104 protein-coding genes (1 of these 104 running past the window's edge) are annotated in these 113,109 nt (G+C 64.2%); 61 read left to right on the top strand and 43 right to left on the bottom strand.

The genetic code is table 11. The features are described from left to right. Window positions 1–448, bottom strand: partial view of a potassium channel family protein gene (locus NLM31_RS14160; protein WP_254192624.1) — the 5' portion only. Its footprint begins 230 nt before the window's first position; 448 of the gene's 678 nt are visible here — the first part of the coding sequence; the start codon lies at window positions 446–448; its stop codon lies off the left edge, out of view. A 6-nt stretch (window positions 449–454) separates the two neighbouring features. After that, window positions 455–1,675 (bottom strand): cytochrome P450, encoded by a 1,221-nt coding sequence (locus tag NLM31_RS14165; RefSeq protein ID WP_254192625.1) that lies wholly within the window; start codon window positions 1,673–1,675, stop codon window positions 455–457. A gap of 106 nt (window positions 1,676–1,781) precedes the next feature. Here NLM31_RS14165 and NLM31_RS14170 point away from each other — a divergent pair, with 106 nt between their 5' ends. From NLM31_RS14170 to NLM31_RS14215, 10 genes are all read left to right on the top strand, one after another. Then, the gene (locus NLM31_RS14170; RefSeq protein WP_254192626.1) at window positions 1,782–2,324 is read left to right on the top strand and encodes a phosphonopyruvate decarboxylase; all 543 of its coding nucleotides are present in this window, start codon (window positions 1,782–1,784) and stop codon (window positions 2,322–2,324) included. Then, complete coding sequence (locus NLM31_RS14175; protein ID WP_254129956.1) at window positions 2,321–2,911, top strand: thiamine pyrophosphate-dependent enzyme; 591 nt, start codon at window positions 2,321–2,323, stop codon at window positions 2,909–2,911. The genes NLM31_RS14170 and NLM31_RS14175 overlap by 4 nt, the downstream gene beginning before the upstream one ends. A 137-nt stretch (window positions 2,912–3,048) precedes the next feature. After that, a complete protein-coding gene (locus tag NLM31_RS14180; RefSeq protein WP_254196185.1) occupies window positions 3,049–3,750 on the top strand; it encodes a TetR/AcrR family transcriptional regulator in 702 nt (233 codons plus the stop codon). A 2-nt stretch (window positions 3,751–3,752) separates the two neighbouring features. Beyond that, a complete protein-coding gene (locus tag NLM31_RS14185) occupies window positions 3,753–4,946 on the top strand; it encodes an efflux RND transporter periplasmic adaptor subunit (RefSeq protein WP_254135323.1) in 1,194 nt (397 codons plus the stop codon). Window positions 4,947–5,014: 68 nt separating this feature from the next. Next, the gene (locus tag NLM31_RS14190) at window positions 5,015–8,110 is read left to right on the top strand and encodes a MexW/MexI family multidrug efflux RND transporter permease subunit (RefSeq protein WP_254192627.1); all 3,096 of its coding nucleotides are present in this window, start codon (window positions 5,015–5,017) and stop codon (window positions 8,108–8,110) included. A 122-nt stretch (window positions 8,111–8,232) separates the two neighbouring features. Continuing rightward, a complete protein-coding gene (locus NLM31_RS14195) occupies window positions 8,233–9,216 on the top strand; it encodes an ABC transporter substrate-binding protein (protein WP_254192628.1) in 984 nt (327 codons plus the stop codon). Window positions 9,217–9,270: 54 nt separating this feature from the next. Beyond that, on the top strand, window positions 9,271–11,865 hold the full coding sequence (locus NLM31_RS14200; RefSeq protein ID WP_254192629.1) for an ATP-binding protein: 2,595 nt from the start codon (window positions 9,271–9,273) through the stop codon (window positions 11,863–11,865). Next, window positions 11,862–12,251, top strand: coding sequence for a response regulator (locus NLM31_RS14205; protein ID WP_254129960.1), 390 nt, complete (start codon window positions 11,862–11,864; stop codon window positions 12,249–12,251). Before NLM31_RS14200 ends, NLM31_RS14205 begins: the two co-directional genes overlap by 4 nt. Further along, a complete protein-coding gene (locus tag NLM31_RS14210) occupies window positions 12,248–13,498 on the top strand; it encodes an adenylate/guanylate cyclase domain-containing protein (RefSeq protein WP_254192630.1) in 1,251 nt (416 codons plus the stop codon). Before NLM31_RS14205 ends, NLM31_RS14210 begins: the two co-directional genes overlap by 4 nt. 9 nt (window positions 13,499–13,507) lie before the next feature. Next, window positions 13,508–14,254, top strand: a complete 747-nt coding sequence (locus NLM31_RS14215; RefSeq protein WP_254192631.1) for a hypothetical protein — start codon at window positions 13,508–13,510, stop codon at window positions 14,252–14,254. Here NLM31_RS14215 and NLM31_RS14220 read toward each other — a convergent pair. The 12 genes from NLM31_RS14220 to NLM31_RS14275 form a co-directional block, all read right to left on the bottom strand. Next, window positions 14,251–15,135: an ABC transporter permease gene (locus NLM31_RS14220; protein WP_254192632.1), complete on the bottom strand. Its 885-nt coding sequence runs from the start codon at window positions 15,133–15,135 to the stop codon at window positions 14,251–14,253. The genes NLM31_RS14215 and NLM31_RS14220 overlap by 4 nt on opposite strands. A gap of 3 nt (window positions 15,136–15,138) precedes the next feature. Continuing rightward, complete coding sequence (locus NLM31_RS14225) at window positions 15,139–16,080, bottom strand: ABC transporter permease (protein WP_254129964.1); 942 nt, start codon at window positions 16,078–16,080, stop codon at window positions 15,139–15,141. Window positions 16,081–16,090: 10 nt separating this feature from the next. Continuing rightward, a complete protein-coding gene (locus tag NLM31_RS14230) occupies window positions 16,091–17,599 on the bottom strand; it encodes an ABC transporter substrate-binding protein (RefSeq protein ID WP_254129965.1) in 1,509 nt (502 codons plus the stop codon). A 22-nt stretch (window positions 17,600–17,621) separates the two neighbouring features. Continuing rightward, a complete protein-coding gene (locus NLM31_RS14235) occupies window positions 17,622–18,728 on the bottom strand; it encodes an ABC transporter ATP-binding protein (RefSeq protein ID WP_254192633.1) in 1,107 nt (368 codons plus the stop codon). After that, complete coding sequence (locus NLM31_RS14240) at window positions 18,728–19,717, bottom strand: ABC transporter ATP-binding protein (RefSeq protein ID WP_254192634.1); 990 nt, start codon at window positions 19,715–19,717, stop codon at window positions 18,728–18,730. The genes NLM31_RS14235 and NLM31_RS14240 overlap by 1 nt, the downstream gene beginning before the upstream one ends. Beyond that, window positions 19,714–20,424 (bottom strand): DUF1028 domain-containing protein, encoded by a 711-nt coding sequence (locus NLM31_RS14245; protein WP_254192635.1) that lies wholly within the window; start codon window positions 20,422–20,424, stop codon window positions 19,714–19,716. Before NLM31_RS14245 ends, NLM31_RS14240 begins: the two co-directional genes overlap by 4 nt. A 9-nt stretch (window positions 20,425–20,433) precedes the next feature. Next, window positions 20,434–22,239 carry a gamma-glutamyltransferase family protein gene (locus NLM31_RS14250; protein WP_254129969.1) on the bottom strand — a complete coding sequence of 602 codons (1,806 nt, stop codon included), beginning with the start codon at window positions 22,237–22,239 and terminating at the stop codon, window positions 20,434–20,436. An 82-nt stretch (window positions 22,240–22,321) separates the two neighbouring features. Next, window positions 22,322–23,311 (bottom strand): ABC transporter ATP-binding protein, encoded by a 990-nt coding sequence (locus NLM31_RS14255; protein WP_254129970.1) that lies wholly within the window; start codon window positions 23,309–23,311, stop codon window positions 22,322–22,324. Then, a complete protein-coding gene (locus tag NLM31_RS14260) occupies window positions 23,308–24,294 on the bottom strand; it encodes an ABC transporter ATP-binding protein (protein WP_254192636.1) in 987 nt (328 codons plus the stop codon). Before NLM31_RS14260 ends, NLM31_RS14255 begins: the two co-directional genes overlap by 4 nt. 13 nt (window positions 24,295–24,307) lie before the next feature. After that, window positions 24,308–25,267, bottom strand: a complete 960-nt coding sequence (locus NLM31_RS14265; RefSeq protein WP_254192637.1) for an ABC transporter permease — start codon at window positions 25,265–25,267, stop codon at window positions 24,308–24,310. Window position 25,268: 1 nt separating this feature from the next. Then, complete coding sequence (locus NLM31_RS14270) at window positions 25,269–26,249, bottom strand: ABC transporter permease (protein WP_212297955.1); 981 nt, start codon at window positions 26,247–26,249, stop codon at window positions 25,269–25,271. Between the two features lie 101 nt (window positions 26,250–26,350). Continuing rightward, window positions 26,351–27,949, bottom strand: a complete 1,599-nt coding sequence (locus NLM31_RS14275) for an ABC transporter substrate-binding protein (protein ID WP_254192638.1) — start codon at window positions 27,947–27,949, stop codon at window positions 26,351–26,353. 376 nt (window positions 27,950–28,325) lie between these two features. Between NLM31_RS14275 and NLM31_RS14280 the strand changes: the two genes are divergently transcribed. The 6 genes from NLM31_RS14280 to NLM31_RS14305 all read left to right on the top strand — a co-directional run bounded on the left by NLM31_RS14280 (window position 28,326) and on the right by NLM31_RS14305 (window position 36,066). Further along, a complete protein-coding gene (locus tag NLM31_RS14280; protein ID WP_254129974.1) occupies window positions 28,326–28,583 on the top strand; it encodes a DUF6489 family protein in 258 nt (85 codons plus the stop codon). Then, window positions 28,583–29,383, top strand: coding sequence for a triacylglycerol lipase (locus NLM31_RS14285; RefSeq protein ID WP_254192639.1), 801 nt, complete (start codon window positions 28,583–28,585; stop codon window positions 29,381–29,383). Before NLM31_RS14280 ends, NLM31_RS14285 begins: the two co-directional genes overlap by 1 nt. 47 nt (window positions 29,384–29,430) lie before the next feature. Next, window positions 29,431–30,981, top strand: a complete 1,551-nt coding sequence (locus NLM31_RS14290; RefSeq protein WP_254192640.1) for a wax ester/triacylglycerol synthase family O-acyltransferase — start codon at window positions 29,431–29,433, stop codon at window positions 30,979–30,981. 22 nt (window positions 30,982–31,003) lie between these two features. Further along, the gene (locus NLM31_RS14295; protein WP_254192641.1) at window positions 31,004–31,999 is read left to right on the top strand and encodes an alpha/beta fold hydrolase; all 996 of its coding nucleotides are present in this window, start codon (window positions 31,004–31,006) and stop codon (window positions 31,997–31,999) included. A gap of 31 nt (window positions 32,000–32,030) precedes the next feature. Further along, a complete protein-coding gene (locus tag NLM31_RS14300; RefSeq protein ID WP_254192642.1) occupies window positions 32,031–35,267 on the top strand; it encodes a bifunctional cytochrome P450/NADPH--P450 reductase in 3,237 nt (1,078 codons plus the stop codon). A gap of 124 nt (window positions 35,268–35,391) precedes the next feature. Continuing rightward, window positions 35,392–36,066 (top strand): spermidine synthase, encoded by a 675-nt coding sequence (locus tag NLM31_RS14305; RefSeq protein WP_254192643.1) that lies wholly within the window; start codon window positions 35,392–35,394, stop codon window positions 36,064–36,066. Here the strand turns inward: NLM31_RS14305 and NLM31_RS14310 are convergent. Then, the gene (locus NLM31_RS14310; protein ID WP_254129980.1) at window positions 36,063–36,527 is read right to left on the bottom strand and encodes a nuclear transport factor 2 family protein; all 465 of its coding nucleotides are present in this window, start codon (window positions 36,525–36,527) and stop codon (window positions 36,063–36,065) included. The genes NLM31_RS14305 and NLM31_RS14310 overlap by 4 nt on opposite strands. Window positions 36,528–36,654: 127 nt before the next feature. Next, window positions 36,655–37,569: an alpha/beta fold hydrolase gene (locus NLM31_RS14315; protein WP_254129981.1), complete on the bottom strand. Its 915-nt coding sequence runs from the start codon at window positions 37,567–37,569 to the stop codon at window positions 36,655–36,657. Between the two features lie 178 nt (window positions 37,570–37,747). Here NLM31_RS14315 and NLM31_RS14320 point away from each other — a divergent pair, with 178 nt between their 5' ends. From NLM31_RS14320 to paaK, 15 genes are all read left to right on the top strand, one after another. Beyond that, a complete protein-coding gene (locus tag NLM31_RS14320) occupies window positions 37,748–38,128 on the top strand; it encodes a hypothetical protein (protein ID WP_254129982.1) in 381 nt (126 codons plus the stop codon). Beyond that, complete coding sequence (locus NLM31_RS14325) at window positions 38,125–39,207, top strand: alpha/beta fold hydrolase (RefSeq protein ID WP_254192644.1); 1,083 nt, start codon at window positions 38,125–38,127, stop codon at window positions 39,205–39,207. The genes NLM31_RS14320 and NLM31_RS14325 overlap by 4 nt, the downstream gene beginning before the upstream one ends. Next, window positions 39,204–39,797: a GNAT family N-acetyltransferase gene (locus NLM31_RS14330; RefSeq protein ID WP_254129984.1), complete on the top strand. Its 594-nt coding sequence runs from the start codon at window positions 39,204–39,206 to the stop codon at window positions 39,795–39,797. The genes NLM31_RS14325 and NLM31_RS14330 overlap by 4 nt, the downstream gene beginning before the upstream one ends. Window positions 39,798–40,041: 244 nt before the next feature. Then, the gene (locus NLM31_RS14335) at window positions 40,042–40,497 is read left to right on the top strand and encodes a phasin (RefSeq protein WP_254192645.1); all 456 of its coding nucleotides are present in this window, start codon (window positions 40,042–40,044) and stop codon (window positions 40,495–40,497) included. 170 nt (window positions 40,498–40,667) lie between these two features. Next, complete coding sequence (locus NLM31_RS14340) at window positions 40,668–41,954, top strand: DUF445 domain-containing protein (RefSeq protein WP_254192646.1); 1,287 nt, start codon at window positions 40,668–40,670, stop codon at window positions 41,952–41,954. 202 nt (window positions 41,955–42,156) lie between these two features. Continuing rightward, a complete protein-coding gene (locus NLM31_RS14345; protein ID WP_254192647.1) occupies window positions 42,157–42,927 on the top strand; it encodes a triacylglycerol lipase in 771 nt (256 codons plus the stop codon). Window positions 42,928–42,970: 43 nt separating this feature from the next. Beyond that, window positions 42,971–43,375, top strand: coding sequence for a DUF4259 domain-containing protein (locus NLM31_RS14350; RefSeq protein ID WP_254129988.1), 405 nt, complete (start codon window positions 42,971–42,973; stop codon window positions 43,373–43,375). Between the two features lie 80 nt (window positions 43,376–43,455). Further along, the gene (gene paaX / locus NLM31_RS14355) at window positions 43,456–44,322 is read left to right on the top strand and encodes a phenylacetic acid degradation operon negative regulatory protein PaaX (RefSeq protein WP_254192648.1); all 867 of its coding nucleotides are present in this window, start codon (window positions 43,456–43,458) and stop codon (window positions 44,320–44,322) included. Between the two features lie 76 nt (window positions 44,323–44,398). Continuing rightward, window positions 44,399–45,391 (top strand): 1,2-phenylacetyl-CoA epoxidase subunit PaaA, encoded by a 993-nt coding sequence (gene paaA / locus NLM31_RS14360; protein ID WP_254192649.1) that lies wholly within the window; start codon window positions 44,399–44,401, stop codon window positions 45,389–45,391. A gap of 10 nt (window positions 45,392–45,401) precedes the next feature. Then, on the top strand, window positions 45,402–45,689 hold the full coding sequence (gene paaB / locus NLM31_RS14365) for a 1,2-phenylacetyl-CoA epoxidase subunit PaaB (RefSeq protein ID WP_008136594.1): 288 nt from the start codon (window positions 45,402–45,404) through the stop codon (window positions 45,687–45,689). Further along, entirely contained in the window at window positions 45,689–46,465 is a 777-nt protein-coding gene (gene paaC / locus NLM31_RS14370; RefSeq protein ID WP_254192650.1) for a 1,2-phenylacetyl-CoA epoxidase subunit PaaC, read from the top strand. The genes paaB and paaC overlap by 1 nt, the downstream gene beginning before the upstream one ends. Continuing rightward, on the top strand, window positions 46,459–46,962 hold the full coding sequence (gene paaD / locus NLM31_RS14375; RefSeq protein WP_254192651.1) for a 1,2-phenylacetyl-CoA epoxidase subunit PaaD: 504 nt from the start codon (window positions 46,459–46,461) through the stop codon (window positions 46,960–46,962). The genes paaC and paaD overlap by 7 nt, the downstream gene beginning before the upstream one ends. A gap of 2 nt (window positions 46,963–46,964) precedes the next feature. Continuing rightward, window positions 46,965–48,047 (top strand): 1,2-phenylacetyl-CoA epoxidase subunit PaaE, encoded by a 1,083-nt coding sequence (paaE, locus tag NLM31_RS14380; protein WP_254192652.1) that lies wholly within the window; start codon window positions 46,965–46,967, stop codon window positions 48,045–48,047. Between the two features lie 55 nt (window positions 48,048–48,102). Next, the gene (paaI, locus tag NLM31_RS14385) at window positions 48,103–48,552 is read left to right on the top strand and encodes a hydroxyphenylacetyl-CoA thioesterase PaaI (RefSeq protein ID WP_254129994.1); all 450 of its coding nucleotides are present in this window, start codon (window positions 48,103–48,105) and stop codon (window positions 48,550–48,552) included. Between the two features lie 32 nt (window positions 48,553–48,584). Next, the gene (gene paaK, locus NLM31_RS14390; protein WP_254192653.1) at window positions 48,585–49,916 is read left to right on the top strand and encodes a phenylacetate--CoA ligase PaaK; all 1,332 of its coding nucleotides are present in this window, start codon (window positions 48,585–48,587) and stop codon (window positions 49,914–49,916) included. Between the two features lie 122 nt (window positions 49,917–50,038). Here paaK and NLM31_RS14395 read toward each other — a convergent pair whose 3' ends face one another. Then, window positions 50,039–50,971, bottom strand: a complete 933-nt coding sequence (locus NLM31_RS14395; protein ID WP_254130737.1) for an IS110 family transposase — start codon at window positions 50,969–50,971, stop codon at window positions 50,039–50,041. Between the two features lie 249 nt (window positions 50,972–51,220). Here NLM31_RS14395 and NLM31_RS14400 point away from each other — a divergent pair, with 249 nt between their 5' ends. Beyond that, window positions 51,221–52,225: a zinc-binding alcohol dehydrogenase family protein gene (locus NLM31_RS14400; RefSeq protein ID WP_254192654.1), complete on the top strand. Its 1,005-nt coding sequence runs from the start codon at window positions 51,221–51,223 to the stop codon at window positions 52,223–52,225. 2 nt (window positions 52,226–52,227) lie between these two features. After that, window positions 52,228–53,286, top strand: a complete 1,059-nt coding sequence (locus NLM31_RS14405; protein ID WP_254192655.1) for a YeeE/YedE family protein — start codon at window positions 52,228–52,230, stop codon at window positions 53,284–53,286. On the opposite strand, the gene NLM31_RS14410 is transcribed toward NLM31_RS14405, so the two are convergent. Next, on the bottom strand, window positions 53,265–54,182 hold the full coding sequence (locus NLM31_RS14410; RefSeq protein WP_254129997.1) for a DMT family transporter: 918 nt from the start codon (window positions 54,180–54,182) through the stop codon (window positions 53,265–53,267). The genes NLM31_RS14405 and NLM31_RS14410 overlap by 22 nt on opposite strands. 100 nt (window positions 54,183–54,282) lie before the next feature. On the opposite strand from NLM31_RS14410, the gene NLM31_RS14415 reads away from it, so the two are divergent. Continuing rightward, a complete protein-coding gene (locus NLM31_RS14415) occupies window positions 54,283–55,713 on the top strand; it encodes a PLP-dependent aminotransferase family protein (protein WP_254135325.1) in 1,431 nt (476 codons plus the stop codon). Between the two features lie 4 nt (window positions 55,714–55,717). Here NLM31_RS14415 and NLM31_RS14420 read toward each other — a convergent pair whose 3' ends face one another. The 5 genes from NLM31_RS14420 to NLM31_RS14440 form a co-directional block, all read right to left on the bottom strand. Beyond that, on the bottom strand, window positions 55,718–56,941 hold the full coding sequence (locus tag NLM31_RS14420; protein WP_254192656.1) for a bifunctional alpha/beta hydrolase/OsmC family protein: 1,224 nt from the start codon (window positions 56,939–56,941) through the stop codon (window positions 55,718–55,720). 26 nt (window positions 56,942–56,967) lie between these two features. Further along, window positions 56,968–57,627, bottom strand: coding sequence for a sulfite oxidase-like oxidoreductase (locus NLM31_RS14425; RefSeq protein WP_254129999.1), 660 nt, complete (start codon window positions 57,625–57,627; stop codon window positions 56,968–56,970). A gap of 18 nt (window positions 57,628–57,645) precedes the next feature. After that, window positions 57,646–58,968 (bottom strand): MFS transporter, encoded by a 1,323-nt coding sequence (locus tag NLM31_RS14430; RefSeq protein WP_254192657.1) that lies wholly within the window; start codon window positions 58,966–58,968, stop codon window positions 57,646–57,648. Window positions 58,969–59,001: 33 nt separating this feature from the next. Further along, complete coding sequence (locus tag NLM31_RS14435) at window positions 59,002–60,222, bottom strand: cytochrome P450 (RefSeq protein WP_254130001.1); 1,221 nt, start codon at window positions 60,220–60,222, stop codon at window positions 59,002–59,004. 71 nt (window positions 60,223–60,293) lie between these two features. Next, on the bottom strand, window positions 60,294–60,503 hold the full coding sequence (locus NLM31_RS14440; protein WP_254130002.1) for a ferredoxin: 210 nt from the start codon (window positions 60,501–60,503) through the stop codon (window positions 60,294–60,296). A gap of 155 nt (window positions 60,504–60,658) precedes the next feature. Between NLM31_RS14440 and NLM31_RS14445 the strand changes: the two genes are divergently transcribed. Then, window positions 60,659–61,306, top strand: coding sequence for a TetR/AcrR family transcriptional regulator (locus tag NLM31_RS14445; protein WP_254130003.1), 648 nt, complete (start codon window positions 60,659–60,661; stop codon window positions 61,304–61,306). Here the strand turns inward: NLM31_RS14445 and NLM31_RS14450 are convergent. From NLM31_RS14450 to NLM31_RS14465, 4 genes are all read right to left on the bottom strand, one after another. Beyond that, entirely contained in the window at window positions 61,303–61,941 is a 639-nt protein-coding gene (locus tag NLM31_RS14450) for an aspartate/glutamate racemase family protein (protein WP_254192658.1), read from the bottom strand. The genes NLM31_RS14445 and NLM31_RS14450 overlap by 4 nt on opposite strands. Window positions 61,942–62,179: 238 nt before the next feature. Beyond that, on the bottom strand, window positions 62,180–63,193 hold the full coding sequence (locus NLM31_RS14455) for an amino acid ABC transporter substrate-binding protein (RefSeq protein ID WP_254192659.1): 1,014 nt from the start codon (window positions 63,191–63,193) through the stop codon (window positions 62,180–62,182). A 12-nt stretch (window positions 63,194–63,205) separates the two neighbouring features. Continuing rightward, a complete protein-coding gene (locus NLM31_RS14460) occupies window positions 63,206–64,555 on the bottom strand; it encodes an aspartate aminotransferase family protein (RefSeq protein WP_254192660.1) in 1,350 nt (449 codons plus the stop codon). A 3-nt stretch (window positions 64,556–64,558) separates the two neighbouring features. Beyond that, window positions 64,559–65,431, bottom strand: a complete 873-nt coding sequence (locus tag NLM31_RS14465; RefSeq protein ID WP_254130007.1) for a MurR/RpiR family transcriptional regulator — start codon at window positions 65,429–65,431, stop codon at window positions 64,559–64,561. Window positions 65,432–65,518: 87 nt separating this feature from the next. Here NLM31_RS14465 and NLM31_RS14470 point away from each other — a divergent pair, with 87 nt between their 5' ends. The 3 genes from NLM31_RS14470 (at window position 65,519) to NLM31_RS14480 (ending at window position 68,163) form a co-directional block, all read left to right on the top strand. Then, window positions 65,519–66,706 (top strand): amino acid ABC transporter permease, encoded by a 1,188-nt coding sequence (locus NLM31_RS14470; protein WP_254192661.1) that lies wholly within the window; start codon window positions 65,519–65,521, stop codon window positions 66,704–66,706. Window positions 66,707–66,708: 2 nt separating this feature from the next. After that, window positions 66,709–67,818 carry an amino acid ABC transporter permease gene (locus NLM31_RS14475; RefSeq protein WP_254192662.1) on the top strand — a complete coding sequence of 370 codons (1,110 nt, stop codon included), beginning with the start codon at window positions 66,709–66,711 and terminating at the stop codon, window positions 67,816–67,818. Between the two features lie 120 nt (window positions 67,819–67,938). Further along, window positions 67,939–68,163 carry a hypothetical protein gene (locus tag NLM31_RS14480; protein WP_254192663.1) on the top strand — a complete coding sequence of 75 codons (225 nt, stop codon included), beginning with the start codon at window positions 67,939–67,941 and terminating at the stop codon, window positions 68,161–68,163. Window positions 68,164–68,269: 106 nt separating this feature from the next. Here NLM31_RS14480 and NLM31_RS14485 read toward each other — a convergent pair whose 3' ends face one another. After that, window positions 68,270–69,688, bottom strand: coding sequence for an amidase (locus NLM31_RS14485; protein ID WP_254192664.1), 1,419 nt, complete (start codon window positions 69,686–69,688; stop codon window positions 68,270–68,272). Window positions 69,689–69,734: 46 nt separating this feature from the next. Further along, window positions 69,735–70,511, bottom strand: coding sequence for an SDR family oxidoreductase (locus tag NLM31_RS14490; protein ID WP_254192665.1), 777 nt, complete (start codon window positions 70,509–70,511; stop codon window positions 69,735–69,737). A gap of 156 nt (window positions 70,512–70,667) precedes the next feature. Between NLM31_RS14490 and NLM31_RS14495 the strand changes: the two genes are divergently transcribed. Continuing rightward, complete coding sequence (locus NLM31_RS14495) at window positions 70,668–71,741, top strand: tartrate dehydrogenase (protein ID WP_254192666.1); 1,074 nt, start codon at window positions 70,668–70,670, stop codon at window positions 71,739–71,741. 184 nt (window positions 71,742–71,925) lie between these two features. Here the strand turns inward: NLM31_RS14495 and NLM31_RS14500 are convergent, their stop codons facing one another. From NLM31_RS14500 to NLM31_RS14515, 4 genes are read right to left on the bottom strand one after another with little or no spacing between them, the layout of a single operon-like run. Further along, entirely contained in the window at window positions 71,926–72,999 is a 1,074-nt protein-coding gene (locus NLM31_RS14500; protein ID WP_254192667.1) for a malate/lactate/ureidoglycolate dehydrogenase, read from the bottom strand. Between the two features lie 11 nt (window positions 73,000–73,010). Next, window positions 73,011–73,922, bottom strand: coding sequence for an NAD(P)-dependent oxidoreductase (locus NLM31_RS14505; RefSeq protein ID WP_254192668.1), 912 nt, complete (start codon window positions 73,920–73,922; stop codon window positions 73,011–73,013). A gap of 12 nt (window positions 73,923–73,934) precedes the next feature. Then, on the bottom strand, window positions 73,935–75,185 hold the full coding sequence (locus NLM31_RS14510) for a Zn-dependent hydrolase (RefSeq protein ID WP_254192669.1): 1,251 nt from the start codon (window positions 75,183–75,185) through the stop codon (window positions 73,935–73,937). Window positions 75,186–75,216: 31 nt separating this feature from the next. After that, window positions 75,217–76,134 carry a LysR family transcriptional regulator gene (locus tag NLM31_RS14515; protein WP_148774422.1) on the bottom strand — a complete coding sequence of 306 codons (918 nt, stop codon included), beginning with the start codon at window positions 76,132–76,134 and terminating at the stop codon, window positions 75,217–75,219. A 119-nt stretch (window positions 76,135–76,253) separates the two neighbouring features. On the opposite strand from NLM31_RS14515, the gene NLM31_RS14520 reads away from it, so the two are divergent. The 6 genes from NLM31_RS14520 to NLM31_RS14545 all read left to right on the top strand — a co-directional run bounded on the left by NLM31_RS14520 (window position 76,254) and on the right by NLM31_RS14545 (window position 81,835). Then, window positions 76,254–77,069, top strand: a complete 816-nt coding sequence (locus NLM31_RS14520) for a putative hydro-lyase (RefSeq protein ID WP_254192670.1) — start codon at window positions 76,254–76,256, stop codon at window positions 77,067–77,069. 92 nt (window positions 77,070–77,161) lie between these two features. Continuing rightward, window positions 77,162–78,406 (top strand): ABC transporter substrate-binding protein, encoded by a 1,245-nt coding sequence (locus NLM31_RS14525; protein WP_254130018.1) that lies wholly within the window; start codon window positions 77,162–77,164, stop codon window positions 78,404–78,406. 151 nt (window positions 78,407–78,557) lie between these two features. Beyond that, complete coding sequence (locus NLM31_RS14530; protein ID WP_256562133.1) at window positions 78,558–79,436, top strand: branched-chain amino acid ABC transporter permease; 879 nt, start codon at window positions 78,558–78,560, stop codon at window positions 79,434–79,436. Continuing rightward, window positions 79,436–80,419 (top strand): branched-chain amino acid ABC transporter permease, encoded by a 984-nt coding sequence (locus tag NLM31_RS14535; protein ID WP_254130019.1) that lies wholly within the window; start codon window positions 79,436–79,438, stop codon window positions 80,417–80,419. Before NLM31_RS14530 ends, NLM31_RS14535 begins: the two co-directional genes overlap by 1 nt. After that, the gene (locus NLM31_RS14540; RefSeq protein WP_254130020.1) at window positions 80,416–81,147 is read left to right on the top strand and encodes an ABC transporter ATP-binding protein; all 732 of its coding nucleotides are present in this window, start codon (window positions 80,416–80,418) and stop codon (window positions 81,145–81,147) included. Before NLM31_RS14535 ends, NLM31_RS14540 begins: the two co-directional genes overlap by 4 nt. Then, window positions 81,131–81,835, top strand: a complete 705-nt coding sequence (locus tag NLM31_RS14545; RefSeq protein WP_254192671.1) for an ABC transporter ATP-binding protein — start codon at window positions 81,131–81,133, stop codon at window positions 81,833–81,835. The genes NLM31_RS14540 and NLM31_RS14545 overlap by 17 nt, the downstream gene beginning before the upstream one ends. Window positions 81,836–82,014: 179 nt before the next feature. Here the strand turns inward: NLM31_RS14545 and NLM31_RS14550 are convergent, their stop codons facing one another. After that, window positions 82,015–82,701 carry an aldolase gene (locus tag NLM31_RS14550; protein ID WP_254192672.1) on the bottom strand — a complete coding sequence of 229 codons (687 nt, stop codon included), beginning with the start codon at window positions 82,699–82,701 and terminating at the stop codon, window positions 82,015–82,017. A gap of 116 nt (window positions 82,702–82,817) precedes the next feature. On the opposite strand from NLM31_RS14550, the gene ltnD reads away from it, so the two are divergent. The 6 genes from ltnD to NLM31_RS14580 all read left to right on the top strand — a co-directional run bounded on the left by ltnD (window position 82,818) and on the right by NLM31_RS14580 (window position 92,261). Continuing rightward, the gene (gene ltnD / locus NLM31_RS14555; protein WP_254192673.1) at window positions 82,818–83,735 is read left to right on the top strand and encodes an L-threonate dehydrogenase; all 918 of its coding nucleotides are present in this window, start codon (window positions 82,818–82,820) and stop codon (window positions 83,733–83,735) included. Between the two features lie 12 nt (window positions 83,736–83,747). Further along, window positions 83,748–84,530, top strand: a complete 783-nt coding sequence (gene otnI, locus NLM31_RS14560; protein ID WP_254192674.1) for a 2-oxo-tetronate isomerase — start codon at window positions 83,748–83,750, stop codon at window positions 84,528–84,530. Next, complete coding sequence (otnK, locus tag NLM31_RS14565; RefSeq protein ID WP_254192675.1) at window positions 84,527–85,804, top strand: 3-oxo-tetronate kinase; 1,278 nt, start codon at window positions 84,527–84,529, stop codon at window positions 85,802–85,804. Before otnI ends, otnK begins: the two co-directional genes overlap by 4 nt. 161 nt (window positions 85,805–85,965) lie before the next feature. Then, window positions 85,966–87,657 carry a methyl-accepting chemotaxis protein gene (locus NLM31_RS14570; protein ID WP_254192676.1) on the top strand — a complete coding sequence of 564 codons (1,692 nt, stop codon included), beginning with the start codon at window positions 85,966–85,968 and terminating at the stop codon, window positions 87,655–87,657. Window positions 87,658–87,898: 241 nt separating this feature from the next. Continuing rightward, complete coding sequence (locus NLM31_RS14575; protein WP_254130027.1) at window positions 87,899–91,078, top strand: efflux RND transporter permease subunit; 3,180 nt, start codon at window positions 87,899–87,901, stop codon at window positions 91,076–91,078. Next, complete coding sequence (locus NLM31_RS14580) at window positions 91,065–92,261, top strand: efflux RND transporter periplasmic adaptor subunit (protein WP_254130028.1); 1,197 nt, start codon at window positions 91,065–91,067, stop codon at window positions 92,259–92,261. The genes NLM31_RS14575 and NLM31_RS14580 overlap by 14 nt, the downstream gene beginning before the upstream one ends. A 123-nt stretch (window positions 92,262–92,384) precedes the next feature. Here the strand turns inward: NLM31_RS14580 and NLM31_RS14585 are convergent, their stop codons facing one another. Beyond that, on the bottom strand, window positions 92,385–93,899 hold the full coding sequence (locus NLM31_RS14585) for an acetyl-CoA acetyltransferase (RefSeq protein WP_254192677.1): 1,515 nt from the start codon (window positions 93,897–93,899) through the stop codon (window positions 92,385–92,387). Between the two features lie 166 nt (window positions 93,900–94,065). Beyond that, window positions 94,066–95,199 carry a nitronate monooxygenase gene (locus tag NLM31_RS14590; protein ID WP_254192678.1) on the bottom strand — a complete coding sequence of 378 codons (1,134 nt, stop codon included), beginning with the start codon at window positions 95,197–95,199 and terminating at the stop codon, window positions 94,066–94,068. A 221-nt stretch (window positions 95,200–95,420) separates the two neighbouring features. Here NLM31_RS14590 and NLM31_RS14595 point away from each other — a divergent pair, with 221 nt between their 5' ends. After that, complete coding sequence (locus NLM31_RS14595; RefSeq protein ID WP_254192679.1) at window positions 95,421–97,079, top strand: NAD(P)/FAD-dependent oxidoreductase; 1,659 nt, start codon at window positions 95,421–95,423, stop codon at window positions 97,077–97,079. A gap of 115 nt (window positions 97,080–97,194) precedes the next feature. Continuing rightward, a complete protein-coding gene (gene yghU / locus NLM31_RS14600) occupies window positions 97,195–98,067 on the top strand; it encodes a glutathione-dependent disulfide-bond oxidoreductase (protein WP_254130032.1) in 873 nt (290 codons plus the stop codon). A 107-nt stretch (window positions 98,068–98,174) separates the two neighbouring features. Here the strand turns inward: yghU and NLM31_RS14605 are convergent, their stop codons facing one another. The 4 genes from NLM31_RS14605 to NLM31_RS14620 all read right to left on the bottom strand — a co-directional run bounded on the left by NLM31_RS14605 (window position 98,175) and on the right by NLM31_RS14620 (window position 101,837). Continuing rightward, window positions 98,175–98,792: a flavin reductase family protein gene (locus NLM31_RS14605; protein ID WP_254192680.1), complete on the bottom strand. Its 618-nt coding sequence runs from the start codon at window positions 98,790–98,792 to the stop codon at window positions 98,175–98,177. A 183-nt stretch (window positions 98,793–98,975) separates the two neighbouring features. Next, window positions 98,976–100,253 carry an acyl-CoA dehydrogenase family protein gene (locus NLM31_RS14610; protein ID WP_212482965.1) on the bottom strand — a complete coding sequence of 426 codons (1,278 nt, stop codon included), beginning with the start codon at window positions 100,251–100,253 and terminating at the stop codon, window positions 98,976–98,978. A gap of 314 nt (window positions 100,254–100,567) precedes the next feature. Beyond that, on the bottom strand, window positions 100,568–100,948 hold the full coding sequence (locus NLM31_RS14615; protein ID WP_254130034.1) for a VOC family protein: 381 nt from the start codon (window positions 100,946–100,948) through the stop codon (window positions 100,568–100,570). A 109-nt stretch (window positions 100,949–101,057) separates the two neighbouring features. Then, window positions 101,058–101,837, bottom strand: coding sequence for an SDR family NAD(P)-dependent oxidoreductase (locus NLM31_RS14620; RefSeq protein WP_254130035.1), 780 nt, complete (start codon window positions 101,835–101,837; stop codon window positions 101,058–101,060). Between NLM31_RS14620 and NLM31_RS14625 the strand changes: the two genes are divergently transcribed. The 4 genes from NLM31_RS14625 to NLM31_RS14640 are packed head-to-tail and all read left to right on the top strand — an operon-like array spanning window position 101,836 to window position 104,182. Next, on the top strand, window positions 101,836–101,985 hold the full coding sequence (locus tag NLM31_RS14625; RefSeq protein WP_254192681.1) for a hypothetical protein: 150 nt from the start codon (window positions 101,836–101,838) through the stop codon (window positions 101,983–101,985). The two genes, NLM31_RS14620 and NLM31_RS14625, sit on opposite strands and share 2 nt — an antisense overlap. Window positions 101,986–102,030: 45 nt before the next feature. Continuing rightward, complete coding sequence (locus tag NLM31_RS14630) at window positions 102,031–102,819, top strand: enoyl-CoA hydratase/isomerase (protein ID WP_254130037.1); 789 nt, start codon at window positions 102,031–102,033, stop codon at window positions 102,817–102,819. Next, window positions 102,816–103,802, top strand: a complete 987-nt coding sequence (locus NLM31_RS14635; RefSeq protein WP_254192682.1) for a phosphotransferase family protein — start codon at window positions 102,816–102,818, stop codon at window positions 103,800–103,802. The genes NLM31_RS14630 and NLM31_RS14635 overlap by 4 nt, the downstream gene beginning before the upstream one ends. Before the next feature lie 2 nt (window positions 103,803–103,804). After that, window positions 103,805–104,182, top strand: a complete 378-nt coding sequence (locus NLM31_RS14640; protein ID WP_254192683.1) for a DUF6285 domain-containing protein — start codon at window positions 103,805–103,807, stop codon at window positions 104,180–104,182. A 195-nt stretch (window positions 104,183–104,377) separates the two neighbouring features. Here NLM31_RS14640 and NLM31_RS14645 read toward each other — a convergent pair whose 3' ends face one another. Next, window positions 104,378–105,157 carry an enoyl-CoA hydratase-related protein gene (locus tag NLM31_RS14645; protein ID WP_254192684.1) on the bottom strand — a complete coding sequence of 260 codons (780 nt, stop codon included), beginning with the start codon at window positions 105,155–105,157 and terminating at the stop codon, window positions 104,378–104,380. Window positions 105,158–105,369: 212 nt separating this feature from the next. Between NLM31_RS14645 and NLM31_RS14650 the strand changes: the two genes are divergently transcribed. Beyond that, complete coding sequence (locus NLM31_RS14650; RefSeq protein ID WP_254192685.1) at window positions 105,370–106,644, top strand: acyl-CoA dehydrogenase family protein; 1,275 nt, start codon at window positions 105,370–105,372, stop codon at window positions 106,642–106,644. Between the two features lie 144 nt (window positions 106,645–106,788). On the opposite strand, the gene NLM31_RS14655 is transcribed toward NLM31_RS14650, so the two are convergent. Together NLM31_RS14655 and NLM31_RS14660 are read right to left on the bottom strand one after the other, a co-directional pair. Further along, complete coding sequence (locus NLM31_RS14655) at window positions 106,789–108,369, bottom strand: fatty acid--CoA ligase (protein WP_254192686.1); 1,581 nt, start codon at window positions 108,367–108,369, stop codon at window positions 106,789–106,791. Window positions 108,370–108,633: 264 nt separating this feature from the next. Beyond that, window positions 108,634–109,506: an SDR family oxidoreductase gene (locus NLM31_RS14660; protein ID WP_254130043.1), complete on the bottom strand. Its 873-nt coding sequence runs from the start codon at window positions 109,504–109,506 to the stop codon at window positions 108,634–108,636. A gap of 105 nt (window positions 109,507–109,611) precedes the next feature. On the opposite strand from NLM31_RS14660, the gene NLM31_RS14665 reads away from it, so the two are divergent. The 3 genes from NLM31_RS14665 (at window position 109,612) to NLM31_RS14675 (ending at window position 113,057) form a co-directional block, all read left to right on the top strand. Next, window positions 109,612–110,421: a crotonase/enoyl-CoA hydratase family protein gene (locus NLM31_RS14665; protein ID WP_254130044.1), complete on the top strand. Its 810-nt coding sequence runs from the start codon at window positions 109,612–109,614 to the stop codon at window positions 110,419–110,421. A 164-nt stretch (window positions 110,422–110,585) separates the two neighbouring features. Next, entirely contained in the window at window positions 110,586–112,130 is a 1,545-nt protein-coding gene (locus NLM31_RS14670; protein WP_254130045.1) for an acyl-CoA synthetase, read from the top strand. A gap of 132 nt (window positions 112,131–112,262) precedes the next feature. Continuing rightward, window positions 112,263–113,057 (top strand): enoyl-CoA hydratase/isomerase family protein, encoded by a 795-nt coding sequence (locus NLM31_RS14675; protein ID WP_254130046.1) that lies wholly within the window; start codon window positions 112,263–112,265, stop codon window positions 113,055–113,057. The last annotated feature ends 52 nt before the right edge of the window (window positions 113,058–113,109 follow it).

Here is a 113,109-nt window from a genome sequence, read left to right on the forward strand (position 1 = left end):
GATCGAGTGAGCCGATGAAAGTGTAGAGCGCGGCGAAGATCACGGCGACCGCCAGATACAATAGCACGGCGCCGATCACGCGATGATAGGTCACGCGGCCCGGCGCAAACGTCTGGCGCGCCACCGCCCAGGCCATGGTCGTTCCCACGATGAGCCACGAACCGGCAAACAGATTGAGGTCGAGAATGGATGGCGATCTGATCCGGAGGATCGCACCGACCGTGATCATGACGAGCGCGATCAGCATCGCGACAACAGCGACCGGACTGCCTGATATCACGAAGATGCCGCAGACCAGCAGCAGCGCCAGCACAAGCTCCGACACCTGGAATGCAAAAAGCCCCAGCGCCTGCAACGGCGAGATCACGAACATCATGATCGCCAGCAGGACTGTCAGGACCGTGAGGGCCGGATCGGCCCAGCGTTCGCGCAATTGATCGATGTTCATGACGCCTCAGCCGATCGAGCAGGGGACGCTCAGGAAGCCGCGGAACCGGACGCGGCCGCCACGCACGGGCTGGCCGCTCACGGCATAGTCCGGGAAGCGTGCCAGGAATCGCGAGATCGCAATCGCGCCTTCGAGCCGCGCCAGCGCCATGCCGGCGCATTGATGCGCGCCGGTGGCAAACGCAAGGTGCCGGTTCGGCGTGCGCGCGACGTCGAAGCGTTCAGGATCGGGAAACTGCGCGGGGTCGCGATTGGCTGCGCCGATGCAGAGCGTCACCGACGTGCCGGCCTCGAGCAGCACGCCGCCGAGCTCGATCCGCTCGGTCGTCATGCGGTTGCCGAGCTGGTTCGAGCTTTCGTAGCGCAGGATCTCCTCGACGCCCGTCTTGATGAGATCCGGATTGTCGATCAGCCGCTGCTTCTGGTCCGGATTCCGATGCAGCGCGACGAGGCCGTTGCCGATCAGATTGGTGGTCGTCTCGTGGCCGGCATTGAGCAGGAAGATGCAATTGTGCAGCAGCTCCTTCTCGGTCAACCGTTCACCGTTGTCTTCTCCCTGGATCAGGCGCGTCAGCACGTCGCGGTCGGGGTTGCCCGGTGTCTCGCGCCGGCGTGCAACCAGCGTCTCGAGATAGGCAAGGAAATCCGTCACCGCCTTGTTGCCGCGCGCGGCGACCTCAGTGGATACGACCGGCTCCAGCGCGCCAAGGATCGCGAGCGACCAGTCGCGCAGCGGCGCACGTTCGTCATGGGGGACGTCGAGCAGATTGCCGATCACCTCGATCGGGATCGAAGCGGCAAAATCCTCGATCAGCTCGCAATCGCCCTTGTCGGCGATGGCGTCGAGCAGGCCGTCGACCAGCCTGACGATATCGCCCTCCATGCCCGCGATCGCGCGCGGCGACAGCGCGCCCATGATCAGGCGCCGCACGCGGGTGTGCGCGGGAGGATCGTTGAAGACGAGGCTCGTGGTGTGGTGCTCGTAGAGCGGCGTGTCGCCATATTTCGGCGCGAACTCGCGCTTCTTGTCCGAGCTGAACGATTTGGTGTTCTTGTAGGTGGTGACGAAGTCGTCGTAACGGGTGAGGAACACGGTGCCGCTCGGCAGACGCTTGACCGGCTCGTTCTCCCGCAGTGCACGATAAGTCGGGTAGGGATCGTCGTAGAATTCGCTCGTCAGCTTCGCCAGATCGAAATTGGCCGCCAATTCTTTCGCATCTGCGTTCATGCGCCATACTCACCGGTTGAGACCGATATGCCGTTTTCGCTCTTTCGAGCTTTGCCGGTCACCGTCTACAGTCGTGCCGTGATTTGCAAGCCGACCGGACAGGAAAATGCACGCCCGCGCTGACGCTTCCGACACGGCCCCGAACTGGCCGGACGATATCTTCGCGACCTTGCAACGCTTCGACGTGCGGCAGGTGCCTTACGTGCCCGATGCCGGTCATTCGAAGCTGATCCAGCGCGTGCTGGGCTCATCCACGATGCGCGGCATTCCGCTGACGACGGAGGAGGAGGGCGTAGCGCTGCTCGCCGGCGCCTGGACCGGCGGCCAACGCGGTGTGCTGTTGATGCAGTCGAGCGGTGTCGGCAATTGCATCAACATGCTGTCGCTGATCCCGATCCTGCGCTTTCCGTTCCTCACCCTCGTGACCATGCGCGGTGAATGGGGCGAGTTCAATCCGTGGCAGGTGCCGATGGGGTCGACCACGCAGGGCGTGTTCGAACTGTCCGGTATCAAGGTGCTGCGCGCCTCGAATGCAGCCGAGGTGCCGGCGGTGTTGGAAGCAGCCGCAGCGCAAGCCTACAACGCGCTGACGCCCACCGCCGTCCTCTTGTCGCAGCGACTGATCGGCGCCAAGGTTTTCACCAAATGAGCAAGGCCAATCTCCTCGACCGCCGCCAGGTGGTCGCCGCGCTGCTCGCAAACCGCAAGGACGTCGTCGCGATCGGCGGCCTCGGTGCCTCCACCAACGACATCACCGCGGCCGGTGACCACGCCCGCAACTTTTATTTGTGGGGAGGTATGGGTGGCGCCGCCATGATCGGGCTCGGGCTTGCCCTGGCGCAGCCAAAATTGCCGGTGCTGGTCATCACCGGCGATGGCGAGATGCTGATGGGGATGGGCAGCCTTGCCACCATCGGGCTGCAGAAGCCGTCCAACCTCTCCATCGCAGTGCTCGATAACGAGGCCTATGGCGAGACCGGCGGCCAGACCAGCCACACCTCGGCAGCCGCCGATCTCGTCGGTGTCGCCAGGGCCTGCGGTATCGCCGACAGCCGGGCAATCTCGACCATGGCCGAGGTCGAAAGCTTCGCCAAAGCCATCCACGACCTCTCTGCCGGGCCTCGCTTTGCCAATGTGAAGATCGACAGCGCCAGCGTCGAGCGCATCCTGCCGAGCCGGGACGGAACCTACATCGTCAACCGGATCCGCGGCGACCTCGGGTTCCAGCCGATCTGACGCCAATCCGGATTTGCGGACGGCATTCGCTCCCGCGGGCGGTAACCTGTGACCAATTTCCAACAGATTCTCACGCACTTAGGTTGCGTCGCAGCAATTTGCTTGACTTTGGCGTGGGTGAGTGCTTACTCACTAACATGAGCTCATTGCGTATGACGAGCGACCTGAGGCGTCAATTGATCCTCGGAGCCGCGAAACGCTGCTTTGCCCGACACGGCTATAACGGCACCACGACGAAGAGCGTGGCGGCTGCTGCTGCCATTTCCGAGGCGCTGCTGTTCAAGCACTTCCCGTCCAAGGCGGCACTCTATGCCGAAATCCTCAGCGACGAGTGCGAGGCGGACCCGGCGCTGACCGAACTCCTCGAGCGGGAGCCGTCGACGGCCACCCTGGTCGAACTGATCCGCGGCATGGTCCAGCACTTCCTGCAGATCGCCGACGGCCCCGACCAGGAGGAGGCCCAACGCCTGCGACTGATGGCCACCAGTCATCTGGATGACGGCGAATTCGCGCGTTTGCTATATGCCAAGATCGAGACGCTGATCGGAGCCGTCTTCGTCGCCTCGCTCGAACGCGCGGTCGCCGCCGGCGATGCGCGGGCTTGTGGCAATGAACCGCTCAACCTGTTCTGGTTTGCGCATCACACGGTGATGACCGCTGCGCTGACCAGGCTGCCGTCCGTGCCTTGTCTCGCTTATGGCAGGGCGAACGAGTTGGAGCGGCAGCTCTGTGAGTTTCTCCTGAGAGGCATCGGACTTAACGACGCCGCAATTGCTTCGCATCTGGGCCGCGATCAGGCCACGGGTGCCGGCAAGACGGCGATTGCAGAAAGCGCATGACAATGAACATCGTAGCCGAAAACAAGATTTCGGGCGAACCGATCGACAGCAAGGCTCCCAAGCGCCCGGTCCGGCCGGTGCTCTGGTTCATCATCATCGGCACGCTCCTCGGCGCGCTGGTCGGTGGCCTCGTCTGGTTCAATTATTTCCGTGGCCAGATGATCAAGCAGTTCTTCGCCAACAACAAGCCGCCGCCGACCGCAGTCAGCGCGGCGGAAGCGAAGTCGGAGGTGGTGCCGAACCTGCTGACCGCAGTCGGCAGCCTCGTTGCCGTGCATCAGGTCGACGTCAGCGCCGACGTCAACGGTCGCGTCACCGAGATCAAGTTCGAGCCGGGTGCCCATGTCGAAGCCGGCATGCCGCTGGTGCAGCTGTTCGACGCGCCGGACCAGGGCGACCTCGCCAACTTCAAGGCCCAGGCAACGGTCGCGCAGCTGTCGCTCGATCGCGCCAAGCAGCTGGCCTCGCGCCAGTTTGGTCCGCAGGCGACGGTCGACCAGGCACAAGCATCTTATGACCAGGCGCTGGCAGGCATCGCCAAGACCGAAGCGCTGATCTCGCAGAAGCTGGTGCGCGCACCGTTCTCCGGCGATCTTGGCGTCCGCAAGGTCGAGGTCGGACAATATCTCACGGCAGGCACGGCGATCGTCTCGCTGACCGATCTGTCGGAGCTGTGGGCGAACTTCACGGTGACGGAAAAGGACTCCGCCAACCTCAAGGTCGGACAAGTGGTCCGGTTGAAGGTCGACGCCTATCCGGGCCGTACCTTCGACGGCAAGATCACCACGATCGAGCCGCAGATCGCGACCGACACGCGCAACATCCGCGTGCAGGCAACCATCGCCAATCCGGAGAAGATCCTGAAGCCGGGCATGTTCGTGAGCACCACGGTGGTGCTGCCGGAGAAGCCGGCCGTGATCACCGTTCCGGAAACGGCCGTTGACTACACGCTGTATGGCGACTCCGTATTCGTGATCACCGAGAAGAAGGAAGAGGACGGCAAGACCAGCCTGAGCGCGGTGCGCACGTTCGTGCAGACCGGCAACCGGGTGAACGGTCGCGTCGAAATCATCAAGGGCGTCAAGCCTGGCGACAAGGTCGTCGCCGTCGGTCAGCTCAAGCTGCAATCGGGTGCTGCCGTCGCGATTTCGACCGACCCGTCTCCGCAGATCCCGGCGCAACCGCCGCGCTACTGACAATACACTCGCGTGATCCGGCCTGGCCGGATCACGTTTCTTGAGACTTAGAAATCGAGATCGCCGCGATGGCCTTTACTGATATTTTCATCAAGCGCCCGGTTCTGTCGGTCGTCGTCAGCCTGCTGATCCTGCTGATCGGTCTGCGCGCGGCGATGGTGCTGCCGATCCGGCAGTATCCGAAGCTTTCGAACACGGTCATCAACATCACGACCGTTTATCCCGGCGCGTCCGCGGACCTGATCCAGGGCTTCATCACGACGCCGATCGAGCAGGCCGTCGCCTCGGCTGAAGGCGTTGATTACATGACCTCGTCCTCGGTGCTCGGCACCTCGACGATTCAGGTCTACATCAAGCTGAACTTCGATCCGAACCAGGCGCTCACCGAGGTGCTCGCGAAGACGAACTCGGTCAAGTACCTGATTCCGAAGGAATCGAACGACCCGATCGTCACCAAGACAACCGGCCAGACCACGGCCGTGATGTATCTTGGCTTCTCCTCCGAGGAGCTATCGGGCTCGGCCATCTCCGATTATCTGACGCGCGTGGTGCAGCCGGTGCTGTCGACCGTCGATGGCGTGGCCTCGGCCGACATTCTGGGTGGCCAGACCTTTGCCATGCGGCTGTGGCTTGACCCCGTGAAGATGGCCGGCCGCAACGTATCGCCGGGCGATGTCGCGACCGCGATCGCGGCCAATAACTTCCAGTCGGCGGCGGGACAGACCAAGGGCTATCTCATCGTTTCCAACATCTCGACGAACACCAGTCTGACCGACGTCAACCAGTTCCGGAAGATGATCGTCAAGGCCAAGGACGGTGGCTTTGTCCGGATGGAGGATATCGCCACGGTCGAACTCGCGGCGCAGAGCACCGACGCGAGCGTCGCCTTCAATGGCGAGCATGCGATCTTCATCGGCGTGAACGCGACGCCGCAAGGCAATCCGCTGACGCTGGTCAAGGGCGTGCGGGCGCTGTTCCCGGAGCTCGAGCGCAATCTGCCGCCGTCGATGAAGATGAAGGTCGCCTACGACTCGACCAAGTTCATCCAATCCTCGATCGACGAGGTGGAGAAGACGCTCGGCGAAGCGATCATCATCGTGATCGTGGTGATCTTCCTGTTCCTGGCGTCGTTCCGCTCCGTCATCATTCCGGTCGTCACCATCCCGCTGTCCATGATCGGCGTCTGCACGCTGATGTTGGCGCTGGGCTTCAGCTTCAACCTGCTGACCCTGCTCGCGATGGTGCTTGCGATCGGCCTTGTGGTCGACGACGCCATCGTGGTGGTGGAGAACATCCATCGCCATCTGGAGGAGGGCAAGACGCCCGTCCAGGCCTCGCTCGAAGGCGCGCGCGAAATCGTCGGCCCCGTCGTCTCGATGACCATCACGCTCGCGGCGGTGTATGCCCCGATCGGCTTCCTCGGTGGCCTCACCGGTTCGCTGTTCCGCGAATTCGCCTTCACGCTCGCCGGCTCGGTGATCGTGTCGGGCGTGATCGCGCTGACGCTGTCGCCGATGATGTGCTCGGTGCTGCTCAAGAACACCGAAGAGGGCCGTTTCGCCAAGCTCGTCAACAAGGTGTTCGGCGCGCTGACGCGCTGGTACGGCCGCAGGCTCGACCGCTCGCTCGACTACAAGGCGATCACCGGCCTGTTCGCGATCACGATCCTCGGGCTCGTCGGCTTCCTCTATATGCACACCTCGAAGGAACTGGCGCCCGAGGAAGATCAGGGCATCGTGTTCGCGGTGACCAAGGCGCCGAAATACGCCAATATCGACTATGTCGATTTCTACGGCGACAAGCTCGACAAGGAGTTCCAGAAATTCCCCGAGACTGATCTGCGTTTCGTGCTGAACGGCATCAACGGTCCGCAGGGCGGGATCGCCGGCATGCTCCTGAAGCCGTGGGACGAGCGCAAGCGTTCGTCTATCGCGCTGAAGCCGCTGGTGCAGGCCGAGCTCTCCAAGATCGAGGGCGTGCAGGCCTTCGCGTTCAACCTGCCGCCGCTGCCGGGTGGTCCGGGCGGTCTGCCGGTGCAGATGGTCATCAACTCCACCGCGGGCTACCAGACCGTCTTTGAGCAGATGGAGAAGCTGAAGGACGCTGCCCGCAAGAGCGGCATGTTCATCGTCTCCGACAGCGACCTCGCCTATAACCAGCCGAACGTGGAGGTCACGATCGACCGCACAAAGGCGCAGGATCTCGGCGTCAACATGCAGAACCTCGGCTCTACGCTCGCGGTTCTGCTCGGCGGCAACTACATCAACCGGTTCAACCTCGAGGGCCGTTCGTATCAGGTGATCCCGCAGGTGCCGCGTAGCGATCGCCTCTCGCCGGAATCGCTCGGCGGCTACTATGTGACCACCAACACCGGACAGCAGCTTCCGCTGTCGACCGTGGTTTCGATCAAGACCAAGACCGACCCGAACTCGCTGACGCACTACAATCAGCTCAACTCGGCGACGTTCTCGGCTGTGCCGATGCCCGGCGTGACCGTCGGCGCTGCGGTCGACTTCCTCGAGAGCGAGGCCAAGAAGCTGCCGCAGGGCTTCAGCCACGATTATCTCGCGGATAGCCGGCAGTATGTTCAGGAAGGCAATCAGCTCGCGATCACCTTCGGTTTCGCGCTGGTCATCATCTTCCTGGTGCTGGCCGCGCAGTTCGAGAGCTTGCGTGATCCGCTGGTGATCATGATCTCGGTGCCGATGGCGATCGTGGGAGCGCTGATCCCGCTGTTCTTCGGTGTGGCGACCATGAACATCTATACCCAGGTCGGCCTGCTCACCCTGGTTGGCCTGATCACCAAGCACGGCATCCTGATGGTGGAGTTCGCCAACGAGCTCCAGGTCAACGAGCGGCTCGACCGCCGCTCGGCCATCGAAATGTCGGCCCGCATCCGCCTGCGGCCGATCCTGATGACGACGGCTGCGATGGTCACGGGTCTGATCCCGCTGCTGACGGCAACCGGCGCCGGCGCGGCCAGCCGCTTCTCGATCGGCCTCGTGGTCGTCGCGGGCATGTCGATCGGTACGCTGTTCACCCTGTTCGTGCTGCCGGCGGTCTACGTCGTGCTGGCGACCGACCATCGCGCTGCGGCCGATTCCGAGCGTAACAAGCAGGTCAACGAACTCGACGTCGGGGCCAAGGCGCTGCGGCCGACCTGACCCAAGCCCGATTTGCGTGCGAAGCGGCAACAGCCATCGCTGTTGCCGCTTTTTTTTGTCGCGCGATATCCTGTAACATGATGGCTGGAGCGCCCGGAGTGGGCGCCTGGGCAGGTCGTCGGATGAAAAGACGCGAATTTCTGGCGGTGCTCGGCGGGACGGCACTTGCGCGGTCGGGCATGGCACTGGCGGATACGCCGGGCCGCATTTTTCGCCTTGGCACGGTGACGCCGATCGCGCCGGTTACGGCGGAGAGCCGGGGCGGCAAGATCCTGATCAAGGTGCTCGAGGAGCGCGGGTTCAAGCTCGGTCAGAATTTGACCTTTGAAGCGCGGGGCGCGCTTGGCGACGTCACGATGCTGCCCGCGCTGATCGCAGAGCTGCAGGCCAAGAACGTCGATGTCATCGTGATCATCGGCTACCCGACGGCAATGGCCGCCAAAGCGGCCGGCATCGCGACTGTCGCGGCCAGTGGCGTCGGTGATCCCGTCGAGACCAGGCTGATCAAGAGCCTTGCGCATCCGGGCGGCAAGATCACCGGCATTTCGGACGTCGCGGCGACACTCGGCGCCAAGCGGCTGTCGTTGCTCAAGGAGATATCGCCGAAGCTGACCAAGGTCGCGATGCTCTGGAACAAGGACGACCTCGGCATGACCATGCGCTATCAGGCGTCCGCGAAAGCGGCCCAGGCACTTGGGCTAACCGTGCAAGCGCTCGGCGTGCGCGAGCCCGACGATTTCGACGAAGCCTTTTCGGCGATGAACAGCGATCCGCCCGATGGCATTCTGATGGTGGCGGACGCGCTGACCATTCTCAATCGCGAGCGCGTGTTCGAGTTCGCCGCTGTCCGGAAGCTGCCGGCAATCTACGAATTCGACGAATTCGCCCGCGACGGTGGTCTGATGTCCTATGGCGCGGATTCGTCGGAATCCTTCGAGCGCGCGGCCGCACTGGTCGCTCGCATTTTCAACGGGGCAAATCCCGGCGACCTGCCGTTCGAGCTGCCGACCCGCTATCCCCTGGTGCTCAATCTCAAGACGGCGAGGGCGACCGGACTTGAAATTCCCCCGACCATGCTGGCACTTGCCGACGAGGTGATCGAGTAACCTTGTGCGCTGCAGCGAGAGACAAGGTCCGGCCTTCTTGCTAGGCTTGGGGCAATGAGCATTTCCGTCCATCCCGATACCCCACAAACCAGGCCGCTGCCGCGCGCGGCGGCGGATGGCGTCGCCTCCGGCGAGGCGGGACGGGGGATCAGGACCCGGCTGTTCACCAAATACGTCGCGTTGTTTGTGGTCGTGGTCGCCGTCGCCCTGCTGGCCAATGGCCTGTTCGAGGTCTTCTTCTATTATCGGGAGCACAAGGCCTCGCTGATCCGGGTCCAGCACGAGCAGGCCGAGGCGGCAGCCGCCAAGATCAGCCAGTTCGTCAAGGAGATCGAGAGCCAGCTCGGCTGGACCACGCAACTGCCATGGTCGGCGGGCTCGATCGAGCCGCGCCGGTTCGACGCGTTGCGGCTGCTGCGTCAGGTGCCGGCGATCACCGAACTCGCCCAGGTCGACGCGTCCGGCAGGGAGCGGTTGCGGGTTTCGCGGCTGGCGATGGACGCGATCGACAGCGGCATCGACCTGTCGAACGACCCGAAGTTCACCGAAGCCGTCGCGCACAAGGTCTATTACGGGCCGGTCTATTTCCGCCGGGAGTCAGAGCCCTACATGACGCTGGCGCAGGCCGGAGCCCGGAAGGATGCGGGCGTCAGCATTGCAGAGGTCAATCTCAAGCTGATCTGGGATGTCGTGTCCCAGATCAAGGTCGGCGAGCACGGGCATGCCTATGTGGTCGGCCCGGAGGGGCGACTGATCGCGCATCCCGATATCAGCCTCGTTCTGCGCAACACCGACCTGTCGGGGCTGGCGCAGGTGCGCGCTGCGCTCGCCGGCGGCGGCGTCATGCCGGACGCCTTGCAGGAAGCGACCAACATCCAGGGGCAGAAGGTTCTGACGGCGTCAGCGCCGATCGCCCCGCTCGGCTGGACCATGTTCGTCGAGCTGCCGGTCGAGGAAGCCTATGCGACGCTCTATGCCTCGCTGGAACGGTTGGCAATCGTGCTGCTCGCGGCCTCGATCTTCGCGGTGCTCGCTGGAATATTCCTCGCGCGCCGTATGGTCGGGCCGATCCAGGCGCTGCGCAGCGGCGCCGAACGGATCGGAGGCGGCGACTTCGCCCAGCGGATCTCGATCAAGACCGGCGACGAGCTCGAGGAACTCGCGGACCAGTTCAATCACATGGGCGAACGTCTGCAGGAATCCTATGCGGATTTGGAAAAGAAGGTCGAGGTCCGAACGGCTGAATTGAGGGAGTCGCTGGAGCAGCAGACGGCGACCTCGGAGGTGCTGCAGGTGATCAGTTCGTCTCCGGGCGAACTCGGGCCGGTGTTCGACAAATTGCTCGAGAATGCCTCGCGCGTCTGTGGCGCGAGTTTCGGGATCATGAATCTGTGGGACGGCGAAGGCTTCACCATCGCGGCTGACTACAACGTACCGCCTGCGTTCGCCGCTTCGCGACGGGATGTGGCGATCCGTCCTCATCCGGAGAGTGCGCTCGCGACCGTTGTCAGGACACATCAGGTCGTTCACGTTCACGATGTCCAAAGCACGCCTGCCTATATTGCCGGAGGGCCCAGCATCCGCGGAATCTCCGATGTGGCCGGCGCCCGCACGATCGTCGTCGTGCCGATGCTGAAGGAGAGCGAGCTGATCGGCACAATCGCGGTCTATCGCAAGGAAGTCCGTCCGTTCACCGACAAGCAGATCTCCGTCGTCGAGAATTTCACGAAGCAAGCCGTCATCGCCATCGAGAATGCGCGGCTGCTGAACGAGTTGCGCAAGCGCACGATGGAGCTCTCGCAATCCCTCGATGAGTTGCGCGCAGCTCAAGGTCGGCTGATCCAGACCGAGAAGCTTGCTTCGCTCGGCCAGCTCACGGCCGGCATCGCCCACGAGATCAAGAACCCGCTCAACTTCGTTAACAATTTCTCGTCGATCTCGACCGAGCTGATCGACGAGCTCAACGAGGTCCTGCAAACGGCGTCGCTCGACGGCAAAACAAAGGACGAGGTGGACGAGCTGACCGGCATGCTGCGGGGAAATCTCGAGAAAGTGGTGCAGCACGGCAAGCGCGCTGATTCCATCGTCAGGAATATGCTGCTGCACTCGCGCGAGGGCTCCGGCGAGCATCGCGCCGCCGACATCAATACGATCGTGGAGGAGAGCCTCAATCTCGCCTATCACGGCGCGCGCGCCGAACGGCCGTCGTTCAACGTGACGCTCCAGCGCGACCTCGATCCGACCGCCGGGATGGCCGACGTCTATCCGCAGGAAATCACCCGCGTCTTCCTCAATCTGATCTCGAACGGCTTCTATGCCGCGACCAAGCGCAAGGAAAGCAGTGCCGATGGATTCGAGCCGACGCTGAGCGCCGCGACGAAGAATCTCGGCGGCAAGGTCGAGATCCGGATCCGCGACAACGGCACGGGCATTCCGCAGGACGTGAAGGAGAAAATGTTCAATCCCTTCTTCACCACCAAGCCGGCCGGTGAGGGCACCGGGCTTGGTCTGTCCATGAGCCATGACATCGTCGTGAAACAGCACGGCGGCACGATCGACGTGACCACCGAGCCCGGTGTATTCACCGAATTCATCATCACCCTGCCACGCGTCATGTCGGCAGGCAGTACTTCCGGAGGCAAGACGTGAACGTTTACATCCTGGTCGTCGATGACGAGCCCGATGTCGAGGCGCTGTTCCGGCAGCAATTCCGGCGCGACCTGCGCGCCGGCCGTTTCCAGATGGAATTCGCGCCCTCGGCGCCCGATGCGCTGAAGCTCGCGGCCGAGGTTCGCGACCCCTCGTTGATCCTGATCCTGTCCGATATCAACATGCCCGGCATGAGCGGGCTCGACATGCTGCCCAAAGTGCGCGCCGAGCATCCGAATGTTCCGGTCATCATGATCACGGCGTACGGCGATGCCGAGACGCGCCGCAAGGCGATCGAGCGCGGCGCCACCGGGCTCCTCACCAAGCCGATCGATTTTGCGTTGCTGCGGCAGCAGATCGACACAAGGCTCGAGCAGGCGGCATGACTCCGACCATCCTCTTCGTCGACGACGAGCCCGACCTCGAGGCGCTGATCCTGCAAAAATTCCGCAGGAAGATTCGCGACGGGCTTGTCGCCATCATGTTCGCGCGCGACGGCCTGGAGGCGCTGGAGTCGCTCGAGCAGAATCCCCAAGTCGATATGGTGGTCTCCGACATCAACATGCCCCGGATGGACGGGCTGTCGCTGCTGCAGAAGCTGCAGGAAGCCGAGGAGAAGAAGTCGACCATCATCGTGTCGGCCTACGGCGACATGAGCAACATCCGCACCGCCATGAACCGTGGCGCGTTCGATTTCCTGACCAAGCCGATCGACTTCGCCGACCTCGAGACCACGATCGACAAGACCCTGCGTCACATCGAGATGTTGCGCGAGGTGAGGCGCCGCCAGGCGGAGGCCGAGCGGGCTCATGCCGCATTGTCGCGCCATTTCTCGCCGGAGCTTGCCAAGCGTCTGGCGGCCGGCGGCGAGGGTGAGGGGATCGCGGTGCAGTGGCGCGATGTCGCGACCATTTTCACCGATATCACCGGCTTCACCTCGCTGGTCGAGACCGCGCCGCCCGAGACGTTGGGCGCGCTCCTCAACGAGTATGTCGGCGGGATGACCGAGGTGGTCTTCTCGCATGACGGGACGGTCGCAAAAATCATCGGCGACGCGATCCAGGTGCTGTTCAATGCGCCCGGCGATCAGCCGGACTACGCGACGCGTGCCGTTGCCTGCGCCCATGATCTCGATGCCTGGGCGCAGGATTTTTGCGCACGGCAGGGCGCAAAGGGCGTGAACTTCGGCACCACCCGCATCGGCATTCACGCCGGCTCCGCGCTGGTCGGCAATTTCGGCGGCAATCGCTTCTTCGATTACACCGCGTATGGGGACACGATCAACATTGCGGCGCGGCTGGAAGCTGCGAACAAGCAGCTTGGTACCCGCATCTGTGTCAGCTCCAGTGTCGCGGAGGCCGCCGAGAATTTTCAGGGGCGTCCCGTCGGCGATCTGATGCTGCGCGGGCGCAGCGAGCCGCTGCGCGCGTTTGAGCCACTGCAGCGTGAAAGGTTCGAGGCGCCCGGGACGGCCCAGTATTCCGAGGCCTTTGCCAGGATGGAAGCCGGTGACGCCACGGCCATGCCGGCCTTTGCCGCGCTGGTCGGTGCGCACGCCGATGATCCTCTCGCCGGATTTCACCTGAGGCGCCTGCTCAACGGCGGCAAGGGCGTCCGCATTCAATTGGATTAGGAGGCCATCATGATTCGTGAATTCTCCGCCGGCAACTATCGGTTCATTCCCTCCGTGTTCCAGTATTCGGCTGGTGCGGCCGCCGACGATAGCTATGAGATCGAGCGCGTCCGGTTCGATCGCCTCGTGCCCCTGGCCGAGGGGTTTGCGCTTGCGGCAAAGTTCATTCAGGAGGCGGGGCGGCCGTTGACGGCCTTCTGTGCCTGCGAGCTGCGCTCGCCGGCTGCCTTCAGCGAGGAGGGGTTTCGCGCGTTCAACCTGCATTACGTCAAGACGCTCTCGGAGTGGGGCATCTTCGACGGCACCACCAATCCGGTGGCGCGCAGCAACGTCTGTCCGGAACTCGATCCTCCAGCCGAGCCGTCGTTCTACGCGTTCTCCTTCACGCGCCCGACAAACTCCAAAGCGCCGTCCTTCGTCATTGCCGGCGGCGCCGAGGCGCGCGAGGGCAGCGGCACCTATGTCGAGCGCACGGTCCGCTACCGCGACCTCAGTCCGGAGGGTTTGCGCGAGAAGGTCCGGTTCACCACGACGTCCCAGATGGAGAACCGGATGACAGCGTTCGGATTCGGCTGGAAGGACACCACCGGCGTGCAGGCCTATTCCGTGCACGACTTCCATCACGCGCTGGTCGACGAGCTGGTTCGGCGTGGTGCGCTACGCTCGGGCCTCACCTGGCATTTCGCGCGGCCGCCGGTGGTCGACCTCGAATACGAGATGGATTGCCGCCGCGTGATGCGGGAGAGCGTCATTTAGCGCTGGCGCGGGTCGAGCGCGTCGCGCAGGCCGTCGCCGAGCAGGTTCAGCGACAGCACCACGAGGAAGATCGCCAGCCCCGGCCAGATCGCCATCCAGGGCGCCTGGGTCAGGAAGCGTTGTGCCGCGTTGAGCATGCTGCCCCAGGATGGCGCCGGTGGCTGCTGGCCGAGACCGAGGAACGACAGCGCCGCTTCGGCGATGATCGCGGCCGCGATCGAGAGCGTCGCCTGAACCAGCAGTGCGGGCAGGATGTTCGGCAGGATGTGCGAGACGGCGATGCGCCAGGACGGGTTGCCGAGTGCACGCGCCGCTTCGACATAGTCCTCGGCCTTGACGCTCAGCACCTGGCCGCGGGTCAGGCGGACAAAGATGGGCGTCGCCGAGATGCCGATCGCGATCATGGCGTTGCCAAGGCTGGGACCGAGGAACGCCGCCAGCGCAATCGCCAGGATCAGGAACGGGCAGGCCAGCATCGCGTCGGTGATCCGGCTGATCAGCGCATCGACGAAGCCACCGCGATAGCCGGCGACGAGACCAAGCGGCACGCCGATGCCGAGCGCGATCGCGACCGAGATCAGGCCGGCCAGCAGCGAGGCGCGCGCGCCGTAGACGACGCGGCTGAGGATATCGCGGCCGAGCTCGTCGGTGCCGAACCAGTGCGCCATCGTGGGCGGCTTGCGCACCAGGCTCCAGCTCGTTGCGACGGGATCGTAGGGCACGATCAGAGGCGCCAGCAACGCGAGCAGGATGAAGATGACGAGGACCACGAGGCCCGCGACCGCCGCCTTGCGCTTGAACAGGCGGCGCCGTGCGCGACGTGCCGGGCTGTCCAGCTCGTCGGCTTGCGCAAGGGGGCCGGACAGGGCGGCGTCGGTCATGGCCTAGCCCCTCAGCCGCGGATTGACGAGGATATAGGCGACATCGGCAACCAGATTGAGCGTGATGTAGACCGTGGCGGTCACCAGCACCACGCCCTGCACGACGGCATAGTCGCGGTTGAACACCGCGTCCACGATCAGCTTGCCGAAGCCGGGAATGGAGAAGATCTGTTCGGTCAGCACGGCGCCGGACAGCAGCGTACCGAGCTCGAGCGCGCCGAGCGTGATGATCGGTGTCAGCGCGTTGCGCATGGCATGTTTCAGGATCACGGAGCGCTCGGAGAGACCCTTCGCGCGCGCTGTACGGACGTAATCGCTTTCCAGCACCTGGAGCATGGCGCTGCGGGTATGGCGCATCAGGACCGCGGCAATCGCGTTGCCGAGCACGAAGGCGGGCATGATCGTGGCAGCCAGGCTCGCACGCCAGTTCTCGGTCAGCGGCACATAGCCCGAGGCCGGCAGCCAGCCGAGCTCGATCGAGAACAGGAAGATCAGCATGATGCCGAGCCAGAAGTTCGGCGTCGAGATGCCCCACAGAGCGAAGAAATTGGCGCCGTAATCCCAGGCCGTTCCCTTCTTCACGGCGGCGACGATCCCGGCGGGAATGCCGATCAGGAAGGCGATGATGATCGCCATCGAGCCGAGCTGCAGCGTCACCGGCAGCTTTTGCGCAATCAGCTCGCGCACCGGCATCTTGTTGCGCAGGGATTCGCCGAAATCGCCTGATAGCACGCCCTTCATCCAGTAGGCGTACTGCACGGGGACCGGCTGATCGAGCCGGTATTGGTGGCGGATCTGTTCGATCACGGCCGGATCGCGCTCTTCGCCCGCCATCACCAGTGCGGGATCGCCCGGCAGCAATTGCTGCAGCGAGAAGATCAGCACCGACACGAAGAACAATGTCGGTACGATCTGCGCAAGCCGGCGGGCGAGAAAGTTCAGCATCGTTGCCGCGTCACTTCAGCTTGAGGCCGACGACGCGCACGAGGCCGTCGGGCATCTGCTTGTAGCCCTCGAGCTTGGTGGTGTGCGCGATGATGATGCGGCGGTGGTAGAGGTAGAGGATCGGCTCCTCGTCCTGGGCCAGCTTGGCCAGCACTTCATAGCTCGCCTTGCGCTTGTCGAGGTCGGTCACGAGCCGCGCGTCTTCCAGCGCCTTGTCGGCCTGCGGATTGTTCCAGTCGCCGTAGTTCTGCGGCGCGCCGCTGTGCAGGAAGACAAAGGTGTTGCCATCAGGATCGACGCGGCCGCTCCAGGCGAGCATGAAGGCCTGGTAATCGCCGGATTCGGCCTGCTTGAGCCCGGTTGCGAATTCGGTGACGCGGATCTTCATGTCGAAGCCGGCTTCCGCGGCCATCGACTGGATGACCTGCGCCGGTGTCTCCGTCTCCGCGCCCTTCGGCACCAGGAAGTCGACGCTGACCGGCGGCGTCACGCCGGCTTCCTTCAAGAGCGCCTTGGCCTTCTCCAAATTGCGGGGGCGGACCGGCAAGCCCTTTTGGTAATAGGGATGATCGGGATTGACCCATTGATTGCCGACCTGGAACTCGCCGTTGAACACGACCTGGTTGATCGCCTCGCGATCGATGGCAAGGTCGAGGGCCTGCCGTACCTTGGCGGACTGGCTCAGCGGTCCCTTGGCCTTGTCCTTGCCGATGTTGAGCGTGATGCCCTGATAGCCGAGCTCGATGGCGGTGGCGACCTTCAGCCGTGAATCGGCGCGCACCTCCTTGAGGTCGGTGGCGAGCACGCGCTCGATCAGATCGAGGCCGCCGGATTTCAAATTCGCAAGCCGCACGGTGGCGTCGACGATGGGCTGGAACACGATCTTGTCGATGAAGACGTTGTCCTTGTTCCAGTAGTCCGCGAACTTCTCGAACACGATGCGGTCCTGCTGCACGCGCTCGACGAATTTGTAGGGGCCGGCGCAGACCGGGTGCAGGCCGAACTTGTCACCGGCTGCCTTTGCCGCCTTCGGCGACATCATCATGCCGGCGCGATCCGTGAGCTGGGCTAGCAGCGGCGAGAACGGCGATTTCAGCACCAGCTTGACGGTGAGGGGATCGACGACATCGATGTGGTCGACCGAGGCAAGCTCCGGCTTGCGGAACGAGCCGGGGAGGGTCAGATGGCGCTCCAGCGAGAATTTGGCGGCCTCCGCGTCGAACGGCTCGCCGTCGTGGAATTTCACGCCGGGACGCAGCTTGATGACGAGCGCCTTGCCGTCGTCGGCGGTCTCGCTCGACAGCGCGAGCTGGGGCACAATGTTGAGCTTCTCGTCGATGTCGAACAGCTTGTCGCAGAATGCCGCGAACACGATGCGGCCGACATAGGTGCGCGCCATCGAGGGATCGAGGATATCCGGGTCCTCGGCAAGGCCGATGCGCAACGTGGTCTGCGCCTGGGCGGCACCAAGCGACAGCAGGAACGCAGCCGCGGTTGCGGCCAAGCGAAACATCTTCATCGGACAGTCCCCATTGCTTCGGCTACGGCGTTGTAGGCCTTGCACTCTGTATACCAACCCCGACCGGGCTTGCGCCTTCCGTCTTTCGGCTGAAGGCTGCGACTAATTTTGCCAGTTCCGGCGTGAAGCCGCCCGCGGTGGGCAGGATGCTGTCGGCCGGAGGTAACTCGCTGGCGCGATGGCAGGCGGTGGCGTGGCCTGCCTCGTCGGCCACCAGCGCCGGCGCTTCGGTACGGCAGCGGTCGATCACGAAGGGGCAGCGGGTGTGGAAGCGACAGCCGGCCGGCGGATTGAGCGCGCTCGGGATCTCGCCTTGCAGCACGACCTTGGCCCGCCTCGCGCGAGGTTGCGGCAGCGGGATCGCGGACAACAGGGCGCGGCTGTACGGATGGCGTGGCTCGGCGAACAACGCGTCCGCATCGGCCTCTTCGACGATGCCGCCGAGATTCATCACCGCGACGCGGTCGGCGATGTGCTTGACCACCGCGAGATCATGCGAAACGAAGATATAGGCCAGACCAAGCCGGTCCTGCAGCTCGCGCAGCAGATTCAAGATCTGCGAGCGGATCGAGACGTCGAGCGCCGAGACCGGCTCGTCGCAGATGATCAGCTTCGGCTCGACCGCGAGCGCGCGGGCGATCGCGATGCGCTGGCGTTGGCCGCCGGAGAATTCGTGCGGATAGCGCCGGGCCAGCCGCGGCTCCAGCCCGACCAGCCGCAAGATTTCCGCGACGCGCTCGCGCCGCTGCTCCGGCGGCACGAGATCGTGCAGCGCGAGCGGCTCGGTCAGGATCTGGCCGACCGTCATGCGCGGGTTGAGCGAGGCGTAGGGGTCCTGAAAGATGATCTGCGCTTCGCGGCGGAATTTGCGGAGCGCATCGGCATCGAGCGAGAGCAGGTCGCGACCGTCGAACCGCACGCCGCCCGCATCGGGCTCGATCAGCCGCAGCACCAGGCGGCTGACGGTGGATTTGCCGCAACCGGATTCACCGACCAAAGCAAGGGTCTTGCCTGCTTCGAGCGTGAAGCTGACCCCATCGACCGCTTTGACATGGGCCAGCGCCCGGCCGAACAGCGACCGCTGGGCGACGAAATGCTTGACCAGGCCGTTGACCTCGAGGAGCGCCATCACGACACCAACAGTTCGAGCGGTGCACGGATGCAGCGCGAGAGATGGCCGGGGCTGACTTCCACCAGCGGCGGCGGCGCCCTCGTGCAGGCGTCCAGCACGAACGGGCAACGCGCGGCAAAACGGCAGCCCGCGGGTGGCTGTGCCATGTTCGGCACCATGCCTTCGATCGTGGCAAGCTGTTCGGCGCGATGGTCCAGGCGCGGGATGGAGCCGAGCAGTCCGACCGTGTAGGGATGCTGCGGCGCGGAGAACAATTCGTCGACCGGCGCGCGCTCGACGATCTCGCCGGCATACATCACCGCGACTTCGTCGCAGACTTCGGCGACGACGCCGAGATCGTGGGTGATCAGGATGATCGCGGCGCCGCTCGCGGCCTTCAGCTCGCGCATCAGTTCCAGGATCTGGGCCTGCAGGGTGACGTCGAGTGCGGTGGTCGGCTCGTCGGCGATCAGGAGCTGCGGATCGCAGGCGAGCGCCATCGCGATCATGACGCGCTGGCGCATGCCGCCGGAGAGCTTGTGCGGATATTCGTCGATCCGACGCTCGGGCGAGGGGATGTGCACGCGGCGCAACAGCTCGATCGCGCGGTCCCGCGCGCCGCGGCGCGAACCGCCGCGATGGCGCAAAATGGTCTCGATGATCTGGTCGCCGATGGTGAAGCTCGGGTTGAGCGAGGTCATCGGTTCCTGGAAAATCATCGCGAGCCGGTTGCCGCGCAGATCGCGCAGCCTCTGGTCCGTGGTCTTCAGCAGATCGAAACCGTCGAAGCGGATCGCGCCCGATATCTCCGTCGTCTGTTTCGGCAGCAGGCCCATGATCGCCAGTGAGGTCACGCTCTTGCCGCAGCCGGATTCACCGACGAGGCCGAGCGTTGCACCATTGGCGACGCTGAGATCGACGCTGTCGACCGCGTGGGTGACGCGGCCGTCGTCACCGTGAAAGCGGATGCGCAGGTCCCTGATCTCGATGAGAGGGCTTGCGCTCATGTCTGTCTTGCCCGCGCCGCGGCGATGCTGGCGTCGATGACGCGGCGATCGGTATTGCCGGCCGGGTTCCGCCGGGTCGGCATGGACGGGCGGAAGTGGACCCAGAGTTCGTGGCTGACCCGTTCGAGCCGCTCGAGCTCGCCGAGCGGGTCGGGATGATCGTCGGCGCGGATGTCGAGCGCCGGCCATTCCTCCTCGCCGTGGATCAGTAGTGCTGCGGACTGCTTGCCGCGCTTGTCGCCGCCGGCGGCTTCGCCGGCGCGCATCGCCGCGAGCAGCCGGCGTGGGAACGGCAGGCTGTCATTGGCGATGTAGGTCTTCGCCGTCTCGGCAAGCACGTCGGCGCCGGCGAGCATGTTGCCCGCGATTGAAAAGCCGCTTCCTGCGATGTTCCCGCACCAGTCGACGCAATCGCGCCCGGTATGCGCGGCGATCGCGCCACTTGCATCCATGATGTGGATCTGGCGGCTCTCGCGGCCGTCGTCGGTCGCGAGCAGGGCGGCGAGCACGTCATGAGCGTTGAGACCCTCGCGCAGCAGCTTGACGCCGTCGATCCCGTAATAGGGATTGACGAAAGCTTGGGTTGCAATGGCGCCAAGTCCCGCCGCGATGTAGGGCACGCGTGCCCCGACGGCGAAGAAGCGGGTCGCGACCGCAATGCCGAACTGGCCGGTGGCAGAATCTCGCGCAATGATCGACCAGGTCATGTGCTGCCTTCAGCGTCCCGCGGCGTAGCCCTGCATGCCGCGCGGATTGGCGGCAGCGCGCCGGCGCACGCCGACGCGCGAGGCCGCGGTGAGGCGGCCCTCGGACCAGTCGGGACCGACCTCGACGATATGCCCACGCTCGCGCAGGTTCTCGATCGTCGCCTTGGGCACGCGGTTTTCGACCACGAGCACACCGGGACGCGCGGTGCGCGGCCAGAACGAGATCGGGAAATGCTCGGAGTGCCAGGCGGGCGCGTCGATCGCCTCCTGGAGATTGAGGTTGCAATGGACGTGGCGCAGGAAGAACTGCGTGATCCATTGATCCTGCTGGTCACCGCCGGGCGAACCCCAGGCGAGGTACGGCTCGCCATCGCGTAGCGCCATGGTCGGCGACAGCGTCGTGCGCGGCCGCTTGCCTGGCGCGAGCGAGCCGGGGTGGTTTTCCTCCAGCCAGAACATCTGGGCGCGACTGCCGAGGCAGAAGCCGAGCTCCGGAATGATCGGCGAGGATTGCAGCCAGCCGCCCGATGGCGTCGAGGACACCATGTTGCCGGCCTTGTCGATGATGTCGAAATGCACGGTGTCGCCGCGCACCTCGCCGAAGCGTCCCACCGTCGGCTCGCCGGCGCCGAGCGCACCGACCGCCTCGCGCTGTCCCTCGGCGCGGCGCAGCTTCACCACGCCGCCAAAGCCTTCGACCGTGCCGGGGACGAAATCGAGCGACGCCTTGTCTGTGACGAGCTTGCGGCGTTGATCGTTGTAGGCATCCGACAGTAGCGTCGCGATCGGGATCTCGCTGAACTTGGGATCGCCGTAGAATTTTTCGCGGTCCGCGAAGGCGAGTTTTGCGCATTCGATCTGGAGATGGATGAACTCCGGCCCGGTCGGATCGAGGCCGTCGAGCGCAAAGCCCTTCAACAGCGCGAGCTGTTGTAGCGTTACCGGACCCTGGCTCCAGACGCCGGCCTTGCAGACGGTGTAGCGGCCGTAATCGTAGGTGAGGGGGGCCTCGATCGTCGGCTGCCAGCGTGCCATGTCGTCGGCGGAGAGCACGCCGCGATGCGGCGAGCCGCTGACGTCCATCACCTCCTGCGTCCGGCAGAACTTGTCGATGGCTTCCGCGACGAAGCCCTGAGACCAGGCCTTGCGCGCGCGCTCGATCTCGGCGTCGCGGCCACCGCCGCCGCTTTCGGCTTCGTTCAAGATCCGGGTGTAGGTCGCGGCGAGCGTCTTGTTGGTGAAGAGCGTGCCGGGCCTCGGTACCTCGCCGTTCGGCAGGTAGACAGCGGCCGAGGTCGGCCAGTGCTTGCGGAACAATTGCTCGACGGTCTGGATCGTGGCGCAGGCGCGCTCGACCAGCGGATAGCCGTCGCGGGCGTAGGAGATCGCAGGCTCCAGCACATCGCGCACGCGCATCGTGCCGTAGTCGCGGAGCAGCATCATCCAGGATTCGAAGGTGCCGGGAACGCAGGCCGCGAGCAGTCCGGTGCCGGGGACCATGTCGAGGCCCTCGCTCTTGTAATGCGCGATCGTGGCGCGCGCCGGCGCCGGGCCCTGGCCGCAGATCACCTCGGTGCGGCCGCGCTTTACGTCATGGACGATAACAGGCACGTCGCCGCCGGGGCCGTTCAGATGCGGCTCGACGACCTGCAGCGTGAACGCGGCGGCGACACCGGCGTCGAAGGCATTGCCGCCCTTTTCGAGAATAGCCATGCCGACAGCGGTTGCGATCCAGTGCGTGGTCGCGACGACACCGAACGTGCCTTCGATTTCTGGGCGCGTCGTGAACGGATCGGGGTTGACGTTGCTGGCCATGGGCTACCTCATTTGCGGCGCGCGCAATTGATCACATCCGACGCTGGGATGCCAAATGCACAGGCCGCATGGCACGCGCGCGTTATGCCGGGACCGGCGCGGTGTTGACCGCGTGACAGGCGACACCGTCGATCAGTTCCGGGGCCTCCTTGCGGCAGAGGTCGTACGCCAGCGGACAGCGCGGATTGAAGGCACAGCCGGACGGCGGATTGATCGGGTTCGGAATCTCGCCCTTCACCGGAATCCGCTGCCGACCGGACATCGCGAGATCAGGCACGGCGCCCAGCAGCATTTTGGTGTAGGGCATACGGGGCCGGGCGAACAGCTCGCGCCCCTCCGCGATCTCGACGATCCGGCCGAGATACATCACGCCGACCCGGCTCGCCATGTGGCGGACCACGGCGAGGTTATGGCTGATGAACAGATAGGTCAGGCCGAACTTGTCCTGCAGGTCGCGCATCAGGTTCAGGATTTGCGCCTGCACGGACACGTCGAGGGCCGAGGTCGGCTCGTCGCAGACGATGAATTCGGCGTCGGAGGCGAGCGCCCGCGCGATTGCGATGCGCTGACGCTGACCGCCGGAGAACTCATGCGGAAATTTCAGGCGGTCGTCGGGATGCAGGCCGACGAGGCTGAGCAACTCGCCGACGCGCGCCTGGATGTCGCGTTCGCCCTGGATCAGGTCGAAGGCGCGGATCGGCTCGGAGATGATGGCATCGACGCGGAAGTGCGGGTTCAGGCTCGCATACGGATCCTGAAAGATCATCTGGATGCGGCGGCGCAGCTTTCGGCGTGCCTGCGCTTGCCGCGGATTGGTCATCGAGACGCCGTCGATCAGGACGTCGCCCGCGCTCGGGGGCAACAGGCCGACCACCATCCGCGCCACCGTGGTCTTGCCCGAGCCGGATTCGCCGACCAGCGCGAAGGTCTCGCCCTTCTTGATGTCGAAGGTGACGTGATCGACCGCCTTGAGATATTCGAGATGTCCGCCTTCCAGCAAGCGGTTGAGCCAGGGCTTCGAGACGTCGAAGACGCGGCGGAGGTTCGTGGCCTGGACGAAGGGGGCGCTCATGCCGCAGTCTCCGCCGGCGCGTTGTCATAGAGATGGCAGGCAACGGACTGCGTGCCGCGCGAGAGCGGCTCCGGCCGCTCCACCCGGCAGCGATCGAAGGCGGATCCGCAGCGCGGGTTGAACGAGCAGCCGCGCGGGATCGCCGACAGGCGCGGCATCGAGCCGGGAATCTGCACCAGACGTTTGTCGTCGCCGGCAAGCGTCGGGATCGCGCCCATTAGACCCTTGGCATAGGGATGCAGCGGATTCCTCACGACGTCCTGCACCGGGCCGATCTCGGCGACGCGACCGGCATACATCACCGCGACGCGGTCCGAGGTCTCGGCGATCACGCCCATGTCGTGGGTCACCAGCATCACGGCGGTGCCGTGGTCGCGGCCGAGCCGCTTGATCAACGAGATGATCTGCGCCTGCACGGAGACGTCAAGCGCGGTGGTCGGCTCGTCCGCGATGATCAGCTCCGGCTCGGCGCAGATCGCCAGCGCAATCACCACGCGCTGGCGCATGCCGCCGGAGAATTCATGAGGGTAGCCGTCGATGCGCTTTTCCGGGGCGGGAATGCCGACCTCGGCGAGGAGGTCGATGGCGCGGCGGCGGGCCGCCTGTTCGGACAGATTGAGGTGGGTCCGGATCGTTTCCACGATCTGGTCGCCGACCTTGTACAGCGGATTGAGCGAGGTGAGCGGATCCTGGAAGATCATGCCGATGCGCTTTCCCCTGATACGGCGCATCTCCTCCGGCGGCATATTGTCGATGCGCAGGCCTGCGAGGTGGATCTCGCCACCGGCGATGCGGCCGGGCGGATCGATCAGGCCGATCACCGAAAGCCCGGTGACGGATTTGCCGGCGCCGGATTCGCCGACCACGCCGAGCACTTCGCCCTTGGCGATGTCGAAGGAAACACCGTCGATCGCGCGCAGCGTGCCGCGGCGGGAGGCGAACTCGACCTGGAGATTACGGACGGAGAGAACGGGTTCGGTCATGAACGCTGCATACTCATCGGAGTTTCGGGTTGAGCGCGTCGCGCAGCCAGTCGCCGAGCAGGTTGATCGACAGGATCAGGGCCGCGAGCGCGATTCCCGGGAAGGCGACGATCCACCATTCGCCTGCGAACAGATATCCGTTGCCGATGCGGATCAGCGTACCGAGCGACGGCATGGTCTCGGGCATGCCCGAGCCGAGGAAGGACAGCGTTGCCTCGGTGATGATGGCGAGCGCGAGGTTGATGGTGGCGATCACTAGGATCGGTCCCGTGGTGTTCGGCAGCACGTGGCGCAGCATGATCACGGGGGCGGGCAGGCCGATCAATTGCGCGGCTGCGACATAATCCTTGTTCTTCTCGACCAGCACCGAGCCACGCACCGTGCGGGCGTACTGCACCCAAAAGCTCAGCCCGATCGCGAACACCAGGACCGCCAACATGCTCATCTCGTCGAGCTTGTTGCCGAAGACCGACTTGGCGATGCCGTTGATCAGGAGCGCGATCAGGATGGCCGGGAAGGAAAGCTGCACGTCGGCGATGCGCATGATCAGCCCATCGACGGCGCCGCCGAAATAGCCGGCCGTCAGCCCGAGCAGGATGCCGATTGCGCCGGAGAGGACCACGCCGAGCACGCCGACGAGCAGCGAGATGCGCAGGCCGTAGAGGATCGCGGACAGCACGTCGCGGCCCTGCTCGTCGGTGCCGAGCAGGAACGGGCTCTGGCCGTCGGCGGTCCAGAGCGGCGAGATGCGTGAATTCATCAGCTGGAGCTGCGCCGGGTCGAACGGGTTTTGGACCGATAGCACCGAGGCGAAGATCGCGACCAGGAAGAACAGCAGCGTCACCCCCGCGGCGATCATGGTGATCCTGGAGCGGCGGAACGAATAGAACAGGTCGCTGTCGAGCGCGCGCCGGAACCAGCCGGGTGCGGCGGCGCGCTTCTCGGTGCTGCGTGGAACGACGGCTTCGCTCATGTCAGTGCGCCCGGCTGACCGTCGAGCGCAGCCGCGGATCGACGATGGTGTAGAGGATATCAACCACGAGATTGATGGTGACGAAGATCAGCGACACCATCATCAGATAGGCCGCCATGATCGGAATATCGACGTTCTGAACGGCCTGCACGAACAGGAGTCCCATGCCCGGCCACTGGAACACGGTCTCGGTGATGATCGCGAAAGCAATGACCGAGCCAAATTGCAGACCCGCCACGGTGATGACGGGAACCAGCGTGTTGCGCAGCGCGTGGCCGAAATGGATCGCCCGCGTGGTCAGCCCGCGGGCACGGGCGAATCGGATGTAGTCGGTCCGCATGACCTCGAGCATCTCCGCGCGGACCAGTCGCATGATCAGGGTCATCTGGAATAGGCCAAGCGTGATCGAGGGCATGATCAGCGCTTTGAGGCCTGACAGGGTCAGGAGCCCCGTCGTCCACCAGCCGATATGCACGACGTCGCCCCGCCCGAACGAGGGCAGCCAGCCGAGCGTTACCGAGAACAGGTAGATCATGAGAATGCCGATCAGGAAGGTCGGCAGCGAGATGCCGATCAAGGAGACGGCCTGGAATATGTGCGTGAGCCAGCTGTCACGGCGCAGCGCCGAATAGACGCCCATCAGGATGCCACAGATCATCGCGAAGATGGTGGCGCAGATCGCAAGCTCCAGCGTCGCGGGCATCCGCTCCATCAGCAGATTGGTGACAGGCAGACGGAACTGGTAGGAGACGCCGAACTTGAACTGCGCGGCGTTGCCGATATAGCGGCCGAACTGCACGATCACGGGATCGTCGAGGCCGAGCGATTTGCGGATCGCGGCGCGTTCGGCGCCGGACGTGTCCATCCCGACCATCTGGTTCACGGGATCGCCGGCGAAGCGAAACATCGAGAACGAGATGATTCCGACGGCAATCATGACACCGATGGCCTGGATGGCTCGGCGCAGTGTGAAAGCGAGCATCTGTTCCTTTCACATTTTTTCAGCAGCACGCATCATCGCGTTAGCCCGAAACAGCAAGTCCCGGAAGCCAGAGCTTCCGGGACTTCACAACTTGTCGATACCTACTCTTCCTGCTTGGTCGCCCAGTAGAGCATGACCATGTTGTCAGCACGCTGGGTCAGCTTCACCTTTTTCGACACGCCCCAGGCGAGCGCCTGCTGGTGCAGCGGGATATAGGCCCAGTCCTTCATCGAGAGCTCGAACGCCTGCTTGATCAGCTGATCGCGCTTGGCGGTATCGGATTCCACGAGAACCTTGTCGGCGAGCTCGTCGAACTGCTTGTTGCAATAGCCGGCAAGATTGGCTTCGCCGCGGTTGGGATCCTTGGGATCATCCCGGCAGCCCATGATGTCGTGCAGGACGTTCTGGGAGTCGACCGTATCTGGGGTCCAGCCCAGCATGTACAGCGAGGTCTTGTAGCCGCCGGGCTTCAGCACCTTGGCGAAATACTGGGCCTTTGGTTGCGCGAGCAGATCCACCTTGATGTTGATGCGGGCGAGCATGCCGACGATCGCCTGGCAGATCGCTGCGTCATTGACGTAACGGTCGTTCGGGCAGTCCATCGTCACTTCGAAACCGTCGGCATAGCCGGCGTCGGCCAAGAGCTTCTTGGCGGCATCGGGGTCGAACTTCGGCCGGATCAAGTCCTTCGCGGAAAAGATCTCTGGTGCGACCATCAATGCGGACGGCGTGGACAGCCCGCGCATGACGCGATTCTTGATCAGGTCGACATCGATCGCACGATAGACCGCTTCGCGGACGCGAACGTCCTTGAATGGGTTCTTGCCCTTGACGTTGGAGTAAAGCAGCTCGTCGCGGGCCTGATCCATGCCAACGAAGATGGTGCGGAGCTCGGGTCCCGTCAGGGCGGTGGCGTTGGGGCTCGCTTTGACGCGCTCGATGTCCTGGACCGGAACCGGTTCGATCACGTCGACCTCGCCCGAGAGTAGGGCCGCGACACGCGTCGCCGGGTTTGCAATCGGCGTGAACACGATCTCCTTCAGATTATGCTCCGGCTTGCCCCACCAGTTCGGGTTGACCTTGAAGACGGTCTTCACGCCCGGCTGATGGCTTTCAATGGTGAAGGGTCCGGTGCCGTTTTCATGGAGCGAGGCATAGCTCGGGGTCGTCGCAGCTGCGGGCGTCGGTGCCACCGCATCGTTCGCCTCCGCCCATTTTTTGTCCATGATGTACCAGGTCGCCCACAGTGCCGTCAGGATGGGATTGGGCGAGGTCAGGACGAAATCGACGGTGTAATCGTCGACCTTGATGGCCTTGGCGTCGGCGGGAACGCGGCTCTGGAAATTCGAGCCCTTCGCTCGCACGCGCTCGGCCGAGAACACCACGTCATCGGCGGTGAACGGGTCACCGTTGTGGAATTTCACGCCCTTGCGCAGGTGAAAGCGCCAGCGCGTCGGCTCCGGCGTCTCCCAGCTTTCGGCGAGCGCCGGGACGATCTTCAGGTCCTTGCCGCGGGCAACCAAGCCCTCATAGACGTGGCCGAGATGCGCACTGGTGGTGGATTCATTCAGGGTGTAGGGGTCGAGCGACTTAAGCTCACCCTGGTTGGCGTAGCGCAGCGTCTGGCTCGACGCCGGCGACACCGCCAATGCGAGCACACCGGCGAGCGTCGCCGCAAACAAACTTCGTCCGACTGACATTCTTGACCCTCTCCACTCGCCCGCACCGTAATTTTTGATTGTTCGGCGGGGCTGATCGATCCATGTTGCCCAGAGTTCTCGACCCGTGCAAGCGCCATTCCAGCAAGGAACGCGCCAAGTTGCACCGCTGTGCAGCAATGCTGACCGGCAATTTATGGGGCGAAAGGCGCACGGGCGACATTGGACTTTCGGCCGGTGAGGCCGCGAAAATGAGGGTGGAAACGGCCCGCCGGCGCCCATTCGCGCCGACAATTTGATTGACCATATCCGCCGATTGCGGAAGCCCGTGTCCGGCCCCAGGTCTCAGGTCGCTTGCGTCGCACACCATGTCGCGGCGATACTGTGTGACGCCGCTCGAATCTCATCCGGAGGGGACATGAAAGTTAATATCGAAATCGACTGCACCCCCCTTGAGGCCCGCCAGTTCTTCGGATTGCCGGACGTGATGCCGATGCAGACCGCTGTGATGGACAAGCTGCAGCAGCAGATGATGTCCAACATCGAAAAGGTCTCGCCGGAATCGCTGATCCAGAGCTGGTTCACCTTCGATCCCAAGATCGCGGAACGGTTTCAGGATATGTTCGTGACCATGGCCGGTCTCGGTAGCCCGCGCAGCAGCGACAAGAAGAAATAATGCCGGCCACGCGCGACGAGGCGCCAGGCAAGGGCCGGCTTCGTCCGCCGGCCATTGGCCTGTTGCTCGCAGAGGCGCGGAGCCTGTTCGAATTCAACGCCAGCGTCCTGCTGTCGCCACTGCTGATGCGCGCGCCCAGGGGCGACGGCCATCCCGTGCTGGCGCTGCCGGGCTTTCTCGCCAGCGATCTGTCGATGGCGCCGATGCGGCGTTATCTCGGCGAGCTCGGCTATGAGCCGCATGCCTGGCGAATGGGGCGCAATCTCGGCGGGCTGGCGCGAATGCGAGAAGCCCTGCGCATGCGCCTCACCGACATCCACGCTGCAAGCGGACGGAAGGTCAGCCTGGTCGGATGGAGCCTCGGCGGCGTTTATGCGCGCGATCTCGCGCTCCACGCGCCCGACATGGTCCGCTCCGTCATCACGCTCGGCAGCCCCTTCGCCAACGATGTGCGGGCCACCAATGCGACGGCGCTCTACGAGGCCTTGTCCGGCGAGCGGGTCGAGGATCTCGCCGAGCTGCGCGATGCGATCGCGGGCGATCTTCCGGTGCCGGCGACGTCGATCTATTCGCGCACGGACGGCGTCGTGAATTGGCGGACTTGCCTGCTACACCCCTCCGATCGGGCCGAGAATATCGAGGTGCATCTGGCAAGCCATATCGGGCTCGGGGTGAACCCGGCTGCGCTATGGGCCGTGGCGGATCGCCTTGCGCAACCCGAGGGGGAGTTCTGGCCATTTGACCGGGCCGGTCCGTTTGCCATTGCATATGCCCCGCCAGAGCGGGCAGTATCGGCCTGACGAGAAGCGCCAGTAAAGGCGCCCGTCGAATATGAGCGGAGGGAACTATGGCTGACGGTAAGAAGCTGTCGTCGCTGGACGCGTCATTTCTGTATCTGGAAACGCCGGAAATGCCGATGCATGTCGGCAGCATGGCGATCTTTCGCCTGCCTGACGATTACAAGGGCGACTTCTTCGAAGACTTCAAGGCGATGATCGTCTCGCGGTTGCACATCGCGCCGATCCTCAAGGCGCGCCTGGAGAAGGCGCCGCTCGACATCGATCATCCGACCTGGGTCGAGGACGACCAGTTCGACATCGACCGTCATATCTTCCGCGCCAGCCTGCCGGCACCGCGCGATCGCGCCACGCTCGAGCGCATCGTCGGCTGGATGCATGCCAAGCTCCTGAACCGTGCTCGCCCGCTCTGGGAGTTCTACGTGTTCGAAGGCATGAAGGACAACGAGGTCGGGCTCTATTCCAAGATGCACCATGCCGCGATCGACGGCGGTGCCGGTGCGGCGCTGACCAACATGATCTACGACATCTCGCCGATCCCGCGGAAGGTCGATCCGCCCGTGGGCGGTGCAAAGCCGGGACAGGAGCCGCGCGACATCGCGGCGAACCTGCTCGATTCCTATCAGCAGCTCTTCACCCAGCCGCTCGATGCCTCGGCGGCGGCGAAGAACCTGCAACTGCCGCGCACCGGCAAGAGCGACATCGGTTCGATCCTGTTCGACAACGCGATGTACCAGATCGAGAGCGCGGTGCGTTTTGCCGGCAATATCCCGACCATGGTCAAGAGCGTTTCCGACGTGCTCGGCAAGATTTCCGATCCGAAGTCGCGCGAGAGCCTCGCCAGCATGGTGTCGCCGCCGACCATGCTCAACAAGTCGATTTCGTCGGAGCGCAGCTTTGCCGGCGTATCGATCTCGCTGTCGCGCTCCAAGGCGCTGGCCAAGCAGGCCGGCGGCAAGCTCAACGACGTGGTGCTGGCGCTCGCCTCCGGCGTGGTCCGCCGCTATCTGCAGCAATACGGCACGCTACCGGCAAAATCGCTCACCGCCGCTGTGCCGATTTCGCTGCGCGAGGAGGGCAACACCGAGGCCAACAACCAGGTGTTCGGGATGATTTGCTCGATCGCGACTAACATCGATGATCCCAAGGCGCGGCTGGAGGCCATCATCGCGCAGTCGACGAAATCCAAGGAGATGTCGCATCCGCTGCGGGCACTCATGCCGCAGGTGTCCAACATCTCGATGCTGGGCGCGCCGATCATCGTCCAGATCCTGGCGCTGCTCTACAGCCGCTCGGATTTGTCGGACGTGCTGCCGCCGGCGGCGAACATCACGGTGTCAAACGTGCCGGGGCCGCGCCAGACGCTCTATGCCGCAGGTGCCGAGCTGCTGCACATCTTCCCGGTGTCGATCTCGACACATGGGCAGGCGCTCAACATCACTGTGCAGAGCTACCGCGACCAGCTCGATTTCGGCTTCATCGTCGGCGCCAACATCATTCCGCACGTGCAGGTGATGTGCGACATGCTGCCGGAGGAGTTTGCCGCGCTCGAAGCGGCCTATGCGCCACCCGCGGCCGACGTCAAGGGCGCGGCCGAATAGGAAGCTTGCCAGGATTTTTGCAATGATCGAAATGCCGCCGCTCAAGTTCGCGCAGACGAACGGAATCCGCATGGGCTATTACGAGGCGGGCCCTGTCACCGACAAGCCGCCGGTGGTGCTATGCCATGGCTGGCCCGAACTGGCCTTCTCCTGGCGCCATCAGATCAAGGCGCTGAGCGAGGCCGGCATTCGCGTGATCGCGCCGGACCAGCGCGGCTATGGCGCGACCGACCGGCCCGAGCCGGTCGAAGCCTATGACATGGAGCATTTGACCGGCGATCTCGTCGGCTTGCTCGATCATCTCGAGATCGAGAAGGCGATCTTCGTCGGCCATGATTGGGGCGGCTTCGTCGTCTGGCAAATGCCGTTGCGGCATCCCGCGCGTGTTGCTGGCGTCGTCGGTGTCAACACACCGCATTGGGACCGCGCGCCGATCGACCCGATCGCACTGTTCCGCCAGCGCTTCGGCGACCAGATGTACATCGTCCAGTTCCAGGATCCCGCGCGCGAGCCGGACAGGATCTTCGGCAGCCGCGTCGAGCAGACCTTCGACGCCTTCATGCGCAAGCCACTGGCGCGGCCGCCGGCGAAACCGGACGAGGCGCCGATTGCAGGCGTCGGCGCCTCGTCGAAGACCAATTTGGCTTTCCCGCAGATGATCGCGGCCTATGACGCCAAGGTCGATCCACGGACGCCGATCCTGTCGGCTGACGAGAGACAAGTGTTCGTCGACACCTTCACGAAGACCGGCTTCACCGGCGGCATCAACTGGTATCGCAACTTCACCCGCAATTGGGAGCGGTCGCAGGGGCTCGATCACCACATCAGCGTGCCGTCGTTGATGATCATGGCCGAGAACGACGCGGTGCTGCCGCCGTCGGCGGCCGACGGCATGGAGAAGCTGGTGGCGGATCTCGAGAAGCATCTGGTGAGGGACAGCGGCCATTGGACGCAGCAGGAGAAGCCGGAAGAGGTCAGCGCCAAGCTGATCGAATGGCGTAGAAGGCGGTTTGGCTAGCTCGTCATTGCGAGCGGGGGGAAGCGTAGCAATGTCATCGAAGAACCGTCTGGACCCGATTCCGCATCCGCCGACCAAGCCGGTGGTCGGCAACATGCTCTCGCTGGACTCGGCCGCGCCGGTGCAGCACCTGACGCGGCTTGCCAAGGAGCTCGGCCCGATCTTCTGGCTCGACATGATGGGCTCGCCGATCGTCGTCGTCTCCGGCCACGATCTGGTCGACGAACTTTCCGACGAGAAGCGCTTCGACAAGACCGTGCGCGGCGCGCTGCGGCGCGTGCGCGCGGTCGGCGGCGACGGCCTGTTCACGGCGGATACCAAGGAGCCGAACTGGAGCAAGGCGCACAACATCCTGCTGCAGCCGTTCGGCAATCGCGCGATGCAGTCGTATCACCCGAGCATGGTCGATATCGCCGAGCAGCTCGTGCACAAATGGGAGCGGCTCAACGCCGACGACGAGATCGACGTCGTCCACGATATGACCGCGCTGACGCTGGATACGATCGGGCTGTGCGGTTTCGACTATCGCTTCAACTCGTTCTACCGGCGCGATTACCATCCCTTCGTCGAGTCGCTGGTGCGCTCGCTCGAAACCATCATGATGACGCGCGGCCTGCCGTTCGAGCAGCTCTGGATGCAGAAGCGCCGGAAGACGCTGGGCGAAGACGTCGACTTCATGAACAAGATGGTCGACGAGATCATCGCCGAGCGCCGCAAGAGCGCGGAAGGGGTCGACGACAAGAAGGACATGCTGGCCGCGATGATGACCGGCGTCGACCGCTCGACCGGCGAGCAGCTCGACGACGTCAACATCCGCTACCAGATCAACACCTTCCTGATCGCGGGCCACGAAACCACCAGCGGCCTGCTGTCCTATACGCTCTACGCGCTGCTCAAGCATCCGGACATTCTCAAGAAGGCCTATGACGAGGTCGACCGCGTCTTCGGGCCCAATGTCGATGCCAAGCCGACCTACCAGCAGGTGACGCAGCTCACCTACATCACGCAGATCCTGAAAGAGGCGCTGCGGCTTTGGCCGCCGGCGCCGGCCTACGGCATCTCGCCGTTGAAGGACGAGACCCTCGGCGGCGGCAAGTACAAGCTCAGGAAGGGCACATTCACCACGATCCTGGTGACGGCGCTGCATCGCGATCCCTCGGTCTGGGGGCCCAATCCCGATGCGTTCGATCCAGAAAACTTCAGCAAGGAAGCCGAGGCCAAGCGGCCGATCAACGCCTGGAAGCCGTTCGGCAACGGCCAGCGCGCCTGCATCGGTCGCGGCTTCGCCATGCACGAGGCCGCGCTCGCGCTCGGCATGGTGCTGCAGCGTTTCAGGCTGATCGACCATCAGCGCTACCAGATGCATCTGAAGGAAACGCTGACGATGAAGCCCGAGGGCTTCAAGATCAAGGTGCGTCCGCGCGCGGATCGCGAGCGCGGCGCCTATGGCGGGCCGGTCGCGGCAGCGGCTTCGGCGCCGCGGGCGCCACGTCAGCCGACTACGCGGCCCGGTCACAATACGCCGATGCTGGTGCTTTACGGCTCCAATCTCGGCACCGCGGAAGAACTCGCGACGCGCATGGCCGATCTCGCAGAGATCAACGGCTTTGCCGTGCATCTCGGTCCGCTCGACGACTACGTCGGCAAGCTGCCGCAACAGGGCGGCGTGCTGATCATCTGCGCCTCCTACAATGGGGCGCCGCCCGACAATGCGACGCAGTTCGTCAAATGGCTCGGCGACGATCTGCCGAAGGATGCCTTTGCCAACGTCCGCTACGCCGTGTTCGGCTGCGGCAACAGCGACTGGGCCGCGACCTATCAATCGGTGCCGCGGTTCATCGACGAGCAATTGTCGAAGCGTGGCGCACGTGCGGTCTATCCGCGCGGCGAGGGCGACGCGCGCAGCGATCTCGACGGCCAGTTCCAGAAGTGGTTCCCGGCCGCCGCTCAGGTCGCGACCAAGGAATTCGGGATCGACTGGAATTTCACCCGCACCGCGGAGGACGATCCGCTCTACGCGATCGAGCCGGTCGCGGTGACCGCCGTCAACACCATCGTCACCCAGGGCGGCGCGGTGGCGATGAAGGTGCTGGTCAATGACGAGCTGCAGAACAAGGCTGGCGCCAATCCGTCGGAGCGCTCGACGCGTCATATCGAGGTGCAGCTGCCGGCCAACGTCACCTACCGCGTCGGCGATCATCTGAGCGTGGTCCCGCGCAACGATCCGACCCTGGTGGATTCGGTTGCCCGCCGCTTCGGCTTCCTGCCGGCCGACCAGATCAGGCTTCAGGTCGCCGAGGGCCGCCGCGCGCAATTGCCGGTCGGCGATGCCGTGTCGGTCGGACGCCTGCTCAGCGAGTTCGTCGAGCTGCAGCAAGTGGCGACACGCAAGCAGATCCAGATCATGGCCGAGCACACCCGTTGCCCCGTCACCAAGCCGAAGTTGCTGACCTTCGTCGGCGAGGAGGCCGAGCCGCTCGAGCGTTACCGCAGCGAAATTCTGGCGAAGCGCAAATCGGTGTTCGACCTGCTGCTCGAATATCCCGCCTGTGAATTGCCGTTTCACGTCTACCTGGAAATGCTCTCGCTGCTGGCGCCGCGCTACTACTCGATCTCGTCCTCGCCATCGGTCGATCCAGCGCGCTGCAGCGTCACGGTCGGCGTGGTCGAAGGGCCGGCGGCGTCGGGGCGTGGCACCTACAAGGGCATTTGCTCAAACTATCTCGCCAACCGCCGCGCGGGCGATACGGTCTACGCGACCGTGCGCGAGACCAAGGCCGGCTTCCGGCTTCCGGATAATCCATCCGTGCCAATCATCATGATCGGCCCCGGCACGGGACTGGCACCGTTCCGCGGTTTCCTTCAAGAGCGTGCCGCGCGCAAAGCCGAAGGCGCCGCGCTCGGTCCTGCCATGCTGTTCTTCGGCTGCCGCCACCCCGATCAGGACTTTCTCTATGTGGATGAGCTGAAGGCGCTCGCTGCAAGCGGGATCACCGAGCTGTTCACCGCGTTCTCGCGTGCGGACGGACCGAAGACCTATGTGCAGCACGTCCTCGCTGCGCAGAAGGACAAGGTCTGGCCGCTGATCGAGCAAGGCGCGATCATCTATGTCTGCGGCGACGGCAGCAAAATGGAGCCCGACGTGAAGGCGGCGCTGGTCGCGATTCATCGCGAGAAGAGCGGTAGCGATGCGGCTGCCAGTGCGCGTTGGATCGAGGAGATGGGCGCGAAGAACCGCTATGTGCTGGACGTCTGGGCCGGCGGATAGCTCGGGTCGTAGGGTGGGTTAGCGAAGCGTAACCCACCGTCCTTCGGCCAATGCAGAACGAAGTAGGTGGGTTACGCCTTCGGCTAACCCACCCTACGAATTGCGATCGTGCTAAAGCACTCCCATGATTCCCTGGGAAAAGATCGACACCGCCAAAATCCCCGGCTCCGACGAGGAGCTCCGCCTGATGCGGCGGGGCAAGGAGTTTTCGATCAAGCTCGGCACCAACGAGCTGATGAACAACCGCCTGTCGGGTTCCGAGGCCGCGCTCGCAACGCTTGCGGCGAAACAGCTCGAGACGGTGGCAAAGCCCGTCGTTCTCATCGGCGGCCTCGGCATGGGTTTTACGCTGCGCGCGGCGCTTACAGTGCTCGGAAGCAAAGCGAAAATCGTGGTCTCCGAGCTCGTGCCGGCGGTTGTCGCCTGGGCGCGGGGGCCGATGGCGGAAGTGTTCGGCGACAGTCTCGATGATGCCAGGGTGAGCATCCGCGAGATCGACGTAGGCGAAATCATCCGGGCCAAGAGCGCGGCTTTCGACGCCATTCTGCTCGACGTCGACAACGGGCCGGAAGGTCTGACCCGAAAGGGCAATGACGCGCTCTACAGTGCAAGCGGTTTGGCGGCGGCGAGGACGGCGCTACGGCCGGGTGGCGTGCTTGCGGTCTGGTCGTCGGGGCCCAACCCCGCCTTCACCAAGCGCCTCGGGCGTGCCGGCTTCGATGTCAATGAAGTCGCTGTCCGCGCCACCGGCCGGGGCGGTGGCGCGCGTCATGTGATCTGGATTGCGAAGAAGAGTTAGAACATCGTGTTGTTGTTCGCCGGATTGTCCGGGATCGGCTGAACGACGTCCCAATGTTCGACGATCTTGCCGTTCTCCAGCTTGAAGATGTCGACGATCGCGTTGCCTTTGGTACCGGGTTCGCGAACCGCGTTGACATGTAGGATGACGTAGTCGCCATCGACGAATGAGCGCTTGATCTCGCTGTGCGAGTTCGGGAACTTTTCACGCAAGAAGCCGATGAACTTTCGGAAGCCCTCCGGTCCATCGGCAGCGTTCGGATTGTGCTGGACGTAACGGTCGCCAACATAGGCGAGCGCTGCGTCGACGTCCTTCTGATTGAGACCTTTCTCGTAGAAGGCCAGCACAGCTTTGCGATTGGCTTCTTCCTGCGCGCTGCCGGCCATCGCGGCGGCGCTGGTGAGGGACAGCATGAGAGCCGAAGCGGCGACCATTGCCGCGGACCGAACGGTGAGATGCATGTGAGCTCCAAGAGGCCGCGGCCCCTGTCTTGCGATTGAGGGAGGCTTCTATAGCCCTCGTGCCGTCTGACGTTAAGAGAGTAACCGTCAGCTCACATGGTCACCGCAAGGAGACCGGTGGTGTGGTTTACGCCGCTTTCGCCGCCGCACCATGCGCATGTTTGTCGATGGCGTCGATGATCTCGGGCCAGAACCGCATCGGCAGCGCATGACCCATACCCTCGATCATCAACAGCTTCGCACCCGGAATTGACTCGGCCGTGTCCTTGCCGCCCTCGGGACGGACCAGCGGATCGACGGTGCCGTGGATCACGAGCGTCGGCGTCTTGACGCCGTGCAGTCTCTCCTTGCGGCTGCCAGAGGCGAGCACGGCGCGGAGCTGCCGGCCGACGCCGGCCGGATTGAGACCGCGCGCGAAGACCCGTTCGGCCCGGCCGGGATCGAGCGCTTCCTCCTCCGGAAAGGATCCGGCGCGCAAGACCTTCCAGGTCTCGCCGAAGCGGGTGATGAACTCTTCCTTGCTGCGCGGCGGCGGCGCCATCAGCATGGCGGAGGCCTCCCGTGTCGGCGGCGGCACGCGCGGATTGCCGGTGGTCGACATGATCGAGGTCAGCGAGCGCACGCGCTGTGGAAACGACAGCGTCACCTCCTGTGCGATCATGCCGCCCATGGACGCTCCGACCAGATGCGCCGACCTGATGCCCAGCGCGTCCATCAGGCCGACCGTGTCCTTGGCCATGTCGATCAGCTTGTAGGTTGCGGCCACGGGAATCCGGAGGAAGCGAAGCTTGAGCAGCTCGAGCGGCGTCAGCCGCTTGCCGCCGGTGAGATGGCTCGACTTGCCGATGTCGCGGTTGTCGAACCGGATCACGCGAAAGCCGCGCGCGGCGAGCTGCTCACAGAACGCATCGTCCCAATGGATCATCTGCGCGCCGAGCCCCATGATCAGCAGCAGCGGCTCGGCGTTGTCGTTGCCGAAAATCTCGTAGCAGATGTCGATGCCGTTGGCGCGGAGGGTCTGGGGCGGCTGATGGGCGTTCACAGGCGTGTTCCCTTAACTTTGACCAATTTGGCTTTTGATCAATGCTGTATCGCACGGTTTCCCGCGGCAAAGAAGCCGTGTGCGCGGCACCCGCCGCTTGCCGGTTGACCGGCACCCCGCAACGGTGTGGTATGGCGGGAAAAGAAGGGCACAAGCCCTCCACATCGGGAGGATGCTGATGACCGACAAGATCACCGATCCGGTCGCCTTGTGGCAGAAGATGGTCGGCGACATGGAGAAGGGCTTCAACTCCTTCGCCACCAAGGCGATGGAGACGCCCGAATTCTCGCAGGCGATGAATCGTGCCGGCGGCGCTGCTGCAGGTGCTCAGAAGCAGTTCGGCGATCTCATGGAGAAGTACCTGCTCTCCATGAACCTGCCGAGCCGCGAGCAGATGACCGGCATCGCCGAGCGGTTGCAGTCGATCGAGGGGCAGCTCGGCGAGATCAGGTCGATGCTGAGCCAGATGTCGGCTCATTCAAGTGGATCGTCGATCGATGCCGCACCGCGGCCGCCGCGCACAAAACGTCCGCCATCCGAAGGCGGAGAGCAAAAATGAACGCGCCGACGGGACTTGATTTCGCAGCAATCCCGGAGCGCATCCAGTCCGAGGTGCAGCGCGCGATCCAGCGCAGCATCAAGGGCGTCGAATATTTTTCGACCTCCGGTCCGACGCTCGGATCGACGCCGAAGGACGTGCTGCACTCGCGCGGTACGATGAGCCTCTACCACTATCGGTCGATGTCGGACGAGATCTACCGCGTGCCGGTGCTGGTGGTCATGGCGACCACCAACCGCGGCTACATCCTCGATCTCGTGCCGGGCCAGAGTTTTATCGAGTTCCTGCTCAAGCGCGGCTACGACGTCTACATGCTCGACTGGAGCGCGCCGCGGCCGGAGGAGAAGAGCCTGCGGATGGAGGACTATGTCCTCGACTTCATCCCGGATTGCGTCCGTCGCGTGCAGGCCGATTCCGGCGAGCAGGATGTCTCCGTCATCGGCTATTGCTTCGGCGGCGTGTTGTCACTGCTCTACGGCTCGATCTTCCCGGACGGGCCGATGAAGAACTTGATCTGCTTCACCACGCCGATCGACTTCCGCGAGATGAAGCTGTTTTCGAATTTCTCCGACCGGCGCTATTTCGACGTCGATCGCCTCGTCGACAGCGTCGGCAACGTGCCGCCTGAGATGATCCTGTCGTCATTCGAGATGCTGCGTCCGGCCTCGCGCGCAGTGAGCCAGATCCAGCTCTGGGAAAACATCTGGAACGACGAGTTCGTGAAATCGTACCGGATGTTCGACCGCTGGGCGACCGACACGCTGCCGCTCGCGGGCGAATATTTCCGCACCATCACCAAGGACCTGATGTGGGACAACAAGCTGTTCAACGACACCATGTCGGTCGGCGGCCGCGCGGCGAAGCTCGAGAACATCAAGGTGCCGATGCTGCACGCGGTCGCCGAGCACGATCACATCGTCCCTTATGAGGCCGCAAAGCATCTGATCGCGAAGATCGGCTCCGCGGACAAGGAAGAGGTGATGCTGAAGGGCGGTCACGTCTCGCTGGTCGCCGGCGCCAACGCGGTGAAGCGGCTGTGGCCGAAACTGGATTCCTGGCTGGGAAAGAGATCGACATGAGTGAGCAGCGTGCCTATCCGCGTCGCGTCAAGACGGACGCCGGCGATATCGAGATCCGTCTGATGTCGCCTGCGGACGAAGCCGCGGTGCTCGCCTTCGGCAAGGGCCTGCCGACGCATGACCTGCTGTTCCTGCCGCGCAACATCAGCGAGCCGAAAGTGCTGTCCGCCTGGGTCAAGGAGATCGAGCGTGGCGCGATCCAGAGCCTGCTCGCGGTGAAGGACGGCAAGGTCGTCGGTTGCGGCACGCTGGTGCGCGATCCCCACTCCTGGTCGCCCCATGTCGGCGAGATCCGCATGGTGGTGTCGCAGGACGTCCGCGGGAAGGGGGTGGGGAAGGCGCTGTCGCAGGAGACCTTTGCGCTTGCGCTCGGGGCCGGGCTGGAAAAGCTCTCGGTCCAGATGACGGTCGACCAGCAGGCGGCGATCGCGCTGTTCGAGAGCCTCGGCTTCAAGGCCGAGGCGCTGCTGCGGGACCATGTCCGGGATGTCGCCGGCAAGACCCATGACATCGTCGTGCTCGGCCACAACATCGCGCAGGTCCAGGCCCAGATGGAGGCCTATGGGCTGCCAGGCGCCGTCCAGCACTAGAAGCGCCGTCCGGCACTGGGTCATCATCCGGCGACCAAAAACCGGAAAACAACCCCATGCACAGTAGGGGTTGGCTACGAAGGCATCAGAATGCCTCCCGTTAAGGCTGTTCACGGTTTCGTGATATCGCAGTGCAATAAGAATATTGCATCGCACAATTAACTATGCCATATAAGCCGTGCCCCGGGCCAAAACCGGACGGGGTGAGCCCATAGCTCAGCCCAATGAGGATGGAGAGACCCCAATGACCACCGAAACCAACACCGCTTTCGAAGGCTTCAAGGACGCGTTCAAGAACATCCAGAACCTGGAAGTTCCCGAAGCGGCCCGTGAGTTCGTCAAGAAGACTGCCAACACTGCCAAGGACCGTGCTGCCGAGGCTTTCGCTGGCTCCGAGCGCGTGACCGCCGCCGTCGAGAACGCGGTGACCGAGTCCGTCGCCGAGGCCGGCAAGATCAGCCGCAACATCCAGCAGGCGATCTATGACGACGCCCAGGCGTTCTTCGCCGGCATCGACCAGCTCGCGTCCGCCAAGTCGTTCAGCGAAGCCGTCGAGATCCAGTCGAGCCTGCTCCGCGCCCGCGGCGAAACCTTCGTCTCGCGCGCCAAGGCGACCACCGATTATCTCGGCAAGCTCGCCGCCAACGGTGCGAAGTCCGCTCAGGACAACTTTGCCAAGGTCTACACCAAGACCGCCTGATCCGGCGCCCTGAGTCCAAACTGAAATTTGAGGCCCGCTTCGGCGGGCCTTTTGTTTTTTGCGCTGCCGTCATCGCGAGGTTCGAAGCGCCGAAGCAATCCAGAGGCTTTCTGCGGAAAGAGCCTGGATTGCTTCGCTTCGCTCGCAATGACGAGTAGGGTGACGCAGTGATGAATCCACCCGCCAGCTTCTCCTTTGATACTCCGGGCGATGCCGAACGCGCGGCCGAGTTGCGCCGCGTCAAGGCGCTGGCGACGCTGGTGCTGGCATCGACATTGGCGCTGTTCATCGTCGCGAAGTGGCTGTTGCCCGTGCACCCCGTGTTCGGCTTCATCGCCGCCTTCGCGGAGGCTGCAACCATCGGCGGGCTCGCCGACTGGTATGCCGTGGTCGCGCTGTTCAAGCGGCCGCTGGGCCTGCCGATCCCGCACACCGCGATCATCCAAAGCAACCAGGCTCGCATCGCCGACAAGCTCGGCGAGTTCATCCAGGTCCACTTCCTCGAGGCCGGCCCGGTCGAAGCCAAGTTGAATGAGATCGACTTTGGCTTCTTCGTTGCCGACTGGCTGCGCGACCGCAAGCGCAGCGACGATCTTGCGCGCTTCGCGTTGCGCCTTCTGCCGGAAGCCGTCTCTGCAACGGAAAGCTCCGGCCTGATGACCTTCATCATCCGGCGCATGTCCTCGCAACTCCAGGCGATCGATCTCGCGCCGCTCGTCGCCGGCACGCTGCGTGGCTTCGTTGCGGAGGGGCGGCACCAGATCCTGTTCGACGATCTCCTGCGCGTGATGCACGAGACGCTGAACCAGAAAGAGACGATGGCGATGATCCGCGAGAAGGTGCGCGCGGAGTTGCCGACCCTGCTCAAGCTCTATCGCGCCGACAAGTTTCTGGTGACCAAGATCGTGTCGTCGGCGACCGCCTTCTTCAATGAAGTGCGCAGCGATCCCAAGCATCCGTTCCGCGGCGAGTTCGACCGCATGGTGCTGAGCTTCGTCGACCGGCTCGGCACCGACCAGGCCTATGTCGATCGCATCGACGGATTGAAACGCGATCTGCTGGCGCGTCCCGAGCTTGCCGATCTGGCCCGCACCGTCTGGACCAACACGCGCTCATTCATCGAGCGCAGTGCGTCCGGTGAAACGCAGGTGCTTCAGCATCATCTCGCCGGGATGTTCGTTTCGGCCGGCGATGCGCTCGCCGGCGATGCCGAGCTGCGTGGCGAGATCAACAAGGGCCTGGTGACGGTGCTGCGCAGTTTCGTCGCCGACCAGAAGAGCGGCGTCTCGACCTTCATCTCCGACCAGGTCAAGGCATGGGACATGGCGCAGCTGATTTCGCTGATCGAAATCAACATCGGGCGCGACCTGCAATACATCCGCTTCAACGGCTCGCTGATCGGCGGGCTCGCTGGTCTTGTGCTCTACTCCGTAGAATTCCTGCTCCGATTGTTGTGACTTTTGCGTCACGCCCGTTAGCATTAACGCGCAGGCCTATTGTGGCGTCGTGCTGCAGCGGGTTGAATGTCGGGAACCGGCCGCCTAGCTGATTCATGTTGCGCTGCGGAACGTTCAAGAAGCCGGCGTATTGGAATCCATGCCCATTGCCGGCATCGCGGCCGGCGGGCTCTTCAGGAATTCTTGCCCAAGGGATCCATTGATGACCGCTACTGCCCAGACGCTGCGTCCGCCGTCCCGTACTCTGATGTTTCTGGAAGGGCGCGCGATCCACGAGTTCGGTGCATTCCTCGGCGCGCTGCCGCTCTTGAGCCTCGCGCCGCGCGGCGATGGGCATCCGGTGCTGGTGCTGCCGGGCCTGGTGGCCTCCGACGTCTCCACGCGTGCACTGCGCTCGTTTCTGACCAGCAAGGGCTATGCGGTGAGCGGCTGGCGTCAGGGCCGCAATTACGGCCTGCGCGAGGGCGTGCAGCACGCGATGGTCGATCTGGTCGAGGAGCTCAGCGACAAGCACGGCCGCAAGATCAGCCTGGTCGGCTGGAGCCTGGGCGGTCTCTATGCGCGCCAGCTTGCCAAGATGATGCCCGAGCGCGTGCGTCAGGTGATCACGCTCGGCAGCCCCTTTGCCGGCGATCCCCGGTCGACCAATGCATGGCAGGTCTATGAGTGGGTAAGCGGGCAGAAGTCTGATCGGGTCGATCCTCAGTTCGGCGGCGAGCTTGCCGTGCCGCCGCCGGTGCCGACCACCGCCATCTTCAGCCGCACCGATGGCGTCTGCGCCTGGCAAGGCTGCATGGAGAAGGCGGGCGCGCAGACCGAGAGTATCGAGGTCGAGAGCAGCCATTGCGGCATGGGCCATCATCCCGCCGTCGTCTATGCCGTCGCCGACCGTCTCGCGCAGAAGGAAGGCCAGTGGCGGCCGTTCGATCGCAGCGGCTGGCGCAGCCTCGTGTATCCCGATCCGCACAGGTAGAAAGCGCATGCGCGGCTGCTTATCCTGGTAGAGGACAGTCACCTTGGGTGCTTGGGGAACTGGCGTTTTTGATAACGATGGCGCCTGCGATTTCGCATTCACTGTTGCTGAGGGCGGTGGCATCGACACCTTGACCGAAGCAATCGATCGTGTGGCATCGATTGGAAATGGTTACCTTGAAGCTCCGGACGCTGAGGATTGCCTTGCTGCCGCCGACATCATTGCGAGATTGAGGGGGAGTCCCGGGGAGCAGACGGCGTATACAGCCAAGATAGATTCGTGGATCGCCAACTCGAAGGCCACGATTTCGGATGAGTTGGCAGAGAATGCCAAACGGTCAGTCGCCCGAATTCTCGTCGAACCTTCCGAGCTCCTCGAACTCTGGGGTGAGTCTCGAGATTTCGACGATTGGAAGCGTCGCGTAGAGGAAGTGATCCTACGCCTCTAGACTGCCTGCCGTGCTGCCAAGGAAGCGACATCCCATTGATTGGATTGTTCGCCCCACGCAAATCGCGCTATGCGTGAAGCATGGCGCATCCGCTCTCTCGCATTATCGACCAGCTCAAGCGTGAGCCGTCACGCACGGGCTCCATCGTCATCACCATGTTCGGCGATGCCGTCGTGCCGCGCGGTGGTTCGGTGTGGCTTGGCACGCTGCTGGCGTTCTTCGAGGGCCTCGATATCGACGGCAGCGTGGTGCGCACCGCGATGTCGCGGCTCGCTGCCGATGGCTGGCTGACCCGCGAAAAGGTCGGTCGCAACAGCTTTTATCGTCTGGCCGAGAAGGGCCGCGAGACGTTCGAGGCCGCGACGCGCCACATCTACGATCCGCCGCCGTCGGACTGGACCGGTCGCTTCGAGCTGCTGCTGATCGGCAATGGCTGGGATCGCGATGCCTCGCGCGAGGCGCTGCGCGATGCCGGCTTCGGCAGCCCTCTGCCTGGCGTCTGGGTCGCTCCGTCGGGCGTTCCGGTGCCGGAGGAGGCTGCGGGCGCCATCCGGCTCGAAGTCTCGGCTGAGGATGACAGCGGGCGCCGCCTGCTCAGCGCGAGCTGGCCGCTGGAGCGCACTGCGGATGCCTATCTGAAGTTCATGAAGACGTTCGAGCCGCTGCGCGCCGCGATCGCGCGCGGCACGGTGCTATCGGAGGCCGATGCCTTCACCGCGCGCATCCTGCTGATCCACTATTACCGCCGCGTCGTTCTGCGCGATCCGCTGCTGCCGGAGAGTCTTCTGCCGGCGGATTGGCCGGGCAGAGCTGCCCGCGAGCTCTGCGGCGAGATCTATCGCGCGCTGCTGGCGCCGTCCGAACAATGGCTTGATAGCCATGGAACCAACGAGAAGGGGGCGCTTCCGCCGGCGAGAAAGCTTCTGGAGAGGAGGTTCGAGGCCTGATTTATATGTTACAGAAATATCTTGCATGAAGTAATTTTTGTTATATATTGCCTCCCAACAAAACGGGAGGATGCGCATGTATACCCAGGCGCTGAACACGGCCGAGACCGACGATCGCGGTCTTGAGGACGCGGCCAAGGCCGCGCAGTTCCAGGCTCGCATCGATGCCGAAGAGCGCATCGAGCCGAACGACTGGATGCCGGCTGCCTATCGCAAGACGCTCACCCGCCAGATCTCCCAGCACGCTCATTCCGAAATCGTCGGCATGCTGCCCGAAGGCAACTGGATCACGCGCGCGCCGACGCTGCGCCGCAAGGCGGCGCTGCTCGCCAAGGTGCAGGACGAATGCGGCCACGGGCTCTATCTCTATGCGGCTGCCGAGACGCTCGGCACCTCGCGCGAGGAGCTGGTCGACGCCATGCTGGCCGGCAAGGCCAAATATTCCTCGATCTTCAACTATCCGACGCTGACCTGGGCCGACATCGGCACCATCGGCTGGCTGGTCGACGGCGCCGCCATCATGAACCAGATTCCGCTGTGCCGCTGCTCCTACGGTCCCTATGCGCGCGCCATGATCCGCGTCTGCAAGGAGGAATCGTTTCACCAGCGCCAGGGCTACGAGATCATGCTGACGTTGTGCCGCGGCTCGGACGAGCAGAAGGCGATGGCGCAGGACGCACTGGACCGCTGGTGGTGGCCGGTGCTGATGATGTTCGGCCCGCCGGACGCGACCAGCCAGCACAGCGACACCTCGACGAAGTGGAAGATCAAGCGCTTCTCCAATGACGAGCTGCGCCAGAAGTTCGTCGATGCCACGGTGCCGCAGGCGCAATATCTCGGCCTCACCATTCCCGATCCCGACATGACCCAGGATGCCGATGGCCACTGGCGCTATAGCGAGATCGACTGGACCGAATTCAAGCAGGTGCTCGCCGGCAATGGCCCCTGCAATCGCGACCGCATGGCCGCGCGCCGCAAGTCGCACGCCGAAGGCGCCTGGGTGCGCGAGGCCGCTGCCGCCTATGCAGCCAAGCGCGCGCAGCGCCAGACCGCGCAAGCTGCGGAATAAGGAGATCGATATGGCCACGCCGAATACGCCGCTGTGGGAAGTCTTCATTCGCAGCCGCAACGGGCTCGCGCACAAGCATGTCGGCTCGCTGCATGCAAGCGATGCCACCATGGCGCTGCAAGCCGCACGCGACATCTACACCCGCCGCGGCGAGGGCCTGTCGATCTGGGTCGTGCCGTCGACTGCGATCACCGCGAGCGACCCCGCCGAGAAGGGCATGATGTTCGAGCCGGCGGAATCGAAGATCTACCGGCATCCGACGTTTTATGAGGTGCCGGAAGAAGTGGGACATATGTGATGCCCGCCGCAAACATCCAGGTCTCCGAAACGCCACTCGTGCTCTACGCCCTGCGTCGCGCCGACGATGCGCTGATCCTCGGGCACCGGCTGTCGGAATGGTGCGGGCACGCGCCGATGATGGAAGAGGACATGGCGCTCTCCAACATCGCGCTCGACCTCATCGGGCAGGCCCGCGAGCTCTACAGCTACGCCGCCAAGACCGAAGGCAGGGATAACGACGAGGACAAGCTCGCCTATTTGCGCGACGTCAGGCAGTACCGAAACCTGCTGCTGGTCGAGCAGCCGAACGGCGATTTCGCCCAGACCCTGGTGCGGCAGTTCTTTTATTCGGCCTTCGCCGATCTCTACTGGCGCGCCATGATGACCTCGCGCGACGCGACGCTCGCGGCGATCGCCGCCAAGTCGGAGAAGGAGAGCGCCTATCATCTGCGCCATGCCTCGGAATGGATCATCCGGCTCGGTGATGGCACGGAAGAAAGCCACGTCCGCGCGCAAGCCGCGATCGATCACCTCTGGGCCTTCACGGGCGAAATGTTTGCCGTCGATGAAGGTGAGCGTGCCCTGATCCATGCCGGCATTGCCGTGGATCCCGGCACCTTGCGTGGCCGCTGGCTGACGACACTGTCCGATGTCGTTGGTGAAGCAACGCTTCACTTGCCCCAAAACGACTGGATGCAGCAGGGTGGCCGTGCAGGCCGCCACAGCGAGCATCTCGGCCATCTGCTGTCCGAGCTGCAATCGATGCAACGCACTTTCCCGGGGCAGGCATGGTGACGGTGCTGGAGCACGAGAGCGAGTTGCACCGGCGCGCCTGGGACGCGGCGGGGAGCGTTGTCGACCCCGAAATTCCGGTGCTGACCATCGCCGATCTCGGCGTGCTCCGCGATGTCGTTCTCGACGGCGATCAGGTCGAGGTCGCGATCACGCCGACTTATTCGGGCTGTCCGGCCATGAACATGATCGCGCTCGAAATCGAGATCGCGCTGGAACGCGCAGGCTTCCGCGAGCCCAAAGTGCGCACCGTGCTGTCGCCGGCCTGGACCACCGATTGGATGAGCGAAGAGGGACGCCGGAAGCTGCACGCCTACGGCATCGCGCCGCCGCAATCGTCACACTCGCGTCGCGCGTTGTTCGGCGAGCAGGCCATCACGTGCCCACAATGCAATTCGAGGGAGACCGAGCTGCTGTCCGAATTCGGCTCGACCTCCTGCAAGGCGCTTTGGCGCTGCAAGTCCTGCCGTGAACCCTTCGACTATTTCAAGTGTCATTGACCATGTCAGCAGCCGCACCGCGCTTCCATCGCCTGGCCGTCAACGATCTCCGCCGCGAGTCGTCGGACGCCGTTTCGATGACGTTCGCCATCCCGCGCGAACTTGCCGACGACTATGCGTTCAGCCCCGGCCAGTATCTCACGCTGCGCACCACGCTCGACGGTGAGGAGGTGCGCCGCTCGTACTCGATCTGCTCGGGCCCCGACGACGGCGAAATCCGCATCGCCGTGAAGAAAGTCGACGGCGGCGCGTTCTCGAGCTGGGCGGCAGACGAGTTGAAGCATGGCGACGAGCTCGACGTCATGACGCCGACGGGCCGTTTCGGCGTCGTCTCTCCGGCCGAAGCCGGGCGCATCCATGTCGGCTTTGCCGCAGGCTCCGGCATTACGCCGATCCTGTCGATCGTCAAAGGCGTGCTGGCGCGTGAACCGGACAGCCGCTTCTTCCTTTTCTACGGCAACCGCGCGACTGACAACATCATGTTCCTCGAGGCGCTCGAGGAGCTGAAAGACCGCTTCATCGACCGCCTCTCGATCTTCCATGTCATCTCCGGCGAGGAGCAGGACATCCCGATCCTGCATGGCCGGCTCGATGGGGACAAGGTGAGGGTGCTGTTGCGCTCGCTGGTGCCGGCCGAAAGCGTCGATCACGTCTTCGTCTGCGGGCCATCAGGCATGAGCGACGAGATCGAGGCGACTTGCCGCGACCTCGGCATCGCTGACGATCGCATCCACGTCGAACGCTTCGTGTCCGAGTTCGGCGGCAAGCCGCGACCGAAGAAGGCCGTCGCCGCCGATGTGCCGCCGAAAGCGATCGCCTCCCTGATCATCGATGGCAAGCGGCGGGATGTGCCGGTTGCCGAGGACGAGGCGATCCTCGATGCTGCGTTGCGCGCCGGCGTCGATCTTCCCTTCGCCTGCAAGGGCGGCATGTGCTCGACCTGCCGCGCCAAACTGGTCGAGGGCGAGGCGCCGATGGACCTCAATTATTCGCTGGAGCCGTGGGAGCTGAAGGCCGGCTTTGTGCTCACCTGCCAGGCCAAGCCATCGTCGGAGCGGGTCGTGGTCGATTACGACCACGTTTGACAGTGTTGGCCAACCAGCAGAACATCATGAGCAAGCAATTGGCCGGGAGAAGCGCGTGAACGTCAAAGCCGCCCTGTCGCCTGAAGATGTTGCCCGCGCCTGCGCCGATGCGATGTGGGCGGAGGACGATGCCTCCAAGGGCCTCGGCATGGAGATCGTCGAGGTCGGCCCGGGCTATGCGACGCTCGCCATGACGGTGCGGCCGGACATGGTCAACGGCCAGCGCATCGCACATGGCGGCTTCATCTTCACGCTCGCCGATTCCGCGTTCGCTTTTGCCTGCAACTCCCACAACGATCGTGTGGTCGCCGCACAAGGCCAGATCACGTTTATCAAGCCCGGCAAGCTCGGCGACCGCCTCGTTGCGAAGGCACGCGAGGTCACCCGAAGCGGCCGCTCCGGCATCTACGACGTGCGCGTCACCGCAGGCGACACCGTCATCGCAGAATTCCGCGGGCATTCGCGTGTCATTCCCGGCACGTGGCTGCCGGCGCAAGACCAATAAGCAGAAGAACACATCAATGTGGGGAGACGAAGATGGCTTCGACGAAGCCCAGGGAAGGCGGCCACGTCTATAGGGCTGAGCTGGATGCGCAGGAGCGCGCGTCGCGCGACGAGATCATGGCGTTGCAGAAGCAGCGCCTGGCCTGGTCGCTGAAGCACGCCTACGACAACGTCGCGCATTATCGCAACGCCTTCGACAAGGCCGGCGTGCATCCGTCCGACTTTCGCGAGCTTTCCGATCTCGCAAAGTTTCCGTTTACGGTGAAGACGGATCTCCGCGACAACTACCCCTTCAACATGTTCGCCGTGCCCCGCGAAAAACTGGTGCGCGTGCATGCGTCCTCCGGCACGACGGGTAAACCGATCGTGGTCGGCTACACCCGAGCCGACATCGAGACCTGGTCGGAGGTGATGGCGCGCTCGATCCGCGCGGCCGGCGGTCGCACCGGCATGATCATCCATAACGCCTATGGCTATGGTCTCTTCACCGGCGGTCTCGGCGTGCATTACGGCGCCGAGAAGCTCGGCTGCACCGTGGTGCCGATCTCCGGCGGCATGACCGAGCGGCAGGTGCAGCTCATCAACGACTTCAGGCCCGACATTATTACGGTGACGCCGAGCTACATGCTGGCGATCCTCGACGAGTTCAAGCGGCAGAAGCTCGATCCACGCCAGTGTTCGCTCAAGGTCGGCATCTTCGGCGCCGAGCCCTGGACCAACGCCATGCGCGGCGAGATCGAGGACGCCTTCGACATGGATGCGACCGACATCTATGGCTTGTCCGAAGTGATCGGCCCGGGCGTCGCGCAGGAGTGCATCGAGACCAAGGATGGCCTGCACATCTGGGAGGATCATTTTTATCCCGAGGTGATCGATCCCGTGACCGGCGCTGTGCTGCCGGACGGCGAGAAAGGCGAACTGGTGTTCACCTCGCTCACCAAGGAAGCCTTTCCGGTGATCCGCTATCGCACCCGCGATCTGACGCGGCTGTTGCCGGGCACGGCGCGACCGGGCATGCGGCGGATGGAGAAGGTGACGGGCCGCTCGGACGACATGATCATCCTGCGGGGTGTCAACCTGTTTCCGACCCAGATCGAGGAGGTGCTGCTGGCCACCGACTGGTGCGGCGGCCACTTCATCCTCGAACTGACCCGCGAAGGCCGCATGGACGAGCTGACCATCATCGCCGAGGCACGCCCCGAGAGCTGGGATGGCAGAGGCCTCGTCGACCACGCCGAGCGAATCTCGACCCATATCAAGAACACGATCGGCATCAGCTCGAAGGTGCAGGTGGTCGCGCCCGCGACGCTGGAGCGCTCGCTCGGCAAGGCCAAACGGCTCTACGACAAGCGGCCGAAAGATTAAGTCTCCACCCTCATGGTGAGGAGGCGCGTAGCGCCGTCTCGAACCATGCAGGCCCGGCCGCTGCGGGGCCTTCATCCTTCGAGACGCCTGCTTCGCAGGCGCCTCAGCGACTGTGTTCTTCGTCAAGCGGGTTGCCATGGTTTTCGATCCCTGAGCATGGCGTTGAGGATGGTGAGGAGCTTGCGGGCGACCGCGATGAGGGCGACCATTTTCGGCTTACCGGCGCTCACGAGGTGACGGTAGAAAAGCTTGAGCTGCGGGTGGCATCGGATCGCCGAGAGGGCAGCCATGTAGAGGGCCGCCCGCAAGGCAGTTCGTCCACCGCCGATCTTGCTCCTGCCTTTCCATCGGCCGGACTGGCGAACGAAGGGAGCAAGGCCGGCAAGGCTTGCGATCTGACGCCGGTTGAGGGTGCCGAGTTCGGGCACCTCGGCAAGGAAGGTGCGTGCGAGTGTATTGCCGACCCCCGGGAAGGTGATCAGCAAATCTTCTTGGTCCCGCCAGGCCGGCGAGCCCCGTACCAGCGTGTCGATGTCGTTGTCGATGTCCGGCAGCTCCTTCTCGAGGACCTTGATGTGGCGGGCAAGGCTCTTGCGGACGCGAACATTCTCCACCCGCTTCTCGCGCTGGCGTTCGGCGACGATCATCTCGATGATCTGCCGGCGTCGGGCAACCAGTTCGGCCAGCAAGCGAGCTTGCTCGTCCGGGACGGGACGCAGGGCGGGCTTCACCGCCTCAACGAACCGTGCGATCACCGCGGCATCGATCGGATCGGACTTGGCGCGCTGGCCAATCGCCTGCGCGAAGTGCCGGATCTGGGCCGGATTGATGACCGCCAGCGGCAACTGGGCGCCGGCCAGTGCTGCCGCGACCACCGTCTCGAAGCCGCCAGTCGCCTCCAGCCCAATCAGGCTCGGCGAACAGGCCGCAAGCCGCGCAACAAGATCTTCCAAGCCCTTGCCGTCGCGCGCCACGGCAAACACTTCTCCGCTCGGACGCATATGAACATCCAACCGGTCCTTAGATACATCTATGCCAACATAGATCGCGTCCATCTGCACCCATCCTTGCGCAACCGGGCTCGCCAGGCGGCCCTCGCGACTGTTCGGGTTCGATGGAACAACGGACGGGGCGCCGCGCTGAGGCACGGGCTTCATAGCCCTTGGATGAAGCGGTCTCCCGTCCGTTACCGCACCGGCTATCTTAGCCGATCTGGCGCGATCTGACTTACAAGGATGAGGGGAGGCGGTTGACTTGACCGCCCCCAAAGGCGACAAGGCCGCGAGAAATCGCGGGTCTTTTCCATGTCGCCAGCCGATACCAAAACCGTCGAGGCGCGCTGTGTCCGCCTCAATGCCAAGGCCGAAAACGCCGCTGCGATTGCGCCCGGCGTCGAGCGTCATACGCTCACGCGCGGCCCGAACGATCTCCTGATCGAGGTGAAGGCTGCCGCCGTTAACCCGTCCGACGTCAAGGCTGCCACGGGGCTGATGCCCTATGCCGTGTTCCCGCGGACGCCGGGTCGTGACTACGCCGGCGTGGTGATCGACGGGCCGGCCGGCACGGTCGGTCGCGAGGTGTTCGGCTCGTCCGGCGATCTCGGCATTCGCCGCGACGGCACCCATGCGAGCCATCTCGTCGTCGAAGCTGATGCCGTGGTGGAGAAGCCGAAGACGGTGTCATGGGAGGAAGCTGCCGGCATCGGCGTGCCCTTCGTCACCGCGATGGAAGGCTTTCGACGCGCCGGCATTCCAAAGCCCGGCGAGACGGTTCTCGTGTTCGGCGTCAATGGCAAGGTCGGGCAATCAGCGGTGCAGATCGCGACGTGGCAAGGCGCACGCGTGATCGGCGTGGTGCGCAAGGCGGAAGCCTATGAGGGCCATAGCAACGCGTCGCTCGAGGTGATCGACGCCTCCGCAATCGATGTCGCCACACGCGTGCGCGAATTGACCGGCGGCAAGGGCGCCGACATCGCCTTCAACACGGTCGGCGATCCCTATTTCCAGGCCGCGCACAAGTCGCTCGCGCTTCGTGGTCGCCAGATCCTGATCGCCGCGATCGACCGCATCGTGCAGTTCAACATCCTCGAATTCTATCGGGGCCAGCACACCTATGTCGGCATCGACACGCTGGGCCTGTCGTCGATCGCGACAGGCGGTGTGCTGCGCGATCTCGGTCCGGGCTTTGCGAGCGGTCACCTCAAACCGTTCCCGATCAAGGCGAATGCGGTCTATCCGCTCGAACGCGCCAGGGAGGCCTACGTCGCGGTCGCCGGCTCCTCGCGGGATCGCGTGATCCTGAAGCCGTAATCATGGAGCCGTCCGCCCAACTCGTCATCCTCGCCGGCCTCGTCATCGGCCTCATCTATGGCTCCGTCGGCCTGCTCAGCGGCTTCTGCCTGATGAGCAGCATGCGCGGGTGGCTGGCGGAGGGGGACGGGCGGCTGGTTCGGAGTTATGCGTTGGCAATTGCCGTTGCGGTCGCCGCGAGCCAATTGCTCGCCGGCAAAGGCATGGTCGATCTCGGCAAGTCGATCTACCTGCAAGCAACCTTCTCGGCGCCGGTGCTGTTTCTCGGCGGCCTCCTGTTCGGCTACGGCATGGTGCTGTCGAACGGCTGCGGCTCGCGCGCACTGGTGCTGCTCGGGCGCGGCAATCTTCGCTCCTTCGTCGTCGTGATCGTGCTCGCCATTGCGGCGCAGATGACGCTGAAGGGTTTGATTGCGCCGGCACGTATTGCGCTGGTTCAGGCTTCCCAAGCGACGTTCAGCGCCAATTCGCTGCCCACACTGCTCGCGATGCTTGGTCTCAGCGAAGCCGTTGGGCGCGCGCTGGCCGCTGCCGCGATCATCATTGCGTTGATCCTGTTTGCTTTCGCCCATCCGGCGTTTCGCCGTTCGCCGGGCCAGATTGCGGCGGGCGTCATCGTCGGCCTTCTCGTCGCCGGCGGCTGGTACGCCACCGGCTATCTCGGCGCCGATGATTTCAATCCGGTCCCGGTGACGTCGCTCACTTTCATCGCGCCGATCGCCGACAGCCTGCAATACGCGATGCTGTCGACCGGCCTGACGCTCAACTTCGGCATCGCAACGGTGGCCGGTGTCTTCTCCGGCAGTCTGGTGACGGCGCTCGCGACGGGCCGCTTCCATCTCGAAGGCTATTCATCGCCACGCCATATGCTGCGCTCGGCCGGTGGTGCCGCGCTGATGGGGATCGGCGGCGTGATGGCATTCGGCTGCTCGATCGGGCAGGGGCTCACCGGCGTCTCGACGCTCGCAATAGGCTCGTTCATTGCGGTCGCCGGCATCCTGCTCGGGACAAGTGCAGGCCTGCGCGGTGTGCTGCGCGTTCAGCCGCTCGCGGTGGCCTGACGGCGCAGCAGCCGGTCGCCCAGCGTGGCCAGGCCAATGCCGGTCACGATCAGCGCGGCTGCAATGACAAGGCTCATCTCGATCGGCTCACCCAGCAATATTGCCGCGCTGGCGATACCGACGAGCGGCGTCCCGGTGGTGCCGAGCGCCGTGGTCAGGGCCGAAATGCTCTTGTTGACCATCGACATCGCCCAGTAGGCCAGCGCTGTTCCGATCAGGCCGGAATACAGGAATAGCAACACAAGCTTCCAGGACCATTCCGCGTGCGGCACGCCGTCGGTGACCAACGCCGAGCCGGTCAGGATGATCGTTGCCACCAGCACCTGCCAGATCAGAAGCTGGAGCGGGGACGCGATCCAGCGATGCGCGCGGATATAGATGATGTTCGCGGCCCAGGAGATCGCGGCCAGGATCACCATGCCTGCGCCGAGCACGACGTTGGCGTTGGTCCAGTCGATCGACGTCGGGTTCAGGATCACGGCTAGCCCGATCAGTCCGAGTAGGGCACCGACGAGCTTCGGTGCGGTCAGGGTCTCTTTTCCCAGCAAGGGTGCCGCGATCGCCACCCAGAGCGGCGTGGTGTAACCGAGCACGATGGCCTTGCTCGCAGGCAGAAAGCGTACGCCGGCCGCAACCAGGACCGAGAAGATCGTCATGTGCAGCAGCGCCACACTCAGGACCACGGGAATGTCGCGCCGCTCCGGGATCACCAGATTGTTGCTGAGGCCAAGGATCACGAACAAGCCGGCGAGCGCGATCCAGCTCCGGATCGCCGACGTCCAGAGGGGCGGAAGGAATTGCACGAGCTGCTTGGTGATCGACCAGTTCACGCCCCAGGCCAGCACGACGATCAGGAACAGGCCGATGGCCGTGCGCGGGGCGAGGGACGAGTTCATCGCAGAATCCTTGAAGCTGTGCGGTCTGCGGGATAGCATCCCGTCTGGCACCTGAAAAAGTGCCAGATCTGAAAGGAATAAGGTGCCAGTTTCCGAAAGCATGATCGCCGGTCTGATCGACCTAGATCGGGCCGACGATGACGGGCTGGTGGCTCAGCTCACCGGCCAGCTCCGAAGCCTGATCGCAACCGGCCGGCTCGCCAAAGGCCGCGCGTTGCCGTCGAGCCGCCGGCTTGCGAGCGATCTCGGCGTCTCCCGTAACACCGTCACCTATGCGTTCGAGCAGCTCGCCGCCGAAGGTTATCTCGAGGCGTCGCACGGCCGTCGTCCTGTGGTGACGGTCGACGGCGGGGAACGCATCGAAGGGTCGGCCGCGACTGCATCCGGCATTCGCTCCGCCAAGCCGCAGCTCTCGCCCTGGGCATCGAAGCTCAGGCAGACGGATTGGCCGATGTCTTATCAGGCGCCGCTCAAGCCGTTGCGTCCGGGACATGGGGATGCGCGGGAGTTTCCGAACGAGGTCTGGGCGCGCTGCCTGCGCCGCAGCGCTGTGCGCGCGGGCAAGCGTGAGCTCGGACCGGTCAACCGAACGCGCCTGCGCGAGGCGCTGGCGCACTATCTGGCGACCAGCAGAGGCGTTCGCGCGACCGCAGACCAGATCCTGATCCTGCCGAGTGCGCAGGCCGCGCTGACCCTGATCGCGGCCGTTCTGATCACGCCGGGTGACGAGGTCTGGGTCGAAGATCCCGGTTATCCCGGCGCCGCAGCCGCCTTCCTTGCGTCAGGGGCGCATGTCACCGGCATGAGACTGGACGAGCAGGGCATGCAGCGGATGCCGGGGACAGCCGCGCCAAAACTCATCTTCATGACGCCATCGCATCAGCATCCGACCGGGCGGTTGATGTCTCTTGCACGCCGCACGGAATTCCTTGGCATGAGCCGGCCCGGCAAGACCTGGATCGTCGAGGACGATTACGATGGCGAATTCCACTATGACAGTCGGCCGGTGCCGGCCCTGCAGGGCCTCGATGCGCACGGTCGCGTGTTCTATGTCGGCACGTTCTCGAAGGCGATGACGTCGGATATCCGGCTCGGCTATCTCGTCGTCCCTCCAGCGCTGGTCGGCACTCTGGAGATTGCGCAGCGGCACATCGGCCTGATCGCGTCCAGCCACATCCAGGAGGCGCTGGCCGAATTCATCGCGGACGGGCATTTCCTCGCGCATCTCCGCCGGATGCGCCGGCTCTATCACGCGCGGCGCGATCACCTCGTCGCGGGACTGGAGCGTCATCTCGGCGAGGCCCTCTCGGTTGAGGCGCCCTCGGGCGGCATCCAGCTCGTCGCCCGCCTCAAGCGTGGCCGTGCCGATCAGGCGGCGGTGCAACGCTTGGTCGACGCAGGCGTTGAAACGCGGGCGCTATCGAGCCTGGCGCTGGCCAAGCCGCGCGATCATGGCTTGCTGCTCGGCTTCGCGGCCTGGCGCGAGAGCGAGATCAGCGCGGCGTTGCGGGCAATGGTGTCGTGCTTCTAGCGCGCTAATCCACGGCCTTGGTCACGATCCGGATCTCCGACGTCAGCGTCCGGTGCACAGGGCACTTGTCGGCAATCTCCATCAGTTTCTTGCGCTGCTCGGCATCGAGCGCGCCGTCGATCGCGATGTCGCGCTCGATCTGGTCGAGCATGCCGTCCTGTGTTTCGCACTCCGCGCAGTCCTTGGCGTAAATCTTCGAATGCTTCAGCGTGACGGTGACGCGGTCGAGCGGCAGCGATTTGCGGTCGGCATAGAGGCGCATGGTCATGGAGGTGCAGGCGCCGAGGCCGGCGAGCAGGAAATCATAGGGGCCGGGACCGGCATCCTCGCCACCGGCGGCGACCGGCTCGTCCGCCACAAGATGATGCGGGCCGACCGTGATGAGCTGGTTGAACTTGCTCTTGCGGGTCTCCTGTACCACCACCCTCCGCGGCTGATCCGCGGCATCCGTCGTCTTTGCAGGAGTTGTCGCGTCGATGTAGCGGCTCGCCCAGGCCGCAATCACGTCGGCTGCGTAGAGCGCGTCGGCTGATTTGGTGAGCAGATGATCGGCATGGTCGAGCGAGACGAAGCTCTTGGGATGCTTCGCTGCCACGAAAATCTTCGTTGCATTGTCGATGCCGACGGTGTCGTCGACAGGTGATTGCATGATGAGCAGCGCCTTGTGCAGGCCGGTGATATCAGTCATCAGCTCGTGCTCGGCGATGTCGTCGAGGAATTCGCGTTTGATCCGGAACGGTCGCCCTGCGAGCGAGACTTCGACCTCACCCTGTGCGCGGATGTTTTCAATATGCTCTTTGAAAAGTCCGGTAACGTGGGCCGGATCCGATGGCGCGGCGATGGTTACGACAGCCTTTGCCTCGGGAACCTTTCCGGCCGCCGCCAGGATCGCTGCGCCGCCCAGGCTGTGCCCGATCAGGAGCGTTGGCGCCTTCCGTTTCGTGCGGAGATGATCGGCCGCATGCACGAGATCCGCGACGTTGGAGGAGAAGGTCGAATTGGCAAACTCGCCTTCACTGGAGCCGAGCCCGGTGAAATCGAATCGCAGCACGGCGATGCCCTTGGCAGCTAGCGCAACCGAGATGCGCTTGGCCGCGAGCGTGTCCTTGCCGCAGGTGAAGCAATGCGCGAACAGCGCGTATGCGGCCGGCTCGCCATCCGGCAGCTCCAGCGCGGCCGCGAGCTGATGGCCGCCTTCGCCGGTGAATTGGAAGCGTTCCGTCGGCATGGGCTCCCCCTTGTCTTTGCTTGACCTTAGTCGGCCGAATAGCGCTGCTCGGCCCAGGGATCGCCGCGGTTATGGTAACCGCGCACTTCCCAGAAGCCGGGTGCATCCTCAGTGACGAATTCGATGGCCTGAAGCCACTTTGCGCTCTTCCAGAAATAGAGATGCGGCACGACAAGCCGCACCGGGCCGCCATGCTCGTCGGACAGCGGCTGGCCGGACCAGCTATGGGCGAGCAGCGCGTCCTCGGCGGCGAAGTCTTCGAGCGCGAGGTTGGTGGTGTAGCCGTCATAGGAATGCAGCACCACGAAGCGCGCATCGTCGCGCGGCTGGCAGGCTGCCAGCAGCTCGCGTGTCGCGAGCCCTTCCCATTCATTGTCGTAACGCGACCATGTCGTCACGCAATGGATGTCGGACGTAAATTGCGCCTGCTTCTGCGCGGCGAACTCGGCATAGGTCCAGAATATCGGAGTCTCGATCGCGCCATAGACATCGAGCCGCCAGCGCTCGCGCGAAACCGGCGGCAACACGCCGAGATCGAGCACCGGCCAATCTTTCGTCAGATGCTGGCCGGGCGGTAGCCGCTGGTCCTCAGGCCGTGTGACTTTGCCCGTGAGAAAGCGACCCTCGCGCGCCCATTTCGCCTTGGTGCGCGTCAGCTTGCTGTCGGGTGGCGTCTCGTCGACCATGATCTGCTCGTAAATCGGCTACTCGTGACGATGCATCGCGGAGGCATGCTTGGTGTCACGCATGGTGGAATAGATGATCAGCGACAGGAAGATGACGCCCGCGAGATAATAGTAGAACCACTCTTCGTGTCCGATGCTCTTGAAATAGAGCGCGATCGCCGGCGCCGTGCCGCCGAAGATCGAGACAGTGATCGCGTAGGGCAGGCCGACACCGAGCGCGCGGACATTGGTCGGGAACAGCTCGGCTTTCACCACGGCGTTGATCGAGGTGTAGCCGGCGACGAACAGCCAGGCGGCGCAGATCAGGATGAAGGCCATGAAGGGTGACTTGGTCTCCTTCAGCGTCATCAGAAGGGGGACGGTCGCGAGCGAGCCGGCGACGCCGAAGAAGATCAACAGCGGCTTACGGCCGATCTTGTCGGAGATTGCGCCATAGATCGGCTGAAGGATGGTCGCGAAGATCAGCGAGCCGAAGATCACGAAGGTGGTCTGATCCTCGGTCAACCCGACCGAGAGTTTCACGAAGGTCTGCATGTAGGTTGTGAAGGTGTAGAACGCCGCGGTGCCGCCGGCGGTGAGGCCGACCACGAGGAGCAGTTCGCGCGGATAGCGCAGCAGATTGGCGATCGAGCCGGTCGGCTTGACCACCTTCTTGGCTTCCTCGAACGCCTCGGTCTCCTGCAGATTGCGCCGCATCACGGCGGCGAAGATCGCGAGCGCGGCGCCGATGGCGAACGGGATACGCCAGCCCCAGGCCTTGAGCTCGTCGGGGGTTAGGAAGACCTTCTGGAGGAGCAACAGGACGATGATCGCGGTGAGCTGGCCGCCGATCAGGGTCACGTACTGGAAGCTCGAATAGAAGCCGCGATGCTTGGGGTCGGCGACTTCGCTGAGGTAGGTGGCGCTGGCGCCGTACTCGCCGCCGAGGCTCAGACCCTCGATCACGCGGGCCAGCGCCAGGATCACCGGTGCGGCAAAGCCGATCGTCGCATAGGTCGGCGTCAGCGCGATGATCAGCGAGCCGAAGCACATGAAGACGACCGACAGCGTCAGCGAGATGCGTCGGCCGAAATGGTCGGCGATGTAGCCGAACAACCAGCCGCCCAGGGGACGCATTAGGAAGGTCGCCGCGAACACCACGGCGACATTCAACTGCTGGACGACGGGATCGCTGCCCGGGAAGAACGCCGGAGCGAAATAGAGCGCGAACGCCGTATAGGCGTAGAAATCGTACCATTCGACGAGGTTGCCGATCGAGCCGATCAGGATCGCCTTGATCCGGCGCTCGGCGTCGGCGATGTCGATGTGGTCGGAGGCCGGTTTGATTGCTTGCTCTGTCACGTCCGGCCTCCCAGAAATCCTTTGTCTGGGAGCCTACATCGCCTTTCCAAGCAAAAATGGCAACTGGCGGGGGCCCCTGACCGTGCCTTGCGACCAGGTCACGGTGCCTGCCGGGTCGAGCCGGAAGTCAGGAATCCGCTTCAGCCATTCCTCCAGCGCCACCTGCATCTCCATCCGCGCCAGATTGGAACCGACGCAGCGGTGGATGCCGAGGCCGAAGGCGGCGTGGCGGTTCTCCCGCCGGTCGATCACGACCTTGTCAGCATCCGGAAACATCTTCGGGTCGCGATTGGCGGCCGGGAAGGACAGCAGCACCATGTTGCCCGCTTTGACCGGGCAGCCCGAGACGGTGGTCTCCTTGACCACCTCGCGCGCCATGGTCACCGGCGAATAGGCCCGCAGCAGCTCCTCCACGGCGATCGGGATCAACCCAGGCTCGGCGATCAAGCGCTCGCGGTCGGCCGGCGTCCGGGCGAGATGCCAGAGCGAGGAGCCGATCGCGCTCCAGGTCGTGTCGATGCCGGCAATCAGGAGCAGCCGCAGCGAGCCCAGCACGTGCGACTCCTCCAGCGGCTGGCCTTCCTTGTCCTTGGCATTCATCAAATATGAGATCAGGTCGTCAGTCGGCTTCGACCTCCGCTCCTCGATATGCGTCCTGAAATAGGCGCTCATCTCCTGCACGGCCTGGAGCAGCTTGTTCTCGTCCTTGATCCCAAGCTCCAGGATCATATGGATCCAGTTGATGAAGAGATCGCTGTCGCTCTCGGGAATGCCGAGCATGTGCGCGATGGCCTGAACCGGGATGTATTTGCTGTATTGCGCTGCGGCATCGACCTTGCCGTCGGCGATGAACCCGTCGATCAGCTCGTTGCAGATCGCGCGCATCCGCGGCTCGAGCTTCTTCATCGCATCCGGGGTGAAGGGCGGCAGCAGCAATTGCTTGGCCGGCTTGTGCACGGGCGGGTCGGAGGTGATCGGCGGTGCCGCATTCCTGGCGACCTCGGGTCGGACGTCGCGGACGATGATGCGGCGCGACGAAAAATGCTCGGTGTCGTTGGCGATTTCGCGCACGGCCTCATAGGTCGTCGGCATATAGCAGCCGAGGAAGCGCTCGGTGTGCACGACCGGGCTCGCGGCGCGCAGCTCTTCCCAGATCGGGAAGGGATCATCCGTCCATTGCGGATCGGTGTGGTCGAAATCGTTGACCCAGTCGGTCACGGGCGGATGGGCTGTGGGCTCGCTCACGTCGGACATGACAAAAAATCCCTCGAATGTTTCTTGGGGCTCGTGTTCGCTGAAGGCACGGGGAACGCGGGCAGGCCGCGCTACTCCTCGATCACATCGATCGCGATTTCCGGGCAGTTGGATTTGGCAAGCCAGGCCTTGTCTTCGAGGCCCGGTGGAACCGTGCCGTCTCCGGCCGCATGGGCATTGCCGTATTCGTCGAGCTCGAACAGCTCCGGCGCCAACGCCTTGCAACGCGCGTGGCCCTGGCATTTGTCGGGATCGACGTGAACTCTCAGTCGTTCTGCCATTGCGGCTCCCTCGGTCGTATGCGCGTGGCCCGAAGGCCGGCGCGTTCCTCTTGTCAATGTTGTCTGCGACATTTGCCGCTTATTCTAAGTTATATGCTATTACATTCGCGACAGGCTTCCCCTGTCAAGCGCAAACTTATAGGCTCCGCCGTAACATGCGTTCACAACTCGCTCGCAAGCCCGAGAATACCTACCACCATGGCGATCTCCGCGACGCCTTGATCAAGGCTGCGTTACGCGAGGCGGAGCAGGGCGGGGCGGAAGCGATCAGCATCAAGGCACTGGCCAAGCAGCTCGGTGTGTCGCAACCGGCGCCGTACCGTCATTTTGCTGACCGCGAGGCATTGCTCGCCGCAGTGACGGCGGAGGCGTTCCGGCAGCTCAGCACGCTTCTTCGGGAGGCGATGGCGAAGCCGTCGAAGCAATCAAAGCTGTCGCGGCTGGCGCAGGCGACGCTCGATTTCGGCCTGCGCCGCAACGGCATCTATCGGTTGATGTTTGCCTCGCGCACGGTGTCCTGCGCAGCCAAGGACAGCGAGCTGCACGAGGCTACCCGCGAGACGTTTGCGCTGGTCATCGAAGCACTGGAAGCGCCTGCGGTCGGCTATTTGCGCGAGCGGCAGGCCCTCAAGATCTGGGCCGCGCTGCACGGCGTGGTGATGCTGGCCGAGCAGGGTCTGTTCACCGGCGAGGCGGCCCACGCCACGCGCGAGGAACTGGTCGAGGACTTTGTGAACGAGACCAAGGCTGCGCTCGCCGTCGCGATCAAGGACGCGCAGCGTCGCAAGAAGGCCGGCGCTTAAGCCTTCGCTTTCAGCAGCTTCATCAGCTTTTCGACCGCGCTGTCCGGCGTCGTCACGACGGGGCGGCCGGTCGCTTCCGCGACGAGCGGCGCGGTTGCCGCGATGCTGAATTGCGCCAGCGCGATGACGTCGCAATCGCGAAGGTCCTTTGACGCCTCGACGATCAGCCGGTCATGCGTGGCGCGATCGCCGCGGTCGAGTGCGGCCAGCGCGCCGTCGGCAAGCTTTGGCACGATGTGGACGGAGGCCGGAAATTCCGGCGGCATCGAGATCAGCGTTGGCGGAAAGGTCGAGAGCAGGCCGATCTTCTTGCCCATCGTCACGGCCCGTTCGATCATGGCTTCGTTCGGCTTCAGCACCGGCATCGGCGCATGCGCCCGCGCGACGGCCTCGATGCAGGGGCCGAAAGCCGAGCAGGTGAACAGGATCGCGTTCGCGCCGGTCGCGGCCGCATAGTCGCCGAGCGCAAGAAAGCGCTTGGTCATGGCATCGGTGAGCTTGCCGTCGCGCGCGAGATCCGCCGACAGGCTGTCGTCGAGCAGGTTCATCAGCCGGGCCTCCGGCCATGCCTGCGCGAACGCCGCCTCGATCGGGGCGATGGAGTGCTTGAGGGCGTGGATCAGGGCGATGCGCATGGGATGTCTCTTCTCCCTCGCCCCGCTTGCGGGGAGAGGGCATAGGCGGCCTGCGGCCGCCGTTGGTGAACAAGAACGCCGATGCGACGCATCGGCTACGGTGAGGGGGAGTCTCCGCGAGGACGGTGAGAGTTGGATGCGCGGAGGCTGCCCCTCACCCGGATTGCTGCCGGACGATGCTTCGCATCGCCGGGGCAATCCGACCTCTCCCCGCAAGCGGGGAGAGGTGAAGCATCGTTTACTTGAATGGCACGGCGTACATCAAGCCGCCTTTGCTCCAGAGGCCGTTGAGGCCGCGCTCGAGTTTGAGCGGGCTCGCCTTGCCGACATTGCGCTCGTAGATCTCGCCGTAATTGCCGGTGGCCTTGAGCACCGTGACCAGCCATTTGTTGTCGAGACCGAGCCGCGAGCCGAGATCGCCGGAGGCGCCGAGCAGGCGCTGGATCGCGGGCGTCTGCGACTTCGTCATTTCGTCGACATTGGCCTGGGTGACGCCAAGCTCCTCGGCTTCGATCAGGCCGTAATGCAGCCAGGTGATGATGTCGCTCCAGACTTCGTCACCATTGCGGGTGAAGGGTCCGAGCGGCTCCTTGCTGATGGTCGTTGGCAGCACGATGTAATCGGCCGGGTTCGGTGCGGCGGTCGTCACGGCGCCGGCGAGCGCGGAGGCGTCCTGGGTCATGGCATCGCAGCGGCCGCCGAAGAATGTCTGGTACATGGTGTCGACGCGGTCGAATACCAGCGGCTTCCAGTCGATGCCGTTGGCGCGGCCGTAATCGCCCAGCGTGACCTCATGGGTCGTGCCCTGCGCGACGCAGACGGTGGCGCCCTTGAGGTCCTTCAGCTCCTTCACGCCGAGGTCTTTCTTCACGACGAAGCCCTGACCGTCGTAGAAGTTGATCGGTCCCTGCCGCAGGCCCAGCGTAACGCCGCGCAGATAGGTCTGCGTGGAGTTGCGGTAGAGCACGTCGATCTCACCCGATTGCAGCGCAGTGAAGCGGTTCTGCGCGGTCAGCGAAACGTAGCGCACCTTGTTGGGATCACCGAGCACGCCGGCCGCGAGTGCACGGCAATAATCGACGTCGAGGCCCTTGTAATTGCCTTGCGAGTCCGGCGCTGAGAAGCCGGCAAAGCCTGCGCTGACGCCGCACACCAGTGTGCCGCGGCTCTTGACCGTGTCGAGCGTCGCCGCCGACGCCGCAATCGTCGATGCCGCGAGCACGCCCGCTGCGATAACCACGTTCCTCATCATGATACTCTCCCCTCAGTGATTGACACTACGCAACACGTTGTCGACGGCTGTGCCGAGCTTGTCGACGATCTGATCGATCTCGTCAGATGACGCGATATAGGGCGGCGCCAGCAGCACATGGTCGCCACGGACGCCGTCCACGGTGCCGCCGCCCGGATAGCAGCCGAGCCCGTTGGCGAAGGCTTCCGTCTTGATTTTCTGGTTGAGCTTGAGCGCCGGGTCGAACGAGGTGCGGCTGGCACGATCGGCGACGAGCTCGATTGCCCAGAACAGCCCGCGGCCCCTGATATCTCCGACATGGCGGTGATTGCCGAAGCGCTCGGTCAGCCGATGCTCGAGCTGCTTGCCGCGCTGCTTGATCTGCTCGAGCAGATTGTCCTCCCGGATCACGTCCTGCACCGCGAGCGCGGCCGCGCAGGCGAGGGGGTGGGCGAGATAGGTGTGACCGTGCTGGAACGCGCCCGAGCCCGAGCGAATGGTGTCGATGATCTTGCCGCTCGCAAGCATGGCGCCGATCGGCTGGTAACCGCCGCCAAGCCCCTTTGCGATCGCCTGGATATCGGGGGCGACGCCTTCCTGTTGCCATGCATGCGTCGTGCCGGTGCGGCCCATGCCGCACATGACCTCATCGAGGATGAGAAGCGCGCCGTGCCGGTCGCAGATCTCTCGCACGGCCTTGAAGTAGCCGTCCGGTGCCGTCACCGCACCGGCGGTGGCGCCAACGACCGGCTCGGCGAGGAACGCCGCGACGGTGTTGGGGCCGAGCCGCTGAAACTCGGCTTCGAGCTCCGCGGCGAGGCGCGCCACGAATTGCGCGTCGGACTCGCCGTCGTGCTTCTCATGATAGGCAAACGCCGGCGTCACGTGGCTGAACGCGGCCGAGAGCAGCGGTGCGTAGGGCGCGCGGCGCCAAGCGTTGCCGCCGGCGGCGAGCGCGCCGAGCGTGTTGCCGTGATAGCTCTGCCGCCGCGCGATGAAATGCTGCCGCTGCGGCTCGCCGCGTTCGATGAAATATTGCCGCGCGAGCTTGATGCTGGCTTCGATCGCCTCCGATCCGCCGCTGACGAAATAGGCGTAGGCGAGACCGCCGGGCTCGTGGCCAACCAACGCTTCGGCAAGCCGCTCGGCCGGCTCGGAGGAGAAGAAGGCGGTGTGCGCATAGGCGAGCGTCGAAGCCTGCTTCGCCATTGCCGCGATCACGCGGGGGTGCTGATGCCCGAGGCAGGACACCGCCGCGCCGCCGGAGGCGTCGATGACGCGGCGCCCATCCTCGGCAAACAGATAGACGCCTTCGCCGCCGATCGCCTTGGGCGGAGTCTCACGCAACGAGCGGTGCAGCACGCGGCTGGTTCGGGTGCTCATGGATCAACCTTTCTCTGAAACGTAGGTGGAAGCCGTGGCGAGCCGTGCCTCGGTGTCCTGGAGCCGCTTCTTGGCGGCGCTGCCGCCCAGTGAGAACGTCACTGCGGCGAGCGACTGCGCGATCGCGAGCGCGCCGGTGAGGCTCGGAAAGAAGCCGGGCGAGGAGGCCGCTTCGAACAGCAGAACGTGGTCGGCCCCCTCGGCCATCGGCGCTGCCACGCTGTCGGCGATCGCGATCAGCGTTGCGCCGGCGCGATAGGCGGCTTGCGCGACCCGGACGCTGGCGTTGGTGTAGGGCATGAAGCCGATGACGATCACGGCCTCGCCGGGGCGGAAGGCGCCGAGATCGAGATCGTCGGGGCCGGAGCTGCCTACGATCTGCACCTGTTCGGGACGGAACAGCCTCAGCTCGTAGTTGAGCAATTCCGCGACGCTGCGGCAGCTGCGATAGCCGGTGATCCAGATCCGTTTTGCATCGTGCAGCGTGCGGGCCGCATCCGCGATCGCGTGGGCGGAGATACGTGGCAGACCCGCAGCTTCGGCTTCGAGCTTGTCGGTGATGAGCGTGACGTCCGCGTTCGGGCCGTGGCGGCGGCCTTTGGCGCGCGCCGAAAAGGGCGAGATCTGCGACGGCCGCCGTGCCTCGGTGAGCGCAGCGCGCAATGCGTCCCAGCCGGAATAGCCGATCGCCTTGGCAAGGCGCGTGAATGCGGCGGGATCGGCACCGGCCTCGGCCGCGAGGTCGCGCATCGAACGGGTGGTGGCATCGTAATCGTTGGCCGCGACAAAACGCCCGACCTCCTGCAAGCGCAGGGGGAGCGATGGCAACGCAATGCGTAGTTCGCTCAGGGGCGAGGATTTTGCGGGCTCGGCCATGAAACATTTGTTGCACGGTTCTTGGATTGGTGCAACAGTTGACGCGCGCCGCCGGAAATCGCTGTTTTCAGGAAGGATTTTTGTGCCGTGACCTCAGATGACCCCAGGCCGCCGCCGCGCCGCAGCTTTTTCGGCGCGCTCGGGCCGAACGAACTGAAGGGCCTGTTCTGGCAGGTGCTGGTGGTCGGCATCGCGGTTGCCGTCATCGTCTTCCTCTGGTCCAACACGGTCACCAACCTCTCGGCGCGCCGCATCACCACCGGCTTTGCATTTCTCGGCCGCGAAGCGGGCATGCCGATTGCCGACAGCCTGCTCGCCTACAATCCCCGGGACAGCTACCTCTGGGCCTTCGTTGTCGGCGTCGCCAACACCCTGCGTGTCGCTGTGATCGGCATCGTGCTTGCGACCATTCTGGGGACGCTGATCGGGATCTCGCGGTTGTCGGCGAACTGGCTGCTGTCGCGGCTTGCCGCCGTTTATGTCGAGGTCCTGCGCGACATTCCGCTGCTGCTTCAATTATTGTTCTGGTACGTGCTGATGCAGGCGTTGCCGGCGGCGCGCGCCGCGTGGCGGCCGGTCGAGGGCGTTTTCCTGTCCAATCGCGGACTGATCCTGCCGGCGATCCCGGTGGGCTCGCCGCAGCTCTGGGTGCTCGGCACGGCCGCGCTCGGGCTCGCCGCGTTCTTTCTGATCAGGCGATGGCTGATCGCGCAACAGATGCGGGACGGCAAGCCGCGGCCGGCCTGGCCGTTTGCGGTTGGCCTCATCCTCGCCCTGCCGACGGCCGTATCGGTGGCGCTTCGCGTGTCCTGGACGATCGAATGGCCCCAGCTGCGCGGCTTCAACTTCGTCGGCGGGTTGACGCTCGCGCCGGAATATTTCGCGCTGCTGATCGCGCTCGTCACTTACACCTCGGCCTTCATCGCCGAGATCGTACGCAGCGGCATCCAGTCGGTACCGCGCGGGCAGTGGGATGCCGCCAGCGCGCTCGGCCTGCGCCGCAGTTTCATGCTGCGGCAGATCATCCTGCCGCAGGCGCTACGCGTGATCGTGCCGCCGATGACGAGCCAGTATCTCAACCTGACCAAGAACTCTTCGCTCGCGGTCGCGATCGGCTATCAGGACGTGGTCTCGATCGCCAACACCACGCTGAACCAGACCGGGCAGGCGATCGAGGCGATCTCCCTGATCATGGCCGTCTTCCTCACCATCAGTCTCGGCATCAGCTTCTTCATGAACTGGTACAATGCGCGCATCGCGCTGGCGGAGCGCTGAGCATGACGGCGATCACTGACATGCCCGACCTGCCGCGTGCCGCCCGGCGCCCGCAAATCGGCAATCCGGTGCTGCGCTGGCTGCGCACCAATCTGTTCTCGTCGATCCCCAACGGCATTCTGACGGTCGTTCTGCTGGCGGTGCTGGCGAAAGGCGTGATCAGCTTCGTGCAGTGGGGCGTTGCGAACGCGGTCTGGTTCGCGCCGGCCAACGATTCCAGCGCCTGCAAGGCTGTGCGCGGCCTCGGCGCCTGCTGGGCCATCATTCCCGAGAAGTACCGCTTCATCCTGTTCGGCACCTATCCGTTCGACGAGCAATGGCGGCCGGCGCTGTCCGTCGTGCTGTTCATTGCGCTGTTCTTTCTCTCGACGCGCCGCGCGCTATGGCGGCGGGAATTGGCCTACCTCTGGATCGGCGCGCTGGCGCTGATCAGCGTCCTGATGTGGGGCGGCGTGTTCGGGCTGTCCTTCGTCTCGCAGGACCGCTGGGGCGGGCTGCCGGTGACGCTGATCCTGGCGACGTTCGGATTGGCGTTCGGCTTCCCGCTCGGCATTCTGGTCGCGCTCGGTCGACGCTCAAAGCTGCCGGCGATCCGCTCGCTGAGCGTGCTCTATGTCGAACTGATCCGCGGCGTGCCGCTGGTGAGCCTGCTGTTCATGGCGAGCGTGATGTTTCCGCTGTTCATGCCGGCTGGATTCAACATCGACAAGCTGTTGCGCGCGCAGATCGCGATCATTCTGTTTGCGGGCGCCTATCTTGCCGAAGTGATCCGTGGTGGCCTCCAGGCCGTGCCGCGCGGGCAATACGAAGCGGCCGATGCGTTGGGGCTGTCCTATTGGCGGAAGCACCGGCTGGTCGTGCTTCCGCAGGCGATCCGCCACGTCATTCCGCCGCTGGTCAACACCTTCATCGCATTCTTCAAGGACACCAGCCTGGTGCTGATCATCGGCATCTTCGATCTGCTGACGACCGCCAAGACCGCGATCATCGATCCGGCCTGGCAACAGTTTTCGGTCGAGGTCTACATCTTCGTCGCCGCGATCTATTTCGTGTTCTGCTTCGCGATGTCGCGCTATAGCCGCGGCCTGGAGGCCCAATCCGCCTCGAGATAAACCGGGAGCACGATGCTTATGCCGCGCCTATAGCAGGAGCCCAAATCCAGACTGGGAATCCTACGTGACGAACTCCACCTTTAATTTGCTGGTGGGCTTCAACACGAGGCACGTCAAATCATGATGAAATCTGTTCTTGCTGCGTCGGCCATTCTGGTCGCGCTCTGCTCCGCTGCCGCTGCCGCTGCCGCTGCCCGCGACGTGGTGCATCACGCATCCATGGCGTCGGAAGCGACCGCCCGGATGTCACAGCCCCATCCGGGCTTCATGGCCCAGGCGGCTATGACGGAGGATGCGGGCTACGACGCGCATCAATATCACGGCGGTCCGAAAGCCAACGATTAAGATCCGACCGGGACGCCGACGCCTTGGTAACGGGCCGCGCAGAGACGGCCTGATGGTGAATGTGCCGGCACCGGGGGACAGCTAAGGTCCCCCGGCGCGGCCCGCATCATGCCTTGATCTTCGGGTCGATCGGCGTCTGCCCGCGCAGGCCCAGAATATCCTCCAGCACCTTCGCGCCGGCGAGCACCTGCGCATCCGCGCGCGGCGCGCCGACGACCTGCACGCCGACCGGCAAACCGGAAGCCGTGAAGCCGCAGGGCAGCGACAGTGATGGGCAGCAGGCCAGCGTGATGGCGTAGACGATGCCGAGCCATTCGACGTAGTTCTCGAACCTCTTGCCGGCGCATTCCGCGACATAACGGTTCTCGATCGGGAAGGGCGGCACGATCGTCGTCGGCGTCAGCAGCAGATCGTAGGTCTTGAAGAACTCGATCGCGCGTGCGGTCATGCCGACGCGCTGGGCTTCGGCACGCGCGAGCTGCTCGACCGTGAGCTTGAGGCCCTCCTCGATGTTCCAGATCACCTCGGGCTTGAGCAGGTCGCGCTTGGTGCGCAGCAGATTGGCCTTGGTGATCGCGAAGTCGAAGGCGCGCAGCACGTGGAAGCATTCGTGCGCTTCGCGCCAGTCGGGATGCGCCTCCTCGACGATGGCGCCGGCTTCCGCGAAGCGTTCCGCCGCCTTGCGCGTGATCGCCTTGACCTCGGGATCAACCGGCGTGATGCCGAGATCGGGCGAATAGGCGATGCGCTTGGGCTTCCTGCCCGACTGTGCCGCCGACAGGAAGGAGGTCGTGGGCGCTGGCAGCGACAGCGGATCGTCCGCATAGTCGCCGCTCATGGCGTCGAGCAGCAATGCGAGATCCTCGACATTGCGCGCCATCGGACCGACCACGCCGAGATTGCGGTCGATACCCGATTTCGGGGTATGCGCGACGCGACCGATGCTCGGCCGCATGCCGACGACGCCGCAGAAGGCTGCGGGGCTGCGCAAGGAGCCGCCCATGTCGGAGCCCTGTGCCAGCCAGGCCATGCCGGTGGCGAGTGCCACCGCTGCGCCGCCGGAAGAGCCGGCCGCCGACCTGGACGTGTCCCAGGGATTGAGCGTCGCACCGAACACCTCGTTGAAGGTGTTGGCGCCGGCGCCGAATTCCGGCGTGTTGGATTTTGCGTAGACGACCGCGCCATTGGCCTCGAGATTCTCGACCATGAGGTCGGACGTCGCGGAAATGTTATCCTTGAAGATCGGCGAGCCCTGGGTGTTCAACACGCCCGCGACGTCGGTCAGGTCCTTGATCGGCAGCGGCAGACCCGCGAGCAGCCCGCGTGCACCAGCAGGCTTCTGCATCAGCGCTTTCGCATTGGTCCGCGCGCGATCGAAGCACAGTGTCGGGAGCGCGTTGACCTTGCCGTCGACCTCGCTGATGCGCTTCTCCACCACGTCGAGCAGCTCGAGGGGAGAAACGTCGCCGGAGCGCAGCTTGTCGACGACGGTGCAGGCGGTTTCGCGGATCAGGTCTTGAGACAACTATTTTGCTCCTAAGGCTACTCTTGGTTCGCTTCGACAGAAAAGTCTAACCCCATCCGGCGCTGATGCCGCCGTCGACCGTGTAGATCACGCCGGATGTGTAGCCGGCGCGATCCGACGCGAGGAAGGCCATGAGGTCGCCGATCTCGCGCGCATGCGCGGGGCGACCGAGTGGCAGGCCCTTCTGGAATTCCTTGTAACGGTTCTCATCGCCGAACTGGTGCTTTGCCCGCGTCTTCAGCAGCGTGACGTGGCGGTCGGTGCCGACGGGGCCGGGATTGATGCCGACCACGCGGATGTTGTCGGCGAGGCTTTTGCCGCCGAGCGCGCGGGTGAAAGCCATCAGCGCGGCATTGCCGGCGCTGCCGCAGATATAATTGGCGTCGAATTTTTCGCCGGCCGCGCCAATGTCGTTGACGATGACGCCGCCGCCTTTGGCCTTCATCTGCGCGTAGATCTGCCGCGTCAGGTTGATGTAACCGAACACTTTCAATTCCCAGGCGTGGCGCCAGGTGGCTTCATCGATCTTGTCGATCGAGCCGCCGGGGATGTCGCCGGCATTGTTGACGAGCACGTCGATATCGGCAGCTTCCTTGGCGAGCCGGGCGATGTCCTCGGCCTTGCGCAAATCCACGATGCTGGTCGCAGCGTCGATCTGGTGCGCCGAGCGCAGCCGGTCAGCCAGCGCCTTGAGCTGCTCGCCGTTGCGGGCGGCGAGCAGGAGATGAGCGCCTTCCTCGGCAAACGCCTCGGCGGCGGCTGCGCCGATGCCCTTGGACGCGCCCGTGATCAGGACGCGCTTGCCACGCAAATGCAGATCCATGGAGTGTACTCGCTCGGTGGGAACTGAATGAAATCAGTAGGCGGTCGGCTGCGCCATGGTCAACATTGCAGTGCAGCGTTGCACTGCCGCCGAGTTTGGTCCATTGCAGTGCGGTCAAAAAGACGGCGGCTGCCGGACCAAAAAGGGACGTTCTCGATGAGCAAGAAACAGTACCGGATCGCAGTCATCCCCGGCGATGGCATCGGCAAGGAAGTGATGCCCGAGGGCCTGCGCGTTTTGGAGACGGCGGCCAAGAAGCACGGCGTGTCCTTGCATTTCGATCATTTCGACTTCTCGTCCTGGGACTATTACGAGAAGCACGGGCAGATGATGCCGGATGATTGGAAGGAAAAGATCGGCAAGCACGACGCGATCTATTTCGGCGCGGTCGGCTGGCCCGCCAAGATTCCGGATCACGTCTCGCTGTGGGGCTCGCTGATCAAGTTCCGTCGCGAGTTCGATCAATATGTGAACCTGCGCCCGGTGCGGCTGATGCCCGGCGTGCCGTCGCCGCTGGCCAATCGCAAGCCCGGTGACATCGATTTCTGGGTGGTGCGCGAGAACACCGAAGGCGAATATTCCTCCGTCGGCGGACGCATGTTCCCCGACACCGACCGCGAGTTCGTGACGCAGCAGACGGTGATGACCCGCACCGGCGTCGATCGCATCCTGAAGTTCGCCTTCGAGCTCGCGCAGTCGCGGCCGAAGAAGCACCTGACCTCGGCGACCAAGTCGAACGGCATCTCCATCACCATGCCCTATTGGGACGAGCGCGTGGAGGCGATGGCCAAGAAGTTTCCGGGCGTGAAGTGGGACAAGTACCACATCGACATTCTCACCGCGAACTTCGTGCTGCATCCGGACTGGTTCGACGTCGTGGTCGGCTCCAACCTGTTCGGCGACATCCTCTCCGATCTGGGTCCCGCCTGCACCGGCACGATCGGCATCGCGCCATCGGGCAACATCAATCCCGAGGGCGATTTCCCGTCGGTGTTCGAGCCGGTGCACGGCTCGGCGCCCGACATCGCAGGGCAGGGCATCGCGAACCCGATCGGTGCGATCTGGTCGGGCGCGATGATGCTGGATCATCTCGGCGAGAAGGTTGCCGGCAAGTCGATCGTCGATGCGATCGAGCGCACGCTGGCCGAACGCACGCTGCGTACCAAGGACCTCGGCGGCAATGCCGACACCACGGCGTGCGGCAAGGCCGTCGCGGATATGGTGGACTAAGGCACGTTCGCGCAACAGATCACGGTGTCGTCCCGGCGAAAGCCGGGACCCATACGCCGCAGCCGTTGTTGCTGCGCGAGAAGGTCATTGCCTGTTTTCGTCAAACGCCTGCTGCGGCGTATGGGTCCCGGATCTGCGCTTCGCTTGTCCGGGACGACACCGTTTGTGGCTGCTTCGTTCTCGTTCAGCCCGCGATCTTCTCGATCGCCGCCTGATCCAGCCCGAATTTCTTCCCGGCTTCCAAAATTTCCTGCCAGGTGGTCGGATCGACCGGAATGCCTTCGGCAAGGCGCTTCTTCTTGGTCTCGCGCTCGGGCTCGCCGGCAATCTTCACTTTCTCGACGCCGGGGCCGGGAGGCGAGCCGGTGTGCCAGGCAACAAAACTCTCGACTTCACTTGCCAGGTTCTCGCCTGTGCCGAGCTTGCCCGGATCGATGACGATCGAGAGCATGCCGTTGAGGACGTTGTACTTGCCGTCGGACGGGCCCTTGACCACCTGCCCGCCGGAGAGCGCGCCGCCGAGGATTTCGCACACCAGCGCAAGCCCCGAACCCTTGTGCTCGCCGAACGGCAGGATGGCGCCGTACGGCGGGATCACGGTGTAGCGCGGATTGACGGTGGGCTTGCCTTCGTTGTCGATGATGGTGCCGGGCTCGAGTTCGACGCCCTTGTTGTGAGCGACGCGGGTCTTGCCCTGCGCGATCCGGCTGGTGGCGAAGTCGAGCACGATCGGCTCCTTGCCGCGGCGCGGGATGCCGACACAGAACGGGTTGGTGCCGTGGCGCGGATCGCTGCCGCCCCAGGGCGCCACGATCGGGCGCGAGATCACGTTGACGAAATGGATCGAGACCAGCCCGTGGTCGATGCACTGCTCGGCCCAGTGGCCGATGCGGCCGATGTGGTGCGCGTTGGAAAGGCCGACGAGGCAGACGCCGTTGCGCTTGGCGCGCTCTGCCGCCAGCTCCATCGCTTCATGGCCGATCACCTGGCCGTAGCCGGTGAGACCGTCGAGGGTGAGAAGCGGACCGGTGTCGAGCACGGTCTTGACGTGAGCATTCACCGCCAGGCCGCCGTTGACGACGCTCGAGACATAACGCGGGATCATGCCGACGCCGTGGGAATCATGTCCCTTGAGGTTGGCCTCGACGAGATTGGTGGATACGAGTTCGGCTTCACGGTCGGAGGAGCCCCCGGCCTTGACGATGGCGCGGATGGCGTTGGTGAGCGGCTCTGCCTTGATGGTGCGATAGTCGGCCATTGTTGTTGCTCTTATCCTTTCACGATCCGGCGGCAATGGACCCATGCCGCCTCAATCAGGTTCTCGCTGGCTTCCGGCGTGCGAAACGCCGAATGCGCCGACAGCGTCACGTTCGGAATCTTGGTCAGTGGATGATCCGCGGGCAGCGGCTCGATGTTGAAGACGTCGAGGCCGGCATGGCGGATGTGGCCCGACTTCAACGCATCGATCATCGCCTGTTCGTCGACGATGGCGCCGCGCGCGGTGTTGATGAAGACGACGCCCGGTTTCATCTTCGCGATCTTTTCGCGCGTGATCATGCCGCGCGTCTCGTCGTTGAGTAGCAGGTGCAGCGACACGACGTCGCTCCGCGCCAGCAACGTGTCGAGATCGGTGAACTCGATGCCGGGATGGGTCTTCGGCGAGCGGTTCCACGCGATCACCTTCATGCCGCTGCCGGACGCGATGCGCGCGACTTCGGCGGCGATACCGCCGAAGCCGATCAGGCCCAGCGTCTTGCCGGTGAGCTGCATGCCGTCCTCGCGCAGCCAGTTACCGGCGCGCATCTCGCGGTCCATCATCGCGATGACGCGCGCGGAGGACCACATCAGCGCGATCGCCGACTCCGCGACGGCCGTATCGCCATAGCCCTTGATCAGATGCACGGAGATGCCGAGCTCAGCGAGCTCTTCGGGGTTCATGTAGCTGCGCGCGCCGGTGCCGAGGAATACGACGTGCTTGAGGCCTGCGCACTTCTTCGCGACCTCGGTTGGCAGCGCGGTGTGGTCCACGATCGCGATCTCGGCGCCGTCGAGGATCTCAGGATATTGCTCGGGCTTGATATCCGGGTCCCGGTGAATCCGCACCTTGGGGTCGCCGGGCTTCTCCAGCCGCTCCATGATCACGGCGAGCGCTTCATTAGCGTCGACGAAAACTCCGCGCATGTCTGTCTCCGATCAGGATGCGACGCCGGCGATCGCCAGCACGGTGTGCATCAGCACGTTGGTGCCCGCAGCGCAGTCGGGCTGCGTGGCGTCTTCGAGCTCGTTGTGGCTGATGCCGTCCTTGCAGGGCACGAACACCATCGCCGCCGGCATGACGGTGTTGAGGTTGCAGGCATCGTGGCCGGCCCCGGAGGTGATACGGCGCGAGGAGTAGCCGAGCGTCTTGGCCGCATTCTCGACCGCCGCAATCAGCTTGGGATCGAAATGCGTCGGCGGCTTGCGCCAGACCAGATCGATGTTGACCTCGACCTTGCGGCGCGCGGCGATCTCGGCGATGGCCGCACGAAGGTCGCGATCGAGCGCATCCATGATCGCGCCGTCTGCGCTGCGGCAATCCATGGTGAAGGCGATCTCGCCGGGAATGACGTTGCGCGAGGGATTTGCGATCACGGCCTCGCCGATGGTGCCGACCGCGTTCGGCCCGTGCTTCCTGGCAAGGGCTTCCATCGCCAGCACGATCTCGGACAGCGTCGCCAGCGCATCGCGCCGCAACGGCATCGGCGTCGATCCCGCATGGCTCTCGAAGCCGGAGATCTTGCCGTCGTACCACAGCACGCCCTGGCCGGAATCGACCACGCCGATGGTCTTGCCCTCGGCTTCCAGGATCGGGCCCTGTTCGATGTGGAGCTCGACGAAGCAGCCGAGCTTCTGGAAGCCGACCGGCTTGTCGCCGCGATAGCCGATGCTGTCGAGCGCCTGGCCGACAGTCGTGCCCTCGATATCCTTGCGTGAGAGAATGTCGTCGGTGGTGAAATCGCCGACGTAGGCTGCGGACGCCATCATCGCCGGCGCGAAGCGCGAGCCTTCCTCGTTGGTCCAGTTGACGACGCAGATCGGCGCCTCGGTCTCGATGCCGGCATCGTTCAGCGTACGGATCACCTCGAGCGCGCCGAGCGTGCCGAGAATGCCGTCATACTTGCCGCCGGTCGGCTGGGTGTCGAGATGCGAGCCGATGCCGACGGGGAGCTTCGACATGTCGCGGCCCTTGCGGAGGCCGAACTGCGAGCCGAGCGCATCGACATGCACCTCGAGGCCCGCGTCCTCACAGGCCTTTCGGAACCAGTCGCGAACCTGCTTGTCTTCGCTGCTCAGCGTCAGCCGCCGCACACCGCCCTTGGCCGTCCCGCCGAATTGCGCGGTCTCGTGAATGGAGCCCCAGAGGCGGGCGGAATCGATTTGCAGGTTCGTCGCGGCTCGGCTCATGCGTCAGTCTCTCGTTTGTCCGGCGCCTTTTTCAATGACGCGCCAGCGCGGGCGCGTCAACCGCGAGGCTGCTCTGCGCAATCTGACATGCAAGCTCGGCGACGCGCTCCACCGCGACGACGTCGGGCGAGGCGAGCCAGCTTGCCGTAAACGTCAGCGGCGCGATCTCCAGGTCGGTGTCGAGCAACTGCAGCCGGCCATCGGCGAGCTCGTTCTCGACGATGGCGTCGGGGATCACGGCGATGCCGAGGCCTTCCACCGCCATGTGGATCACGGTCGCAAGCGAGGCAGAGGCGTGGAGACGGATCGGCGGCAAGTCGGGCCGGTCGAACACCTCGCGTACGACCTCGTAGGGCCTGGTCTTGCGCGGAAAGGTGATGATCGGAAACCGCGCGAGATCGGCGGGCGTCACCGGGCCGTGTCCGAGCCCGAGCGACGGACTTGCGAGAAAGCCGATCGGATAATCGGCCAGCACGCGGTTGTGCACGCCCGAGGCCGACAGCGGTCCGACCACGAAGGCCAGTTCGATCTCCTGCGCGAGCAGGCGCGCGGTGAGGTTCGGCGTGATGTCGACCTCGATCTCCAGCGACAGGTTGGGATAGATCTGGTTCATGCTCTTCACCAGCCGCGGCAGCCAGGTGTGCACGATGGTCTCCGCGACGCCGAGCCGCATCACGCCGCGCATCGCCGAACGATCGCCGATCTCCGCCATCATCTGGGCGCGCAGGCCGATCAGCTTTTCCGCGTAGACCATCATCTGCCGGCCGCTCGGGGTGGGCGAGGCCACGCGATGGTCGCGGTTGAGGAGCTTGACGCCCATCTCGCGCTCGAGCTGGGCGATGCGCTGGGAGATCGCAGGCTGGGTCGTATTCAGCCGTGCCGCGGCGCCGCGAAAGCTGCCGAGCTTCACAACCCAAAGGAAGGTTTCGATCGACCTGAAGTCCAGCATCGGAAGGATTTTCCTGATCGATAAATTATATTTATCGATATTGATTAGAAAGGAAGATTAGACTTTATAGCACGCTTGGTGTTGGCTGTCTTTGTCGAGTTTATAGGCAGGTCAATCACATGACTGTTTTGGTGGCAGCGCAGCAAACTGAAACACCCGACGCCCTCCCGAGCCGCCAGGCTCGGCTGGCCTATCGTGGCGGCGAGGTCGGTTCCACCGCGGGGGTCGCCCCCGGCTTCGTCCAGGGCAATCTGGCGATCCTGCCGGCGGAATATGCCGGCGCCTTCCACCGCTTCTGCCAGCTCAATCCCAAGCCGTGCCCGATCATCGGCATGTCCGATGTCGGCAGCCCGTACATCCCCGCCCTTGGCGCCGATCTCGACATTCGCACCGACGTGCCGCGCTACCGTGTCTGGCGCGACGGCGAAGTCGTCGACGAGCCGACCGACGTGACGAAGCATTGGCGCGACGACCTCGTGACCTTCGTGCTCGGCTGCTCCTTCTCGTTCGAAGAGGCACTGCTCGACGAGGGCATGCCGATCCGCCACATCGAGCAGAACGTGCGGGTGCCGATGTACCGCACCAATATCGCCTGCGGCGAGGCCGGCCCGTTCGCAGGTCCGATGGTGGTGTCGATGCGCCCGTTCAAGCCGGCGGATGCGATCCGCGCGGTGCAGATCACGTCGCGCTATCCCGCCGTGCACGGCGCGCCCGTGCATCTCGGCCATCCGCATCTGATCGGTATCAAGGACATCGCCAAGCCCGACTATGGTGATCCCGTACCTGTTGCCGATGACGAGATTCCGGTGTTCTGGGCCTGCGGCGTGACGCCGCAATCGGTGATCAATTCCGCCAAGGTCCCGTTCGCGATTACGCATTCGCCCGGCCTGATGCTGGTGACCGATCTGAAGAACAGAAACATGGCCGTGATTTAGTAGGCAACGTTTGCTGCTTCTTCGGGCTTTACGCAGTTTGCCAATCGTTTCATTCGATACGCGCAAAATTCGAATAACAGGGGACTTTGCCTATGACGATCACTCGCCGCGACGTTCTGCTCGGAGCCACCGCCGCTGCCGCGCTGTTGCCGCTAGCCGCGCGCGCGCAAACCTCTGAGGTGGTGATCGGCGCGACCTATCCCCTGTCGGGCGCCGGCGCCCAGGTCGGCGTCGACGCGCAACGCGCGTTCGAGACCGCGATCGACATCATCAACAACGACCAGGACTTCGATCTTCCGCTGGCAAAAGGCGTCGGTTTGCCGGGTCTCGGCGGCGCCAAGATCCGCATGGTGTATGCCGACCACCAGGGCGACCCGCAAAAGGGACGCGCCGAAGCCGAGCGACTGATCACCCAGGAGAAAGTCTGCGCGGTGCTCGGCTCCTATCAGAGCGCGGTCGCGGTCACGGTCAGCCAGATCTGCGAGCGTTACCAGATCCCGTTCCTGTCGGCGGACAATTCCTCGCCGAGCCTGCATCGCCGCGGACTGAAGTACTATTTCCGCGCCTCGCCGCATGACGAGATGTTCTCGGCCGGGATGTTCGATTTCCTCGACTCGATGAAGAAGAAGGGCGTCAAGGCCGACACGCTGGCGCTGTTCCACGAAGACACGATCTTCGGCACCGACTCCGCCAACGCCCAGACCAAGCTCGCGACCGAGCGCGGCTACAAGATCGTCGCCGACATCAAGTACCGCGCCAACTCGCCGTCCTTGTCTGCCGAGGTCCAGCAGCTCAAGGCCGCCAATGCCGATGTGCTGATGCCCTCGAGCTACACCACGGACGGCATCCTGCTGGTCAAGACGATGGCGGAGCTCGGCTACAAGCCGAACGCGATCCTGGCTCAGGCAGCCGGCTTCTCCGAAAAGGCGCTTTACGACGCCGTCGGCGACAAGCTCGAAGGTGCGATCACCCGCGGCAGCTTCTCGCTCGATCTTGCCGCCAAGCGGCCGATGGTCGGCAAGATCAACGATCTGTTCAAGGCGAAATCGGGCAAGGACCTCAACGACAACACCTCGCGCCAGTTCATGGCGATGATCGTGATTGCCGACGCCATCAACCGCGCCAAGTCGACCGACGGCGAGAAGATCCGCGACGCGATGGCTGCGACCGACATTCCGGGCGAACAGACCATCATGCCCTGGAAGCGGGTCAAGTTCGACGACATGGGCCAGAACAACGACGCCGATCCGGTGCTGCTGCAATATATCGGCGGCAAGTTCGTCACCGTGTTCCCGTCGCAGGCGGCGGTCGCCGAAGCTGTCTGGCCGATGAAGTGAGGATTGCATCGGGAGCGCGGACGTTAGCTCCCGATCCTGATCCTGCGGAGTAAGACGGAGCCCGCGTCGGGACAGGCGAGGGCGGCCCGTCGTTGCGACACGCGTTCGATGACGCCCCTCGGGGTGAGGGCTTTTTCTGGGGGGCAAGTTGCTGACAGTCGAAACAATTGTCCAAAGTCTCGCAAGCGGCCTGCTGATGGGCCTGCTCTACGGACTGATCGCCGTCGGCCTCGCGCTGATCTTCGGCCTGATGGACGTCACGAACTTCGCCCATGGCGAGTTCCTGATGATCGCGATGTACGCGTCCTTCTTCCTGTTCGCGTTCTTCGCCATCGATCCCTTGCTCTCGGCGCCGCTGGTCGCGGCGGCGATGTTCGTGTTCGGAGCAGTGGTCTACCTGTTGATTGTACGCTTCGCCATGCGGGCCAAGGCCAATGCCGGCATGGTGCAGATCTTCACCACCTTCGGCCTGGCCATCGTGATGCGCGGACTGGCCCAGCTGTTCTTCACGCCGGACTATCGCAGCATTCCGCAATCCTGGCTCGGCGGCAAAACCGTCTCGATTGCAGGCATTTTCCTCCCCGAGCCGCAGCTGGTCGGTGCGCTGGTCTCGATTCTCGCCTTTGCCGGCCTCTACTTCTTCATCCACCGCACCGATTTCGGCCGCGCGCTGGAAGCCACCCGTGAGGATCCCGGTGCGGTCGCGCTCGTCGGTATCGACAAGAACCGCGTGTTCGCGTTCGGTTGGGGCCTGGGCGCTGCGCTTGTCGGTCTCGCCGGCGCGATCATGGCGGTGTTCTTCTACATCTATCCCGACGTCGGCGCGTCCTTTGCGCTGATTGCCTATGTCACGGTGGCGCTTGGCGGCTTTGGCAGTGTGTTCGGTGCCTTTGCCGGCGGCATCATTGTCGGCCTGGTCGAAGCGGTGACCGCGCTGATGCTGCCGCCTTCGCTGAAGTCGGTCGGCATCTACGCGGTGTACCTGCTCGTTGTCTTCATCCGGCCGCGTGGCCTGTTCGGGTCGATGTGATGGACAAGAATTTTGCCGCGCGGCGTCGCCGCGATCTCATCATTGCGGCAGTGCTGACCGCACTGGCCGCGCTCGCGCCGCTGTTCGTCAAAAACGTCTACGTCCAGAACATCCTGGTCCTGACCTTGATGTATGCGGCGCTGTCGCAGAGCTGGAACATCCTCTCCGGCTATTGCGGACAGATCTCGCTAGGCCACGCTCTCTATTTCGGCATCGGCGCCTACACCACCGAGCTTCTGTTCACCAAGTTCGGCGTGCTGCCCTGGTTCGGCATGCTCGCCGGCGGTACGATCGCGGCGCTCATCGCGATGGGGCTCGGTTATCCCTTCTTTCGGCTGCGCGGCCATTACTTCGTGATCGCGACCATCGTCATCGCGGAGATCGGGTTGCTGCTGTTCCAGAACTGGGAATGGGCAGGGGCTGCGATGGGCATCACCATTCCCGTGCGCGGCGACAGCTGGCTGAAATTCCAGTTCATGCGCAGCAAACTGCCGTATTTCTATTTCGCGCTGGCGCTTTGCTGTCTCGCCTGGTTTGTCACATGGTGGCTTGAAGACTCCAAATGGGGTTTTTGGTGGCGCGCGGTGAAGGACAATCCGGAAGCGGCCGAGAGCCTGGGCGTCGTCGTGTTCAATTCCAAAATGGGTGCGGCAGCGGTCTCTGCGTTCCTCGTTGCTGTCGGAGGCGCCTTCTACGCGCAGTTCCTCGCCTATATCGATCCCGAGAGCGTCATGGGCTTCCAGTTCTCGCTGCTGATGGCGCTGCCGGCCGTGCTCGGGGGCATCGGCACCCTCTGGGGTCCCGTGCTCGGGGCGGTCATCCTGATCCCGATGACGGAGCTGACGCGCTCCTATATCGGCGGCTCCGGTCGCGGCGTCGACCTCATCGTCTATGGCGCGCTGATCGTGGCGATCTCGCTGGCCTTGCCGCAAGGCCTGGTCAGCCTGTTTTCCCGTTCCAAAGCAAAAGGAGCCACGCGATGACCGCGCTCCTTGAAACCCGCGGCGTCTGGCAGCGCTTCGGCGGCCTCGTCGCCAACAGCGATGTGTCGATCTCGGTCGGCCGCGGCGAAATCGTCGGGCTGATCGGTCCGAACGGTGCCGGCAAATCGACGCTGTTCAATCTGATCGCCGGCGTGCTGCCGCCGACGCAAGGCTCGATCTGGTTCGACGGCGAGGACGTGACGAAGATGCCGGCGGCAGAGCGCTGTCAACGCGGCGTCGGGCGCACCTTCCAGGTCGTCAAGAGCTTCGAGACCATGACGGTCATCGACAACGTCATCGTCGGCGCCTTGGTGCGCAACACCGTAATGCGCGAGGCGCGCCGCAAAGCGCATGAGGTGCTGGAGTTCACCGGCCTTGCCGCGCGCGCCGATGTGCTCGCAAGCGACCTCGTGCCGGCCGAGAAGCGCCGCCTCGAGGTTGCCCGTGCGCTCGCGACCGAACCGAAACTGCTGCTGCTCGACGAGGTCCTCACCGGCCTCACGCCGACCGAGGCGCAGACCGGTGTGGCGCTGGTGCGGAAAGTCCGCGACGCCGGCATCACCGTTCTGATGGTCGAGCATGTCATGGAGATCGTGATGCCGCTGGTCGATCGCGCCATCGTGCTCGATCTCGGCAAGGTTCTGGTCGAGGGCAAGCCCGCCGACGTGGTCCGCGATCCCAAGGTGATCAAGGCATATCTGGGAGATCGTCATGCTGTCGGTGCATGAAGTCACGACCGCCTATCAGGGTCTGGTTGCGATCTCCGCGGTCTCGATCGAGGTCCAGAAGGGCGAGATCGTCTGCGTCGCCGGCGCCAACGGCGCGGGCAAGTCGACCCTGCTCAAGACGATTGCCGGTGCCGAGCGTCCGCGTTCGGGCTCCGTAACGTTCGACGGCAAGCGCCTCGATGGCATGGCGCAGCATCACGTCACCGCCACCGGCATTGCCTACGTGCCGGAGAACCGCCGTCTGTTTCCGCGCCTGTCGGTGCGCGACAACCTTCGCCTCGGCAGCTACCTCTATCGTGGCGAAGCGGATCGCGAAGCACCGCTCGATCTCGTCTTCAAGCTGTTCCCGCGCTTGTCCGAGCGCCTCGATCAACGCGCCGAAACGCTGTCCGGCGGCGAGCAGCAGATGCTCGCGATCGGCCGCGCGCTGATGACGCGCCCGCGGCTCTTGATGCTCGACGAGCCCTCGCAGGGCATCATGCCGAAACTGGTCGACGAGATTTTTCAGGCGGTGAAGCTGATCCGCGACTCCGGCATGACCGTGCTGATCGTCGAACAGCGTATGGCCGAGTGTCTGGAAATTGCCGACCGCGCCTACATCCTGCAAACCGGTCGCGTGCTGATGCAGGGGCCGGCGGCGGAGGTCAGGGGCAATCCGGACGTGCGGAAGGCGTATCTGGGGCTGTAGCGACGGAGTGTGGGGCTCGCCCGCGCAACACACTCGATGTCATCGCCCGACTTGATCGGGCGATCCAGTACTCCGAGACAGCAGTGGTCAATCGAGAGGCCGCGGCGTACTGGATTCCCCGCCTGCGCGGGGAATGACAGTGGTGTGTGGGGCGATACTATCGCCCTCGACGGCACGCACTAATGCTCATGTCCGTGCTCCGGCAGCGTCACCCCGAACACCTTGACCAGATCCGCTACCTGCTCTGGCGAAAGATGGCGCGGGTTCATCCCGCGCAGCAGCAGATAGAGCTTCGCAGTCTCCTCCAGCTCCTCGGTCGCGAATACCGCCGCTTCCAGCGTGTCGCCTGCGACCACCGGGCCGTGATTGGCGAGCAGCACGGATGAATATTTCCCGGCCAGTCCCTTGATCGCATCCGCAACCGCTGGATCGCCGGGTCGGTAATAGGGCACGAGCGCGGTGGCGCCGCATTTCATCAGATAATAGGCGGTCATCGGCGGCAGCGCGGCGCGCGGGTCGATCTCGGGCAGCATCGAGAGCGCGACCGAATGGGTGGAGTGCAGATGCACGATCGCCCGCGCGCTCCCGCGCGTATCGTAGAGTGCGGTATGCAGCGGAACTTCCTTGGTCGGCGCATCGCCGGACGTGAGCCGGCCCTGCCAATCCAGCCGCGACAGCTTTGCCGGATCAAGGAAGCCGAGCGAGGCGTTGGTCGGCGTCACCAGCCAGCCGCCGCCGTCCAGCCTGACACTGATATTGCCGGAGGAGCCCGGTGTCAGGCCGCGCTCGAACAGGGACCGTCCGAAGCGGCAGATATCCTCACGCAGTCTTGTCTCGTTGCCGGTTTCAGTTCTCATGGCCGTCATGCTCGCTTGTCTCACGCTTTGGCAGCGCGGCCAAGCCGTGTTATTCGAGATCACGAGCCGCCGCAAAGGCGGCCCTCCGGGAAACGTTCGCAAGAATAAGTCGAAGGGTTAGTTGCATGTCCGCCTCCATCTCACAAAATCAGCGCATCGCCGTCATCGGGCTCGGTTCGATGGGGTACGGCATGGCGACCTCGCTGAAACGCGCCGGCCATACGGTGACCGGCTGCGACGTTTCGGCCGATGCGGTCGCGCGGTTTGTGAAGGACGGGGGCGCGGGCGCCACAACGCCGGCCGAGGCGGCCAAGGGCGCGGACATCGTCGTCAGCGTGGTCGTCAACGCCGCGCAAACCGAAGCGATCCTGTTCGGCAAGGACGGTGTCGCCGAGACCCTGCCGAAGGATGCCGTCTTCATCTCCTCCGCGACCATGGATCCCGACGTGGCGCGGCGCCTGGCCAAACAGCTGGAGGCGACCGGCCGGAATTACCTGGATGCGCCCATCTCCGGCGGTGCGCAGCGCGCCGCCGAGGGCGAACTGACGATCCTCGCTTCCGGCAGCCCGGCTGCCTTTGCAAAGGCGCGTCCCGCGCTCGATGCCATGGCGGCAAAGCTCTACGAACTCGGCGATGCCGCGGGGCAGGGCGCCGCGTTCAAGATGATCAACCAGCTGCTGGCCGGCGTGCATATCGCTGCCGCGAGCGAAGCGATGGCGTTCGCCGCCAAGCAGGGGCTCGACATCCGCAAGGTCTACGAGGTGATCACCGCGTCCGCCGGCAATTCCTGGATGTTCGAGAACCGCATGCCGCACGTGCTCGACGGCGACTACACGCCGCGCAGCGCGGTGGAGATCTTCGTCAAGGATCTCGGCATCATCCAGGACATGGCGCGCAGCGCCAGATTTCCGGTTCCGGTTTCCGCCGCAGCCCTCCAGATGTTCCTGATGACATCAGCCGCGGGCATGGGGCGTGACGACGATGCGTCGGTGGCGCGAATGTATGCGCAGGTCACCGGCGTCAAACTTCCCGGCGACAAGTAGAAGAGGATTCCAATGCCCCGTTTCGCCGCCAACCTCTCGATGATGTTCACCGAGGTGCCGTTCCTCGACCGCTTCGATGCCGCCGCCCAGGCCGGCTTCACCGCTGTCGAGTTTCTCTTTCCCTATGAGCATCCGGTCGAAGCGATCGGCGAGCGGCTCAAGCGCAACGGTTTGACACAGGCACTGTTCAATCTGCCGCCGGGCGACTGGAATGCCGGCGAGAAAGGTTTTGCCGCGCTGCCGGCGCGCTTTGCCGATCTCAAGGCGAGCCTGGAGACGGCGCTGCCTTACGCCAAGGCGACCGGCGTCAAGCGGCTGCATCTGATGGCGGGCATCGCCAACCGCGGCGAACGGGTCGCAATCGAGGCCTTCTACAAATCGGTGGCGTGGGCCGCGGAATTCTTCGCGCCGCATGGCATCGACATCGTGCTCGAGCCGATCAATTCCCGCAATGTGCCGGGCTATTTCCTCAATGATTTCGGCTTTGCGCGCGACCTGATCCAGGAGTTGCGGCTTCCCAACCTGAAACTGCAGTTCGACATCTATCATTGCGGGATCATCCATGGCGATGTCACCATGCGGCTGCGCGAGATGATGCCGATCATCGGCCACATCCAGATCGCCAGCATTCCCTCGCGCAACGAGCCCGACGGCGAGGAGCTCAATTATCCGTTCCTGTTCGAAGAGCTCGATCGGCTCGGCTATGCCGGCTTCGTCGGCTGCGAATACAATCCGCGGGGCAAGACCACCGATGGGCTTGCCTGGTTCAAGTCCTATGCGGGAGTGAAGCCGTGACACTTGCGCTGGGCTGCATCGCCGACGACTATACCGGCGCCTCCGATCTCGCCAACACGCTGACGCGCGCCGGTTTGCGCACGGTGCAGACCATCGGCGTGCCCGCGGACGATCTGAAGCTACCCGACGTGGACGCGGTCGTGGTGTCGCTGAAGAGCCGCTCGATCGAGGCGGGGCTTGCCGTCTCGCGCTCGCGCGCGGCCGAGACATGGCTGCGTGGTCGCGGCGCGGGCCACGTGCTGTTCAAGATCTGCTCGACCTTCGATTCGACGGATGCAGGCAATATCGGGCCGGTGATGGATGCGCTGCGCGCCGATTGCGGTGCAGCCGTCGTGCTGGTGACGCCGGCCTTTCCTGAGACCGGCCGCACCGTCTACCAGGGCAATCTGTTCGTTGGCGCCGTGCCGCTGAACGAGAGCCCGCTCAAGGACCATCCACTCAATCCGATGCATGATTCCAACCTGGTGCGCGTGTTGGCGCGCCAGAGCAAGACGCAGATCGGTCTCGTCGATCTCGCGACGCTGTCGCGGGGGGCGGAGGCCGTGCAGGCCAGGCTTGCCGAATTATCGGGCAAGGGCATCGGCGCCGCGATCATCGACGCGGTGTTCGACCGCGATCTCGAGACCATCGGCCTTGTCGCCGCGGAGCACCGGCTGTCGGTCGGTGCCTCCGGGATCGGCCTCGGGCTCGCCCGCGCGCTGGTATCGACCGGCAAGGTCAAGTCGGCCGCCACCGGCAGCGAGCAGGGCGCCGCCGTTGGTGGGCAGGTGGCGTGTCTCGCGGGAAGCTGCTCGCAGGCCACCCTGCAGCAGATCGCCAACGCCGAACGGGTCATGCCGGTGCTTCGTCTCGACCCCGACCGTATTCTTACGGGCGCAAACGAAACGCAGCGCGCGCTGGACTGGGCGAAGGAGCGATTGGCTCAGGGGCCCGTGCTGATTGCATCGAGCGCGACGCCGGCCGACGTCGCTGCGCTCCAGGCGCGTCACGGCCGCGATGCCGCAGGCCATGCGATCGAGCAGACGATGGCCGATATCGCCGAAAGCCTAGTGAAATCAGGCGTGCGGCGACTGATCGTCGCAGGCGGTGAGACATCAGGGGCGGTCGTCGATCGGCTGAAGATTCCCGGATTTCTCGTAGGGGCAGAGATCGCCGCGGGCGTCCCGGTGCTGCGCGCGGTGGGCGCTGCGGCCGGTGACATGCTGCTCGCGTTGAAGTCCGGTAATTTCGGCGGGCCGGAGTTTTTTGCGGATGCGATTAGGCTCATGCGCTGAGCGCAGAGCATTTTTAGTCGCTCATTCACTTCTTTAAGGTTCCGTACTCGTACGGAGTCGTAGTTAACAACTGCTCAGTCGCTTTGTTGTTGGATGTCGGCGCCGCCGCTTTTGGTTGATCCATTCGACGCGCCGCCGCGCCAACGCAAAGAGACCCGATTATGCTCGCCACCATCTCCATCCGCGCCAAGATCATCAGTGTCGTGGCGTTCCTGCTGGTTGCGATGACCGGCATGGGCCTGCTCGCCGTCATGAAGATGCGGTCGATGAATGCCAATACAACGGACATCACCACGAGCTGGCTGCCGAGCGTGCGGGTGCTCGGCGAGATCCGGGCGAGCGTCATCACCTATCGCAACGTGGTCCGCCAGCACATGCTGGCCGAGACCCTGGAAGACAAGCTCGCCAACGAGAAGACCGCCGGCACTGTAATGGAGGCGCTCGGCAAGTCCCGTAAGAGCTACGAGCCGATGATCACCTCCCCGGAGGAGCGGAGGCTGTACAACGAATGGGCCAAGCTCTGGGATGATTACAAGAAGGGTACCGAAGAGGTCTTCGCGTTGTCGCGCAAGGAGGCCGGCAAGATCCCGCATGAAGCCCAGGAGTTGAACACCAAGACGGTCAACAAGATCGGCCTCGCGTCAGATGAGGTGCTGACCAAGGACATCGAGCTCAATACTCAGGGCGGTGATCAGGCTGCAAAGGATGCCGCCGACAGCTACTATTACGCCTTCATGCTGGTCTCGATCATCCTCGGTGCCGCCGTCATCATCGGCATCGGCGTCAGCTTCTACCTGGTCCAGGACGTTTCCGCGGGCATCAATTCGATCATCCAGCCGATGCAGGCGCTGGGTCGCGGCGATCTCTCCGCTGAAGTCCCGCATCGCGGCGAGAAGACCGAGATCGGCTCGATGGCCGACGTGCTCCAGGTCTTCAAGGAGGCTCTGATCGCCAAGAAGGCTGCCGACGAAGCTGCCGCGGCCGACGCCGAGGCCAAGATCGAGCGCGGCCGCCGCGTCGACGGCATCACCCGCGACTTCGAAACGATGATCGGCGAGATCGTCCAGACCGTCTCGTCGGCCTCGACCCAGCTCGAAGCTTCCGCCTCGACGCTGACCTCGAGCGCCGACCGCTCGCAGCGGATGGCGACCACCGTTGCCGCCGCCTCGGAAGAAGCATCCACCAACGTCCAGTCGGTGGCTTCTGCCACCGAAGAGATGGCCTCCTCGGTCGGCGAGATCAGCCGCCAGGTGCAGGAATCGGCGCGGATGGCGGGCGACGCCGTTGGCCAGGCCCGTGCCACCACCGACCGCGTCAGCGAGCTCTCCAAGGCTGCGTCCCGCATCGGCGACGTCGTCGAGCTGATCAACACCATCGCCGGCCAGACCAACCTGCTGGCGCTGAACGCGACGATCGAAGCGGCGCGCGCCGGTGAGGCCGGCCGCGGCTTCGCGGTGGTCGCCTCCGAAGTGAAGGCGCTCGCCGAGCAGACCGCCAAGGCGACCGGCGAGATCGGCCAGCAGATCTCCGGCATCCAGGCGGCCACCAATGACTCGGTCGGCGCGATCAAGGAGATCTCCTCGACCATCGAGCGTCTCTCGGAAATCTCCTCGGCGATCGCCGCCGCAGTGGAAGAGCAGGGCGCGGCGACCCAGGAAATCGCCCGCAACGTCCAGCAGGCGGCCCAGGGTACCCAGCAGGTCTCGTCCAACATCACCGACGTGCAGCGCGGCGCCACCGAGACCGGCACCGCCTCCTCGCAGGTGCTCTCTGCCGCACAGATGCTGTCCAACGACTCGGCCCGGTTGAAGACGGAAGTCAGCAAGTTTCTGACCAATGTCCGCGCGGCGTAAGCCTAAAGACGATGTCATTCTGAAAGCGGCGCCTTTGGGCGCCGCTTTTTTGTGGGTGAGAGCCGTCTCTGTAATCTTCCGGGCGGCGGTTGCATATCTGGAATGCGATTTCGCTAGGCGATAGCAGGGAAGTGACCGCGCGTGACGCGCCGCCATTAGCCATTTCGGCGGTGTTCGGGTAAATCACCCGAGGAACCCGTGGGGCGTGTTCCCTGACCCCCGTTTTGGAATTGCCTGACGAATGATTGCTCTGGTTCGTATTGCCCTGAGCCGGCCCTACACGTTTGTCGTGCTGGCGCTCCTGCTTCTGATCATCGGGCCGCTCGCAGCGCTGCGGACGCCGACCGATATCTTTCCGGATATCCGCATCCCCGTGATCGGCGTGGTCTGGCAGTATACCGGCCTGCCGCCCGACCAGATGTCCGGACGCATCACCACGCCATTCCAGCGGGCGCTGACGACGACGGTCAACGACATCGAGCACATCACCGCCAACTCCTATAACGGCTTTGGCATCATCAAGATCTTCTTCCAGCCCAATGTCGACATCCGCACCGCCAATGCGCAGGTCACCGCGATCTCGCAGACGCTGCTGAAGCAGATGCCACCGGGCGCGACGCCGCCCTTGATCCTGAACTACTCCGCCTCGACCGTGCCGATCATCCAGGTGGCGCTGTCGGGCGATGGCCTGACCGAGCAGAACCTCGCCGACATCGGCATCAACAATCTGCGTACCCCGCTGGTCACCGTGCCCGGCGCGGCGATTCCCTATCCTTTTGGCGGCAAGCAGCGCCAGGTCCAGATCGACCTCGACCCGACCGCGCTGCAGGCCCGTGGCCTGTCCGGCCAGGACGTCGCCAATGCGCTTGCGGCCCAGAACCTGATCACGCCGGTCGGCACCCAGAAGATCGGCACCTTCGAGTACAGCATCCAGCTCAACAACTCGCCGCTCAAGATCGATGAGCTCGGCAATCTGCCGATCAAGACCGTCAACGGCGCCATGGTCTATGTGCGTGACGTTGCCACCGTGCGCGACGGCAATCCGCCGCAGACCAACATTGTCCACGTCGACGGCAACCGTTCGGTGCTGATGATGGTGTTGAAGGCGGGCGCGACCTCGACGCTCGATATCATCGCCGGCATCAAGCAGAAGGTCATTGACGTCAAGGATCAGCTGCCGGACGCGCTCAAGATCGGCTTCATCGGCGACCAGTCGGTGTTCGTGCGCGGCGCGATCCAAGGCGTCGCCTTCGAGGGCGTGATTGCGGCGCTGCTCACCAGCGTCATGATCCTGCTGTTCCTCGGCAGCTGGCGTTCGACCGTCATCATCGCGGTTTCGATCCCGCTGTCCGTGCTCGGCGCCATCGTCATGCTGTCGGCGATCGGCGAGACGCTCAACATCATGACGCTCGGCGGTCTCGCGCTCGCGGTCGGCATTCTCGTCGACGACGCCACGGTGACCATCGAGAACATCAATTACCATCTGGAGCAGGGCAAGCCGGTCGAGCAGTCGATTCTCGACGGCGCCAATCAGATCGTGACGCCGGCCTTCGTCTCGCTGCTCTGCATCTGCATCGTGTTCGTGCCGATGTTCTTCCTCACCGGTGTCGCGCGCTTCCTGTTCGTGCCGATGGCTGAAGCGGTGATGTTCGCGATGATCTGGTCGTTCATCCTGTCGCGCACGCTCGTGCCGACCATGGCGAACTATCTGCTGCAGGCGCACGTCCATCATGATGGCGAACCGCCGAAATCGCGCAATCCGTTGGTATGGTTCCAGCGCGGCTTCGAGGCGCGGTTCGAACGTATTCGCGGTGGTTACCGTGGCCTGCTCGGCATGGCGCTGGCGCATCGTGCAGTGTTCGTGATCGGATTCCTCTGCGTCGTCGGTGCGTCCTTCGCGCTGGTGCCGTTCCTGGGGCGCAATTTCTTCCCCGCCGTCGATGCCGGCAACATCCTGATGCATGTGCGCACCCAGGTCGGCACCCGGGTCGAGGAAGCCGCCAATCAGCTCGCCGATGTGCAGAAGGCGGTGCGCAAGCTCGTTCCCGGCGAGATCGAGACCATGACCGACAACATCGGCATGCCGATCTCCGGCATCAACATGACCTACAACAACACCGGCGTGATCGGTCCTCAGGACGGAGACATCCAGATCAAGCTGAAGGAAGGTCACAAGCCGACCGAAGAGCATGTGAAGGTGCTGCGCGAGCAGCTGCCACGGCTGTTCCCGGGCGTCAGCTTCGCCTTCCTGCCGGCCGACATCGTCAGCCAGATCCTGAATTTCGGCGCGCCGGCGCCGATCGACCTGCAGATCCGCGGCGCCAATCTCGACGCCAACTTTGCCTACGCCAACAAATTGCTCGCCAGGGTCCGCCGGATTCCGGGCATTGCCGATGCACGCATCCAGCAATCGCCGAACCTGCCGACCTTCAACATCGATGTCGATCGCACCCGCGCGCAATATGTCGGCCTGACCGAACGCGACGTGACCAACAGTCTCGTGGTCAATCTCGCCGGCTCCTCACAGGTCGCGCCGACCTACTATCTCAACCCTGACAACGGCGTGTCCTATTCGATCGTGATGCAGACGCCGCAATATCAAATCGACTCGCTCAGCGCGTTGCAGACGCTGCCGATTACCGCCGCTGGCGCCTCGCAGTCGCCGATCCTCGGCGGCATCGCCGACATCAAGCGTGCAACCTCGAGCGCGGTGGTGTCGCAGTACGACATTCAAAACCTCGTGCAGATCTTTGCCACGACGTCGGGCCGCGATCTCGGCGCGGTCGCGACCGACATCCGCCAGGCCATTGCCGACACCGCCAAGGAGGTGCCGAAGGGCTCCTCCGTGGCATTGCTTGGTCAGGTGCAGACCATGAACAGCGCCTTCACCGGTCTTCTGTTCGGCCTGCTCGGCGCCGTCGTGCTGATCTACTTCCTGATCGTCGTGAACTTCCAGTCCTGGTCCGATCCGTTCGTGATCATCACGGCGCTGCCGGCCGCGCTCGCCGGCATCGTCTGGATGCTGTTCACGACCCAGACCACGCTGTCCGTACCGGCCCTGACCGGCGCCATCATGTGCATGGGCGTGGCCACGGCGAACAGCGTGCTGGTCATCTCCTTCGCCCGCGAACGCTATGAGGAACTCGGCGACCCCATCGCGGCCGCGCTGGAAGCCGGCTTCGTCCGGTTCCGCCCGGTGCTGATGACCGCGCTCGCCATGATCATCGGCATGGCGCCGATGGCCTTGGGGCTGGGCGAGGGCGGTGAGCAGAATGCGCCACTTGGCCGCGCCGTGATCGGCGGGCTGATTTTCGCAACTTTCGCCACGCTGATGTTTGTTCCCGTGGTGTTCAGTATGGTACACAAGAAACAAGGCGCCAAAGCCGCCGCCCCATTGGAGACTCCGCATGTCGCCCACTGAACCCCGCTCCCCGGTGTCGCACCGGAAACTGGGCATTTTCAGCGTGGTGGCGCTGATTGCGGCTGGTCTCGTGGTCGGCACCGGCATCCGGGCCCGCGAGGACCAGAGCTCCAAGCTGAAGGAATGGACCGACGACCAGGCTGTTCCCAGCGTTGCCGTGACCCTGCCCAATGCCAAGGCGCTCAATTCCACCATCGACCTGCCGGGCCGGCTCGAGGCCTATTACCGCGCACCGATCTTCGCGCGCGTGTCCGGCTATCTCAAAAGCTGGAGCGCCGACATCGGCGCCCGCGTCAAGGCCGGCCAGGTGATCGCCGAGATCGAGGCGCCCGACCTCGACCAGCAACTCTTGCAGGCCCGCGCCGACCTCGCCAGCCAGCAGGCCAGCGCCAGGCTGTCGGAAGCAACCCTGAACCGGCGCAAGACGCTGGTCGCCTCCAACTTCGTCTCGGCGCAGGAGATCGACGAGCGCACCGCCGATCTCTCCAACAAGAACGCCGCAGTCCATTCCGGCCAGGCCAATGTCGAGCGGCTCGAGGCGCTTGCCGGCTACAAGAAGATCACCGTGCCGTTCGACGGCGTGGTCACGGCACGCGACACCGACGTCGGCGCGCTGATCAACGCGGGCGGCGGTTCGGGACCGGCGATGTTCGTGGTCTCCGACATCACCAAGCTGCGCGTCTATGTCAGCGTTCCCCAGAACTACGTGCCGGCGATCAAGATCGGCGCCAAGGCCACCATCTCGCTGCCGGAATATCCGAACCGGACCTTCCAGGCCACGGTGGAGGCCTCCTCGCAGGCTGTCGACGTCGCCTCGGGCACCACGCGCATGCAGCTCGGCCTGGACAATTCGAGCGGCGAATTGATGCCCGGCGGCTATGCCAGCGTGAAGCTGAGCCTCCAGCGCGATTCCGCGCCGCTCAGCATTCCCGCCAGCGCGCTGATTTTCAACGGCAGCGGCCTGCGCGTCGCGACCGTCGGTGCGGACGACAAGGTGCAGTTCAAGACCGTGACCATCGCCCGCGATCTCGGCAAGGAGATCGAGCTTGCCTCGGGGATTGCGCCCGACGACCGCGTCATCACCGCTCCGCCGGATGGTTTGTCCGACGGGGACCAGGTGCGTGTGGTTGGCGCCGGCGGCAAGCCGGCAACCGCGTCGGAGAAGCAGGCACCGAAGAGCTAGGGCAGTCTCGTGCCCCGGACGCAGGTCCCGTAGGGTGGGCAAAGGCGCATATGCGCCGTGCCCACGTTCTTTTTCAATTGAGCAAGATGGTGGGCACGCTTCGCTTTGCCCACCCTACGAGACCTAGGCGAATCGCCACTCCGGCACGCCATCAGCAGCCATGGTGATCTCGCCAAGCGATCCCACCGGCGTGCTATCCATGTTGAGCAGATGCGCCAGCGTCGCACCGTCGCTCGCCGGAATCCGCGCCAGCGTGCGCCGGTCATCTACCGTGCGCAACATCACCACACCGTGCTCGGCGTCGCCACCACGGCCGTAGAGCACCGTAAAGCTCTCGACCTTCGCCTTGCCTGAAGCCTCGTTAACGAACTCCGGCACCGCGCGCTTGTTGCGGTCGGCCTCGCCCTGCACGCTGGTGTCCTGCGCCAGTGCATCCCGCGCCGGTGTCTTCGAAACGACCAGCGCGTGATGCTTGGTGACGAAGCCGCCCTGGCCGTAGAGCAGGCCGAGCCTGTCGCCGCCGCGCAGCCGCCTCACCATCGCGCAGGCCGCGTGCGTCATGTAGGTGTTGAGCGGCGCGCCGAAGAAGGTGAGGCCACCGTTCACCGTGGGCTGCACATCGGCGCCCAGACCCAGCGTCCGCCGTGCCATCTTCGGCACGCAGGGGAAGCAGCTGTAGAGCTCGATCGCGTCGAACTTCCGGCCGTCGCCGCCGGCGATGTCCATCACGGCCTTCAGCACCGCATTCTGCGGATGGCTCTCATAAAACTGGTCGCGCACGAGATAGTCGGGCGGCTCCTCTGCCGAGGCGCCGCCGAGCGGATAGACCAGCTTGTCCTCGGCAATCCCGGCCGCGCGTGCCTTGGCAAGGCTGGTCAGCAACAACGCGCCGCCCATGTTGACGCTGGGGTTGGCGACCATGAGCTTGTTGTAGGGCCACGCAATCAGCCGGTTGTCCGCGGTCGGCGTCGTGATCTCGTCCGGCGCATAGCGCCGCTTCAGCCAGGAATTGGGATTTTGCGCGGCTGCTTCCGAATAGCGCGACCACAACGTGCCGGATTCTTGCATCGCCTCGCGCGGCGTCTGGCCCCAATGCGCGGAGGAAGCCGCTTCATAGAACGGATAGACCGTGACGGGCCGGAACACGCCGAGCTTCACGGCAAGCGGCTTCTGGAATGACGCACCGCGCTTCGGCTCCGGGGCATCGTGGGCGAACGGCGTCCATGGCAGCTTGGCGCCCGCGCGGTCGGCTTTGGTTGCCGTCGATTGCGCTTCCGCGCCGCAGACCGCGGCGACGGTGCATTCGCCCCGCGCGATGCGCTTTGCGGCTTCATGAATGAAGCGGATCGGGCTCTCGCCGCCGACCGGACCGTAATGGCAATGCGCTGGCGTAACGCCGAGCCGTTGCGCCAGCAGCTTCTCGGGGTCGCGATAGCGCCAGCTCAGGAAGTTGACGACGTCGAGCGACTGCACCTCGCCGAGCAGTTTTGCGCCGGCGTCAGCTTCTGCGCGTCGTAGCGCCTGTTCGAGCAGATCGAGCGGCTCGAGGCCCTCGGTGATCTCCTTGGGGCGGTCGACGATCTCGCCGATGCCGACGATGACGGGGATGCGGTCTTCGGGGGTGGAGGTCTTGGTCATTTCTTCTTGTTCACGTTTCAGATTTTTGGCACGCCGTCGTCCTTCGAGGGCCGCCGAAGAGGCGGCCACCTCAGGATGACGGCTACGGGGACAGCGTCATCCTGAGGTGCGAGCCGAGCGGCGCATCGCGCCGCTTGGCGAGCCTCGAAGGATGGGCCACAAGCATCTACTCCGCCACCAGCGCATTCATGTGCTCGACGGCTTCGGCAAACTCTTCCTTGAACTCCTGCACCACGGCGCCGGCCGATTTCACGCTGTCGATCAGGCCGACGCCCTGGCCGACGAAATAGCTGACGAGGTCGCGCGCCTTGGCATTGCCTGCGGCCGCCGCGTGGTCGATCGAGTTGAAGGCATCGCGGCTGATGATGCTTTGCAGCGGCATCGGCAGGGCGCCGGGGCTCTCCGGCGCGCGGTCCCAGGCATCGGTCCAGACCGAACGGAGCTGTCGTGCCGGCTTTCCGGTGCGGCCCTTCGAGCGGATGGCGTCACGCGACGATGCCGCGATCATCTTCTCGCGAAAGATCTCGGAGGTCTCGGACTCGACGGTGGCCAGCCACACCGAGCCGGTCCATGCACCGGCGGCGCCCATCGCCATGCACGCCGCCATCTGCCGGCCCGTCATGATGCCGCCGGCCGCCAGCACCGGCACGTCGCGGATCGGCTTGATCGCCTTGATCACCTCCGGCACCAGCACCAGGGTCGAGACCTCGCCGCAATGGCCGCCGGCCTCGGTGCCCTGTACCACGAGGATGTCGACACCGGCTGCGACCTGGCGCAACGCGTGCTCCTTGGCGCCGACGAGGGCTGCCACCGGCACGTTGTGCTTCCGGCCCATCTCGATCATCGCCTTCGGCGGCACGCCCAGCGCGTTCGCGATCAGCCGGATCGGATGATTGAACGAGACCTTCAGCAGCTCCATCGCGGTCTCGGCGTCGAATGGTTGCGGCTGGTTGTCGGTAACATCAGTTGTCGTCAGCTCGATATCGTACTTCTTCAGGAGATCGCTGGTGTATTTGCGGTGCTCCCGCGGCACGCGCGCTTCCAGGCTCTTCCAGGTGACGTCCTTCTCGCCCGCGGTCGAGATGTTTTCGGGGATCAGCACGTCGATGCCGTAGGGCTTGCCGTCGACGTGGTCGTCGATCCATTTCAGCTCGCGTTCGAGCGTGTCAGGCGTGTGCACGGTGGCGCCGAGCACGCCAAAGCCGCCGGCGCGGCTGACGGCAGCAACGACGTCGCGGCAATGGCTGAAGGCGAGCAGCGGGAACTCGATGCCCAGCATGTCGCAGATCGGCGATTTCATGGTTCTCTCCCGGCGGCGCTCGACGACGCTAGCCCATCGTCATTTGCGATGCCATGCCGGATTCCCGCGCGCATCTTGCGTGCAGGCGTTACGTCGTGCGGTGAGCCATTCCGTCGTGCAAAATAAGCGGGAGAGGGGCCACCGACCAGCCTCTTGCGCTTTCGCTGATGTCAGAGAATGCTGGCTCACAACAACAGAAAACAATCAGGGAGCGCCAACCGATGTCGTCAACGCAAGCGAGCCAGGCTCAAGCCGCCGAGACCTACGATGTGGTCGTCGTCGGCGCGGGCTTTGCCGGCATGTACATGCTGCATCGTCTGCGCGGGCTCGGTTTCTCGGCGCGCGTCTACGAGCAGGGTGGCGGTGTCGGCGGCACCTGGTACTGGAATCGCTACCCCGGCGCGCGCTGCGACGTCGAGAGCATGCAATATTCCTACTCGTTCTCGGAAGAGCTCCAGCAGGAATGGAACTGGAGCGAGCACTACGCGCCGCAAGCGGAGATCCTGAAATACGCCAACCACGTCGCCGATCGTTTCGATCTGCGCCGCGACATTCAGTTCGACACGCGTGTCGAGCGCGCCGTGTTTGACGAACGCGCGAACAGATGGTCGGTCACGATCTCCGACGGCAGGACGGTTCGGGCGCAATTCGTCGTGCTCGCCACCGGCTGCCTCTCGAATGCGCGCAGGCCCGACATCAAGGGCCTCGAAAATTTCAAGGGCCCCGTCTACCACACCGGAAACTGGCCGCATCAAGACGTCGACTTCACCGGCTTGCGCGTCGGCCTGATCGGCACAGGATCGTCAGGCATCCAATCGACACCCGTCATCGCCGAGCAGGCGAAACATCTCACCGTGTTCCAGCGCACGGCGAATTTTTCGATTCCCGCCCGCAATGCCGCGCTGACGGACGGGGAACGCGATGCGGTCCGCAAGAAATATCCGGAGATCCGCCGCTTCGCTCGCGAGGTCGCGCGCAATGGCATCTATGCCGAGCAGCCTGATCGCGGTGCGCTCGATGACAGCGACGAGATCAGGAACGGAAAGTACGCCTCGCGCTGGGACCGTGGCGGACTGACCTTCATGTACGTGTACAACAATCTCGGTCTCGACCGGGCGGCCAACGACACGGCCGCCGATTTCGTCCGCGGCAAGATCGCCGAGATCGTGAAGGACCCCGAGACCGCAAAGCTGCTCCAGCCGAACAGCCATCCGATCGGCACAAAACGCATTTGCATCGACACCGATTATTTTGCGACGTTCAACCGGCCGAACGTCTCGCTGGTCGACATCAAGTCCAATCCGATCGAGGAGATCACGGCGAACGCCGTGCGTGTCGCCGGCAAGGACCACGAGGTCGATGCCCTGGTGATGGCGACGGGTTTCGACGCCATGACGGGATCGGTCGCGAAGATCGACATATCCGGCCGCGACGGGCAGACTCTGAACCAGAAATGGGCTGAGGGTCCGAAGACCTATCTCGGCCTGATGAGCGCAGGTTTTCCGAACCTGTTCATCATCACCGGTCCCGGCAGCCCGTCGGTGCTGTCGAACATGATCGTGTCGATCGAGCAGCATGTCGACTGGATCGCCGACGGCCTCGTCCATATGCGCAAGCAAGGCCTCGCCACCATGGAAGCGGGCAGGGACGCCGAGGAAAAGTGGGTGGCGCATGTCAACGAAGTCGCCCATGGCACGCTCTATCCGCAGGCCAATTCCTGGTACATGGGCGCCAACATCCCCGGCAAGCCGCGCATCTTCATGCCCTATATCGGCGGCGTCGGCGTCTACCGGCGGATCTGCAACGAGGTCGCGGCCAAGGGGTATGAGGGGTTTGTGCTGGAGGCGGGGCTGCAGCCTCGCCGGGCGGTGACGGGCTAGGGCGGATGCATGGCGCTGGCCTCAGGCCCGCGCAAAACGCAGAGCCGGCGGGGCTTGCCATCCGCCATCCGCGGGCTAATTAATGCACGCGCATCTTTCTGCCGGAGCACCTCGCATGACCGACGCCCCTTACGTGCCGCCCAAAGTCTGGACCTGGAACAAGGAGAATGGCGGTCAGTTCGCCAGCATCAACCGGCCGATCGCAGGCCCCACCCACGACAAGGAACTGCCGGTCGGCAAGCATCCCTTCCAGCTCTATTCGCTGGCGACGCCGAACGGGGTGAAGGTTACCGTGATGCTGGAGGAGCTCCTGGCGCTCGGTTACAAGGGCGCCGAATACGACGCCTGGCTGATCAAGATCGGCAATGGCGACCAGTTCGGCAGCGGCTTTGTCGACATCAATCCGAACTCCAAGATTCCGGCGCTGATGGACCGCTCCGGCCCCGAGCCGATCCGGATCTTCGAATCCGCCTCGATCCTGTTCTACCTCGCCGAAAAGTTCGGCGCCTTCCTGCCGAAGGAGATCAAGGCCCGCACCGAGGCGATGTCCTGGCTGTTCTGGCAGATGGGCAGCGCGCCCTATCTCGGCGGCGGTTTCGGCCATTTCTACGCCTACGCGCCGTTCAAGATCGAATACGCCATTGATCGCTTCGCGATGGAGGTCAAGCGCCAGCTCGACGTGCTCGACCGGCGCCTTGCCGATCATGAATATCTCGCAGGCAAGGAGTACACCATCGCCGATATGGCCGTGTGGCCCTGGTACGGCGCGCTCGCCAAGGGGCTGGTCTACGGCGCCGGCGAATTCCTGTCGGTGCAGGACTACAAGAACGTGCAGCGCTGGACCGACCAGATCGCGCAACGCCCCGCGGTGAAGCGCGGCCGCATGGTCAATCGCGTCTCCGGCGATCCCGCCAGCCAGCTCCACGAGCGCCACGATGCGTCGGACTTCGAGACCAAGACGCAGGACAAGGTTGAGGCGGCGACGTAGGTCTTGTAGGGCGGATTAGCCCGCGGCTGCGCGAAGCGCAGTCCGCTGGCGTAATCCGCCATGTTCGTCCCGCAAACGTTCGGCGGATTACGCTTCGCTAATCCGCCCTACGATTTCTTCGCACCCTCCGCCGCCGGAAACACCACGCGGTCATCCGTGCGGCAGTAACGATCTGCGAACATGCGGCCGATCGGGTGGTAGCGGTCCATGTGCACCCGCATCGCCTTGTCGTCCCACAACTCGTCGCGAATGTGGAAGTGGATGCCTTCGCCCATGATCAGCCGACGATCGTCGTTGACGTCGATCATCTTCCACAGCTTGCACTCCATCGCCCAGGGCGTGTCGGCGAGCCGCGGCACTGCGATCCTGGTCGAGGGCACAAGCTTCAAGCCGAGATAGTCGGGCTCGCCGATGTCAGGCGGAAAGTCGCCGCTGCTCTCATGCATGGCCCGCGCTAGCGGCTCGTCCGTCAGATTGACCACGAACTCGCCGGTGCGCTGGATGTTGAGGAAAGTGTCCTTGTCCTGACCGTTGGGCTTGCGGTTCGCCGCGAACATGCAGAGTGGCGGATCTTCGCAAAAAGCATTGAAGAAGCTGAACGGCGCGGCATTGACCACGCCGCTGGGCCCCACTGACGTCACCCATGCGATCGGCCGCGGCAGGATGAAGGACGTCAGCACCTTGTAGCGCTCGCGTGGCGTCAGGTCGCTGGCGGCGTAGTCCATGGTGGCTCCGTGGGGAGGGGAGGGCTTGCTTTCTTCACCTCGCCCCGCTTGCGGGGAGAGGTCGAATTCGATCGAAGATCGAATTCGGGTGAGGGGGTACAGGTCTCACGGCGATCTCACGTGTGGAGAGAGGCCCCTCACCCCAACCCTCTCCCCGTAAGAACGGGGAGAGGGAGAGGACCTTTACGCCATGCTCAGCTCGTGGCGTCCCACCACCATCCAGTGCACCTCGTCCGGACCATCGGCAAAGCGCAAATGGCGGACGTCCTGGTACATCTCCGCGAGCGGGGTCCAGTGCGAGATGCCGGTGGCGCCGTGCATCTGGATCGACTGGTCGATGATCTTGCAGGCGCGCTCCGGCACCATGGCCTTGACCATGGAGACCCAGACGCGAGCCTCCTTGTTGCCGAGCACGTCCATGGCCTTCGCGGCCTTCAGCACCATCAGCCGCATCGCCTCGATCTCGCAACGCGCCTGCGCGATGATCTGCATGTTGCCGCCGAGATGGGCGATCTTCTTGCCGAAGGCTTCGCGGGTGAGGCCACGCTGCACCATCAAATCGAGCGCCTTCTCGGCCTTGCCGATGGTGCGCATGCAGTGATGGATGCGGCCGGGTCCGAGGCGGAGCTGCGAGATCTCGAAGCCGCGGCCTTCACCGAGCAGCATGTTCTCCTTCGGCACGCGGACATTGTTGAAGCGCATGTGCATGTGACCGCGCGGCGCGTGGTCCTGACCGAACACGTACATCGGCCCCAGCACCTCGACGCCGGGCGTGTCGCGCGGCACCAGGATCTGCGACTGCTGCTTGCTCGGCGCGGCATCCGGATTGGTCTTCACCATCACGATGAGGATCTTGCAGCGGGGATCGCCGACGCCGGAAATGTAATACTTCTCGCCGTTGATCACCCACTCGTCGCCGACGAGCTTGGCCGTGGTCGAAATGTTCTTGGCGTCGGAGGAGGCGACGTTCGGCTCGGTCATGACATAGGCCGAACGGATCTCGCCGTTCATCAGCGGCTTCAGCCACTTCTCCTTCTGCTCCTTGGTGCCGACGCGTTCCAGCACCTCCATGTTGCCGGTGTCGGGCGCCGAGCAGTTCATGGTTTCCGAGGCCAGCGGGCTCTTGCCGAGCTCGGAGGCGATATAGGCATAGTCGAGGTTCTTCAGGCCCTGGCCGGTCTCGTCATCGGGCAGGAAGAAGTTCCAGAGGCCTTCCTTCTTGGCCTTGTTCTTTGCGACCTCGAGCACCTCGAGCTGCTTCGGGGTGAAGCTCCAGCGATCCTGCTTGCCTTCGCCGGCCTTGGCGAATTCGATCGACATCGGTTCGACGGTGTCGCGAATGAATTTCCTGACGTGATCGTACAGCGGACGGACCTGGTCCGACATGCGCAGATCGTTCAGCTCATCGCCGGGATTGAGCGTGTAGTTGGTGGTGCGGGGAATGTAGGTGTGCTTTGTCATTGTTCCTCCCGGGGTCACTGAGATCGCGTTGGGCCGGAGAATAGTCGCAGCGCGCGCAAAGTGCGAGCGCGCATTTTCTCACGCAAGCCATGCCATGCGATGGAATTTCGCAGGGGCGTTTGAAATGTTGTTTGAATGGGGAGAGCGCGGTCTCTCGCGGACGTCGTCCTGGACAAGCGAAGCGCAGATCCGGGACCCATAACCACAGGGAGGAGTTTGGCGAAGATGCGTGGTTGTCAGCTCGCGTTACGACTGCTCCCCGGGGGTATGGGTCCCCGCTTTCGCGGGGACGACACCGATTGTGCGGCGCTAGCTCAGTTCGGCATCCGGTGCATTGCACAGATCTTGTTGCCGTCGAGGTCGCGCAAATAGGCGAGATAGAGCTTGTTTCCCGCGCCCTCGCGGATGCCGGGCGGATTTTCGATCGGCGTTCCGCCGGCGGCGACGCCGGCGGCGTGCCACTTGTCGACCTGCTCAGGCGAGTTGGCGGCAAAGCCGATGGTGCCGCCGTTCGCACAGGTCGCCGGCTCGCCATTGATCGGCTTCGACACCGAGAACACGCCCGTCTTGGTGAAATAGAAAATGCGATGGCCGTCGACCTTGGCCGGGCGCACCTCGAGCGTGCTGAGCAGGCTGTCGTAGAAGCTCTTGGCCTTGTCGAGGTCGTTGGTGCCGATCATGATGTGTGAGAACATTTGCCTTCCCCTCAGAGTTTGTCGCCCGGATGGAGCGCAGCGAAATCCGGGTCTTGTTTACTTCTTGGCAGTCCCGGATCGCGCTGCGCTCCATCCGGGTTATGAAAGATCAAAACGCCGTATAGCCGCCGTCGATCACGAAGGTATCGGCGGTGTGATACGACGACGCCTTGCTCATCAGATACACGGCGATGCCGCCGAAATCGGATGCCTCGCCGAAGCGGCGCATCGGAATGCGCGGCATCACGTTGGCGACGAACTTTTCGTTGGCCATGATTCCGGCGGTCATGTCGCTCTTGATCCAGCCGGGCAGGATCGCGTTCGCGGTGACGCCGTGGCGGGCGAGCTCGACACCGAGCGCGCGCACCAGCGCGTTGATCGCGGCCTTCGTCGCCGCATAATGCTCGTTGCGCGCAGTGCCGAAGATCGAGGCGAGGCTCGAGGTCGCGACCAGCCGACCGAAGGGATCGCCGGCATTGGCGCGCTCGGTCATGTGTTTCGCGGCGGCCTGGAAGGCGTGGAACACACCATCGAGATTGGTCGCAAACATCGTGCGCCATTCCTCCTCGGTGCGCTCGATGAAGGACCTGCGGCCGCCGCCGCCGATGCCGGCATTGGCGAAGCAGCCGTCGACCCGGCCGAAGGTGTCGAGCGTCGCTTTCATCGCGGCGTTGACCGAAGCCGGATCGGTGACGTCGCAGACGCGGCTGTCGACCTTGCCGGAGAGACCCGCCATGCTCGCGGCAGCGGCCTTGTTCTTGTCAGCATTGCGGCCCCAGATCGAGACGTTGCAGCCCTGGCCCGCAAGGGCCTGCGCGATGCCGAGCCCGATACCGCCATTGCCGCCGGTGATCACGGCGACGCGGCCGGTGAGGTCGAAGAGGTTCATGGCGCGTTTCCTGTTTTTTGGCGAGGCTTCTTGGTATGACGCGCGTCAGCCGGTGCGCGCAAGATCATGCGATATGACGGTGGGGTATGCTTTCGTCACCATGGACAAGACCGCGCCAAAAATCAAATATGCGCCGCGGCAAAGCTAATTCCGGTCTGCGAAACTGACGCAGGCGGCAACTGACGAGGAAACGATGCAGTTCAAACACGTCACGCTCGAATTCGATGGTTCGGTCGCGATCCTCAGGCTCGACCATCAGGAGGTGATGAACGCGGTCTCCATGGACATGCTGGGCGGGCTCTCCGATGCGCTCGACGCGATCGAGGAGAAAAAGGACGAGGTGCGCTGCGTCGTACTGACCGGCGCGGGCCGCGCGTTCTGCACCGGTGCCAACCTCCAGGGCCGCAACAATCAGTCGAAGAAGACCAAGGCCGGCCTGACGCTCGAGACCGGCTTTCATCCCTTCCTGCGCCGCATCCGCAACCTGCACTGTCCGATCGTGACGGCGGTCAACGGCCCCGCCGCCGGCGCCGGCATGAGCTTCGCGCTGCTCGGCGACATGATTTTGTGTGCGCGTTCCTCCTACTTCCTTCAGGCGTTCCGGCGCATCGGTCTGGTGCCGGATTGCGGTTCGACCTGGCTGCTGCCGCGCCTGATCGGCAAGGCGCGTTCGGTCGAATTGTCGCTGATGGGCGAGCGACTGCCGGCCGAGAAGGCGCTGGAATGGGGCCTCGTCAACCGTGTCTATGACGACGGCGTGCTGATGGAGGAGGCGATGAAGCTTGCGCGCGACCTCGCGAGCGGGCCCACGGTCGCACTGTCGTTGATCCGCAAGCTCTATTGGGACAGCCCGGAAAATTCCTTCGAGGACCAGCTCAATCTCGAATTCCAGTGCCAGCTGCGCGCCGGAGATACGCAGGATTTCCGCGAGGGCGTCGGCGCGTTCCTGGAGAAGCGGCCCGCGCAGTTCAAAGGCAAATGATCGAGGCGGAGCTTTCCCGCAGCGTCCAGCGCTGGTGTCCCGGTGCGACCGGTGTCACGGGCGCTGCAAAGCTGTCCGGTGGCGCCAGTCAGGAAACCTGGCGCTTCGACATCACGCATCCCGGCGGGCCGATCGGCGCGATCCTGCGCCGCTCGCCGAAAGGCTATGGTGCGGCGCCGACGCGCGCGGCGGGGCTCGCGGCCGAAGCGCAGCTGATGCAGCTGGCGTTCGAGGCCGGCGTGCCGTCACCGCGCGTGATGCATGTGCTGACGCCGGACGAAGATCTCGGTACCGGCTTCATCATGCAGCGGGTCGAGGGCGAGACCATCGCCCGCAAAATTCTTCGCGACGACGAATTCGCCGCGGCGCGGCCAATGCTTGCGCGACAGATCGGCGGCGTGCTTGCAGGTCTGCACAGACTGCCGCAGGACAAATTGCCCGAACTGCGCAGTCGTAATGCGACCCAGGAGATCTCCGAGTTCGATCGCGACTATCGCAGCCTGAACTGGCCAAAGCCGGTGTTCGAGCTGGCGCTGCGCTGGCTGCGCGATCACGATCCGGGCCCGTCCACCGAAATCACGCTGGTGCATGGCGATTTCCGCAACGGCAACCTCATCATCGGTGCCGATGGCGTGCGCGCGGTACTCGACTGGGAGCTCGCCCATCTCGGCGATCCCATGGAGGATCTCGGCTGGGTCTGCGTCAACTCCTGGCGTTTTGGCGAGATCGACAAGCCCGTCGGCGGGTTTGGCTCACGCGAGGAGCTGTTTGCGGGTTACGAGGCGGCGGGTCGGAAGGTCGATCCGTCGCGCGTCAAATTCTGGGAAGTGATGGGGACGCTGCGCTGGGGCATCATGTGCGGCGGCATGATGCAGCGGTTTCGCGAAGGGCCGGACCATTCGATGGAGCGCGCCATGATCGGCCGCCGTGCCTCGGAGACCGAGATCGATCTGCTGCGGCTGCTCGCGCCGCGGGGAGGGTAGACATGCAGGACGAACCGACACCGATCGAGCTGACCAAGGCGGTCGCCGATTTCCTCCGCAACGACATCACACCGCTGATTTCCGGCCACCAGGCTTTCAAGCTGCGCGTGGCGATCAACATCCTCGATCTCGTGACGAGGCAGCTGACGCAGGAGGAGGGGAGCGACGCGAAGGAAGTGGAGCGGCTGTGCGCGCTGCTCGGCGTCGATGGCTCCGTGACCGAGCTCAACCGTACGCTGGCCGAGCGGATCGCCAAGGGCGAGGTTGATCTGGCCACGCCGGGGTTGGCCGAGCATCTTTGGCAGACCACGATGGACAAGCTGGCGGTCGATCAACCGAACTACGCCTCGTACAAGCGCGAACAGGGGCGCAATCCGTAGGATGGGTAGAGCGTAGCGAAACCCATCATCTAACACCCCGCCCCGGCATCGATGGGTTTCGCTGCGCTCTACCCATGCTACACCCGCTCTCTCCCCGTCATTGCGAGGAGCGGAGCGACGAAGCAATCCAGACTGTTTTCGCGGATGTACTCTGGATTACTTCGCTAGGCTCGCAATGACGGCGGTGAGACCGCGCTACTTCCCCACCCATTTCGGCGGCCGCTTCTCGGAAAACGCCTTGGGTCCCTCGATGTAATCCTGCGACGCCACCATCGCCTTCACCGCCGGATACTCGCGCTGCTCCTCGATCGCCTGCTCGAGCGACACGGCAAGGCCCTTCCGGATGGTCTGCTTGGACGCCCGGATCGACATCGGCGAGTTCTTGGTGATCATCTCCGCCCAGCGCAGCGCGCCCGACAGAGCCTCGCCTTGTGGCACCACCTCATTGACGAAGCCGAGATCAAGGCCCTCCTTGGCGCTGACGTGACGCGCGGTAAGGATCATGCCCATGGCGCGCTTCAGACCGATCTGCCGCGGCAGGCGGTGCAGGCCGCCGGCAAGGGCGGCGAGGCCGACGCGCGGCTCGGGCAGGGCGAAGGTCGCATTCTCCGAGGCGATGATGAGGTCGCAGGCGAGCGCGATCTCGAAGCCGCCGCCCATGGCGACGCCGTTGACCGCGGCGATGATCGGTTTGTCGCAGGCGAAGCGCGAGGTGAGACCGGCGAAGCCGCCCTTGTCCCAGCCCCGTTTTCCGCCCGCCGCCTGCCACTTCAGATCGTTGCCGGCGCAGAACGCCTTGTCGCCGGCGCCGGTGACGACCGCGACCCATTGCTCGGGGTCCGCGGCGAAATCGTCAAACACCTTGTTGAGCTCGAAATGCGCATCGATGTGCAGCGCGTTGTAGACCTCGGGCCGCGACAGCGTGACGATCGTGATCGGCCCCCTGCGTTCCACCTTTGAGAATTTCAGCTCCATCGCGCGCTCCCGCAGTTTCTCGTGAAGGAATATTGGCGTCATACTAACGCGCGTCAGCGCTGGAGCACCATCGAATTGCGCTGGTGCGCCTTGCGCCGCTCACACGCCTCGCCTTGCTTGACTTGGAGACGCTCTTCTCACCTTAATCGTGCGAAGCAAAAACGCGCCTAGCGCCTTAACGCAAAACGATAAAATCAATCCGGGAGAGAACCGTGGATTTCTCATTGCCTACCGATCTCGTCGCCTATCTCGGAGAGCTCGATCGTTTCATCGAACGCGAGATCAAGCCGCTCGAACAAGCCGACGACAACATCCGTTTCTTCGACCATCGCCGCGAATGGGCGCGCACCGATTTCGAGAATGGCGGGCTGCCGCGCCATGAATGGGAAGCGCTGCTGCGCAAGGCCAAGGATCTCGCCGATGCCGCCGGCCACCTTCGTTTTCCGGTGTCGAAGCAATATGGCGGCAAGGACGGCTCCAACCTCTGGATGGCGGTGATCCGCGAGCATTTTGCCGCGAAAGGCCTCGGCCTGCACAACGACCTCCAGAACGAGCACTCGATCGTCGGCAATTTTCCCGTCGTCACCATGCTCGACCGCTACGGCCGCGACGACCAGAAGGCAATGATCGACGGTTCGATCAAGGGCAAGTACCGTATCACCTTTGGTCTCACGGAGCCGCATCACGGTTCGGACGCGACCCACATGGAGACGCGCGCGGTGCCGGCTGTCAGAGACAACGTCAAGGGCTGGATCATCAACGGCGAGAAGATGTGGACGACCGGCATGCACGTCGCCACGCATTGCGCGCTGTTCGCGCGCACGTCTGGCAACGACGGTGATGCCCGCGGCATCACCTGCTTCCTCGTTCCCGCGAAGAGCCACGGCGTCAAGGTCGAGGAATACATGTGGACCTTCAACATGCCGACCGATCATCCTCGCGTCAGCTTCACGGATGTGTTCGTGCCTGAGGATGCGCAGTTCGGCGAGGTCGGCCGCGGCCTGTCGCTGGCGCAATGCTTCGTGCATCAGAACCGCATCCGGCAGGCGGCGAGCTCGCTCGGTGCTGCCGTCTACTGCATCAACGAGAGCGTGAAATACGCGCGTGAGCGAAAGCCGTTCGGCAAGGCGCTCGCCGAGAACCAGGCGATCCAGTTCCCGCTGGTCGAACTCGCAACGCAAGCCGAGATGCTGCGCCTGCTGATCCGCAAGACCGCCTGGGAGATGGATCAGCTCAACGAGGAGCAGATCGAGCGCACGCTCTCCGACCGCGTCTCGATGTGCAATTACTGGGCAAACCGCCTCTGCTGCGAATCCGCCGATCGCGCCATGCAGGTCCATGGCGGCATGGGCTACTCACGCCACAAGCCGTTCGAGCACATCTACCGCCACCACCGCCGCTACCGCATCACCGAAGGCAGCGAGGAGATCCAGATGCGGAAGGTGGCAGGGTTCCTGTTCGGCTATATGGGGCCGGGGAAGCATTAGCCCCATGTCGTCCTGGCGTAAGCCAGGACCCATTACCCCAGGGAGAAGTTTTGGGCAGGCACGCAACTGCCAGCCTTCGCCAATCTCAATTCGGTGGTAATGGGTCCTGGATCTGCGCTTCGCTTGTCCAGGACGACAAGGCGATCAATTCACCCTTCTATCCTTCCCCGCCCAATACGGCTCGCGCAGCTGCCGCCGCAAAATCTTGCCTGACGGATTCCTCGGCAGCGCCGGCAGGAACTCCACGCTCTTCGGCGTCTTGAATCCGGCGATGCGCTCGCGGGTGAAGTTGATGATGTCGGTGGCGGTTGCCTCTTTGCCGGGCTTCATCACCACCACGGCTTTCACCGCCTCGCCCCATTTGTCGTCGGGCACGCCGATCACGGCGGCCTCGGCGACATCAGGATGATCGCACAGCGCGCTCTCCACCTCGGCCGGGTAAATGTTCTCGCCGCCGGAGATGATCATGTCCTTGATGCGATCGTGGATGTAGAGGTAGCCGTCCTCGTCCATGTAGCCGGCATCACCCGTGCGCAGCCAGCCGTCGCCGCGCAGCGTCGAGGCGGTCGCTTCCGGCAGATTCCAGTAGCCCGCCATGTTGGAGCCCGAGCGCGTCGCGATCTCGCCGACCTGACGCGGCGGCAGCGGCTTGCCGTCGGCATCGAGGATGGCGATCTCGACGCCCGGCAGCGCCTTGCCGGCGGAGCGCATCCGTTCCAGCCCCTCGACGTGGTCCTCCGGCGGCAGCGCGACGATGGTGCCTGTGGTCTCGGTCATGCCGTACATCTGCACGAAGCCGCATTTGAAGACCTCGATGCACTCCTTCAGCAGCGCAGCGGGGATCGGGGAGGCGCCGTACAGCATGTATTTCAATCGTGAAAAGTCGACCGTCTTGGCGCGCGGCTGCCGCACCACGAACTGCATCGCCGCAGGCACCATGAAGAGTTTCGTGATGCCGGACTGCTCGAAGAAATCCAGCACCTTGGTCGGATCGAACTCGCGCGCGATGACGCCGCGGGCGCCGTGATAGAGCCCCATCACGCCCCAGCCGGAGCCGCCGATGTGGAAGATCGGCATGGCGACCAACGACACATCGGAGGTCGACCACCTGTTCCATTCCGGCTTGTCCTCGGCATTGCCGGTTTGCACGAGGTTGAGGAAGTTCGCGTGGCTCAGCATCGCGCCTTTCGGTTTGCCCGTGGTGCCCGACGTGTAGAGCTGGATCGCGATGTCTTTCGTATCGATCGGTACCTTGGGATCGTCACCGCTCTGCGCATCGCGCCACGCGGTAAAATCCTGCCATTCCGGCGCGCCGCCTTCGGTGGTGATGATGGTGCGCACGCCCGGGAGCTGATCCCTGATCTGCGAGACGAGCGTGATGAACTCCGGCCCTGCGAATAGCACCGGCGCCTTGCAGTCAGCGACGATGAAGGCGACCTCGGGGCCCGCCAGCCGCCAGTTCACCGGCGCCATCACTACGCCGGCCTTCATCGCGCCCATCAGCAGCTCGAAATAGAGATCACTGTTTTTGCCGAGATAGGCGATGCGGTCGCCCTTCTTCACGCCCATCGCAATCAATGCGTTGGCGACCTTGTTGGTCTTGATGTTGAACTCGGCAAAGCTGGTGACGCGTCCCTCGAACTCGTAGGCGGTGGCGTTGCCGCGGCTCGTCGCGCGCTCGCGCACCATGTCGGCGAGATTCGCCAATGGCTGTGTGGTGGACATGTCTCTCCCGTAGGTGCTTTGTTTTTATGCCGCGGAGTGTGGCGTCATCCGCGGGTGAAGACAAGACGGGAGAGGGAGTACGCAGCTCTCTCAACACCGTCGTCCCTGCGATCGCAGGGACCCATAACCACTGAACGCAATTTTTGCGAAGACAGGTCATGACCAATCTTCGCGAAATTCAATTCGGTGGCTATGGGTCCCGGCCTTCGCCGGGACGACGGCGGAGTGTGGAGCGCCCTCGCGCTTGTTATTACGGAGAGACGATCACCCCCGCTTCGCCCGGTCCTTCTCGTTCTGCGCCATGATGCTCTCGCGCGCGGTCTTCCAGTCGTCGTCGCTCCAGTCGCGGAGCTGGTAGAAATTGCCGCCCATCGCGAGCGCCTGTGCGCCGTCCATGGCGATGGTCTCGCCGGTGATCCAGTCGCAGCCGCCGGAGATCAGGAACACCGCGAGATTCTGAAGCTCCTCCATGGTGCCGACGCGGCCCATCGGGTTCATCGCCTTGGTGCGTGCGCCGGCTTCGTCGCCCGGCTTGATGCGCTTGCTCATGCCTTCGGTCGGGATCTCGCCCGGCGCGATGGTGTTGAGGCGGATGCCGTGCCGGCCCCATTCGGTCGCGAGCGACATCGTCATGGCGTGGATCGCCGACTTGCTCATCGCCGACGGCACCACGTAAGGCGAGCCGTTGCGCACCCAGGTCACAGTGATCGACACGACGTTGCCCGGCTGTTTCAGGGCGATCCAGCGCTTGCCGACGGCATGGGTCACGTAGAACGTGCCGTGCATCACGATGTTGGCGACCGCATCGAAGCCGCGCGGCGAGAGCTCTTCGCTGCGCGAGATGAAATTGCCGGCGGCGTTGTTGATGAGATCGGTCAGCGGCGCGTCGCGAAAGATGGTCTCGATCATCTCGTCGACCGCGAGCGCATTGCGGATGTCGACGCCGTGGCTGGTGACGCGGCCGCCATACTCCCCCATCAGCTCGGTGGCGGTCTCGTCGCAGACGATCTTGCGCCGGCCGCAGATGTGCACTTCGGCGCCGAGCTGAAGAAAGCGCGCCGCCATCGATTTGCCGAGGCCCGTGCCGCCGCCGGTCACGAGAATGCGCCGACCAGCCAGAAGATTTTCCTTGAACATGGCTGTTTCTCCCGTACGGATTGTCAGTTAATTGGTCGATTGACTAAATCCGGCCGTCAGCTTTCTGTAAAGCGGCACCGAACAAGAACAGGGGAGAATTCATCCATGGAAGAGCGCGTCTCGATCTCGATCTCGGAGGGCGTCGCCGACGTGCGCCTGGTGCGCGCAGACAAGATGAATGCGCTCGATCAGGCCATGTTCGAGGCTCTTGTCGCGGCAACCGGGCGGCTTTCGAAGGAGAAAGGCGTGCGCGTCGTGGTGCTATCAGGTGAAGGACGCGCCTTCTGCGCCGGTCTCGACATGGGGCGTTTTGCCGCCATGAAGGAGGGCGGTGGCAACGGAATTCCGGGTGGCGAAAATCGCGACCTCACCAAGCGCACGCATGGCCAGGCAAACTTTCCGCAACAGGCGGTATGGGGATGGCGCCAGCTCCCGGTTCCCGTGATCGCCGCCGTGCACGGCGTTGCGTTCGGCGGCGGCTTCCAGCTTTCGCTCGGCGCCGACATGCGCTTTCTCTCGCCCGATGCGCGGATGTCGGTGATGGAGATCAAATGGGGTCTGGTGCCCGACATGGCCGGCACGCCGATCCTCGCCTCGCTCGTGCGCGACGACATCTTGCGTGATCTTACCTATACCGGCCGCATCTTCTCCGCGCAGGAGGCGATGACGTATGGCCTCGCCACGCGCATTTGCGATGACCCGCGCGCCGCGGCCCTCGAAGTCGCGCGCGAGATCGCCGGCAAGAGCCCGGATGCGATCCGTGCCGCGAAGCGCCTTCTCAATAATCTCTCGGTCGATCCCGGCCCAGCGCTGCTGGCTGAGTCCGTCGAGCAGCAGAAGCTGATCGGCAGCGCGAACCAGACCGAGGCGGTGCGCTCCAATCTGGAGAAGCGTGCGGCGAAATATGCGGACTAGCACGGTCCTCATCCCGAGGAGCCGCGAAGCGGCGTCTCGAGGGATGGGCCACGGGCTCTCATGGTTCGAGACGGCGTGGAGTTTATCATCGGGCCGCGCGTTGCGCGGACCCGGTGGCGCCTCCTCACCATGAGGGTCAACTCCAACCAAAAAGAAAAACAAAAATGAGCGAAACGTCCAACTTCCTCGGCATCGTCTCCGGCGATCGCCGCCGTGCCCACGCCGAAGTCGCCGATCGCGCCGACCGCATCGCGTCCGGTCTCGCCGGGATCGGCGTCAAGCAGGGCGATTGCGTCTGCATGCTGATGCGCAACGATATCGCTTTCCTGGAGGCGGCCTACGCCGCGATGCGGCTTGGCGCCTACGGCGTGCCGATCAACTGGCACTTCAAGCCGGAGGAGATCAACTACATCCTTGGCGATACCGGCTCGTCCGTGCTGATCGGACATGCCGACATGCTGCATGCCTTGCGCGATGCGATTCCCGCTGATGTCACCGTGCTCAGTGTGCCGACGCCGGCGGAGATTGTGAAGAATTACAAGATCGATCCCGACCATTTGTCGACGCCTGACTTCGCGATCGATTTCGAGCCCTGGCTCGCGCAACACCAGCCTTATGACGGCCCGGTCGTGCCGCAGCCGATGAACATGATTTATACGTCGGGTACCACAGGCCATCCCAAGGGCGTCCGGCGCAACGCGCCGACGGCAGATCAGCAGGCCGCCGGTGAGCGCATGCGCGCGATGATCTATGGCCTGAAGCCCGGCGCTCGCGCGATCCTGCCGGGACCGCTCTATCATTCCGCGCCGAACTCGTTCGGCATCCGTGCGGGCAAGCTCGGCGGCGCGCTGGTGCTGATGCCGCGCTTCGAGCCGGAGGAGTTTCTGCAGCTGATCGAGCGCTTTGAGATCGACACCATCTTCATGGTGCCGACCATGTTCATCCGCCTGATGAAGCTGCCTGAGGCGGTGCGCAAGAAATACGACGTCTCGTCCTTGCGCCATATCATCCACGCGGCTGCGCCATGCCCGGCCGACGTCAAGCGCGCCATGATCGAATGGTGGGGGCCGGTGATCTACGAATTCTACGGCTCGACCGAATCCAGCGCCGTCACGTTCGCGACCTCCGAAGATGCACTGAAGAAGCCCGGCACGGTCGGCAAGATATCGCCCGGCGCCGAGCTGCGCTTCATCGGTGATGACGGCCGCGTGCTGGGCGTGGGCGAGATCGGCGAGATCTACTCGCGCATGGCCGAGATGGCCGACTTCACCTACCACAACAAGCCGGAAAAGCGCGCCGAGATCGACCGCGACGGTTTCATCACCTCGGGCGACGTCGGCTATATCGACGAGGACGGCTACGTCTTCATCTGCGACCGTAAGCGCGACATGGTGATCTCCGGCGGCGTCAACATCTATCCGGCCGAGATCGAATCGGTGCTGCATGCCGTGCCCGGGGTGCATGATTGCGCCGTGTTCGGCATCCCCGACGCCGAGTTCGGCGAGGCACTGATGGCCGTGGTCGAGCCGCAGCCGGGCATCACGCTCGATGCGGCGGACGTGCGTGCAAGGCTGAAGACATCGCTCGCCGATTACAAGGTGCCGAAGCATATCGAGATCCGCAGCGGTCTGCCGCGCGAAGACTCTGGAAAAATCTTCAAGCGCCGCCTGCGCGATCCCTATTGGGAGCAGGCGGGACGCAAGATCTGACAACGCGACGAGGTGCCGTAGGGTGGGCAAAGCGATGCGTGCCCACGATATCCGTCACGAGGCAGAGATCGTGGGCACGGCGCAAGCGCGCCTTTGCCTACCCTACGAGATCGAGGACAAGGAGACATATTCATGAACGATGCCACCAGAGAAGTCCTCTACGAGGTCGCCGACCACATCGCCACCATCACGCTGAACGCGCCGGAGCGCATGAACACGATCTCCGGCCCAATGCTGAACGACCTCGCGCGGCTGCTGACCGAGGCCAATGAGGACAAGAACGTTCGCGTCGTGATCCTCACCGGCAAGGGCAGGGCATTCTGCGCCGGTCTCGATCTCCGCAGGGAGCGCGACGGCAACGGCCTCAGCGCCGCGTCCTCGCCGACCACGATCAACCTGCGCAACACGCCGCCGACCGTGCTCCAGTCCATGGACAAGCCGACCATCTGCGCCGTCAACGGCGGCGCGGCCGGCTATGGCATGGATACGGCGCTCGGCTGCGACATCCGCATCATGGCGGAGTCCTCAAAGCTCGCCGCCGCCTTCGTCAAGCGCGGCGTGGTACCGGAATCCGGCGGCACCTGGCTGCTGCCGCGCATGCTCGGATGGGCCAAGGCCTCCGAGCTGATCTTTACCGGCCGCACGCTCAGCGCGCGCGAATGCCTGGACTGGGGCCTCGCCAACGAGGTCGTGCCGGACGCCGATCTGATGAACCGCGCCTCCGCCATCGCCCGCGAAATCGCCGCCAACGCGCCGCTGGCGGTCCAGGCCTCCAAGCGCATGATGCGGATGGGCCTCAACGAGAACTTCCACGACCATGTCCATCACGTCTATCTCCAGCTGCTGCCGCTGTTCAAAACCCAGGACATGGCCGAGGGCATGAAGGCCTTCATGGAGAAGCGCGAACCGAAGTTCGAAGGACGGTAGGCGAGGCAGGATCGCACACGCTGGAGTAGCATTCGCTGATCGGCTCGGCTAG

Source organism: Bradyrhizobium sp. CCGUVB4N, from assembly GCF_024199945.1.
Lineage (GTDB): Bacteria > Pseudomonadota > Alphaproteobacteria > Rhizobiales > Xanthobacteraceae > Bradyrhizobium.

Bases quoted from the DNA above. Each gene is read 5' to 3' on its own strand.
- NLM31_RS14590 (WP_254192678.1), bottom strand. From the start codon at position 95,199: ATGAAATCGCCGATCTGCGACATGCTGGGCATCGAGTTCCCGCTGCTC.
- NLM31_RS14585 (WP_254192677.1), bottom strand. From the start codon at position 93,899: ATGACCAAGACCTCCACCCCCGAAGACCGCATCCCCGTCATCGTCGGC.
- NLM31_RS14260 (WP_254192636.1), bottom strand. From the start codon at position 24,294: ATGACCGAACCCGTTCTCTCCGTCCGTAATCTCCAGGTCGAGTTCGCC.
- NLM31_RS14275 (WP_254192638.1), bottom strand. From the start codon at position 27,949: ATGTCAGTCGGACGAAGTTTGTTTGCGGCGACGCTCGCCGGTGTGCTC.
- NLM31_RS14670 (WP_254130045.1), top strand. From the start codon at position 110,586: ATGAGCGAAACGTCCAACTTCCTCGGCATCGTCTCCGGCGATCGCCGC.
- NLM31_RS14255 (WP_254129970.1), bottom strand. From the start codon at position 23,311: ATGAGCGCCCCCTTCGTCCAGGCCACGAACCTCCGCCGCGTCTTCGAC.
- NLM31_RS14570 (WP_254192676.1), top strand. From the start codon at position 85,966: ATGCTCGCCACCATCTCCATCCGCGCCAAGATCATCAGTGTCGTGGCG.
- NLM31_RS14290 (WP_254192640.1), top strand. From the start codon at position 29,431: ATGGCTGACGGTAAGAAGCTGTCGTCGCTGGACGCGTCATTTCTGTAT.
- NLM31_RS14235 (WP_254192633.1), bottom strand. From the start codon at position 18,728: ATGGCGCTCCTCGAGGTCAACGGCCTGGTCAAGCATTTCGTCGCCCAG.
- NLM31_RS14200 (WP_254192629.1), top strand. From the start codon at position 9,271: ATGAGCATTTCCGTCCATCCCGATACCCCACAAACCAGGCCGCTGCCG.
- NLM31_RS14330 (WP_254129984.1), top strand. From the start codon at position 39,204: ATGAGTGAGCAGCGTGCCTATCCGCGTCGCGTCAAGACGGACGCCGGC.
- NLM31_RS14425 (WP_254129999.1), bottom strand. From the start codon at position 57,627: ATGGTCGACGAGACGCCACCCGACAGCAAGCTGACGCGCACCAAGGCG.
- NLM31_RS14265 (WP_254192637.1), bottom strand. From the start codon at position 25,267: ATGAGCGAAGCCGTCGTTCCACGCAGCACCGAGAAGCGCGCCGCCGCA.
- NLM31_RS14525 (WP_254130018.1), top strand. From the start codon at position 77,162: ATGACGATCACTCGCCGCGACGTTCTGCTCGGAGCCACCGCCGCTGCC.
- NLM31_RS14405 (WP_254192655.1), top strand. From the start codon at position 52,228: ATGGAGCCGTCCGCCCAACTCGTCATCCTCGCCGGCCTCGTCATCGGC.
- NLM31_RS14295 (WP_254192641.1), top strand. From the start codon at position 31,004: ATGATCGAAATGCCGCCGCTCAAGTTCGCGCAGACGAACGGAATCCGC.
- NLM31_RS14615 (WP_254130034.1), bottom strand. From the start codon at position 100,948: ATGTTCTCACACATCATGATCGGCACCAACGACCTCGACAAGGCCAAG.
- NLM31_RS14445 (WP_254130003.1), top strand. From the start codon at position 60,659: ATGCGTTCACAACTCGCTCGCAAGCCCGAGAATACCTACCACCATGGC.
- NLM31_RS14640 (WP_254192683.1), top strand. From the start codon at position 103,805: ATGCAGGACGAACCGACACCGATCGAGCTGACCAAGGCGGTCGCCGAT.
- NLM31_RS14270 (WP_212297955.1), bottom strand. From the start codon at position 26,249: ATGCTCGCTTTCACACTGCGCCGAGCCATCCAGGCCATCGGTGTCATG.
- NLM31_RS14535 (WP_254130019.1), top strand. From the start codon at position 79,436: ATGGACAAGAATTTTGCCGCGCGGCGTCGCCGCGATCTCATCATTGCG.
- NLM31_RS14595 (WP_254192679.1), top strand. From the start codon at position 95,421: ATGTCGTCAACGCAAGCGAGCCAGGCTCAAGCCGCCGAGACCTACGAT.
- NLM31_RS14240 (WP_254192634.1), bottom strand. From the start codon at position 19,717: ATGAGCGCAAGCCCTCTCATCGAGATCAGGGACCTGCGCATCCGCTTT.
- NLM31_RS14450 (WP_254192658.1), bottom strand. From the start codon at position 61,941: ATGCGCATCGCCCTGATCCACGCCCTCAAGCACTCCATCGCCCCGATC.
- NLM31_RS14490 (WP_254192665.1), bottom strand. From the start codon at position 70,511: ATGGATCTGCATTTGCGTGGCAAGCGCGTCCTGATCACGGGCGCGTCC.
- NLM31_RS14540 (WP_254130020.1), top strand. From the start codon at position 80,416: ATGACCGCGCTCCTTGAAACCCGCGGCGTCTGGCAGCGCTTCGGCGGC.
- paaC (WP_254192650.1), top strand. From the start codon at position 45,689: ATGCCCGCCGCAAACATCCAGGTCTCCGAAACGCCACTCGTGCTCTAC.
- NLM31_RS14435 (WP_254130001.1), bottom strand. From the start codon at position 60,222: ATGTCCGACGTGAGCGAGCCCACAGCCCATCCGCCCGTGACCGACTGG.
- NLM31_RS14215 (WP_254192631.1), top strand. From the start codon at position 13,508: ATGATTCGTGAATTCTCCGCCGGCAACTATCGGTTCATTCCCTCCGTG.
- NLM31_RS14675 (WP_254130046.1), top strand. From the start codon at position 112,263: ATGAACGATGCCACCAGAGAAGTCCTCTACGAGGTCGCCGACCACATC.
- NLM31_RS14335 (WP_254192645.1), top strand. From the start codon at position 40,042: ATGACCACCGAAACCAACACCGCTTTCGAAGGCTTCAAGGACGCGTTC.
- NLM31_RS14500 (WP_254192667.1), bottom strand. From the start codon at position 72,999: ATGGCCGACTATCGCACCATCAAGGCAGAGCCGCTCACCAACGCCATC.
- NLM31_RS14420 (WP_254192656.1), bottom strand. From the start codon at position 56,941: ATGCCGACGGAACGCTTCCAATTCACCGGCGAAGGCGGCCATCAGCTC.
- paaB (WP_008136594.1), top strand. From the start codon at position 45,402: ATGGCCACGCCGAATACGCCGCTGTGGGAAGTCTTCATTCGCAGCCGC.
- NLM31_RS14655 (WP_254192686.1), bottom strand. From the start codon at position 108,369: ATGTCCACCACACAGCCATTGGCGAATCTCGCCGACATGGTGCGCGAG.
- NLM31_RS14185 (WP_254135323.1), top strand. From the start codon at position 3,753: ATGAACATCGTAGCCGAAAACAAGATTTCGGGCGAACCGATCGACAGC.
- NLM31_RS14245 (WP_254192635.1), bottom strand. From the start codon at position 20,424: ATGACCTGGTCGATCATTGCGCGAGATTCTGCCACCGGCCAGTTCGGC.
- NLM31_RS14410 (WP_254129997.1), bottom strand. From the start codon at position 54,182: ATGAACTCGTCCCTCGCCCCGCGCACGGCCATCGGCCTGTTCCTGATC.
- NLM31_RS14515 (WP_148774422.1), bottom strand. From the start codon at position 76,134: ATGCTGGACTTCAGGTCGATCGAAACCTTCCTTTGGGTTGTGAAGCTC.
- NLM31_RS14400 (WP_254192654.1), top strand. From the start codon at position 51,221: ATGTCGCCAGCCGATACCAAAACCGTCGAGGCGCGCTGTGTCCGCCTC.
- NLM31_RS14550 (WP_254192672.1), bottom strand. From the start codon at position 82,701: ATGACGGCCATGAGAACTGAAACCGGCAACGAGACAAGACTGCGTGAG.
- paaA (WP_254192649.1), top strand. From the start codon at position 44,399: ATGTATACCCAGGCGCTGAACACGGCCGAGACCGACGATCGCGGTCTT.
- NLM31_RS14475 (WP_254192662.1), top strand. From the start codon at position 66,709: ATGACGGCGATCACTGACATGCCCGACCTGCCGCGTGCCGCCCGGCGC.
- NLM31_RS14165 (WP_254192625.1), bottom strand. From the start codon at position 1,675: ATGAACGCAGATGCGAAAGAATTGGCGGCCAATTTCGATCTGGCGAAG.
- NLM31_RS14210 (WP_254192630.1), top strand. From the start codon at position 12,248: ATGACTCCGACCATCCTCTTCGTCGACGACGAGCCCGACCTCGAGGCG.
- NLM31_RS14280 (WP_254129974.1), top strand. From the start codon at position 28,326: ATGAAAGTTAATATCGAAATCGACTGCACCCCCCTTGAGGCCCGCCAG.
- NLM31_RS14580 (WP_254130028.1), top strand. From the start codon at position 91,065: ATGTCGCCCACTGAACCCCGCTCCCCGGTGTCGCACCGGAAACTGGGC.
- NLM31_RS14520 (WP_254192670.1), top strand. From the start codon at position 76,254: ATGACTGTTTTGGTGGCAGCGCAGCAAACTGAAACACCCGACGCCCTC.
- paaD (WP_254192651.1), top strand. From the start codon at position 46,459: ATGGTGACGGTGCTGGAGCACGAGAGCGAGTTGCACCGGCGCGCCTGG.
- NLM31_RS14465 (WP_254130007.1), bottom strand. From the start codon at position 65,431: ATGGCCGAGCCCGCAAAATCCTCGCCCCTGAGCGAACTACGCATTGCG.
- NLM31_RS14340 (WP_254192646.1), top strand. From the start codon at position 40,668: ATGAATCCACCCGCCAGCTTCTCCTTTGATACTCCGGGCGATGCCGAA.
- NLM31_RS14285 (WP_254192639.1), top strand. From the start codon at position 28,583: ATGCCGGCCACGCGCGACGAGGCGCCAGGCAAGGGCCGGCTTCGTCCG.
- NLM31_RS14635 (WP_254192682.1), top strand. From the start codon at position 102,816: ATGATCGAGGCGGAGCTTTCCCGCAGCGTCCAGCGCTGGTGTCCCGGT.
- NLM31_RS14575 (WP_254130027.1), top strand. From the start codon at position 87,899: ATGATTGCTCTGGTTCGTATTGCCCTGAGCCGGCCCTACACGTTTGTC.
- NLM31_RS14300 (WP_254192642.1), top strand. From the start codon at position 32,031: ATGTCATCGAAGAACCGTCTGGACCCGATTCCGCATCCGCCGACCAAG.
- NLM31_RS14630 (WP_254130037.1), top strand. From the start codon at position 102,031: ATGCAGTTCAAACACGTCACGCTCGAATTCGATGGTTCGGTCGCGATC.
- NLM31_RS14180 (WP_254196185.1), top strand. From the start codon at position 3,049: ATGAGCTCATTGCGTATGACGAGCGACCTGAGGCGTCAATTGATCCTC.
- NLM31_RS14195 (WP_254192628.1), top strand. From the start codon at position 8,233: ATGAAAAGACGCGAATTTCTGGCGGTGCTCGGCGGGACGGCACTTGCG.
- NLM31_RS14320 (WP_254129982.1), top strand. From the start codon at position 37,748: ATGACCGACAAGATCACCGATCCGGTCGCCTTGTGGCAGAAGATGGTC.
- NLM31_RS14480 (WP_254192663.1), top strand. From the start codon at position 67,939: ATGATGAAATCTGTTCTTGCTGCGTCGGCCATTCTGGTCGCGCTCTGC.
- NLM31_RS14220 (WP_254192632.1), bottom strand. From the start codon at position 15,135: ATGACCGACGCCGCCCTGTCCGGCCCCCTTGCGCAAGCCGACGAGCTG.
- paaK (WP_254192653.1), top strand. From the start codon at position 48,585: ATGGCTTCGACGAAGCCCAGGGAAGGCGGCCACGTCTATAGGGCTGAG.
- NLM31_RS14510 (WP_254192669.1), bottom strand. From the start codon at position 75,185: ATGAGCCGAGCCGCGACGAACCTGCAAATCGATTCCGCCCGCCTCTGG.
- NLM31_RS14660 (WP_254130043.1), bottom strand. From the start codon at position 109,506: ATGTTCAAGGAAAATCTTCTGGCTGGTCGGCGCATTCTCGTGACCGGC.
- ltnD (WP_254192673.1), top strand. From the start codon at position 82,818: ATGTCCGCCTCCATCTCACAAAATCAGCGCATCGCCGTCATCGGGCTC.
- NLM31_RS14225 (WP_254129964.1), bottom strand. From the start codon at position 16,080: ATGCTGAACTTTCTCGCCCGCCGGCTTGCGCAGATCGTACCGACATTG.
- NLM31_RS14305 (WP_254192643.1), top strand. From the start codon at position 35,392: ATGATTCCCTGGGAAAAGATCGACACCGCCAAAATCCCCGGCTCCGAC.
- NLM31_RS14625 (WP_254192681.1), top strand. From the start codon at position 101,836: ATGGCGCGTTTCCTGTTTTTTGGCGAGGCTTCTTGGTATGACGCGCGT.
- NLM31_RS14610 (WP_212482965.1), bottom strand. From the start codon at position 100,253: ATGACAAAGCACACCTACATTCCCCGCACCACCAACTACACGCTCAAT.
- NLM31_RS14645 (WP_254192684.1), bottom strand. From the start codon at position 105,157: ATGGAGCTGAAATTCTCAAAGGTGGAACGCAGGGGGCCGATCACGATC.
- NLM31_RS14345 (WP_254192647.1), top strand. From the start codon at position 42,157: ATGACCGCTACTGCCCAGACGCTGCGTCCGCCGTCCCGTACTCTGATG.
- NLM31_RS14230 (WP_254129965.1), bottom strand. From the start codon at position 17,599: ATGAAGATGTTTCGCTTGGCCGCAACCGCGGCTGCGTTCCTGCTGTCG.
- NLM31_RS14455 (WP_254192659.1), bottom strand. From the start codon at position 63,193: ATGATGAGGAACGTGGTTATCGCAGCGGGCGTGCTCGCGGCATCGACG.
- NLM31_RS14620 (WP_254130035.1), bottom strand. From the start codon at position 101,837: ATGAACCTCTTCGACCTCACCGGCCGCGTCGCCGTGATCACCGGCGGC.
- otnI (WP_254192674.1), top strand. From the start codon at position 83,748: ATGCCCCGTTTCGCCGCCAACCTCTCGATGATGTTCACCGAGGTGCCG.
- paaX (WP_254192648.1), top strand. From the start codon at position 43,456: ATGGCGCATCCGCTCTCTCGCATTATCGACCAGCTCAAGCGTGAGCCG.
- NLM31_RS14175 (WP_254129956.1), top strand. From the start codon at position 2,321: ATGAGCAAGGCCAATCTCCTCGACCGCCGCCAGGTGGTCGCCGCGCTG.
- NLM31_RS14495 (WP_254192666.1), top strand. From the start codon at position 70,668: ATGAGCAAGAAACAGTACCGGATCGCAGTCATCCCCGGCGATGGCATC.
- NLM31_RS14505 (WP_254192668.1), bottom strand. From the start codon at position 73,922: ATGCGCGGAGTTTTCGTCGACGCTAATGAAGCGCTCGCCGTGATCATG.
- paaE (WP_254192652.1), top strand. From the start codon at position 46,965: ATGTCAGCAGCCGCACCGCGCTTCCATCGCCTGGCCGTCAACGATCTC.
- NLM31_RS14310 (WP_254129980.1), bottom strand. From the start codon at position 36,527: ATGCATCTCACCGTTCGGTCCGCGGCAATGGTCGCCGCTTCGGCTCTC.
- yghU (WP_254130032.1), top strand. From the start codon at position 97,195: ATGACCGACGCCCCTTACGTGCCGCCCAAAGTCTGGACCTGGAACAAG.
- NLM31_RS14190 (WP_254192627.1), top strand. From the start codon at position 5,015: ATGGCCTTTACTGATATTTTCATCAAGCGCCCGGTTCTGTCGGTCGTC.
- NLM31_RS14665 (WP_254130044.1), top strand. From the start codon at position 109,612: ATGGAAGAGCGCGTCTCGATCTCGATCTCGGAGGGCGTCGCCGACGTG.
- NLM31_RS14170 (WP_254192626.1), top strand. From the start codon at position 1,782: ATGCACGCCCGCGCTGACGCTTCCGACACGGCCCCGAACTGGCCGGAC.
- NLM31_RS14395 (WP_254130737.1), bottom strand. From the start codon at position 50,971: ATGGACGCGATCTATGTTGGCATAGATGTATCTAAGGACCGGTTGGAT.
- NLM31_RS14460 (WP_254192660.1), bottom strand. From the start codon at position 64,555: ATGAGCACCCGAACCAGCCGCGTGCTGCACCGCTCGTTGCGTGAGACT.
- NLM31_RS14440 (WP_254130002.1), bottom strand. From the start codon at position 60,503: ATGGCAGAACGACTGAGAGTTCACGTCGATCCCGACAAATGCCAGGGC.
- NLM31_RS14415 (WP_254135325.1), top strand. From the start codon at position 54,283: ATGATCGCCGGTCTGATCGACCTAGATCGGGCCGACGATGACGGGCTG.
- NLM31_RS14605 (WP_254192680.1), bottom strand. From the start codon at position 98,792: ATGGACTACGCCGCCAGCGACCTGACGCCACGCGAGCGCTACAAGGTG.
- NLM31_RS14545 (WP_254192671.1), top strand. From the start codon at position 81,131: ATGCTGTCGGTGCATGAAGTCACGACCGCCTATCAGGGTCTGGTTGCG.
- NLM31_RS14325 (WP_254192644.1), top strand. From the start codon at position 38,125: ATGAACGCGCCGACGGGACTTGATTTCGCAGCAATCCCGGAGCGCATC.
- NLM31_RS14250 (WP_254129969.1), bottom strand. From the start codon at position 22,239: ATGGCCAGCAACGTCAACCCCGATCCGTTCACGACGCGCCCAGAAATC.